The following is a 115343-nucleotide window of genomic DNA, read 5'->3' on the forward strand; positions in this document are numbered from 1 at the left end:
TGGTGCCGACCAGTTTGGTCTCATAACCCACATTCGGGACAGCGTCCTCGGCGTGGGCGACGCCGGCACCGGCAATGGCTACCGCCGTCACGACGGGTGCGGCGACGGCAGTGATCTTGCGCAGCATGGTGAATCCAATCTTCATCAGGTTTTCGAGGCAACACACGGCTCACACGAACGATTCCCTCCCTGCCAGGTGTGTGAACCGAAGATGAACAACTGCTGGCCCCTCGATCGCCTACGGTAGCGCCCCCTGCCGACACGTCGAATAATTTTCGACTCGAGTGTCGTTCAAATCAGCAGGTCGATCCCGAATCCCAAGGCGCACACCAGCGCCACGACCAGCAATGCCACCGCATCCGCCCGCCCTGGCGCGCCCGGTCGCGCGGTCAGCTCGCCGGTCCCGCCGCGGGTGGTGATGGCCTCCCCGAGTTCGCCCGCACGCCTGGTGGATACGGCCATGGCGGCGGTCAGAATGTCGACGAGCGGGTTCTCGGTGGCCAGTTGCAGCATGGAATCCTTCGGCCGCAGCTTGCGGGCCGCGCGCAGAATGCGCATCTCCTCCAGCAGCAGCGGCAGCCCACGCAGGGTCAGCGCCACCACCACGGCCCACTCGTCCACCGGAATCCGATGCCGGACGCCCTTGCGGGTCCAGCCGATCCGCCGCAGCGGCGCGCCGAGTTTCGCCAGCGCGGGGGCGACCTCACCCATGGGCGTGGTCCACGCGATCAGGAAGGAGGCGAACAGCAGGATGAATCCGAACAGCACGATCTGCGCGTACCGCTGCAGCGCCACACTGCCCACGGGTGCGTTGATGAGCGCGCCGATGAGGATGCCCACCCAGATCCACCACGGAAAGCGCGGCAGCGTGCCCAATGGCAGGCGGGACAGCAACCAGACCGCAACCAGGAAGGCGGTGCTGAATCCGATCATCCACCAGCCCGGCGTGAACATGAGCAGCACGCTGACGGCGAAGACCGCGATCATCTTGGTGCCCGCCCACAGCCGATGCACCGGGCTGTCGACCGGCACCTCGCGCAGAATAACGCTGCTCATCGAATGCCTCCGTCGATCTCGTGCATGGGGGCGACAGGCGTTGCGGGAGCGGCGGTTTCGACGATCCGCCCGTCCCGCAGGTGGACCGTGCGGTCGCACACCGCCGCCACGTCCGACACATCGTGCGAGATGACGATCAGCGTCAGCCCCGAATCACGTAGTCGCGCAAGCAGTTCCACCACTCCGGCGCGGCCCTCCGGATCCAGTCCGGCCAGGGGCTCGTCCAGCACCACCACCTGCGGGCGTCCGGCGACGAGGGCGGCCAGCACCACCCGCTTGGCCTGCCCGCCGGACAGTGATTCGATGGAGCGCGAGGCCAGTATCCGATCCAGCCCGACCGCGTCCAGCGCGCGGGCGACCGCGGCGGTGCCGTGCCCGCCCCAGTCCTCGATCTCCTCGCCCACGGTCTGGCGCTGCAATTGCAGCCGCGAATGCTGGAAGGCCAGCTGCACGGATCCGATCCGCTTGTGCGCGGGGCGATTTCCGGTGAGCTCACGCAGTTCGCAGCTGCCCGCGGTGGGCACGATCAGCCCGGCCATGATCCAGGCCAGCGTGGATTTCCCGGATCCGTTGCCGCCCACCACGAGCAGCGTCTCACCGCGCCGCACGGTCAGGTCGACACCGTGCAGGGCGGGCGCTTCCCAGGGCGTGCCCCGGTTGTAGGTGTGCCGCACCTCGCGCAGTTCCAGCACCGGGTCGCCCATGGGCCGCCGCCGCGCATCGCGGACCGGTCGCGGCCAGGCGGGCAGATGGTCGACCGAACGGCCGCGTTCGAGGTGCACGACGCGATCGGCCGCCGCCGCATCGGCCTCGTGATGGGTCACCAGCACCACGGCCATCCGGTGCCGCCGCGGCAGCTCGGCCAGCAGCGCCACCAGGTCTCGCCGCCCTTCCGGATCGATCATGGAGGTGGCCTCGTCGGCGATGAGCAGCGTGGGCTGCCGGGCCAGGGCCGCCGCCACGGCGAGCCGCTGCTGTTGCCCGCCGGAGAGGGTCGAGGTTTCGCGCCGCCCCATGCCGCCCAGTCCGACCTCGGTGAGCAGTCCGTCGATATCGACGCGGGCGGCGTCCGCGGTGGGCAGTCCCCACACCACGTCGTCGGCGACCAGCACGCCCAGGGTCTGACTTTCCGGGCGCTGCAACACCATTGCCGTTCCGCCGCGCACGCCGAGTCCGGCCGAACCGGGCCGGGTGACGGTGCCGCCGGTGGGCTGTCGTCCCGCGAGAATCCTTGTGAGCGTGGACTTCCCGGATCCGTTGTGGCCCACCACCGCGACGAATTCCCCGGTGCTCACCGTCAGATCGATGCCGTGCAGCGCGTCCGTGCGCGCCCCCGGATAGCGGAATGTGACCTGCCGCAAGGTAACCGGCAGCGGCGCGACGGGCCGGTCGTCCGCGGGCGCGTCGAGCAGGTCGTCCCGCCCCGGCAGCCACGCCAGCCGATCCAGCACCGATCCCAGCACGAACCAGGAGATCGCCCCGCTGATCACGATGGCGAGGGCGATGCCGCCGCCGATCCACAGCCACCACCAGCGCAGCATCATCTCGGTGAAGTCCGCGACCGACCGCCCGATCGGTTCCAGCCAGGACTGACGCGCCGCGAGACGCTCGACGCCGGTGGCCGTATTCCGGATACTGTCGAACAGCAGTTGGCGTGACCGGGAGAACAGCAGCAGCATTCCGACGGAGAACGATGCCCCCAGCAGTCCGGCCAGCAGTGACAATCCGAGCACCGCGAGGATTCCGCCGTGCCGTCGCTTGACCACGCCGATGATCCCGCCGACCACGGCCACGCCCACGACATTGACCGCGGGCACGAGTCCGGCGGCCACGAAGGTCACCAGGGTGCCGGCCACGGTCGCGGTGAGCATGGCGCGCACGCGCTGCCGGTAGGCCAGCAGTCCCATGGGTACGGCCGCCACGAACTGCAGGGCGGCGGCGAACGGCACCAGCGATCCGACGGTGACGAGTGCGACGGTCGCGCCGCCCAGGACGGCCCCGTTGGCCAGTTCGATCGGGCGCAGTGGTCCCTTCGCGAGCGTGGGCGGGTCAGGGGCGAGGGGCGAGACGGTCACGCTCACCAGTCTGCCGTGTGCGCACCCGTGCTCGCGTACACCCGGCGCACGCGGGCAGAACCAATACGTCCGAAATCTCCGACTCCGTACGACTTGCAGTCATGCGCAACTATGCATAGGTTGGTCCACCGTGGGACATGATCATTCGCACGGCATCGCCCCCGAGAGTGCGTCGGGGAAGTACCTGAGCCGACTCGTGATGGCGCTCGGCATCGCCCTGGTCTTCATGGCGACCGAATTCGTCGTCGCCTTCCTCACCGACTCGCTGGCGCTGCTCTCCGACGCCGCGCACATGCTCACCGATGTGGTCGGCATCGCCATGGCGCTGTCGGCCATCCTGCTGGCCAAGCGCAGCCGGCCCACCTACACCCGCACCTTCGGCTACTACCGCGCGGAAGTCCTTGCGGCCCTGGCCAATGCGCTGCTGCTGTTCGGCGTCGCCATCTATGTGCTGTACGAGGCCATCGTGCGCCTGGGCGAGCCGCCGGAGGTGCCGGGCTGGCCGGTGCTGATCGTCGGCGCGCTGGGTCTGCTCGCCAATATCGTGTCCTTCCTGCTGCTGCGTTCCGGCGCGCAGGAGAGCCTGAATGTGCGCGGCGCCTACCTGGAGGTGTTCGCCGACCTCATCGGCTCGGTCGGCGTGCTGCTCTCCGCCGCCATCACCCTGACCACGGGCTGGCGCTACGCCGACATGATCATCGGTGTGGCCATCGGCTTCTGGGTGCTGCCGCGCACCTACGTGCTGGCGCGCCGCTCGCTGCGAATCCTGTTCCAGCACAGCCCCGAAGGCATGGACGTGGAGCAGATCGCCACCGCCCTGCACGCCGTGCCCGGCGTCTCGGACGTGCACGATCTGCACGTCTGGACCCTCACCTCCGGCATGGAGGTGGCCTCGGCGCACATCACCGTCGCCGACGGCCACTCCGGGGACGAGGTGCTGCGCGCCGCCCAGCACGTGCTGGCCCACGACTTCCACATCGAGCACGCGACCCTCCAGGTGGAGGGCGCGGATTCGGCCCGCCGCTGCGCGGAGCTCAGCTGGTAGGTCGCAGCTGGAAGTCGGCGAGTCGCACCTTCCGGGTGCGCCGCCGATAGCTCCGCGTGGTCCCCGGCCAATTGTTGGTGATCCGCCCGGACGCGGTCCGATACCAGCTGGTGCAGAAGTTCCACGGCGTCTTGGCCAGTCGCTCCTGTAAGGCGGCATTGAACTCCCGCTCGGCCTCGTCCTCGACTTCCAGGGTGTGCCCGGGGTTCTCGCTCAACAGCTGGACCGCGTGCCGGATGTACCGGGCCTGCGATTCGATCATGTAAATGATCGACCCCACACCGAGATTCGTGTTCGGCCCGTACACCATGAACATATTCGGGAAGTGCGGCACCGTGATTCCGAGATGCGCGTGCGCCCCGCCCGCCCACTCGTCGGCGAGGTTCCGCCCGTCGGTTCCGTGAATCTTCATGGGCCACAAGAACTCCGTGCCCTTGAACCCGGTCCCGTAGATGATCACGTCGGCTTCGTGCACGACCCCGTCGACGGTGCGCACCCCGTTCGGCACGATCTCGCTGATGGCGGTGGTCTCCACGGCCACGTTCGGTTGGGTGAGCGCCGGGAAGTAGTCGTTGGAGAACAGCCCCCGCTTGCATCCGATCGGATAGTCGGGAGTCAGCTTGGCCCGCAACACCGGATCGGTGACCTGCTCCGCCAGATGCCGCTCCGCGATCCCCGACACCACCCGCACGATTCCGGGAAACTCGACCAGCCCCAACGCGACGGTCTCCCCGATTGCCCACCACCAGAGCCGTTCCGCCGCAGGCAGTCCCGGCACATGCAGCAGTACCCGCTGATGCACCGGCTTGTAATCGGTATCGAACTTCGGCAGCACCCAGGCGGCCGTCCGCTGAAACAGCGTGAGCCGTTCCACCACCGGCTGGATCTCGGGCACATACTGAATCGCACTCGCCCCGGTTCCGATGCAGGCCACCCGTTTCCCGGCCAGCTCCACCCCGTGATCCCACAGCGCCGAATGGAACGAAGGCCCCTCGAAGGTCTCGATCCCGGGAATCGCCGGCAGAGCGGGCCGAGACAGCTGCCCGACAGCCGAGATCAATACATCAGCAGTCCGAACGGACCCATCCGTAGTCCGAACGGCCCACTGCCCCGCCTTTTCATCGAACTCGCACTCGCTGACCTCGGCCCCGAACTCGATGGCCTTCAGTAGATCGTGCCGCTCGGCCACCCCCCGCATGTACTCCCAGATGTCCTCCCGCCCCGAATACCGCTGCCGCCACTTGGGTTTCGGCTCCTTGGCGAACGAGTACAGCGGCGAGGGCACATCACAGGCCGCCCCCGGATACGTATTCTCCCGCCACACCCCACCCAGCTCCCCGGCCCGCTCCAGAATGGTGAACTCCCGAAACCCATTCCGCTGCAACTCGATAGCCATCCCCAGTCCCCCGAACCCGGCACCAATGATGATGATCGACGGCATGTGGCCCTCCTCACAACGGCGGTGCCTCCACTGTAGAAGTGAGTCATTCCCCCTCGCATCATCTCGCCCAGATCCGCCGACCACGGGCGAGTCACTGACCGGAGTCTCCGTGGTGGGTTCCGTGGTCGGCACGGATGTCGCCGGTGCGCGCCGTGAATAGCTTTAGGGGCATGGAAATCAACGCGAACATCAGCACCGACATCAACATTCAGCTCGAGGTGGCCGACCCGCGGGCCGCCGCCGCGATCTATGAGGCGGCGTTCGGGCTGGGGGACCGGCTCGGATTCCGGGCCGCGCAGGGCCCCTCGACCGGGTTCCGGGGATTCCTGCTGTCGCTGGTGGTTTCGCAGCCCTCCACCGTCGACAGCCTGGTCGGCACCGCGGTGGAGGCCGGGTTCACCGTCCTGAAGCCCGCGAAGAAGAGCCTGTGGGGTTACAGCGCGGTGGTGCAGGGGCCGGAGGGGACGATCTGGAAGATCGCCACCTCCAAGAAGAAGGATGTGGGGCCCTTCACCCGGGCGGTCGATGACGTGGTGTTGCTGATGGGCGTGGCGGATGTGAAGGCCAGCAAGCAGTTCTACGCGGACCGCGGGTTGACGGTGTCCAAGAGCTTCGGCGGCAAGTACGCGGAGTTCGAGAACGCGGGGTCGTCGGTCACGCTGGCGCTGTACCCGCGCAAGGCTGCCGCCAAGGAAGCGGGCGTTGCTCTGGAGGGCAGCGGATCGCACCGCATCGTCATGGACAGCGGCATCGGATCGTTCACCGACGCGGACGGTTTCGTGTGGGAGACGGCGGCCTGAGGCTGCGCTCCGACTCGGCGGACACGCGCCGATTCCTAGCCGGGCCCGATCCCGGATTTCCGGTAGACATAAATCCACAACATCAGGAGTAAGTCATGAAAGCGCACGTCAGCTCCATCCTCCTCGGCGTCCGGGACATGGACCGGGCCAAGCAGTTCTATACCGAGGGCCTCGGCTGGAAGATCCAGAACGACTACGGCATCTCGGTGTTCTTCGAGTCGGATGGCGCGTCCCCGGTCGGCTTCTACGGTCGCGAGGGGCTGGCCGGCCAGGTGGGCACGGATCCGGAGGGCAGCGGGTTCAGCGGGCTGGTGCTGACCTATGTGGTCCGCAGCGCGGCGCGGGTCGACGAGATCATGGCGGAGGCCGAGAAGGCCGGCGCCACCATCCTCAAGCCCGCCGGTGCGCTGCCGTGGGGCGGCTACGGCGGCACCTTCGCCGACCCGGACGGCTATGTCTGGAGCCTCGGTTACAGCGAGCAGGGAACCGATCAGCCCTACGCCGAATAGCCGGCGCGGCAACAGGAGATGAGCATGAAGTTTCGCACCCACGTCGAGCCGCCCGAGCCCATGCGGGGGCTGGAAGTTCCGCCGGAGGTGGTCGAGGCGCTCGGCGAGGGTGCGCGGCCGCCGGTGACCATCACGATCAATGGGCACACCTGGAAGAGCCGGGTCGCCCTCATGCGTGGCCGGTACCTGCTCGGTCTCAGCAATGCCAACCGGCAGGCCGCGGGGGTCGAGATCGGCGAGGAGGTCGAGGTCGATCTCGAACTCGACACCGAGCCCCGCGTCATTGTCGAACCGGCGGACTTCACCGCGGCCCTGGACGCCGATCCGGTGGCTCGCGCCGCCTACGACAAGCTCGCCTACAGCCGCAAGCGTGAGCATGTGCACGCCATCGAGAGTGCGAAGAAGCCGGAGACGCGGCAGCGCCGCATCGAGAAGGCCATTGCCACCCTGCGGGGGTGAAACCGGAAGCGAGCCTGGTTCGGATTGAGGTTTCCGGCCATACTCTATGGATATGAGCAGGGTGCAGGAGGCGGGGATCCGGGATTGGGATTTTCCGCGGGGAGTGGCCAGTGCCGCGCTCATGGTGGGGTTCGCGCGGGAGCACGGGGTGGCCGCGGAGCGCATCCTCGAGGGAAGTGGGCTGAGCGAGAAGATCCTCGGCGATCCGGACGCGCAGATCGATGCGCGGACCGAGCTGGCGGTGATCCGGAATCTGGTGCGGGAGTTGGGGGATCGGCCGAATCTGGGGTTGGCGGTGGGGCGGCGCTATCGGATCACCACTTTCGGAATTTTCGGATTCGCCTGTGTCAGCAGCCCTACCCTCGGTGAGGCCATCGCGTTTGCGCTGCGGTATCTGGAGTTGAGTTTCACCTTCTGCATTCCGGTTGCGCGGTGGCGGCCCGGCGAGTTCGTGGCCCGGATTCACGATGAGCGGGTGCCGGCGGATGTCCGGAGATTCCTGGTGGAGCGGGATGTGACCGCCATGCATCAGATGCTGTGCGATCTGATGGGGCACCGCGTGGAGCTGATCCGGGCGGATTTCGATTTCCCGGCGCCGGACGATATCGAGCCCTGGATCGAAATCTATGGGCTACGACCGCGATTCGAGCAGCAGCACAATCTGTTCACCCTGGATCCGGCGGTGCTGGAGCGGCCGTTGCCGCAGGCCAATGAGCACACCTGGGCCATGTGCCTGGCGCAGTGCCGCGATCTGGTGTCGCGCAGACGCGCGCGGACGGGCATCGCGGCGGATGTGCGGGGACTGCTGGTGCCGCGCGGTGGGATCGACGGATTCGCGCAGCCGCCCGGGATCGACGCCGTGGCAAGGGAACTCAATGTGAGCACCAGGACCCTGCGCAGGCATCTGGATTCGGCGGGCACGAGCTACCGGGCGCTGCTGGACGAGGTGCGCCGCGCGCTGGCGGAGGAGATGCTCACCGCCACACCGCTTTCGGTGAGCGATGTGGCGATTCGGCTGGGTTATGCGGAGGCGTCGACTTTCATTCACGCCTTCAAAAGGTGGACCGGCACAACGCCTTCCGCGTACCGGCGGGCCGCGATCACTCCGCTGGTTCGCTGAGCCAGCCGCCCAGCGCGATGGGCCGGAACATGGTCAGGAACTGCCCGTCCTTGATGGAGTGCAGCACCAGCGACGGGTCGGGCGCGAAGTCGATGGGCACGTGTCCCGGTGCGGCCGTTTCCCATTCGCCGCCGATGGTGGAGGACACGCTGGGTGCCACGATGAGCGGTTTGCCCGCGAATGTGGTGACCAGGCCGGCGTGCACGTGCCCGGTGAGGATGGCCGCGATGCGGTCGTCGGCGGCGACGATCGCCGCGAGGGGTTCCGGATTGGTGAGCCGAATGTGGTCGACGACGGTGCTGCACACCGGAACCGGCGGATGGTGCATGCCGATCACAATGGTTTCGTCGGCGGGCGCGGAAGCCAGTGCGGCGGTCAGGAAGTCGAGGGTTTCGTCGTCCAGGCGGCCTTCCGGCCTGCCGGGAATGCTGGAGTCGAGCATGACCAGGGTGACGCCGTCGGCGCTGTGCACCTGATTGATGGGCGCGTAGGAGGCGTCCTCGCCGAACAGCACGGTGCGCATATTGGCGCGGTCGTCGTGATTGCCGGGCAGGATGACCACCGGCACATCGGCGTTCAGGGCGGCGCGAGCCTGCTGGTATTCCCCGGTTTCGCCTTCGTCGGCGATATCGCCGGTGACGATGATGACGTCGGGCCGGGTGGGCAGCTCAGCGAGGTAGGCCATCACCCGTTCGGCGCGTTCGACATTCCTGGCGGCCATATTGAAGTGGGTGTCACTGAGATGTGCCAGCAGAACCATCGCTGTTCGCTTTCTGTCTGGGGCCGCATCATTGCGCCCGACCGCGGCCGCGCGCCCCGCGGTCACGCCCTCAGGCTAATTGACCTGCCTGTATGCGGTCTCGGTGAGACTCGCCACCGAATATAGCGATCAAGTATCAATGCCCGTCAATGGTGGTGTGGGTCATGAGTTCGGCTGCGCTGCCGAGAAGTTGCCCGGGGGTGTCGCCGAGGGGTTTGCCGTCGAGCTGCCAGAAATCCGGGCCGGGTATGGCCTCGAGCGCGAGCTCCGCGGGGGACCGCCAGGACGCCTCCAGCGACAGTCGCCAGGAGTGGAGGTAGGTGCGCGCGTGCGTCCCGGACCGGTCGAACAGCGGGTCACCCACGATGGCGTGCCCGATCCACGCCAGATGCACGCGAATCTGATGCCGCCGCCCGGTGATCGGCCGCAAGGCCAGCACCGTGTGCTCGGAAGTGCGCGTCACCACGACGAATTCGGTGACCGACGGATAGTTCTTGCCCGCCAGGACATCCGCCGCGTCGACCCGCCAGCGGTCGCCGTCGCGCCGAATGCTCTCGCGGGGCGCGGCGATTCGCACCCGGTTCTTGCGGCCCACACTCAGCGGCAGTTCGATCACGCCGCGATCGGGCAGCCCGTCCCCTTCGACGACCGCCAGATACGCCTTCTGCGCTGTCCGCTTGTTGAACTGCCGCGTCAACTCCCCGTGCGCCTTCAGCTCCTTGGCGAGCAGCACCAGCCCGGAGGTCACCTTGTCGATGCGATGCACCGGGTACAGCGTCTCGCCCTGCCCGGCGGCGAGTTCCACGATGTCGGTGTCGTGCCGCTCGCCGGTGACCGAGATCCCGGCGGGCTTGTTCAGCGCGAGCACCGCCTCGTCCTCCAGGATCAGGCACTGTTTCCGCAGTTCGGGCCAAGACGTTTGCACCCGACCAGGCTAGTGAACCGCTAGCCGACCGCTTTCTCCAGCTCGGCCAGGCCCGTCTCCAGCAGATCCGGGAAGCGGTCCAGATCGGGCACCGTGCGCCGGCAGCCGACTATGCCGAAGTCGAGGTTCTCCTCGTTGCTGGTGAGCGTGATGTTCATGGCCTGCGAGTCGAACGGGATCGACAGCGGATAGTTGGCGTCCAGTCGCGCGCCCTGCATGTAGACGGGTTTGCGCGGTCCGGGCACATTCGAGATCACCAGGTTGAACGGCATGCGCGGCATGCCGTCGAAACCGGGCAGCTGTGTCAGCCCGAGCGGCGACATGAGCAGCGCGGACAGGGCCATGGCCTCCAGCTTGGGCAGCTGGGTGAAGACCTGCTTGGCATCGCGCATGGAGGTGCTGATGGAGTGCAGCCGCCGCGCCGGATCGTCCAGGTGGGTACCGAGATTCGCCAGGCAGGCGGCGACCATATTGCCGCCGGAGGCGTCGGCGTCGGCGGCGCTGCGAATATTGACCGGCACCATGGCGATCAGCGGTTCGGCGGGCAGTGCGTCGTGGTCCTCGAGATAGGCGCGCAGCGCGGCCCCGCTCATGGCCAGCACGACATCGTTGACGGTGGCCCCGGTGGCCCGGCGCACCGCATTGATCCGCTCGATCGGCCACGACCGCACGGCGATGCGCCGCGCCCCGCCGATCGGCACATTGAGCATGGTGCGCGGCGCGGTCATGGGCAGCGTGAGCCGCCCGTCCAGGACGCCCCGCAGCGGCGCGGCGATCGAACGCGTGCTGCGCAGGACCTGCGGCAGCGCCTTGCGCAGTTGCTGCCAAGGGTTTTCGGGTTCGACGGTCTCGCCGTCGACGGGCGCGAACCCCCACGGCACCCGCACCCGCGTGTCGAACGGATCGTCGGTGAGGGTGCGCTGCAGCAGCCGCATGGCGGAGACGCCGTCGATGAGCGCGTGATGCATCTTCATGTAGACGGCGAACCGGCCGTCGTCGAGGCCCTCGATGAGCCGGCCCTCCCACAGCGGCCGGTGCCGGTCGAGCAGGGTGCCGTGTAGTCGCTCGGTGAGGTCGAGCAGATCGGGCAGCCCGCCGGGGGAGGGCAGGGCGCAGCGGCGCAGGTGGTAGCGCAGATCCACCTTGTCGGCATGCGACCAGGCGAGCGAGGAGAACCCGCCGAACAGCCGGCTCGGATGGCGGCGGAAGCGGGCGCGCACCTCGTCGGCGGCGGCCATGTTCCGGAAGAGGGTGCGCGCGAAGTCGGGTCCGGCGTCGGCGGGCGGTTCGAACAGTTGCAGCCCGCCCACGTGCATGGGGTGTTCGCGGGACTCGAAGGCCAGGAAGATCGCGTCGAGGGGATTGAGAAGATCCATCGGTGTCGCCTAATGCCGGTGGGGGCAGAGCTGCCCAGTGTGTACGGTCCGGCGACGCTGCCCCCCGCGGCCTGAAATGTGAATCAGGTTAGCACTGTGCTTGTTTCGTGATAACCCGAACATCGGGCGGCAAACCCGGGGCAGCCGCGCCGGTGGTTTGCCGGGCGGCCTTGCGATCGCGTTCCAGGTCCTGGGCCGAGGCGAACGACATGCTGAGGGCGGTGCGTCGGCCGTGCGCGAAGGGGTGCACCCGGTGCAGGGTGGTGCCGGCGCGCAGCAGGTAGAGATCGCCGGGGACGAGTTCCCAGGAGCGGATGGAGTGGCGGGTCAGGGTGCGGTGGATGCCGTCCTCGAGGTGCCGGTCGCGGCTGGTGTGCGCGACGGTCTGCACGAAGCCGCCGTCCTCCAGCTCGGGGCATTCGACCACCAGTACGAGCTCGAAAGCGTAATCGCCCCAACACCATCGGTCCGGTGGATCATTGTGCCGGGTGCGGGTGACGGTGCACCGGCGCGGCGGCGGGCAGGCGTGCACGCGTTCGGCGGCGACATCGGATAGCTTGTGCCGCAACAGTTCCGAGTCGTACAGCCGGGGAATGCAGTGGCCGTGCGCGGTGACCTCGGCGGGCGGCACCTCGACGCCCCCGGGGCCGTCCTCGGCCGACCCGTTCCACTGCCGATGCTGGTCGACCAGGCCGAGCGCCTCGGCCGCCAGGCTGCGTTTCACCCCGTAGGGCAGCAGGAATCCCAGGCGCGCGATTCCCGTCTCGGCCAAGCGGTCTCGGCCGTGACGCAGGGCGGCGGGGTCGACGGCGGCCAGATGTCTCCGGGCCACCTCGAGTGTGCTGTGGAACCGCACCCTGTCGATTGTAATCCCTTGTGCGCCAGGGACTGTGGTGTTGGATCACGATCCGGTCATCCCGGCGCGCTCATCGCGTCATCTCGGGGGCGTCGTCAACCGTGTGCGGCCGAATGCGGCGCGTCGAGCCGCTGAGCTGCGCCATTGGCGGTAGCTTGAGGTTTGCTATGGCTGACTACGGGCATGAGCTGAGGTTCGGGATCTTCGTTCCGCCCGAGGCGGCGCGGACGCCCTCGCTGCTGCGCCTGATCCGGCTGTCCGACGAGATCGGCCTGGAAGTGCTGGCGGTACAGGATCATCCGTATCAACCCGCCTTCCTCGACACCTGGACGCTGCTGTCCTACGTCGCGGCGACCACCCGCACCATCACCCTCGTGCCCGCGGTAGCCAACCTGCCGCTGCGCCCGCCGGCCGTGCTCGCGCGCAGTGCCGCCACCCTCGACATCCTCAGCGGCGGCCGCGTCGAGCTCGGACTGGGCGCGGGCGCGTTCTGGGACGCCATCGACGCCATGGGCGGTGCGAAGCGCACGCCGGGGCAGGCGCTGCGGGGACTGCGCGAGGCGATCGGCGTCATCCGGGCCATCTGGGGTGAGGGCCGGCCGGTCCTCGACGGCGAGTTCTACCATCTGCGTGGCGCGAAAGCCGGTCCGCCGCCGCCACATCCGGTGGGGATCTGGCTCGGCGTGTACGGCCCGCGCGCGCTGCGGCTGGCCGGTGAGCTGGCCGATGGCTGGCTCGGCGGTTACAGCTACGCGCCGCCCGACGTGCTGCCCCGGCTCATGACCGCTCTCGACGCGGGCGCACGCGACGCCGGTCGGGTGCCGGGCCTGATCCGGCGCGCCTACGTCATCGACCCGTCCATGCCGGTGCAGCAGTTGACCGAGGTCGCCCTCGCGCATGGCATCAGCGAATTTCTGTTGCCCGTGGCCGCGGACGGCGACTGGGAGGCGCAGCGCTACGCCGCGGAAACGGCTCCGGCGGTGCGGGCCGCCGTGGCCGCGGCCCGGGTCTGACCGGTGACTGCCGAACCGGCACGCCGACCCCCGCGAACTGCGGCGGACGGATTTCCGGATCCTGACTCGTCGGTTCGGAGTGTTCTCTGCCAGAATCGAATTGCTGTGAGTACGCTAGGCGCCGATCAACGCAGGTTCCGGAGCGGTTAACACGAGCTGCGGACCGTCTTCGAGGAGGATGTGGTGACTGCCGTAGCTCCCAAGCCGGAACCGGAATTGCAGGCCCAACGGCCTTATCCGCCCCGCCTGGGTCCCAAGGGCTCGTTCATCTACAAGGCCGTGACGACCACCGACCCCAAGGTGCTCGGCGTCATGTACCTGACCACCGCTATCTCGTTCTTCATGATCGGTGGCCTGATGGCCCTGCTCATGCGCGGCGAGCTGGCGCGCCCGGGTATGCAGTTCCTGTCCACGGAGCAGTTCAATCAGCTGTTCACCATGCACGGCACGATCATGCTGCTGTTCTACGCGACGGCCATCGTGTTCGGTTTCGCGAACCTGGTGCTGCCCTTGCAGATCGGCGCGCCCGACGTGGCGTTCCCGCGGCTGAACGCCTTCAGCTACTGGCTGTACCTGTTCGGCGCGACCATGGCGACGGCCGGTTTCATCACCCCCGGTGGTGCGGCCGACTTCGGCTGGACCGCCTACACCCCGCTCTCGGACATGGTGCACTCGCCCGGCGTCGGCGCGGACCTGTGGATTCTGGGCCTCGCGGTCTCCGGTCTGGGCACCATCCTCGGTGGCGTCAACATGATCACCACCGTGGTCTGCCTGCGCTGCCCGGGTATGACGCTGTTCCGGATGCCGATCTTCACCTGGAACATCATGATCACCAGCATTCTGGTGCTGCTGGCCTTCCCGATCCTGACCGCCGCGCTGTTCGCGCTGGCCTACGACCGGCACCTGGGCGGCCACATCTACGACCCGTCCAATGGCGGCGCGCTGCTCTACCAGCACCTGTTCTGGTACTTCGGCCATCCCGAGGTGTACATCATCGCGCTGCCGTTCTTCGGCATCGTGTCGGAGATCTACCCGGTCTTCTCGCGCAAGCCGATCTTCGGTTACACCACGCTGGTGTACGCGACCATGGCCATCGCGGCGCTGTCGATCGCGGTGTGGGCGCACCACATGTACGCCACGGGAGCGGTTCTGCTGCCGTACTTCTCGTTCATGACCTTCCTGATCGCCGTCCCGACGGGCGTCAAGTTCTTCAACTGGATCGGCACCATGTGGCGCGGCCAGCTGACCTTCGAGACGCCCATGCTCTGGTCGATCGGCTTCCTGGTGACGTTCCTCTTCGGTGGTCTGTCCGGCGTCATCCTGGCGTCCCCGCCGCTGGACTTCCACGTCTCGGACACCTACTTCGTGGTGGCGCACTTCCACTACGTGCTCTTCGGCACCATCGTGTTCGCGACCTTCGCGGGCATCTACTTCTGGTTCCCGAAGATGACCGGCCGCATGATGGACGAGCGCCTGGGCAAGTGGCACTTCTGGGCGACGTTCGTCGGCTTCCACACCACGTTCCTGGTGCAGCACTGGCTGGGCAACGAGGGCATGCCGCGCCGCTACGCGGACTACCTGCCCTCGGACGGTTTCACCGCGCTGAACACCATCTCCACCATCGGCGCCTTCATCCTCGGCGCGTCGATGATTCCGTTCGTGTGGAACGTCTTCAAGTCCTACCGTTACGGCGAGGTCGTGACCGTGGACGATCCGTGGGGCTACGGCAACTCCCTGGAGTGGGCGACCTCCTGCCCGCCGCCGCGGCACAACTTCTACGAGCTGCCCCGAATCCGTTCGGAGCGACCGGCTTTCGAGCTGCACTACCCGCACATGGTCGAGCGCATGCGCGCCGAGGCCCATGTCGGCTGGGGCTCGAAGTCTCACTACGTCGAAGAGGAGAACAAGGTCCACAGCTGATCCACCCCCCGAGCGCGGCGGCCGTCCCCGGACGGCCGCCGCGCTCGTCTGTATACCCCTGCCGAAAACTTATGCTTGACACAAAAAATAGCCCGACATAAATTTTAGGTCGATAATAAGTTCGAGCGGCAAGGTGGTCGGAATGCACAAGGGACAGCTGCGCATCGCGGTCGAGCTGGCGGGAGTCGGTATCGCGCTGGTCCGCATGCGGCGGGCCGGAAATGCCGCCGATCCCGGGGGAGAGATCGTCGGGACCGTGGTCGAGGTGGGGGCCGACCTCGACCCGAGCTGGCTCGGAAAGCGGGTCGCCGGAGTGGTTTTCGAAGGCGCGTACGCCGAATACGCTTTCGGCGTACCGGGATTGGTGACCGAGGTTCCGGCCGGGGCCGATACCGCCGATGCCCTGGCGGTGGTGCGCGGCGGGCTGGTCGCGCTGGGCGCGCTGCGCGCCGGGCGGTTCACGGAGGGGGAGTCGGTGCTGATCACCGGCGCGGCGAGCGGAAGTGGGCATCTGGCAGTGCAATTGGCGGCGGCGCTGGGCGCGAGCCGGGTGGCGGCGGCGGCCGGTTCGATGGAGAAGGCGGAGTTCCTGCGGGAGTGCGGCGCGGACGCCGTGGTCACCTACGGCGAACAGTGGCCGGAGCGGGTCGATGTCGTGCTCGACGGGGTGGGCGGGGAGATCGTGCAGAAGGGCGTGAACGCGCTCGGACCGCACGGGCGCTTGGTCGCCTACAGCGCCGGCGGGGGTGCGGTGGATTCGGGGAGTCTGCTGCCCGATCTCAAGACCCTGACCGGATTCTCGGTGGGCCTCCTCAGTCGCACGCGGCCGGAAGTCATCGAGGCAATTCGTAGCGAACTCTGGGATCTGCTGGCGGCGGGTAAGCTGCGGCCGCGGCATACGATCCTGCCCCTGGATCGGCTGGAGGAGGCGATCGCACTGGTGGAAGCGCGCCGAAACCAGGGCCGGGTCATGGTTCGGATTGCCGGGTCCTGAGATCGGCTAATCGGTTCGGGGCGGTGATCATTCGTCCATGTGCGGCACGAACGGAATGGTGGCTAGTTTTCAGCAACTGTGCGGTACTGTCCGGCTGACGGGGTGCTGGGACGGCGCGGTGGCGGAGTCCGATTGTGCCCCGGCGCATTCCGCCACTCTCCACGCCGGGAGGGATAGTGCTCGCCGATTCTCCGGAAGTTTTCCACTCCGTACCCTTCGAATTGTCCCGCGCCCAAATGGAATTGTGGCTGGCGGACGAATCCGGGGCCGAGCAGCGGGCGCGCGCGCTACCCGGGCAGGCGCACTACCTCGAGTTGCACGGTGAGCTCGACGCGGAACTCTTCGATACCGCCAGCCATCGCGCGTTCGAGGAGTTCGGTGTCGGGAGGTTGCGGATCGGGGTGGCGGACGGGCGGCCCTATCAGTGGCTGGCGGGCGATATCGGCGGCGGATTGGAACGCGTCGACTTCGCCGACCGCTCCGATCCCCTGCGCGCCGCGCGGGAGTGGATGGATCGCCGGCATCGCGTCCCCATCGACCTGATCGATGCCCCGCTGTGGGCGGCGGCGCTGCTGCGGGTGGGACCGCGTCATCACATCTGGTACGCGCAGATGCACCACGTCGCCATCGACGGCTACGGCGGGCTGAGTCTGCTGGTGCGCGTCGGGCAGTGGTACGAGGCCCTGCTCGCGGGTGTGGAGCCGACGCCGTACGGCGGGCTCGCGCCCATGGAAATCCAGGCCGCCGACGCGGAGTACCGGGCGTCGGCGCGTTTCGAGACCGACCGCGAATACTGGCGGGAACGGTTCGCCGACTGGACCGCACCGCAGCCCGCGCCCGCCGCGGCGCGCTTCCCGAGGCGCGGCGGCGCGCTGCCGCCCGCGCTCCGGGCCGCGGGCGCGATCACCCCCGAACAGTGGAACAGCTTGGAGCGGTTGGCCACCGCCTGCGCGGTCAGTCCCGCGCAACTGCTGGTCGCGGCCGTCGCGGCCTTCCGGGCGGGCATGTCCGGGGAGCCGGATCCCGTGGTGCTGCTGGCCACCTCGGCGCGAACCACCGCCGCCCTCAAGAAGTCCGGGGGCATGCTGGCCAATGTGCTGCCCATCCGCGTGCGTGGCGCGGGAGCGGGCACGCTGCGCGAACTGATCGAGTCCGCCGCCCGGGAGACCACCGGTGGGCTGCGGCATCAGCGGTACCGGTTCGAGGACATCCGGCGCTCGCTCGGGGTGGCGGCGGACCAGATTCTCGGGCCCAGCGTGAACCTCATGTTCTTCGACCACACCAGCCGTTTCGGTGCGGCCGTCGGCGAATACCGCATTCTCTCTTCGGGTTCCGTGGCCGACCTGCATTTCAACCTGTATCGGGCGGGGGCCGAAGCAGGGCTGTCGGTCGACCTGCTGGCCAATCCGGACAGGTACTCCGCGCGGACGGCGCAGCAGTACCTGCGACGCTTCCTGCTGTTCCTGGCGAACTTCATCGCGGCGAGCCCGGACCAGCCGGTGGCGCGCATCGGACTGCTCTCGGAGGCGGAGCGGCAGCGAATTACCGTGTCGCCCAGCGAAGCCCGTGCCTGCGATCCGGTGCTGCTGCCGGACCTGCTGGCCGCCGCCGTCACCCGCGACGCATCGGCCCCCGCGGTGGTCTGCGGTGAAACCGCCCTCACCTACGGCGAACTCGACGATCTCTCGAATCGGCTGGCCCGCAACCTCTGTCGCCGTGGCATCGGCCCCGAGGACGTGGTGGCGGTGGCCGCGCACCGCTCGGCGGAATGGGTTGTCGCGTTCTGGGCTGTGGTGAAAACCGGTGCGGCCTATCTGCCGATCGATCCGGACCATCCGGCCGAGCGGCTCGAGACCGTGCTCGCCGAGGCCGCCGTCCGCATCGGAATCACCACGGCCGCGACGACCTCGCTCATGAGCGGGCATGGCGAACGCGACTGGATCGTGCTGCCCGCCGCCATGGACACCGGTTCGCTGCACGCCGTCGGCACCGCGACCGCCGTCACCGATGCCGATCGGACCCGGCCGCTGCGGGCGGCCCATCCGGCCTACGTGATCTACACGTCCGGATCGACCGGCACACCCAAGGGCGTCGTGATCACCCATGCGGGATTGGCCGATGTCGTTGCCGTGCAGACGGAACGGATGCGTGTCGAGCCGGACTCCCGAGTGCTGTGCGTGTCCGCGCCGACCTTCGACGCCTCGATCTGGGAACTGCTGATGGCAGTGCACGCCGGTGCGACCCTGGTGGTGTCGACCGGCGACGCCTACGCCGGCCCGCTACTGGCGGATCTGATCCGGCGCAAGCGGGTGTCGCATGCCTTCGTGACTCCGGCCGCCTTGGCCGGGACGGACGCCCGCGGCCTCCATCACCTCCGCTTCCTGTCGACCGGAGGCGAACCCTGCCCGCAGTCGGTCGTCTCGAGCTGGGCGCCGGGGCGAACGCTGGTGAACGTCTACGGCCCCACCGAGGCGACGATCGTCACCAATACCGCTGTGCTGACCCCGGATCGGCCCGTCTTCCTCGGCCCCGCCCTCCCCGGCGGGCGCTGCCATGTCCTCGACGCCTGGCTGCGTCCCGTCCCACCGGGAGTGCCCGGGGAGCTGTACCTCGGCGGACCGGGCCTGGCACGCGGGTACCTGCGCAGCCCCGGGACGACAGCGGCGCGATTCGTCCCGGACCCCTTCGGCGTCCCGGGTGAAAGGCTGTACCGCACAGGAGATCTCGTCACCCGCGACGCATCGGGCGAACTCGAGTTCCGCGGCCGCGCCGACTTCCAGGTGAAAGTGCGGGGTCTGCGTATCGAATTGGGCGAGATCGAAGCGGTGCTCTCCACGTACCCGGGCGTCGCGCAGGCCGTAGTGCTGGTGCACGGCGGCGCTGCGATTGCCGGAGGCGGCGGGGCTGCCTCGGGCAGTGCGGCCGGTGGCGGTACCGCGCCTCGGCTGGTGGCGTACGCGGTGCCCGCACCCGGGGTGCTACTCGCCGCCTGTGAGCTGGAAAGCACTGCGGCGCAGCGGCTGCCGAGCTACATGGTGCCCACGGTGGTGCTGCTGGATCGGTTGCCGCTGACCGCCAATGGCAAGGTCGATCGGGCCGCGCTGCCGGTGCCGGCCTGCCCCACGGTTGCCTACCGCGCACCGCTCACCGCCGTCGAGAAGACGGTGGCGGCGGCCTTCGGTGCGGTGGTGTGCGGTCCCGCCGCGACCCGGCGCATCGGACTGGACGACGATTTCTTCGCCCTCGGCGGCGATTCGCTCACCGCCGCCCTGGTGGTGGCTCGCGTGACTGCCGAGACCGGCGTGGATGTGACGGTCCGGGACCTGTTCGAGGCGAGCACCGTTGCGGCCCTGGCGGATCTGGTGCGTGCCCGGCATCGGGTGGCGGATCGCGCCCGCTTGGAGCCTCGACCGCGCCCGGACGTGGTCCCGGTTTCCGGTGCGCAGCAACGCTTGTGGCTGCTGCACCGCATCGACCCGGAGTCGGCGGCCTACAACATGCTGCTGGCGCTGCGTCTCGTCGGAACCCTGGACATCGCCGCGCTGACCGCCGCACTGGGCGACGTGGTGCAGCGGCACGAAGCCCTGCGCACCTCCTTCGCCGAGGTCGACGGGATTGTCTGCCAGCGGTTTTCGCCCGCCGCGGAGGTGGCCGGGGAATTGGCGGCGGAGCCGGTCGAAGCCGCGAAGATCGGCAGTGTGCTGGACGAGTTCGGTGCGATCGGTTTCGATCTGACCGCCGCGCCGCCGATCCGGGTCCGGCTGCTCGCGGTGCACGGTGACGACCGCTCGCCGGGCCATCACGTGCTGGCCGTGCTCGTGCATCACGTGATCGCCGACGGTTACTCCCTGGGGCCGTTCGCCCGGGATCTGGCCTCCGCCTACGAGTCCCGCGTCCGTGGCGCGGCCCCGGACTGGCCGCCGCTGGCGGTGCAGTACGCGGATTACGCCCTGTGGCAGCGGGAGCTGCTCGGCTCGGAATCCGATCCGGAGTCGATGCTGTCCCGGCAGCTCGGCTACTGGTCGGGCGTGCTCGCGGGCCTGCCCGCCGAATCCGGGCTGCCGCCGCATCGGCCGCGCTCGGCCAGCGCCCTCCGGCGTGCGGCCGAAGTGCACGTCGCGATTCCCAGCGAGACCACGCGCCGGATCCACGAACTGGCCGGCCGCCAGGGCGCGACACCGTTCATGGTGCTGCACGCCGGGCTGTCGGTGCTGCTGGCGGCGGTATCGGGCGGCGATGACATCGCGGTGGGCACCCCGGTGGCCGGGCGCGGCGCGGCGGTGCTCGACGAACTGATCGGCATGTTCGTCAACACCCTGGTGTTGCGCGTCCAGGTGGACGCGGCCGAGCCGTTCGCGAATCTGCTTGCCCGCGTGCGGGATATCGATCTGGGCGCGTTCGCCACCGAGGTGCCCTTCGAGCGCGTCGTCGAGGCCCTCGACCCGCCGCGCTCGCGCACCCGCAATCCGCTGTTCCAGGTGATGCTGTCGTATCGCACGCTGGGCCGGGCCGGATTCGAGCTGCCGGGGCTGCGGGTGGAGCCCGTCGAAATCGCCTCGCCGCTGGCCAAATTCGATCTGGAGTTCGTCATCTCGGAGGCGGAGGCCGGGCTCTCGGTGGCGCTGCGGTACGCCACCGACCTCTTCGACGGCGAGCAGATGGCGGCCCTGGCCGGACGGCTGGGCCGGGTGCTGGATCGGGTCGGCCGTGACTCGAGCGTGCTCGTCGGCGACATCGACCTCATGTCGCCCGCCGAGCGCGAACAGGTGCTGCACCGCTGGAACGACACCAGTCAGGCTGTCCCCCTGTCCCTTCCGCAGTTGCTGACCCGCGCCGCCGCCTACGCCCCGGACGCCGAGGCGGTGGTGTGCGGTGACGCCACCCTGACCTACCGCGAACTCGGCGACCGCGCACATCGCTTGGCCCGCACGCTGATCGACTCCGGGGTCGGGCCGGAGGACGTGGTCGCGGTGGCCCTGCCGCGCTCCCTGGAATGGGTGGTGGCGGTCTGCGCGGTCGCCCATTCCGGCGCCGCCTTCCTGCCGGTGGATCCCACCGCACCCGCCGCGCGGATAGCCCGCATGCTCACGGATTCGGCTGCGGTCGAGGGTATTACGACCGACGAGTGGCGGTCGGGCCTGCCCGCCCTGGCCACCGGCCGCTGGCTGGTCGCGGACCCCGCCGAACTGGCGGGCCCGGCCGCCCCGCCGGTCACCGACGCCGATCGGGTGCGCCCCCTGCGCCTGCACAATCCGGCCTACGTCATGTACACCTCCGGCTCGACCGGAACCCCCAAGGGCGTCACCATCACCCACGCCGGTCTCGCGAATGTCGTCGTCACCCAGGCGCAGCGCTGCGACAGCGACCCCGGCTCCCGTGTCCTCGCCGTAGCGTCACCGGGATTCGACGCCTCGGTCTGGGAACTATTGCAGGCGCTGGCCTCCGGCGGCACCCTGGTGGTGGCTCCCGCCTGGGCGTACGCGGGCGAGGACCTGCTCGACCTGATGGTCTTCGAACGCATCACCCACGCCATGCTCACCCCCCGGGTCCTGGCCACCCTCCCCGACCCGAACCGCGTGCCGCACCTGCGCATGCTGGCGACCGGCGGCGAGACCTGCCCGCCGGAACTGGCCGGAACATGGTCCGCGGGACGGTCGCTCGTGAACGCCTACGGCCCCACCGAGGCCACCATCTGGGCCACGGCCGGACTCCCGCTGCACAGCTCCGGCGCCGATGTCCCGGTCCCGCTGGGCCCGCCCGTGGTGGGTGCCCGCTGCTACGTCCTGGATGCCCGCCTGCGCCCGGTGGCACCCGGCATCGTCGGCGAAATCTACGTGGCCGGAGCGGGTTTGGCGCGCGGCTACCACCACGACGTGAACCTCACCGGCTCCCGTTTCGTGGCCGACCCCTTCGGCCCGCCGGGACAGCGCATGTACCGCACCGGCGACCACGGCTCCTGGCGCGCCGACGGCGAACTGGAGTACCACGGCCGCACCGACTCCCAGGTGAAGATCCGGGGCGTCCGGGTGGAACTGGGCGAGATCGAAGGCGTCCTTGCGTCCCTGCCCGGCGTGGCGGACGCGGTCGCGATCCTGCGACGGCCGGACGAATCCGCCGACACCCCAGAGGTATTCGCCTACGTCGTCCCCACCGCCGACGGCCCGCTCGACCGCGCCGAGGTGAGCGCCGCCGTCGCCCGCCTGCTGCCGGACCAGGCCGTACCCGCCCTGGTGACGGTGCTCGATCGCCTGCCACTCACACCGACCGGCAAGGTGGATCGCGCCGCCCTGCCCGTCCCGGTCCGTCCGCGCGCCGAATTCCGGCCGCCGCGAACAGTTTCCGAACAGGCTGTCGCCCGGGTCTTCGCCCGCGTGCTCGAGATCGAACAGGTCGGCGCCGAGGACGACTTCTTCGCCCTCGGCGGACACTCCCTGAGCGCAACCCGCGTCGTCACCCTGCTCCGCACCGAACTCGGTATCGCCCTGCCCCTGCGCGATCTGTTCGAGCACTCGAGCGTGGCGGCACTGGCCCAGCGGATCGAGGACGCCGCGCACCGGGACGCGGGTGAACCGCCGGATGTCAGGCCGCACTCGCGTCCGGAGTTTGTGCCGTTGTCGGCGGCCCAGCAGGGGATCTGGCTGCTGGACCGGCTCGGGTCGGGCGCGGCGTACCACATTCTGTTGGCGCTGCGGCTGACCGGCGATCTGGATGTGGCCGCGCTGGCGGATGCCGTCGTCGATGTGGTGGCGCGGCACGAGGCGCTGCGAACCTACTTCCCGGAGCGCGAGGGTGTGCCGTATCAGGCCGTGGCGCAGCAGGATATCGGCGCGCTGGAGATCCGCAGGGTGTCCGCCGACCGGCTGGAGCGGGCGCTCGCCGAGTTCGAGGCGGAGCCGTTCGAGCTGTCGGCCGCGCCACCGCTGCGAGTGCGGTTGTACTCGGTCGATACGCGCCGGTGGGTGCTCGCCATGGTGGTGCATCACATCAATGCGGACGGTTTCTCGCTCGCCCCGCTGGCACGGGATCTGTCGGCCGCGTACACGGCCGGAACGCTCGGGCTGGAACCGGATTGGCCGGCGCTGCCATTGCAGTACGCCGACTACACGCTGTGGCAGCAGGGCGTGCTGGGGTCGCCCGAGGATCCGGGTTCGGAGCTGAATCGGCTACTGGCGCATTGGGTTCGAGTGCTGGAGGGGGCGCCGGGCGAGCTGGCGCTGCCGAGGGATCACCAGCGCCCCGTGCGTGCGCGGCATGCCGGCGCGAGCGTGGAATCCGTTGTGCCGCAGCCCGTCGCGGATCGGCTGCGGGAGCTGGCACGGGAGCATCGGGCCTCGCTGTTCATGGTCGCGCATGCCGCGCTGGCGATCCTGCTGTCGAAGCTCGCGCACACCGGTGACGTGGTGATCGGTGCGCCGACCGCCGGTCGGGACGTGGCCGAGCTCGATGACCTGGTGGGCATGTTCGTCAATTCGGTGCCGTTGCGCGTCATGGTCGACCCGGACGAGTCGTGCGCGGGACTGCTGGATCGGGTGCGTGACGCGGATGTGGATGCGTTCGCGCACGCGCGGGTCCCCTTCGAGCGGATCGTCGAAGCCCTCGACCCGCCGCGGGTGAGCGGGCGGCATCCGATCTTCCAGATCACGCTGGCGACAAGCAATGTCGATCGGCCCGAGCCGCGACTACCGGGCGTGCGGGTGGAACCCGTCCAGCGGACAGCGGTGACGGTGCGATTCGACCTCGAATTCGATATCGCGGACAAGGATTCGGAGACGGTCCTCACGCTGCGCTACGACACCGCGCTGTTCGACCCGGAGACCGCGCGGATGCTGGTGCGGCGCTACGAGAGTGTGCTCACCCAGCTGAGCGCCGATCCCGGCCTGCTGGTGTGGGCGGTCGACATCGTGGACCCGGCCGAACGATTGCGGCTGCTGCGCGACTGGAACGACACCGGCGCCATGCCGCCGATCCTTCTGCCCGAGTTGCTCTCTCGTGCGGCGGCGGCAGCTCCGGACGCCGATGCCGTGGTGTTCGACGGTCGCGCACTGACCTATCGGCAGCTGGATGAACAGTCGAATCGACTGGCCCGCTGCCTGATCCGCACGGGTGCCGGACCCGAGCAGGTGGTGGCCGTCGCGCTGCGGCGATCGCTGGAATGGGTCATCGCGCTGTGGGCGGTGGCCAAGGCGGGTGCGGCCTACCTGCCCGTGGATCCGGAGCATCCGCGCGAGCGCATCGCGCACATGCTCGCGGATTCCGCTGCGATGCTGGGTCTTACGATCGAATCCGTCGCCGCCGGACTACCGGCCTTGCCCGAGCCTGCGCGGCCGTGGCTGCTGCTGGACGCTCCGGACCTGCTCGAGGAACTCGCTCGCACCGATCCCGGCGCGGTGACCGACGCGATCCGGGTGCGGCCCCTGCGCTTGCTCGACACCGCTTATCTCATCTACACCTCGGGGTCGACCGGCACCCCGAAGGGCGTCGCGGTGACGCACGCGGGGCTTGCCGATGTCGCGCACGCCCAGTCGGAACACTGTGCACCGGAGCAGGATTCGCGAGTCCTCCAGCTGGCGTCCCCGAGCTTCGACGCCTCCGTCTGGGAGGTGTTGCTCGCGGTGGGCGCGGCCGCCACGCTGGTCGTCGCGGATCCCGATGTCTTCGGTGGGCTCGAGCTCACGGAAATGCTGCGCCGGGACCGCATTACGCACGCCTTCGTCACCCCCGCGGTGCTGGCGGGCATGGACGCCGCCGGGCTGTCCGGTCCCGATTCCGCGTTGGCCGTGCTGGTGACCGGCGGCGAGATGGTCGCCCCGGCCGTGGCCGCGCGGTGGTCGGCGGGCCGCACGCTGCTGATCGCCTACGGCCCCACCGAAACCACGATCATCTCCACCCTGAGCAGCCCGTACACCGACGGACCGGTCACGATCGGCGGCCCGGATACGGGCGTCCGCTGCTACGTCCTCGACGACCGGCTGTCCCTGGTCCCGCCCGGCGTCGCGGGGGAGCTCTACCTGGCGGGCTCCGGTGTCGCGCGCGGCTATCACGCCCGGCCCGCGCTCACCGCCGCGCGATTCGTCCCGGATCCGTTCACCGGCGGTCGCATGTACCGCACCGGGGACATGGTGCGCCACCGCGCGAACGGTGAACTGGAGTTCCTGGGCCGCAACGATTCTCAGGTCAAGCTGCGGGGCGTCCGCATCGAGCTGGGCGAGATCGAAGCCGCGGTGACCGCTGTGCCCGGCATCGCCCAGGCCGTGGCCACCGTGGCCGGCGATCTCCCCGGAGATCCCAGAATCGTGGCGTACGCGGTGCCCGATTCCCGGGATGCCGGGGATCGGCCCACCCCCGACAGCGTGCGGGACGCCGTCGCGGAACGCCTGCCCGCCACCATGGTCCCGGCGACCATCGTGTTCTGCGATCGGCTGCCCCTGACCGGCAACGGCAAGCTCGACCGCGCGGCCCTCCGCGTACCCGCGCCCACCGCCGCACCCGTGCGTGCCCCGCACACCTCCGTGGCGGCGGCGGTAGCGCAGGTCTTCGCCGAGGTCCTCGAACTGCCGCGGGCGGGTGCGGACACCCATTTCTTCCAGGAGGGCGGCAACTCCCTCAGCGCGACCCGGGTGGCGGCCCGGCTGGGCGCGACGCTGGGCACACACATCCCGGTGCGCGAAATCTTCGAGGCACCGACGGTCGCCGCCCTGGCCGAGCGCATCGAAGCCCCGACGGTCACCGCACCGGCAGATCACATCGAGGCCCCGATGGTCGCGGCCCGTCCGCTTCCGGCAGCCACGTCACGGACCGAAGTCGTCCCCCTGTCCTACGCCCAGCAGCGCCTGTGGCTGCTGCACCGCCTCGCCCCTGACTCCCCGGCCTACAACATCCCCCTGGTGCTGCGGCTGCGCGGGCGGCTGGACCTCGACGCTCTGCGGACAGCGGTGCGCTATGTCCTGACCCGGCACGAGAGCCTGCGCACCTACTACCCGGAGCTCGAGGGAACCGTCTGCCAGCGGTCGATCCCGGTCGAACTGCTCACCGCGCATGCGGAGGACGCCGCCCCACCATCCCCCCGTCATCCCGGCGTGCTTTTAGCCGGGATCCACCGCACCGGAATACCCACCGGCACTGTGGATTCCGGCCGAGAGCAGGCCGGAATGACCGGGGCGTTGGCCGAGTTCTGCGCTGCGCCGTTCGACCTCCTGGCCGAGGTGCCGGTTCGCGCGGCCCTGTTCACCGTGACCGAGTCGGCCGATGCGGGGGAGTGGCTGCTGGCCTTCGTCGTTCACCACGCGAATGCGGATGGCTTCTCGCTCGGCCCGCTGGCTCGCGATCTGGCGGAAGGGTATTCGGCGGCGCTGGCGGCGAGGGTGCCGGATCGTCCCGCGCTGTCGATGCAGTACGCCGACTACACACTGTGGCAGCGCACCGTCCTCGGGTCGGCGGACGATGCCGATTCCGAGCTGCGCCGCCAGATCGACTACTGGACAACAGCTCTCGCGGGTCTTCCGGAGGAGATCGGGCTTGCGCTGGATCGGCCTCGCCCGGCGTGGGTTTCGCAGCGCGGAGCGACTGTCGCCGTGGAGATCCCGGCGGAGACGGCAGAGCGTCTGCGCACCGTGGCCCGCGAGTACGACTGCACGCTGTTCATGACCCTGCATGCCGGGCTCGCGGTATTGCTGTCCGCTTGGTCGGGCAACGGTGACATTGCCATCGGCACACCCGTGGCGGGTCGCGGTGCGGCCAAGCTGGACGAGCTCGTCGGCATGTTCGTGAACACGCTGGTGCTGCGCACGGAAGTGGCTGCGGCCGAACTGTTCTCGCGGTTCATGGCACGCGTCCGCGATATCGACCTGGAGGCGTTCGCGCACGCGGAGGTGCCGTTCGAGCAGGTGGTGGAGGCGCTCGATCCCCCGCGTTCGCCGTCCCGGCATCCGCTGTTCCAGGTCATGCTTTCCCTGCAGGATCTGGAGCAGGTACGACCGGAACTGCCCGGCCTGCACGCCGATCCGGTCATCCTGCCCGCCACCACGTCCCGCTTCGACCTCGAATTCGTGGTGGCACAGTCAGATTCGGGTGTGACGCTGAACGTGCAGTACGCCACCGACCTGTTCGATCAGCACACCGTGGCGGCTCTCACACAGCGATACCTACAACTGCTGGAACAGATTTCGATTGATCCGCGGGTTCCCACCGCCCGTCTCGGAATACTGAGCCGGTCCGAATATCGGCAGATCGTCGAAGACTGGAACCGCACCGAACCCGCGGACCACCCCGTCCTGCTCCCGGACCTGCTCGCCACGGCCGTGCGCCGCGCACCGCAGACCGACGCCGTACGCTGCGGCGAGGCGGCTCTCACCTATATCGAATTGCGCGGCCTGGCCGCCGATCTCGCGCGCAGCCTGGCGGCCCTCGATATCGGCGCGGAAGACGTGGTGGCCCTGGGCATCCCGCGCTCGCTGCCCTGGGTGGTGGCCTTCTGGGGTGTCGCTCGCACGGGCGCGGCCTTCATGCCGGTGGATCCGGGTTTCCCGGACAGCCGCCGGGCCGCCGTGCTCGCCGACGCTGCGGCCCGCATCGTCATCACGGTCGAAGAACATGCCGAGGCGTTCACGGCACTGCCCGGCCTGTGCGTGATCGTGCTCGGTGCGGGCGGTGAGATCGCCCGAATCCTCTCGCCCGGCCCGGCCGCCGCCCGCATGGACGCCCTGCCGCCGATCGTCCCGATCCGTCCCGCCAACGCCGCCTACGTCATTCACACCTCGGGCTCGACCGGTCGCCCCAAGGGCGTGGTGGTCGGTCACGAGGGCCTGGCGAATATGGTGGCCGCGCAGGCGCATTCCATCGGGGCCGACGAGAAGTCCCGCATACTGTGCGTCGCCTCACCGAGTTTCGACGTCTCGGTCTGGGAGCTGGTGCTCGCGGTGAGCGCCGCGGCGACCCTGGTGGTCGCGCCACCGGAGGTCTGCGCCGGGGAACCGCTCGCCCGGCTGATGCGCCAGGAACGCGTCACGCACGCCTTCGTGACGCCGGCCGTCCTGGCCTGCACCAGCCCGAAGGGCCTGCGGAGCCTGGCCGCGGTGATCACGGGCGGCGAGGCGTGCACCCGGTCCGTGGTCGAAACATGGGGTAAGGGCAGGCGTTTCGTGAACGCCTACGGCCCCACCGAGGCCACCGTCATCGCCACCATGAGCGGCGCGCTCGCGGCGGATCGACCGATCACCATCGGGACTCCGGCGGCGGGTGTGCGCTGCTACGTCCTCGACGGCTGCCTGCGCCCGGTTCCCGCCGGTGCGACCGGCGAGCTGTACCTGGGCGGTGCGGGATTGGCGCGCGGCTACCTGGTCCGCCCCGGGCTCACCGCTGCCCGGTTCGTCGCGGACCCGTTCGGCGGCGGTGAAAGGCTCTACCGCACCGGCGATCTCGTGAGCTGGTCGGCCGACGGCGAGCTCAGCTGTCACGGCCGGACCGATGCTCAGGTGAAACTGCGCGGAATCCGGGTGGAGCTGGCGGAGATCGAGGCCGCCGTCGCCGCCGCACCTCGGGTCGCGCACGCCGTCGCCCGGCACGTGGACGGTCCGGCCGGTGGATCGCTGGTCGCGTACGTGGTGCCGGAGCACGGTGCGGCGCTGAAAGCGGACAAGATCGCAGCCATTGCGGCGCAACGACTTCCGGACTATCTGGTGCCCGCCGTCGTGGTCCTCGACAGCCTGCCCGTGCTGCGGAACGGCAAGGTCGATCGCTCGGCCCTGCCGCCGCCCCCGCCCGTGGCCGGGCGGCAGTACCGGCGACCGTCGACCGCCGCGCAGAAGGCGGTGGCCGCGGCCTTCACCGAGGTGCTCGCCCTCGACCGCGCCGGCCTGGACGACGACTTCTTCGCCCTGGGCGGCAATTCGCTGGCCGCCGTCCGGGTTCTGTCGCTCCTGGACGGCAGGGTCGCCCTGCGCGACCTGTTCGAGGCCCCGACCGTGGCCGCTCTGGCGCAGCGGCTGCGGGAGCGTCCGGTCGCCGACGACCCGTATGCGATCGTGCATCCACTGCGCCCGGGCACCGCCACACCGCTGTTCTGCATCCACCCCGGTGGCGGATTGTCCTGGCCCTACGCCGGTTTGCTGCCCCACCTCGATCCGACGGCGGCGCTGTACGGCATTCAGGACCCGTGGGTGGTGCACGCCGAGCCGCCCATGGCCACCGTCGCCGACTACGCCGACCGGTACATCCGGGAGATCCGGCGAACGCAACCGACCGGCCCGTACCGCCTGCTCGGCTGGTCCCTCGGCGGCCGCATCGCCCATGAGATCGCGGTCCGCCTCCAGGCTCGAGGCGAACAGATCGTCCTGCTCGCACTCATGGATTCCACCGCCGAGAACGACTCGACCGCGCCGACCACACAGTCGGAAGTTACGGACGCGGCGTGGCGCGAGCTCTTGGGCACGGCCTCCAGCGCTCAGGTGGCCGCGACTCTCCCCGCCGACCTGATCGAGCGGGCCACGGCCGCGCTGACCAGATGGGTTCCCGGTGCCCCCAGCGGCGTATTCACCGGCGACATCCTGCATTTCACCGCCGCCCGGGAGACCGGCCGCACCCGGTGCCCGGCCGAGAGCTGGTCCGCGCACCTCACCGGCCGGGTGATCGACATCCCCGTCGATGCCACTCACATCGGCCTGGCTCACCCCGGCCCGCTCGCCCGCATCGGCGCGACTCTGGCCGAGCATTGGAACCCGGCGTGACCCACCTCCCGGAGGCCATCCGGGTGGTGGGCGCGCGCGTCCACAATCTGCGGGACATCGATGTGGATGTCCCGCTGTGGTCCTGGGTCGCCATTACCGGGCTGTCCGGTTCGGGGAAGTCCTCGCTGGCCATGGATGTGCTGTACGCCGAGGGCTATCAGCGTTTCCTCGACGGCCTGTCCACCTACACCCGCCGCCGCATCAGTCAGGCCGAGCGCCCGGATGTGGACCGCATCGACTATCTGCCCGCCACCCTCGCCCTGAAGCAGCGCCCGCCGGTTCCGGGCCGCCGCAGCACCGTCGGCACCATGACCGAGGTGTACAACGTGCTGCGGCTCATGTACTCGCGTCTCGGTTCACACCTGTGCCCCAACGGTTTCCGGCTGCCACCGTCCCTCGATGCGGCCATGCGCGGCTACGCCGACGTCCCGGAGTGCGGCGGCCGGTTCGAGCTGCCGGGTGCGGAATCCTTCGCCTTCGACAGTTTCGGCGCGTGCCCGCGCTGCGGCGGCCTCGGCACGGTGGACGAGATCGACGACGCGGCACTGATCCCGAATCCGGATCTCACCATCGAAGGGGGAGCGGTCGCCCCGTGGAAGCTGCCGCTGCGGGATTTCCAGCCGCAGATCGCCGCCCAGCTCGGCGTGCGCATCGACGTGCCGTATCGCGAACTCACGCAGCGGGAGAAGAACATCGTCCTCGACGGGCCCGCGGTGAAGCGGCATGTCGTGGTGACCACCAAATCCGGCCGGGCCGCCGAACTCAACGGCACCTACGAGAATGCCCGTGCGGCCGTGCGGCATTCGCTGGCCAATGCGAGCAGCGAGACCACCCGCGAGCGGCTGGGCAAGTTCTTCACCCTGCACACCTGCCCGGATTGCCGCGGCACCCGGCTGCGGCCCGAGGCGCTCACCACCCTGGTGGACGGCCGCGACATCGCCGTCACCAGCGCGCTCACCCTGGCCGAATTGCAGTCCTGGGCACCGGGATTGCCGCAGCGGCTGCCCGCCGAGCTGGATGAGCTCGCGAAAAGGCTGACAGCCGAGTTCATCCGGACCATGGAGCCGCTGCTCACCCTGGGCCTCGGCTACCTGACCCTGGAGCGCGCCGGGGAATCGCTGTCCACCGGTGAGCGGCAACGGATTCAGCTGACCTCCACGCTGCAGGCGCGGTCCACCGGCATGCTGTACGTGCTCGACGAACCCTCCATCGGCCTGCACCCAGCCAATGTCGAGGGCCTGCGCGAGGTCATCCGCGCCCTCGTCGACAACGGCAATTCGGTGGTCATGGTGGATCACGAGGCGGATCTGCTGCGCGGGGCCGATCACCTCATCGAAATGGGGCCGGGCGCGGGCCGGGCAGGCGGCACGGTCGTGGCGCAGGGCAGCGTGGAAACCGTGGCCGCCGACCCGAATTCGGTGACCGGACCGTATCTTTCCGGGCAGGCGGACATCCACGTCCGCAAACAGCGCCAGGTACAGGCGGGCGACGAACACCTCGAGCTCACCGTCGGCGACTTCTACACCCTGCACCAGGTGACGGCCCGCATTCCGGTCGAGCGGCTCACGCTCGTGACCGGCGTATCCGGTTCCGGCAAAACGAGTCTCATCCTCGACAGCCTGGTGCCCGCACTCGCCCGGACCTTCGCCCACGAGCAATTGCCCGGGCACGTGGCGAAACTCGACGCGGGCGGCATCCGCCGCGTCGTCACCGTGGACTCCACCCCCATCGGCAACAACAGCCGCTCCACCCCCGCCACCTACTCGGGTGCGCTCGACGGCATCCGCGCCCTCTTCGCCGCCACCCCGCTCGCCCGCGAACGACACTGGGGCGCTGGGCGTTTCTCCTACAACGTGAAGGGCGGCCAGTGCCCGACCTGCGCGGGACTCGGCGAAGTGTCGCTGGATGTGCAGTACCTGCCGGACATGACGCTCACCTGCCCGGCCTGCCACGGCGCCCGCTACAACCCGGAAACCCTCGAGGTGCGGGTGGACGGCCTCACCATCGCCGATGTCCTGGCCCTCACCGTCGCCGACGCCGCCGACCGCTACGCCGGCGCCCCGCGCATCGGCCAGCCGCTGGCGGCGCTGCGCGAGGTCGGCCTCGGCTACCTCCATCTGGGCGAACCCACGCCCTACCTGTCCGGCGGTGAAGCGCAGCGCATGCGGCTGGCCGGCGGATTGCGGGCGAGCCAGCGGCACATCCTCTACGTCTTCGACGAACCGACCACCGGCCTGCATCCCCGCGATGTGGCGACCCTGCTCGGCGTGTTCGACCGGCTGCTGCGTTCGGGCGCGACCATCGTCGCCATCGACCACGACCTCGACATGATCGCCAATGCCGACCATGTCATCGATATGGGCCCCGGCGGCGGACCGGACGGCGGCCGCATCGTCGCGACCGGGACGCCGCGCGAGATCGCGAAATCGCCGGACAGCCTGACCGGACGCTACCTGCGACGAGCCGAATCCCGGTGATCTCCAGTAATTTTCACTGCAAGCCCGGCACCGTGACGGTGACGGCGCACGCGCTGTCCTGCCGGAGGTAGGTGTCCTCCGGAGTCGGCGGATACGTCTCCACCCCCGAATCCGGCAGCCAGCTGTAGTCGGTCAAGCGCAGCGGCAGCGGTCCCGCCGGGACGATCAACTCCACGTCCACGCCCTCGGCCGGCGGCGCGAAGAATCGGAATCCCGCAGTCTCCGAAAGGGTTATCTCCCGACCGGCCACTCGCAGCGATTCGACCGGTGCATCTCCCCAGCGCAGATCGATGCGCGTGGCGGCGCGCGTGGACCGGACCCGCAATGTCACCTTCCGCTTGCCGTTCTCGGTCGTGTCGGACAGGATCTCCGCGACCGGCGCCGAAATCGACTGTGCACCCGTGGGTTCGCTCGATACCGCCTTGGGCCACAGTTCGGCGAAGACCCCGCCGGGCGCGGTTCCGCTGACGAAGTTCCGGGTCCAGTCGTCCGGCTGCTGCGTCGAAAGCCACTGTGCTTCACGCCTGTCCGCATCGAGCGCGTAGATCAGTTGCGACAACCGCGGATGCGCGGCATCCACCTTGTACAGCGCCAGCCCGGTGGCCGTCAGCACGAGGGTGAGCACCAGCCCGGCCACCGGAATCGCCCACCCGCGCCGCTGCGGCCAGGCATGGGTGAGCGTGAGCATGAGCAATCCGCCCAGCAGCACGAGCAGCGGCGCGGCCAGGAACGGAGCGCTGGTGAGCCCGGCCTGCACCCCCGACCACAGCGAGCCGCCGAGGAAAAGCGCTGCCGGAAGCAGGAATACGGTCAGCACCGGCAGCCGCAGCGACTCCGGCGTCACGAAGGTGAGCGCCACCGCCGCCGCGGCGGCGAACGCGGGCACCATCAGCAGCACCGACGCGGCGGGAGCCACCGCCGCGAACAGCGCACCGACCACCGTCACGCAGGTCAGCAGGCCGACTCCGGCCGCGGTGGGCCCGAACATCCGGCGCGCGAACACCCACCAGAACGCGAGCACCGCGACCGACAGCACGATGACCGCCGCCTGATAGAACTCCGGATCGTACGGATCGACCGGCGCGGCGGCGAATTCGGGCCGGATGCGGCCGACCAGCCACCACCATCCGTACACCACCGCCATGGCCAGCGGCACCGCCACGAATGCCGTTGCCGCGGCGAGCAATACCCGGCGGATGCTCGTCTCCCCGGCCCGGCGCACCTGCCAGACGATCCACGCCACCAGGGCCAGGGCCAGCACCGCGAGCGCGATCATCACCCACGGCGCCACCACGACCAGCACCCCGAAGGGCAGCGTGAAATATGCCTTGTCCGCCGGATCGTCCAGTGCGCGCAGATCCCGCTCGCCGAAATCCCGTGCCTGCGCGACGGTATTGTCGCCCAGCTGCTGCAGGGTCGCGAGGTTCACGTGCGCCGGATCGTCCAGCCGATTGTGGTAGTAGACGCTCTCGCCCACGAAAGCCCAGTCCAGCACCCGCAATCCGCCCGGCTCGAAGGCGGCGAAGTCGGTATTGCTGCTGGTCTGATCCCCGGCCAGCGCGGTGGTGAGCGAATCGGTGTTCGGACGCGGAACCGCTTGCGCCACAGTGCGAACCAGATCGCCGTCGGGCCGGGTCAGCCGCCACAGCAGCGGCGGTCCGCCCGCGCCGCGGGCCTCGAGATTGACGACCACGCCGCCGTCCCGGTCGTAATCACCCGCCGCCACAAAGGCATCCGCGCCGAGCAGCCCCGGTTCCTCGGCGTCGGTGAGCAGCAGCACCACATTGTTGCGCAGCCCGGTTTCGCTCTCGCGCAGCACGCGGGCCGTCTCCAGGATGGCCGCCACACCGGCCCCGTCATCGTTCGCGCCGGGCGCGGACGGCACGGAGTCATAGTGGGCCGCAAGGTAAACCGTCCCGGTCGGAGCGGTGCCGGGGATCCGCGCGACAATATTGTCGGCGCGCCCGATGCCGACCTCCGCACGTTTCATGCTTTCGGGCCAGCGTCCGATGCCACTGCGAATCTCGGTCTCCAGACCCAGTTTTCGCAGCTCGCCCACGAGATGGTCACGCACCCGGTCGTGTTCGGCCGTGCCGACCGCGTGCGGCCGCTGCGCGATCTCCTCGATGGTCCGGTACGCCCGTGCGGCGCTGAACACGTCGCCGGGCGCGGAGTCGTCCCGATACCCGTGTGGTTGTTGCTCCCAGGCCGTCGCCAGCACGACGACGAGCAGTAGTGCGAATGCCAGCAATCCCGAAATCTCTCGACCCACCCGCATGGTCCGATAGTGGCACGGGAATCGCCCGGCGGCGTCAGCAATTAGGAGGAGACACGGCCCGCGATCTCCACCAGCCGCGCCGCCGTGGCCAGCTGCGATTCGAAATTACCGTCCAGTTTGGCCAGCATGGTGGAGATGCCGACCTCGCGATACCGGTCCAGCCGGGCGGCGATATCGTCCGGCGTGCCCAGCAGATTCGTCAGCGAACCGAGTTCGAGCGGGACCGCCGCGCGGGCCTCGTCCCGCTGCCCGGCCTGCCACAGCCGCGCCACCTCCGCCACCTCGTCGGCGAACCCGAGCCGCCCGAAGGCGGCATTGTAGAAATTGTCGTCCGCCGCCGCGCCCATCGCGCCGATGGTGAAGGCGTAGCCGTCGGCGTGGCGGCGTTGTGCCGCAGCGGTTTCCGCGGCGCCGCCGGTGATCTCGACCGCGACCGGCGCGACCAGATCCAGGTCGGCGAGCGAGCGCCCGGCGGATTCGGCGCCCTCGCGCAGCGGGCCGAGGAAGACCTCCGCGCTCTCCGGAATGAAGGCATTGGCCAGCCAGCCGTCGGCCCGCGCACCCGTCAGCCGCAGATTCGCCGGACCCATGGCGGCCACGTAGACCGGAATGTGAGTGGGCATGACCAGCGGCGTCAGCGCGCGACCCCGGCTGTCCGGCAGGGGCAGCCGATACACCTGCCCGTCGTGCTCCAGCCGTTCACCGCGGCCGACCTTCCGCACGATCTCGATGGTCTCCCGGGTCATCTGCACCGGTTTCCGGAATCGCACGCCGTGAAAACCCTCCATCACGCGCGGCCCCGACACCCCGATGCCGAGTTTGAACCGCTGCCCCGACAGCGCCTGCAGGGATGCGGCCGAGGTGGCCAGCAGCGCCGGGCTGCGCGAGCCCAGCTGAACCACGAAGGTGCCCAGCTCGATTCGTTCCGTGCGCGCCGCGACATAGGCGAGGCCGGTGAGCGCGTCGTACCCCCACACCTCCGGCACCCACACCGAGGCGACGCCGAGTCGTTCCAATTCCTGGACGAATTCGACCGCTCCGGGCAGTCGCGGTTCGATCACCACGCCGATCTTCATACGCATCCTCAGTCTCGCGGTGGCAGTGATTATGCACTCTGCCATAGAACTTAGTGTTAGTCTCCCGGCATGCGTTTGCGAGACTGTCCGACCGTCGAGGCCACCCTGAAGATCCGCACCGATATCGATGCGGCCTGGGCAGTGCTCACCGATATCGAACTGCCGGCGCGGTTCTCGCCCGAACTGCAGCGGGTCGAATGGCTGGGGGAACCGCGGGTCGCCGTCGGCAGCCGGTTCCGCGGCCACAACCGCAATCAGCATCTGGGCGAATGGACCACCGACTGCGTGATCGCCGAGGTCGAGGACCGGAGCCGCTGGACCTGGAACATCGTCGCCGGCGAAGAGGTCAGCAGCACCTGGGGTTTCGAGGTCGAAGCGGCGGGCGACGGGGTGCTCGTGCGCCAGTGGGCGCGCCTGGGCCCCGGCCCGTCCGGACTGTCCATGGCCATTGCGGCCATGCCGGACAAGGAGGCTCGCATCATCGCGCGCCGCTTGAAAGAGTTCGAGGCCGCCATGACCGCCAACCTCGACGGCTTCCGGCAGCTCCTGGAAGCGGGCAGCTGATGGCCCCGCGCACCGGCACCCGCGACAAAATGCTCTACAGCGCAGTCGAATTGCTGCGCGAGCGGGGCGCGGCCGGGGTCACCGTGGATGCCGTGCTGGCCCGCAGCAGTTCCCCGCGCGGCTCGGTGTACCACCACTTTCCAGGCGGGCGCGCCCAGCTCATGAGCGAATCCCTCACGCTCGCAGGCGATGCCATCGCGGCCATTATCGAACACGGCAGCGCCGCGGGCTCGCTCGCCGCCCTCGACCGCTTCGGTGAGTTCTGGTCCGCTATCCTGCGCGAGTCGGATTTCGCCGCGGGCTGCCCGGTCGTGTCGGTAGCGGTCGGCGGGTCACCCGACGACCGGCATCTGCAACCGGCCGTGGCCGAGATCTTCCAGCGCTGGCACGACGCCATCGTGGCCTCGCTCCGCGGTGACGGCGTGGAACCCGCACGCGCACAACGACTTGCGACCACCGCGGTGGCCGCCGTCGAGGGCGCGGTCATCCTGTGCCGGGTGCAGCGCTCCACCGCTCCGCTCGACGAGGTGGTCGCCGAACTCGGCAGTTTCTTCCGGGCCCTCGGGGGTGCCCCGAACGCCGGGTGAATGTCGCACGGTCACAAGGCAACCGGCGGTCCTCCTCGCCGAAACGTGCCCGACACCGAACCGGGCTACGATCCGCCCACCACCGGATCGCTGCCCAGGCTCGCACCGCTCGGCCGCATGAAACAGGAGAGGAGCGTTGCCATAACGCTTCGGATTTGGCTGAGCAGCGCAGGGGCGGCAACCGCTCAGATCATGCGGTTGCTGCGGCAGAACCCCGACGGAGTCGACGTCACCATCTACGCGAGCAATGTGGATCCGGGCGCGGCGGCGCTGTCGGTCTGCGATATCGCGGCCGTGGAGCCCCGGCATGTGAGCAATGACGACTACGCCCGATTCGCCCTCGACTTCTGCCGCACCCACCGCATCGACGTGCTGATTCCGCCGCGGCGGCTCGGCGCGCTCGCCGGGCGCATCGCGGAGTTCGCGGCCATCGGCACCCGCGTCATGTGCTCGCCGCCATCTGCGGTGCAGGTGCTCACCAGCAAGGTCCGCACCTACGAAATGGCCGGTGCCGCAGGACTTCCGGTGCCGCCGTGGCGAGTGGTGTCCGACGCCGACGCCCTTTGTACGGCCGTCGACGAGCTCTCCCGCACCGCGGACACCCTGTGTGTCAAACCGTGCGGTGAGTACTCGGCCTTCGGATTCCGGATTCTCGACGACCGCCCGCTCAGCCTGGCGAGCCTGCTGGCCCCGCCTCGTCCGGTGGCCTCGGTCGCCGCCGTGGCGCAGGCCCTGCGCCACGCCGCCGACCAGGGCGAGCGCGTCCCCGAACTGCTCGTCATGCCCTTCCTCGACGGCCCGGAAATCAGCATCGACTGCCTGTCCGCGCCGGGCGGCGAACTGCTGATGAGCATTCCCCGCGCCAAGCACGGTCGCTTCCGCACCCTGCTCGACGACCCGCGGCTGGATTGCCTCGCGCGGCAGTTCGTCGAGCATTTCGAACTGGCGTATCTGACCAATGTGCAACTGCGTCACCTTGCGGGCGAGCCGGTCCTGCTGGAAGCCAACCCGCGCCCCTCGGCCGGTCTGTTCCAGACGGCCTTCGCCGGCGTGAACCTGCCCTGGGCGGCGGTTCGCCTGCTCCTGCAAGGAGATTCGGGCCTGGATCACCCGCCCCGGCTGGGCGTCCGCCTGGCGGTGGCCGAGGCGGTCATGGAGGTCGCCCCGCGCCCGGAACTCCCGGACCTGCTCTCCGGCCCGCAAGCCGCCGTCCCCGTATAGCCCCCGCCGAACTCGGGTGAGGCGATTTCGCGGAAGTATCGCTGGTAATACTCCGCGAATGAGGGAATAGTATCCCTCTCGTGACGAACTTGCGGATCAGTGAGGCGGCCGCTCTGCTCGGTGTCAGCGATGACACCGTGCGCCGCTGGATCGACCAGGGGCGGCTGAGCGAGGTCCGCCTCGACAGCGGCCGCAAAGGCGTGCGCGGTGCCGAGCTGGCCGAGGTCCTGCGCAGCAGTTACGCCGAAACCCCGGAGCCCGGCGTCACCGTCAAGGCATCGGCGCGCAACCGCATGCGCGGCATCGTCACCCGCATCGTCAAGGACACGGTCATGGCTCAGGTCGAACTGCAGGCCGGGCCGTTCCGGCTGGTATCGCTGGTGAGCCGGGAGTCGGTGGACGAACTCGGCCTGGAGGTCGGCAGCATTGCCGTCGCCTCGATCAAATCGACCAATGTCGTGGTCGAGATACCAGAAAGTTGATGAGGATGATGACACTCCGCGGCCTCGGTGCCGTCGCGGCCGTACTCACCGTCACCGCCGGACTGGCCGGATGCGGTTCCGATGACCCGGCCGACAGCGGCTCGGGCCAGGTCAAGGGCACCGTCACGGTGTTTGCGGCGGCCTCGCTGACCGAAACCTTCACCCAGCTGGGCAAGGACTTCGAAGCCGCGCATCCGGGCGTGAAGGTGGTGTACAGCTTCGGCGCGAGCTCCGCCCTGGCCGAACAGATCAAACAGGGCGCGCCCGCCGACGTCTTCGCCTCCGCCGCCCCGGCCAATATGCAGCAGGTCGTCGACGCCGGCGAGGTCACCGGCCAACCGGCCACCTTCGCCGGCAACCGGCTCGAGATCGCGGTGCCCAGGGGCAACCCCGGACACATCACCGGCCTCGCCGACTTCGGCAAGACCGACCCGAAGCTGGCCCTGTGCGCCGAGCAGGTGCCGTGCGGGGCCGCCGCCAAGAGAGTATTCGAGGCCGCCGGCATCACCCCCCAGCCCGACACCCGCGAGCAGGACGTGAAGGCGGTCCTCACCAAGGTGACCTTGGGCGAGGTCGACGCCGCCCTCGTCTACCGCACCGATGTGAAGGCCGCGGGCAGCAAGGTCGAAGGCATCGACTTCCCCGAATCCACCAAGGCGGTCAACACCTATCCGATCGCTGCTCTGGCCAAGGCGCCCAACGGATCCGCCGCCGCAGCGTTCGTCGACTTCATCACGTCCGCCCAGGCCAAGCAGGTCTTCACCGACGCGGGATTCGAAACACCGTGAGGCATCAGGTGATTCACGACCGAGGCCGGGCACGCGGCGAGGGGTGCCGGTGATCGGCGCCTCGGCGCGACGGCGGGCAGCACGCGGACGACGGCCGGTCATCCTCGTGCTCCCCGCCCTGTGCGCCCTCGCCTTCCTGACCCTTCCCCTGATCGGGTTGCTGGTGCGCGCACCCTGGCCCACTCTCACCGATCGACTGTTCAGCCCTGAAGTCGGTGAGGCGCTGCGGCTTTCGCTGTACTGCGCCACCCTCGCCACCGTCATCTGCCTGGTCCTCGGCATTCCGCTGGCCTGGCTGCTGGCCCGGGCCGACGTACCGGGGCGCGGCGTGATCCGGGCTCTGGTGACCGTGCCGCTGGTGCTGCCGCCGGTGGTCGGAGGTGTGGCGCTGCTGCTGGTCTTCGGGCGGCGCGGGCTGTTCGGCCAGTACCTCAACGACTGGTTCGGCGTATCACTGCCGTTCACCACCACCGGCGTGATCATCGCGGAAGCCTTTGTGGCCATGCCGTTTCTGGTGATCTCGGTGGAAGGTGCGCTGCGCGCCGCCGACACCCGGTTCGAGGAAGCCGCCGCCACCCTCGGTGCCTCCGCCTGGTACACCTTCCGCCGAGTCACTTTGCCTTCCGTGCTGCCCGGTGTGATCGCGGGCTCCGTCCTGTGCTGGGCCCGCGCCCTCGGCGAATTCGGCGCGACCATCACCTTCGCCGGCAACTTCCCCGGCAAGACCACGACCATGCCACTGGCGGTCTACCTGGCCTTGGAAACCGACCCCGACGCCGCCATCGTGCTCAGCCTGGTGCTGCTCACTGTCTCGGTCGCGGTCCTGGTCGCCTTGCGCGAGCGCTGGATTCGAGGCGCGGTATGACGACGGCGGCAGTGCGCGGATGGCCTGCCGCGCCGGGAGGAGCGCGATGACACTGCATGCCGAACTGCGCGTCGAACGCCCTCGATTCGAACTCGACCTCACCGTGACCGCCGAGCCCGGCGAGGTCGTCGCGGTACTCGGTCCGAATGGTGCGGGCAAGTCCACCGCCCTGTGCGCACTGGCCGGGCTGCTGCCCCTCACCGGCGGCAGCATCACCGTGGCAGACCAGATCTGGGATGCTCCACCCGGTGTCTTCGTGCCCGCCGAACACCGCCGCGTCGGCGTCGTCTTCCAGGATTACCTACTCTTCCAGCATCTTTCGGCCCTGGAGAACGTTGCCTTCGGCCTGCGCGCCCGCGGCGTCCGCCGCGCCGAAGCTCGCACCCGCGCCGCCGAATGGCTCGCCCGCGTGGGCCTGGCCGAGCACGCCCAGAGCACCCCGCGCCGCCTCTCCGGCGGCCAAGCCCAGCGGGTGGCCCTGGCCCGAGCCCTCGCCACCGACCCCCAATTGCTGCTCCTCGACGAACCTTTGGCCGCCCTCGACGCCAGCACCCGCCTCCAGGTCCGAGCCGACCTGTCCCACCACCTCCGCGACTACACCGGCCACACCATCCTGGTGACCCACGATCCCCTGGACGCCATGGTCCTCGCGGATCGTCTGGTGATCCTCGAAAAGGGCGCTGTGATCCAGCAGGGCGCCCCTGCCGACATCGCTCGCCGCCCCCGCTCCGATTACGTGGCAAACCTGGTCGGCCTCAACCTGTTTCGTGGTGTCGCCACCGGCACCACGGTGGTCGTCGACACCGGTGGGACCCTCACCGCCGCCGACGCGGCCAGCGGCCGGGTCTTCCTGGCCTTCCCGCCCACCGCGGTCAGTCTGCACACCGAACAACCCTCGGGCAGCCCCCGAAACATGTGGCCCGTCACCGTGACCGGCCTCGAACAGCACGCCACGGTGACCCGTGTCCGCCTCGACGGCGCCCCATCCGTCCTCGCCGACATCACCCCCGCCGCCGTCGCCGACCTGCGCCTGCAACCCGGCATGCGAATCTGGGCCGCCGTCAAGGCGACCGAGATCCACAGCTACCCCGCCTAGCCCGCCGCGACCGGCAGTCCGGCCAGGGCGATACCCGCGATCCCCTCGGCCACGGAATATACGAGGTGTCGTCCTCCTCATTGACCGACGGCGGCCGAAGAATCACCTCGTGGGTGTACGGGGTGGACTCGGACGAGCGTCGGTGGCGCATAGTCGAGTCCGAACGTCGTCGGGCCTAGACGTGCATATCGATTGAATCGTTCGTACTCGGCCGGAGTGAGTTCATGAACTGTCGCGGTGCCGGTCACCCAGCGAAACCACTTCCGCACGCGAACGGTGGGATTGGATTCGATATTGCGTACCCAGGCTGCACGCCTGCCGTGTACCGCGATGAACAACATCGCACCGTTGTCGATCGGTCCGGTCGCCAGTGGTGTGCGGCGCGGGCAGCCTGTGTTCCGCCCAACTGTTTCCAGCAAGACCCAATACGGGTTGAGCCACGTCAGCTTGCGCACGACCCAATTGTTGACGCGCCAGAACCTCAGCAGCGCACGAGGTCTGGTGCGAACAGGTGCACGGTCGGACATCGACCCTCCTCCAGCGGCCGCCTCGAATGAAGCGTGCTCGCCTCCGTCCGCCACTGTAGTGGTTGACTACGCCCTGTAGTAGAGGAATCCGGGCGATTCGGGTCAGTCGGCGAGGACTGCGCGGAAGAGTTCGGCTGCGGCGTCGGTGGCGGGGGAGATGAGGTGGGGGTCGTCGTAGAAGTCGATCTGGCCCTGGGATTGCAGCCAGAGTTCGGATTTGGGGGTGGGGACGGCGGCGAAGAACTTGCGGGCGAACGGCGGGACCAGTGCGTTCTCCGAATGCACCAGGAGGAAGGGCTGGGTGAAGCGGGCGGCTGCTTCCTGGGCGTCGAATCCGCCTGTGTAGGCGAGGGATTGGACGGCGAAGGCGTTGGTGTAGTTGGGGACCGCGCCGCGGGGGGTGCCGTAGTACTCGTAGGCTTCCTGCAGGGGCATGGCTACGTCGCCGCCGCCGTCGGCTACGGCGGGAATCTGTTCGGACACACCGGTTTCGCGCCATTTCTGTTCGGCGGCGCGACCTCGATCGAGGGCTTCCTGGCTGGACGGGTAGGCGGCGGTGTCGGAGTAGTAGCCCGCGACACCGGCGTAGGCCCGGATGCGCGGGTCGTCGGCTACGGCGCGGGCCATGTAGCCGGCGCCGGCGCACACGCCCACCGCGAAGACGGGCAGGTTTCGGGTGCGGTCGTGGGCGAGCAGGGCGGTCACCGCGGCTTGGATGTCCTCGGCCTTGCCGATGGGGTTCTCGAATTGCCGTGGCTCGCCTTCGCTTTCACCGAAGCTGCGGTGGTCGAAGGCGAGGGCGGCGAAGCCGCGTTCGGCGAGCGCCCGCGCATAGGCCCCGGGAGCCTGTTCCTTGACCGACGTCAGGGGGCCGGTGGTGACCACCGACGCGATCGGCGCGCCCTGCGGCAGATGCAGCACGCCGACCAGCTGGTCGCCATTGTTCGTGAATGTGAAGCGTTCGGTACTCGTTGCCATGGTGCCGGGAACAGTACGGGACGTGGCGGAATTCCGCCGGGCAACCGACGGCTCTGTCGTCGGCCCGGCTCACCCGGCCGTGCTGGACCGCAAAACATGGCACTGAACAGGAAAAATATGGCGGGAGGGGGCGTGTCAGGTCGGTGTCAGGTCCATATCAGGCGCGGTCGCGAAAGTACTCCACATGAACAACGCGGCAATCGCAGCGACCGGGCTGCGGAAGGCATACGGGGACAAGACGATCCTCGACGGTATCGATTTGAATATCGGTGCGGGCACGATCTTTTCGCTGCTCGGGCCGAACGGGGCGGGTAAGACGACCACGGTCAACGTGCTCACCACGCTGCAGAAGGCCGACGGTGGATCGGCGCGCATCGGCGGGCACGACCTGGCGACCCAGCCCGAGAAGGTGCGCGAGATCATCGGCGTGACCGGGCAGTTCGCGGCGGTGGACGACCTGTTGACGGGTGTGGAGAACCTGCAGCTGATGGCGGACCTGCATCGCATGAAGGGCGCCGAGGGCAAGCGGGTGGTCGACAACCTGCTGGAGCGCTTCGATCTGACCGGGTCGGCGGGCAAGCTCGCCTCCACCTACTCCGGCGGCATGCGCCGGAAGCTGGACCTGGCCATGACGCTGGTGACCAAGCCGGAGATCGTCTTCCTCGACGAGCCGACCACCGGCCTGGACCCGCGCAGCCGGCGCACCATGTGGGAGATCGTCCGCGAGCTCACCGACGAGGGCGTCACCATCTTCCTCACCACCCAGTACCTGGAGGAGGCCGATCAGCTGGCCGACCGCATCGCGGTGCTGGACCAGGGCCACATCGTCGCGGAAGGCACTGCGGCGGAACTCAAGCGACGCGTGCCCGGCAGCCACATCCGCCTGCGCTTCGGCACCGCAATGGAATTGACGGAGGCGGCGCGCATCCTGCCCGGCTCCACCCCCGACGACGAGTCCCTGGCCCTGCGGGTGCCGGGCGACAGCGGCACGAAATCGCTTCGCGCCCTGCTGGATCGACTCGCCGCCCACTCGATCGAGGCCGAGGACGTCTCGATCCACACCCCTGATCTCGATGACGTTTTCTTCGCCCTGACCGGGCACGCCACCACGGAGGCTGTCGCATCATGACCACCATCACCGCTTCGCTGGCCGACTCCTCGACCATGCTGCGCCGCAACTTCAAGCACATCGGCCGCAGCCCGGTCACCATCTTCAACGCCGCGCTCATGCCGGTCGTCATGATGCTGATCTTCGTGTATGTCTTCGGCAGCGCGTTCAATGTCGGCGAGGACTACATCAACTACTCGACCCCCGGCATGATCCTGCTGGCCATCAGCTACGGCCTCTCCGGCACCGCGGTGTCGGTGAGCTCCGACATGGCCAAGGGCATCATCAACCGCTTCAAGGTGATGTCGGTGTCCCGCAACGCGATTCTGATCGGCCATGTCGTGGCCACCATGCTCACCAACCTGATCGCCATCACCGCCGTCATCGGCGTGGCCTTCCTGCTGGGCTTCCGCTCGCCGGCGACCCTGGCCGACTGGCTCGGCGCCATCGGCGTCATGATCGCCACCTCGTTCGCGGCCTCCTGGCTGACGGTCGCGCTCGGCATGGCCGCCAAGACCCCGGAATCCGCCGGCATGAGCGTGGTCCCGCTGATCATGCTGCCCTTTCTGAGCAGCGCCATCGTCCCCGCCGACCAGATGGGCCAGGGTGTCCGCCAGTTCGCTCAGTACCAGCCCTTCACGCCGATCATCGAATCCCTGCGCGGCTTCCTCACCGGCCACCCGTCCGGCGGCTACACCGCCGCGGCCCTGGCCTGGTGCGCCGGCTTTGCCATCGTCGGATTCTTCTGGAGCCGTGCGACTTTCAACAAGCGAGTGTAGTAGCGACCAGTTCCTGCCAATCCGATTCCGCCCCCATCGCCTCGGTGAACCCAGTGTCACCGAGGCGATTTCGTGCTTCCCGCTCGATGCGGGCCGCATCCGGTAGCGAACGATCCGGCAGGCCACGGATTTTCGTGCTCGCCGCGAGCAGTTGCACGGCATGCTCGGTCTGACCGTCCCGCAGGGCCAGGTCGGCGACGCCGAGCAGAACCAGGGAGATCAGGGGGGCGTGGCCGGCCTCGGAGGCCGAACGGAAGGCCACCGCGTGGTGGGTGCGGGCCTGGTCGAGATCCGTTGCCAGATAACCGCGCAGATTGTTGATCATCGCGCTGTTGTGCGGGTACTTCGCCTCGTCGCCCAGCATGGTGGTGGCGAGGTCGAGCCGGCGGGACGCCTCCGCGGTGTCGCCGTCCCAGCGGGCCACTTCCGCTCTGGCCGCAGCCAATTCGGCGAGCGCGCTCGGCCACGCGGCCTGATCGGCGCAGCGCTGCGCGTCGGCGAAGGCGGCGGCGCTGGCCTGCGGATCGTCCAGCAGCCAGTACAGCTGCGCCTGCCGCGATCGCATGCGGGCCACGTCCTCCAGGGCGCGGACCTCGGTGACCGCCACCACGGCCTCGTCGAAAAGCATACAGGCGGAGGCGAATTCGCCGTGCATGGCCTGGCGATCGGCGAGTTCGGTGAGCGCGAACGACATGCCCCAGCGTTCACCGAGCGCCCGGAACTCGGCGAGCGCCGTTTCCAGATACTCGTCCGCGTCCTCGTGCTGACCGAGCAGGGTGCGCATCTTGCCCAGCTGCAAACGCGCCAGCGCCCGCACCCACGGATCATCGTCGGCGAGCAGGGATTCGAAGGCGGGCAGGTACTGATCCGGGCCGTGCAGCAGCCGCTCCAGCGCGCCTACGAAACTCAGTGCAGGGTGATGCCCCCGGCTGTCCCCGGCGAGCTGATGCGCCTTGCGGATCCATTCCGCCAGCTGCTGTTCGTCATTGCGGCCCGCACTCAGGAAGTGCACGACCAGGCCGTACACCGTGGCCCGGGTGTGATCGTCCACCTCGCCCGTGGAATTGGCTGCCGCGGTGACGAATTCGAGGCCCTCGGCCTTGTGCCCGGCCAGCCACCAGTACCAGCCGGCGGACTCCGCGAGCCGCAGCGCTCCCGCGCCGTCACCGGCGGCGAGCGCGCCCCGCATGGCCGCGGCGATATTGTCGTGCTCGGCGCCGAGCACAGCCAGCCAGTGCAGCTGCTCGGCGCGGCGCAGTTGCGGCTCCGCGGTCGCGGCCAAGCCGGTGAAGTACGAAAGATGCGCTCGGCGTGCGGCATCCGCGTCACCGGACTCGTGCAGCCGGTCCAGGGCGTAGCGCCGGATGGTGTCGAGCATGCGATAGCGCGGGCCGTCGACCTCGGTGACGAGCAACAGCGACTTCTCGGTCAGCGCGGTCAGCAGATCGAGCACCTCCCACTGCTCGACGCCCGCGTTCCCGGATGCCTCGGTCCCCGCCGTCCTGTCGGAGCCGTATTCCGTACTCGCGCAAACCTGTTCGGCCGCTTCGAGACTCGCGCCGCCCGCGAAGACGGCCAGCCTGCGCAGCACCGATCGTTCGGCGTCGGAGAGCAGCTCCCAGCTCCAGTCCACCACCGCGCGCAGGGTTCGATGCTGCGGGATGGCGGTGCGACTGCCACCGGTCAGCAGGCGGAAACGATCGTCGAGCCGCGTCGCGAGCTGATCGAGGGACATGGTGCGCAGGCGAGCCGCCGCCAATTCGATGGCGAGCGGAATGCCGTCGAGCGCCCGGCACACGCGCGCCATGGTCTCGAGTGTCGCGGCATCGGCGGCGAGATCCTGACGCACGGCGCCGGCCCGATCCCGCAGCAGTTGCACGGCCGGGGAGGATTCGATCTTCGCGGGATCCGCGTCGTCGGGCGGCAGCGCCAGCGGCACCACCTGCCAGATCGCCTCGCCGGTAATGCCCAGCGGCTCCCGGCTCGTCGCCAGGATCCGCAACCCCTGGCACTCCCCGAGCACCCGATGCGCGAAGGCCGCCGCGGCCTCGATCACATGCTCGCAGTTGTCGAGCACCAGCAGCGCCTCGCGTTCGCGCAGCGCCGCGATGAGCCGGTCGATCGGATCCGCGTTCGCCCCGCCGCCCAGCAGCGCGTCACGCAAACCGAGTGCGGCCAAAGCGGATTGCGCCACATCGCCGTTCGCGCCGAGGGCCGCCAGCTCCACCAGCCACGCCCCGTCCGGCAGATCCTCGAGCAGGGTGCGTGCGGTTTCCAGTGCGAGACGGGTCTTTCCGGAGCCGCCCGGACCGGTCAGCGTCGTGAGCCGGTGTCCCGCAAGGAGTTCACGCACCACGGCGATATCGGGGGTCTTGCCGACGTAGCTGGTCAGTTCCGCGCGCAGGTTCGTCTTGCGGTCCTCCTCGCGCGGGCCGACCTCACCGCGCAGCAAGGCCACATGCAGTTCGGAGAGCTCCGGGGAGGGGTCCACGCCGAGCTCGTCGGCGAGCGTCTCGCGCGTCTTCTGATAGACGGTCAAAGCGTCCGAACCCCGGCCCGCCGCGGCGAGCGCCCGCATCAAGGCGGCGGCGAGCCGCTCCCGCAGCGGATTGCGGCCCACCTCTTCGGTCAGCTCGGCGATCAGTTCCGGACCCCGGCCGAGGCGGACCTCGGCTTCGTACCGGTCCTCGAGGGCCGCCAGGTGCAGGCCCTCGAAGCGGGCGACCACGGCATCGACGGCCCCGCTCTCCCGCACGTCGACATCTCGCATGGGCGCGCCGCGCCACAGTTCGAGCGCCTCGCGCAGCAGCGGAGCGCGCTGCACATCCGTACCGCCGCGAGCGGTTTCGAGCAGCTGCTCGAATCGCACGGCGTCGACCGCCTGCGGGTCCACGACCAGCCGGTAGCCACCCGCCTGCACATCCAGCGACCCGTCCGGCAGCGCCCGGCGCAGGCGGGACACCAACGCCTGCAAGGCATTCGCCGCGTCCGCCGGCGGCTGCTCGCCCCAAATCCAGTCGACCAGCTGTGTTTTGGGAACGGCCCGGCCGGGTTCCAGCGCGAGCGCGATCAACAGGGCTCGCAGCCGCGAACCCGATACCTCGATCAATCCGCCGTCATCCGTTCGGATCACGAGTGGTCCCAGCACGCCGATCTGCACCCGGACCATTCTGCCGTGACCCTCTGGCAGCTCGCTGGTCGACCGTTCACAACCCCTCTGACCTGGGATAACGCCAGGCTGTCAGCCGTGTCAGGGCGGTGTCAGGCCCGTATCAGCGGGTCTGGCGACAGTAGTCCTCGTGAACAGCACAGCGAGTGCGGCTTCCGGACCACCGCAGGCCATCCGGTTCACACGGACTCAGCCCGAGGAGCACGCCATGACCACCTTCCAGACCCCCGCCCCGATCTCCCTCACCGTGGACGTGCTCTCCGGCAATGTCACCGTCATCGCCTCCGACCGCACCGACACCGTCGTCGAGGTCCGCCCGGCCGACGCCGCCAAGAAGGCCGATGTGCGGGCCGCCGCCAACACCACGGTCGATTTCGCCGACGGCGTACTGACCGTGCGGGCGGCCAAGGACTGGCGCACCCACACCCCGTTCGGCGGCAACCCGACCATCGAGGTCACCATCCAGGTGCCGACCGGCTCGCGACTGCAGGCCACCGCCGGGGTCGGCCGCGTGCTGAGCAGCGGCGAACTCGGCGACAGCACGGTGGAGGTCTCCGCCGGCGACGTCGTGCTGGATCGCACCCGCGGCGCGGTGACCGCCAAGGTCTCGAAGGGCGACATCCGCATCGCCGAGGCCACGCGCGGCGTACTGCGCGTCGAAACCTCCATGGGCGACCTGGAGATCGGCATCCACCCGGGCAGCACCGCACGACTGGAAACCAATGCCCAGACCGGCATCGTGCAGAACCTGACACTGCCCGCCGCATCGAACGGCGAGGACATCGTGCAGGTGTACGCACGGAACTCCTACGGCAATGTCGTCATCCGCCACGCCGACGCCGCCTGACGCCATGGAACTCAGAGTTGATCGGGAGCGCTGCATCAGCGCCGGCATGTGCGCTCTGACCGCCCCCGACGTCTTCGATCAGGACGACGCGGACGGCCGGGTGCTGGTGCTGGACGCCACGCCCGGCCCCGGACAGCAGGCCGCCGTGCGCGAGGCCGTGCAACTGTGCCCCTCCCGCGCACTCGCCCTCGCCGCCGACTGACCCACCTGCGACACAACATCTTTCACGGAAGGACAGCTCCCATGACCCGCACCGTACCCGTCCCCCAGGGCCTGCCCATGGACCGCGACGCCGGCCCCTTCGACCCGCCCAGCGCCATCACCCGGCTGCGCGCGGCCCACCCCGTCAGCCCGATGGTCTTCCCGGACGGGCACGAGGGCTGGCTCGTCACCGGACACGAATTCGTGCGAAAAGTCATGGTGGACACCCGATTCAGCTCCCGCCAGGATCTCGGCGTGGTGCACGTGCCCTACGAAACCCCCGGCATGCCCGTCGCCACCGAACCGTCCCCGCAGATCCCGGGCCTGTTCGTGGCCATGGACCCGCCGGACCACACCCGGCTGCGGCGAAAGCTGACCGGCGCCTTCACTGTTCGCCGCATGAAGGAGCTGCAACAGCACATCGCCGACATCACCGAACGGCAGCTGGACGCCCTGGCACAGCTGACCCCGCCGGTCGATCTGGTCAAGGAATTCGCGCTGCCGGTGCCGTCGCTGGTCATCTGCGAAATGCTGGGCGTGCCGTACGCGGACCGGGAAACCTTCCAGGTCAACTCCGCTCAGTTCCTGGTCAAGGACCAGACGCTGGAGGAGAAGATGGCCGCGTTCGGGGCCATGACCAGCTACCTGGCCGGACTGGTCGTCGCCAAGCGCGCCGAACCCGGCGAGGACATCCTGTCCGACCTCGCCCGCGACGACGATCTCGGCATCGAGGAACTCGTCGGCATCGCCTTCCTGCTGCTGCTCGCCGGACACGAGACCACCGCGAACATGTTGGCGCTGGGCACCTTCGCGCTCCTCGAGCACCCCGACCAGCTGGCCGCGCTGCGCGAGAACCCGGAGTTGATGCCCGACGCCGTCGAGGAACTACTGCGCTACCTGTCCGTCGCCGACATCTTCTACCGGTACGCCACCGAGGACATCGAACTCGGCGGCGAGACCATCACCAAGGGGTCGACCGTCGTCCTCTCCCTGCTCGCCGCCAATCGCGATCCGGAACGCTTCGAGAACCCGGACACCCTGGACGTCCATCGCAAGGCGCGCGGCCAGGTCGCCTTCGGTCACGGCCCACACCAGTGCCTCGGTCAGCAGCTGGCCCGCATCGAAATGCGCGCCGGATTCGCGGGGCTGCTGCGCCGGTTCCCGACCCTTCGGCTCGCCATCCCGGCGGACGAGGTGAAACTGCGCACCGACATGAATATCTACGGCGTCCATGAACTTCCGGTCACCTGGACGGAGACGCCGCGCTGATACCCGAACCCGCGAACGCCACAGGGCGGAGATCCCACGGATCTCCGCCCTCGCGGCGTTTCCGCGCGTCCGACGACAGCTGGATTCCGGCCTTCGACCGGCGCGAACAGTGCTGTCAGTAGCGGTGTCAGCGCCATGACAGCCCCATGTCAGTGCCGCTGGCGAAAGTAGTTCTCGTGACCAGCACCGCCATCGCCACCCAGCCGCTCATCCCCGCCGAATGGTTCGACCGCCCCGCCCGCCTCGCCGGGTTCCTGCGCGGCGACCACGCCTTCGCCCAGCTCATCCGCTTCGCCCTGGTGGGCGGTTCCAGCAATATCGCCTACGTGCTGCTGTTCACGGCCCTCACCGGTGCCGGCCCGTTGATCGCCAATATCGCCGGCTCCATTGTCAGCACGATCATCGCCAATGAACTGCACCGCCGCCTCACCTTCCGCGCCGCCGCCCGCGTCGGCTGGTTCAAGGCCCAGTGGGAGGGCGGCGGCCTGGCGCTGATCGGGCTGGCAATCAGCACCGCCGCCCTGGCCGCCCTCGAATCCTTCGCCCCCGGACTCGGCGAGGTCGCTCAGGCCGGTGCCGTCATGGCCCTCATGGCCGCCGTCGGTGGCGCTCGCTTCCTGGCGCTGCGCGGCTTCGTCTTCTGAGTGCACGCGGCCGTGGACGAAAGCTGGTCGCCACGGCCGTGCCGCGCAGCGGTAGCCGAAACCTCCCGCCCGGCAGCGACGTTGGATGTCGTAGCGGGCGGGCCGGGTGGAAGGGAGAACGAGGTGGAAGTTCGCGGGTTCGCGGAGGCGGATCGGAAAGGGTTGTGGGAGCTGTACAAACGGGCGGGGGCCGGTTCGCCGGTGGCGTCACTGTGGGGAGATCCGGAGTCGGAGGCGGCCATCTACCTGAATCCCTACCTCGACCTCGAACCCGAATCGGTGTTCGTGGCCGTCGTGGACGGGGAGTTGGCCGGCTATCTGGCGGGGTGCCTGGATGGTGCGGCGCTTCCCGGCGAGAACGAGCGGATCGAACAGGCCATTCGGGCGCACAGACTGTTCCTGCGCCGCAAGCCCGCCGCGTTCTTCGGCCGCGCCATGCTCGACAGTGCGGTGGCGGCCGTGCGGCGGCAGCCGACCTCCGGTGAGTTCATCGACCCGCGCTGGCCCGCGCATCTGCATATCGCGGTGGCGCGGGAAGCGCGCGGAACCGGGGCGGCGGAAGCACTGATGCGGCGCTGGTTCGAGCGGTTGGACGGAAATGGTTCGCCCGGTTGTCATTTGCAGACACAGGTCGAGAATGTGCGGGCTGTAAGGTTTTTCACGCGAATGGGGTTCTCGGCGATCGGGGAGCGTCCGGTTATCCCCGGAATGCGATTCCAGGGCAAGCGAGTTCACCAGCAGACCATGGTGCGGCCGGAGTCGGTCGGGTAGGGCTCAGGGTTCGGGAGCGTCCATGGCCGCCAGGCGGTGTGCGATGCCCGCGCGGCTGGTGAGGCCGAGTTTGCGGAGGATTCGGGCGAGGTGATCTTCCACGGTGCGCGGGCTGAGGTAGAGCTGGGCGGCGATGTCCTTGTTGGTGAGGCCCTGGGCCGCCAGGTGCGCCACCTCTCGTTCCCGGGCGGTCAAAGTGGTTGCGCCGGTGACGGTTCGATGACCCGCCAGGCGGCGCTGGGCGGTGGTGGCGGTGTCGATCAGGGTGTGTGCGCCGGCGGTGGCGAACGCCGATCGGGCGGCCGATATGTGTGCGGTCGCCGCGGTGAAATCGCCGCGCTGCCCCGCGATCCGGGCGGCCACCAGCAGGGTTCGCGCGCGGAAGACAGGCATGCCCGCCTGGGCGTAATCGTCCATCGCGGCATCAGCGGCGTGCTGTGCTCCGTCGAGATCGCCGCTTGCGCAGAGATATTCGGCGCGGGCGCGCGCGACCGCGGCGCGCTGGCCGGGGAGGCCGAGCTGTTCGGCGACGGTTGCCGCCTGTGCCAGGAGTGCGGCGGCGGGATCCAGGTCACCCCGCGCCGTCGCGGCCAGCGCGGCCATGGACAGCTCCGCGGCGCGCATCGGATGCACTCGTGGGGCGGACCCGGCAGGGGTTCCGTTCGCAGATAGCGGATTCGGTTCCGGACGCGGGGGATCGAGGCCGAGGCGGGCGGCTATCTCCAGGAGGGCGGCGTCGACCACGCCACGCCACCACCGCATGGCGGGGCGGGGCAGGGCATCGAGGGTGTGCCACCAGGCGAGCACCTCTTCGCGAGATGCCGTGTCCTCCAGGACCCGAAGCTTCGCCGCACCCGCCAGCGGAGCAACACCCGGATACCCGTACAGGCCGGCGGTTTCGGCGGCATCTTCGGCCGCCGCCAGCGCCTCCTCGTAGCGCCCCAGCTTGGCCAGCGAATAGGCGTGCACCGCATACAGTTCCGGCAGGATAAAACTGCGTCCGCGGCTGCGCCCCACCCGGAGGGCGCGTTCGATATGGATCAGGCCGGTGCGCTGATCGTCGAGGAAATACGCCATCCAGCCCAGCGCCGCGACGGCCGGCAGGCCATCGACCAGCTGAGCATCGGTGAGCCGGGCGAATTCACGTTCTGCCACACGGTAATCCGCGGCGGCCGCCTTCAGATCCAGCCCATTGAGATGCCCCATGCTCCGCAGCGTCAGTGCGGCCGCACCGATAGCCGGATCACGGACCGCCCCCGACTCGAACAACGAACGAATCCGCCCCGCCGCCTCGGCATCACGATTGTCCTGAAGTTCGAGCATGGCCAACTCCAGCCGAATCGGCCCGCTCGCCGTGCCACCCAGCCGGGAGACGGCTTGTTCCAAAAGCTTCCGAGCACTGTCCACCCGACCGAGAATCCGCTCACAGCGCGCGAACCACAGCACCGCCTCGGTCCCTTCGGTATTCGCCGGTGCATCGACGAGAGGTGCTGCGGGGAGCAGTGGTTCGAGCGAATCCCGTGCTCGCTCCGCTGATCCCGACAGCAGCAGGGCCTGCCCCAACCGCAGCCGGGCTGAGAATCCGGCCGGGCCGCGGTACTGCGGCGCGGTGCGCAGGGCCGCTTCGATCCAGCGCGCGCTGACCGCTGGTGCGGTGCCGAGCGCCAGCTCCGCGGCCCGCACGAGTTCGGCGGCTGCCAGTTCGTCGCAGCCACCCAGGGCGTGTTCCAGATGACGGGCGCGCGTGAGCAGCGGTGCGTCGGCGGCCCGCAGCACCTGCGCGGCGCGTGTGTGCGCATCGGCTCGCCAGCCTTCCCCGGCGAGCCGGTAGGCGGCGGTGCGGATGAGCGGATGCCGGAAAGCCAGCGTCCCGCGCGTGACGGTGATCCACCCGCGCCGCGCCAGCTCATCAACCGCCCCGCTCAACTCCTCGCGCGTGACTTCGGCTGTGGCACAGAGCAACTCCATGTCCGAGGTCGCGCCGCAGACGGCAGCGGCCTGCGCGACCAGACGTTCCCGCTCCGGCAGCTGCGCGAGTTCGGCCCGTATGGTCCGGTCCAGTGCCGCATGACCTACCCGGTCCGGTTGCGCATGACTCTCCTGATCCGGCACGGCGTGATCCGTGCGATCCGCCGTCGCATGCTCGGCTCGACTCGCAGCCGGATCATCGGCCCGGACGACGGCGTCGAACTCCGCTGGGGTGAGGTCCGCCAGTAGTTGCAGATAGAGCGGATTCCCATGCGCCGCATCGACCAGCACCTCCCGTCGGCCCGGGGGAATCCCGGGGAGCAGGGCGCTTGCCTCGGTGGGTGACAGCGGGGGAACGGCTATGTGCGCCACCGTCACTCCGGTCGCGCGCAGAGGGGAGCCGAGTGCGTCGGGGAACTGGCCCTCGCGATATGCCACCGCCACTCGCACCGACTCGGGCAACTGCCGCAGCAGTACTGCCAGTACCCGCAGCGATGCCGTGTCCGCCCAGTGCGCATCATCGATGATCAGGACGGTCGGTACGGCCTCTAGCCGCTGCCGCAGCCAGCGGGCCGATTCCCGGATGCCGGAGCCGGCCGAGACCGCCTCGGAGTTTTCCGCGTCGAGCCGGTCGGCAATGTCCATGAGCAGGAAGTGCGGACTGGACTGCTCGAATTCGGTGGCGGCCACCACGACTGTGCGCAGGCCGCGAGCCTGGGCCCGGCTCGCGAATTCGCGCAGCAGCCGGGACTTTCCGATTCCAGCCGGGCCCTCCACCAGGTACACGCCCGGACCGCCGGCGGCCCGGGCCGCCGCGTCGAGGGTGGCGAGTTCGCGCCTGCGGCCGACGAACGGGTCGATCGCGCACTCCTCTCCGGTGAACTGCCCCTCTGGCGGAGCCTAGCCCGCTGCCGGATTCATCCGGGTTCCGGCCCGATCCCGTGTTTCCACGGATGCTCCCCGCGACCCCGACCGGGTTGGGTGGTCCGCGTTCGATCAGACGGTGAATGGGAGAGGTACGTGTCCTTGGTACGGATGGATTCGACGGCTACACGGCGATCGCGGCGGCTGCTGCCGGTCGCGGCGGTGCTGGCCGCGCTGGCGCTGACCGGTTGTTCGGCCCTGCAGAAGGGCGCCGACGCCGTCCAGGACGTCGGCAAGTCCGACACCGCCCGCTCGAAGGTCGGTGACTGCATCAATGTGCTCAAGGGCTCGATGTTCGACTCCGAGACCGAGCCGGTCGACTGCGCCTCCCCGAAGGCCGTCTACAAGGTGGCGCAGGTGCACAACACCAAGACCGAATGCGCCTCCGACTACACCTCCTACGAGGAAACCCTGAACGGCGCGACCCGCTCCTTCCTCTGCCTGGCCCCGAACTTCCAGGAGGGCGCCTGCTACCACGAGAGCATGCTCACCGGCTACCAGTTCGCCGAATGCGCCTCCACCGAAGCGAGTTTCCAGGTGCTGTCCCGCATCGACGGCCAGTCGGACGAAAACCTGTGCGGCGCGGACACCGACAGCGTCATCATCCTGTCCGATCCGCGGGTCACGTTCTGCCTCCAGAACGTCTGAACGCCTTGATGTCACACCCGGGCGGGCTACGTCGTCACCTCGACGAAGCCGCCTGAGACGAGCAACGCCCCAGATTCCGGCTCCAGGCCAGACGTCCACGGACGACTGGTATCGCATTCTCCCGCAAAGAAATTGGAGTCAGTCATGTCGATCGCCCATGTCATCGTCACCGTCCTCGCTGCCGCCTGGGTCGGTTTCTCGGCCGTCTCGCTCTACCGCCGCGCCGCTTTCGTCGTGGACCCGCTGAAGCAGTACTCGGTCCCCGAGTCGTGGTGGACCCCGCTGGCCCTGGCCAAAGGCGCGGGCGCGCTCGGGCTGATCGCCGGCCTGTTCATCCCCTACATGGGTGTGGCCGCCGCCATCGGTCTCATCCTCTACTTCGCCGGCGCGCTGATCACGGTCCTGCGCGCCCGCGTCTACGCCAGCCTGCCCTTCCCCCTGCTCTACCTGATCCCGGTGGCGGCGGCCATGGGTCTCGGCTTCGCCGCCTGACCCGGTAGCCGGTCACCGCGGGTCGAGTGCGGTCGCCAGGGACTCGAGTTCATCGTCGTAGAGGGCCGCCGGGTCGGCGATCTGGGGGCCCAGGACGCCGTCGATCTCGAGGGTCACCAGGCCGTGCATGCGGCCCCAGATGCGCAGTCCCAGAGCGAGAGTCGCAGGGGTGAGCCCGGGAAAACGATCCCGGGCGATCGCTACGAAGGACTCGTTCATGTCGGCCCAGGTGTAGTCGCGGACAGGCCCGGACTGCGCGCTCTGGGCAGCCAATCCGACTATGCCCAAACATAATTCGTAATCGGCCTGGTCGGTGGTGTGCTGGCCGGCGCGGCTGAAGACGAGCCGGAACTCGTGGGGGTGTTTCAGCGCCCATTCGCGATACGCCCGGCCATGGGAAATGACCTGTCCGGCAGGGGTGTTCGCGGCGGCGCGGGCCTGCTCCAGGGTGCGCGCCAGCTCCCCGCGGATATCGACGGCCAGCGCCGCCAGCAGCGCTTCCCGGGTCGCGAAGTAGCTGTAGGCGTTTCCCGAAGCCATGCCCAGCTCGCGGGCGATGGCCCGCAATGACACCGCTTCGACGCCCTCCTCGGCCAGGGTCGCGCGGGCGATGGATTTCATCTCCGCGATGGTCTCGGCACGGCGGAGTTCGCGGCGGGTGGCGGGCGGCATGTGCTCGAGCATACAGCGCCCTGTTATTGATCGCTGTTTGAAAGTTGAGCGGTGCTCAATTACTGTTCGGGTGTCACTCGAATTGAAGGAGCTCACCGTGGACATTCGCGGATACGAAGTCGGTCCCATTGCCGCCGAAGCGGCTTTCACCTCGGATTTCGCTGTCGCGGCGGAGGTATCGATGCCCGATCTGGTGAACTATCAGGAGGTCGAGCGCCGCGTCATGGATGAGCGTCCGGGCATGCTCATGAAGTACATGCCCGCGGGCTACAGCCCCGTCACCGGCGAGGTGCTGACCGGCGGGCGCTACCTCTTCGACACCTGGGACAGCGTGCGGGAGTACCGCCGCTTCACCACCGAGGAGCTGGAGTTCGAACCCGGCGTGAAGTTCTGGGACCGGCCCTTCTTCCTGGGCGTCGACCGGCACATCTGGCGCGTCGCCGGAGCCCACAACTTCACCCCGCTGACCGAGCACGCGGTCGACCGCTTCGAGCGCTACACCTACACCGGCGGCGACCCCCGCCCCGAGCTCGAGCGTGCCTGGCCCGCCATGCGTGACGCCGCCGAAGAATCCGGCCTGGGCGGCGCATGGCTGCTCTACCAGCCCGAAGAGAACCAGATCGCCATCCACACCATTGCCGGGCGCGTCACCTCCGGCGAGCCCGAGACCGCCGCCGAAGCCTCCCTGGCCGCCATCGCCGGCAAGCCTCCCCTCGGCGCGCACCTACCGGCCGCCCTGCGTGCCGAGAAGATCTTCGACCGCAGCGAAATGATTGTGTCCCTGTGGCTTCCGCGATCCCGCCGGGCCGGCGGCCGCCCCACCGCCAACCCCATGACCCCACCCCTCCCGGCCTGGACCGTTGCCCCGCAACAGGTCTCGGAGACCGCCTCGGTCTGAACGGCGCGATTCCTTACCGAACTGTGAACTGATCGCCCCGCCCGCCGTGTCGGTTCGCCCGCGCACCTCCTCGCGCACAATCGTGGATCTCGTTCGAGAATCGATGCGAGGAGACACGTATGGGTGGGGAGAGCATTCCGCTGCGACCGAACCGGCGCACCGTGCTGGGCGCGGCGCTGGCCGCCGGGGCGGGAGCGATGAGCGTCGGGGGATTCCTGTTCGCCGCGAACGCGATCGGGCCCGCGCGGCTGACCGCCCGCCGCATTGTCGACGGCCTGCAGGCGGCCAATGGATTCGTGCCCGGCTACCGGCGCAACCACGCCAAGGGTCTTGCGGTGGCGGGGCGCTTCGACAGCACCGGCGCGGGCGCGGAACTGTCGTCCGCCACGGTGTTCCGGCCGGGAAGCCATCCGTTCAGCGGTCGATTCTCCCTCGCCGGAGGCAAGCCGTTCGCGCCCGACACTCCCGCGGCCCGGCGCGGATTCGGTCTGCGCATCGACTCGGCGGGCGAGGAGTGGCGTCTGGCGCTGCTGAATATCCCGGTCTTCACCGATGCCTCCGCCCGGGACTTCCACGATCGCACCGCCGCCTACGCCCCCGACCCGTCGACCGGCAAACCGGACCCGGCCCGGGTGCGCGACTACCTGGCCGCACACCCGAAAACCGCTGCGGCCCTGTGGATCATCGAACAGAACCCACCCACCGCGAGCTTCGCCACCTCGACCTTCCACGGCCTCAACGCCTTCGAATGCGTGGACGCACATGGCCGCAGAACGCCGGTGCGCTGGCGGCTGGAACCCGAAACCACCGAAGCGACAGTCACTTCCGGCGACGATCAACTCTTCACGAGCCTGGCCCGCGACATCCGCCGCGCACCGGTGCGCTGGAAACTGCTTGCCGTGGTGGGCATCCGGGGCGTCGACCCGACCGACGACCCGACCATCGCCTGGCCCGCCGAGCGCCGCCGCATAGACCTGGGCACCCTCGTGGTAACCGATGTCGCCACCGAAACCGCCGCCAACGTACGGGACGTGAACTTCGACCCGCTGGTCCTGCCGACCGGCCTGGCCGCCTCCGATGACCCGGTGCTGCAAGCCCGTTCGGCCGCCTACGCCGAATCCTTCCGCCGCCGCGCCGGCGAGACGGCCGCCCGCCAGCCCCTGCGCGTGGAGGAATCGGCATGAGCGAGTACATCGACGAATCCACCTACCCCGAACCGCTTCTCACCGAAGCGCCCCCGGGACAACCGGTACCCCAGGATGATCCGCCGGATCCGACCTACAACCTCGTGGCCCGAGTACTGCACTGGCTGATGGCAGTCCTGATCGTCGCCATGCTGTTCCTGGGCGCCGCCCTGATCGGCACGATCGGCAATTACGGTGTCCTGCTGAGCATCCACCGCACCGTCGGCCTCACCATCCTGGTTCTGGCCCTGATCCGCATCGCCAACCGACTACTCCGCCGCGCTCCCGCCCCACCCGCCGCCCTGCCCCGCCTCGAACGCATGGCCGCCACAGCCTCGGAACTCACGCTCTACGTGCTGTTCATCCTCCAGCCCCTGCTCGGCTGGGCACTGGTCTCCGCCTCGGGCATCCCGGTCCGAATCCTCAACGGCCTGCAACTCCCCGCCATCGCCCCCGAAAACGCCCGCCTCTACGCCGGATTACACCTGGCCCACACGTGGCTGGCCTACCTGCTACTGGCCCTCTTCACCGCCCACATGTGCGCCGTGCTCTGGCACGCCACAGCCCTGCGCGACGGACTGCTACGCCGAATGCTGTGGCCCCGCCGGCCCCGCTGACGGATCGGACCATCCGGCGTGCGGCTCCCAGAACCGAGGTCTTTCTCCAGGTCATGGTGTCAGGCGTGCTCGGCCTCCTGAGTGCCTTCCATTCGGACGGTTTGACGTCTGCGGTCCGCATCGCGGCGGATTCTGTCCGCTGGTCACCGGCCTGTTCGGCCGTAGGTTTCAAGCAGCGGCGCGAGGACTCGGAAAAATTCTTCGCGATCCGGGAATGCCTGCGCGCTGTCTAACCTTCTATGTATCGATGATCGGTTAGAACGACCGACCGTGGAACACGCTCTACCAGAACAGGATCCGACTCATGTCTCGTCTGCCCCTGATCCAGCCCGACACCGCCACCGGCAAGGCCGCCGACCTGCTCGCCGGTGTACAGAAGGCGCTCGGTGTCACCCCGAACATGACCAAGGCCATGGTCAACAGCCCCGCCGTGCTCGAGGCGTACCTGGGCTTCTCCGGCGCGCTCGGCGGCGGCGCGCTCTCGGCGCCGATCCGGGAGCGGATCGCGCTGCTGGTCGCCGAGGAAAACGGTTGTGACTACTGCCTGTCCGCGCACTCCTATATCGGCGCCAACATCGCCAAGCTGAGCGCCGACGAGATCCAGGCCGGCCGCCACGGCGAATCCGCCGACGCCAAGGCCGCCGCGGTACTGACCTTCGCGACGGCGGTCGTCCGCACTCGCGGTGGCGTCGAGGAATCCGACATCAAGACCGCCCAGGCGGCGGGCCTGACCGACGGCGAGATCACCGAAGTCATCGCCAACGTCGCCCTGAACGTGTTCACCAACTACCTGAACAAGGCCGTAGACACCGACATCGACTGGCCGCTCGTGCGCCACCACGAGCACTGACCATGCGCCCCGCGAACGGCCCGGCCCTCACCTCTCGGGGTGGGGGCCGGGCCGCGTCGCGCGACAGCGAGGAGCCATCGCGGGCTTCCTCACGAATTTCTTTGTGCCCGTAGCGATCACACCACCCGGCAAGTACTCGGAAACATTGCCTGACCTGGGCGAATGACTCCCCTGAAGTGCCCTCGGCAGGGCCCGATAAGAATGGGAACAGTACCGACCAGCATCTTCTTTTGGGGCAACTGGTCATCGAAGCCGATTTCGCCCTGAGTAGCGGCGGGCATTAGATCTCGAACTCCGCGTCCGGATGCCCGTGTAGACGGCTTTCGCGAGTATCTCGGACTTGGGTCCGCATCACCTTGTATCGGTGCGAGCCCCGCGCCGACGCCGATGCCCTGTTCGCGCAAGTGGGGCCGTGTTGCTGACCCGGACCCTCTTATCGACATCCTGTAGCTGATATTTGGCGATTGCAGGGTGCCCGTCCGCGCCGTCGTTCAGCGTCCGTGCCAGGGTTCAGGGGTTTCTCGGGTGTCGAATTGGTTTTGGGCGGTGATGATTTGGGCGACATTCTGCTCGGCCCAGGATTTGAAGGCATCGGTTGGGGTCCGCAGGCTTTCGCCGAGTGGGGTGAGGGTGTATTCGACCTGGGGTGGGATGGTGGGGTGCTGGGTGCGGGTCAGCAGGCCGCTGCGTTCAAGGCTGCGCAGGGTCTGACTGAGCATTTTCGGGGAGATTCCTTGGAGGCGGCGTCGGAGTTCGCCGTAGCGCAGGGTGCCACCCCCCAGGGCCGCGATCACCAGCAGGGCCCACTTGTCCGCAATGAGGTTCAAGACCATGCGGGCGGGGCAGTCGCGGAGATAGGCATCAGCTCCGCCATAGTCGCGCAGGTCCAGGGTGGTATCCATTAGGTACGTATATATCAATTAGGTGCCTTCTTCACAACGGATAGTAGTGCGCCGAACATGGTGGGCATGCGAATCACGATTCAGGAAGACTTCGGTGGCACAGAGGTTCTCGAGGTCAGAGAGGTGTCTCGGCCGGAGCCGGGACCGGGGCAGGTGCTGATCGCGCTCGGTGCGAGTGGTGTCAATCCGTTGGATGCCGTGGTGCGGGCGGGGAGTTACCAGCCGCGGGACGGTGCCGGGGGCGAGGCGGTCGACTTGCGCGAATCCGGCTTCGCTGCACAGCCGTTCACGCTCGGCTGGGATGTCGCGGGGACGGTGATAGACGTCGGACCAGGCGTGTCAGTGTTCCAGCCGAGTGACGAGGTGTTCGGACTGCTCGCGTTTCCCGAGCTCGCCTCCGCGCACGCGGACTACGTCTTGGCCTCTCCCAATGAACTGGTGCATATACCGGACTCGCTGACAATGCAGCAGGCGGGTGCGCTCCCGCTGGTCGGGCTCACGGCCTGGCAGGCGCTCGTTGGCATCGCGAATATCACTGCCGGGCAGCGAGTTCTGGTGCATGCGGCCGCCGGTGGGGTTGGGCATATCGCGGTGCAGATAGCGAAGGCTCGTGGGGCCTATGTCATCGGAACCGCGAGCGCCGCCAATCGTGAGTTCGTGCTCGAACTGGGCGCGGACGAGGTGATCGACTATCGGGCAACAGAATTCGAGAAGGTTGTCGATCCGGTGGATGTGGTCTTCGACCTGGTCGGTGGTGCGTATGCAGAACGCTCGCTGGCGATTCTGAAGCCCGATGGGCACCTGATTGCCGCAGTGGGTGTCTACCTCGGCATCACGCCGGAGCGTGCGACCCAGGCCGGGGTGCGGTTCGGCTATGTGGATGTCCGTCCGTCGGCCGCCGATCTGACCGAGCTGGTGCGGCTGGCTGAGGCCGGCGCGCTGACCGTGCGAGTCGCGCACGCCATTCCCTTGGCCGATATCGCCAAGGCTCACGAGTTGGTCGAAGGTGCGCATGTGGCCGGAAAAGTGGTCGTGGTTCCCTGAGTGACCACGGCGCCAGGACCGGCGGCTGCGGCCGAGTTCACATTGTGAGCCAGCCCATTTCCAGCCCACGATCTCCAGCTCGCTCACTAGCGTTGCTGCGCAGAGGGTTTCTGTTCGGCAAGGGGGTCGGGATGAGTGCACACGTCGTAATTCTCGGAGCGGGATACGCGGGCCTGGCTGCGGCGAAGCGGCTGGGGCGGGCGAACGTCGTTGTGACAGTGGTCAATCCACGCGCAGAGTTCGTGGAGCGAATCCGGCTGCATCAGCATGTGGCGGGCACCTACGACGCCACGCGGCCTCTCGAGGAGCTATTGCCCGCCGGTGCGGAATTGCGGCTCGGGTCGGCTGAGCGGATCGATGCCGAGCGCCGGATTGTGCATCTCGGGGACGGGGGACAGCTCGAGTACGACTACTTGATCTATGCCGTCGGCAGTGGCAATCGCAGGACGTCGATTCCGGGTGCGGGGCGATACGCGGTGGGTCTGGATTCCTGGGAAGATGCGGTCGAGGCGCGAAAGCGATTGCTGGGACTGGCTCCAGGGGCCGTGGTGAGTATCGTCGGCGGCGGCCTTTCCGGTATCGAGACCGCCGCCGAGCTGTCCGCACTCAGGTGCTTCACTGTTCGGCTGGTCACCGCAGGACAGCTCGGAGCGAGTCTGAGCGGACCCGGCCGCGCCAAGGTTCGCGCGTTCCTCGCCGGGGCGAATGTCGAGATTCTGGAACATGCGGAGGTCGCCGAGATCACAGACGGCAAGCTCGTTCTCGGTGGCGGGCAGACCCTGCCGAGTGACCTCACGATTGCCGTGGCCTCGGTCAGCGTCCCGGATCTCGCTGCGCGCAGCGGCTTACACACCGATACGGACGGAGCACTCTCGGTCGACCAACGATTGGTCAGTACCAGCAGTTCGAACATTGTCGGGGCCGGTGATTCGGTGCGGCTCCCGCGGCCATTACGTATGAGTTGTCAGGCCGCTGTTCCTTCCGGCGTGCGCGCGGCGCATACCGTATTGGCGCTCAGACGGGGGCGGACTCCGAAACCGGTGCGCCGCAAATTCGTTGGCCAGGCAGTGAGCCTGGGCCGGGATGACGCCCTGATACAGCTGAGCACCCTCGACGACACCCCGATTCGATTTCTTGTCACCGGCAGATCGGGAGCGTTGACCAAAGAGTTAGTTTGCCGGAGCACGCTGACCCTCGGACAGGTCGGCCCGCTGCGGTCCGGGTGGAGTTGGTGGCCGGGCAAGTGAGCGCTGTGCGCCATCCTTTTGACGCTGAAGGTGCTCGCGGCATGACCGCGCCAGCCGAACATTACATGCCGTCAAGGCTGAAAGGCCATGTACCACAACGCCGTTAATATTCTACTATCGCATGTAGTAGTCAAGGATGTTTCGTCGCTGCTGGGGCCGGAGGCTGTATTCGAGTCGGCGGTTCCAGGATCGAAGGAACATGGGAGGGATCGAGAAATGACGACCGGACACATCACCGTCATCGGGGGCGGGCTCGCAGGACTCACTGCCGCGATCGCGTGCGCCGAATCGGGCGTGCGGGTGAAGCTGTATGAGGCGCACGCAACCCTCGGGGGCCGTGCACGCGCTACCGCGGCACCCCACATCGCTCATGATGGCGCCCACGTCTTCTATGCCGACGGCCCCCATTACACCTGGCTGCGCAAGCGTGGCTTCGTAGCTGGGCTGGGTTGGCCCTCGATCCGCGATGCGGGCGGGCTCGGGTTCCGGGTCGACGGACGACTCCGTCGTCTACCACCTGTGCGCATGTTGCGAGCGCAGGCGCGTTTCGATCTGACCGCACCCGTCGACGTCGAGTTTCGAACCTGGGCCTCGAACCGCTGGGGCGAAACCACCGCCGGACAGCTGGCGAACGCAATCAGCGTTGTGACATACGACGCCGACACCGGACGCCTCTCGGCGGCCTTCGTCTGGGATCTCGTTCAGCGGGCACTCGGTCCGCGTGTACCCGCCATCCGCTGGGTACGTGGCGGATGGCAAATGGTGGTCGACAGGATGGCGGCACGAGCTGTCGAACTGGGCGTCGTCATCGAGACCGGAAGCCGCGTCACCGAATTGTCCACTGCCGCAGGACCGGTCATCGTCGCCACCGAACTGGCATCGGCGCGTGGGTTGCTCCACGACGACACTCTGATCGGCACCAGCGGACATGCCGCGCTGCTCGACTTCGCGGTTCATTCCCGTCCCGGTGACCGCACCGCCGTCTTCGATCTCGATGAGGGCGGATACCACGAGAGCTACACCATGCAGGACGACACCATAGCCCCGCCGGGACAATCACTGTTCCAGTTGCAGATGCCGGTACGCCACAAAGAATCCCATGCGGACGCGCATCGACGACTCGCGATCTTCGCCGACGCCGTCGTCCCCGGCAGGTGCGACCGGATGACCTTTTCCCGCACCGCCATTGCGAAAGGCCGCACCGGCGCACTCGATCTTCCGGGCCGAACCTGGCGCGACCGGCCGGCTGTCGAACGCGGTGACGGCCTCTTCCTGGCCGGGGACATGGTCGCGGCTCCCGGCATGCGCGGCGAAATCTCGATCAACAGCGCCCTGCACGCTGCGGCATCCGCGGTGAAAGACCTCGAGAGCCGAAGAATCAGGGCTTGGTAACCGCCGATTGCAACGTCGACACCTGCCGCATATCGCGTTACTCGGATAGGCCAGCCGTGGCTACACTGGTCAATCCTGACGGCGCCGATCGCAAGTCGCTTCGAGCGCAAGTTCTACGGCTCCAAGGACGATCAGTTCTTTCTCGATCTACAGCGGGTTGAACGAAACTCCGTCATGGAGCCACGATGTCGAGCTGATCCTGTTCCACGAGTGCGGTGGGATTACCAAGGTGCTGGTCACGCGGGACCGGATGTGTATGGCCGAACCCACTGGCCGAACCCACGGGCTGGTCCGAAGTCGACGAGATCGAACATTGGTTCTGCGGCTGCTCATTCGACACTTGAATCGAGCCCGAGCTCCGATCAGCTGGCTATGGAGCGCTATAGGTGCTCTGAACGGGGGTGCTAGCTGACAGCAACCCCGGATGATGCGAACCTGCGACACGCGACCTGCGGTTTCTTGGTCGCGTAGATCTGCCCGCGAATCGGAACCATCATCTGACCTGGGCGAATGATGGCCCGAGAAGCGCCCTCGGCGGGGCACTATATGGATGGGAACAGGACCGACCAGCATCTTCTTACTGGTCGACTGGTCATCGAAGCCGATTTCGACCTGAGCACCCTCAAAGCGCCAGGAGGCCAGCGGGGCTGAGACCAGCCGGTGACGACGGTTGGTCCGACCAGTTCGGGCGTGCTGTTGCTGCCGTGACGCCTGCCATTGGTAGAACGCTCCGACGCCACAGTTGGCGCAAACCTCCGAAGTTGCCCGCCCGATCCGGCTCGATACTAGCCAGACCGGTCGGAAATTCGCTTGCCTCAATGTTTTTCGGATCACGGCATAGCCATGCGAGTACACTTGGCGCGACGGCGGACGATCGCATGTCATTCGATATCGAAGCGCACGACCATCGTTCGAGCGCCGCTCCAGACCCCGGCGGATCGACCAGCGATCCGGACAGGGGCAGCATGAATTTCAATAATCACAACATCGGCCCTGACCACGGTCCGCAGCCGCGAACCCCACCTCCTGCCGGCGTTCAGCAATGGTCTGTCAAGGCGGTCACGCGAGGCCCGGAACACTTCGAGCGCATATTGCCGGACATCGTCATCGCGGCCGACGTGAACCTGGCCGCTGAGGCCCTGTGCGACCGGCTCGCCGCACCCGAGTCCCCGGCCGAACGCCGCTATCTGATCGCCACGGTCACCCCCGAGTTCGACGCTGCCGCCACCCGGGACCGCCTGGCGTGGTCGAATCTGCTGACATGGTGCGCAGACGGATGGGCCATGAGCCAATGGCTGCCGGATACATGGCGGCGATCGTGTTCGCCGCCACCGCTTCCCGATCAGGGTCTACCCCTCCTCGGTGACGACGCCCGGGCAGGCCGCATGCCCCGGCTCGGTCGGCCAGGGGACTAGTCTGATGGTTCAGACCGCTTACCGACATCTCGCGGTCAAGCCGTGGCGACAGCCGACCACGCCGGACGGGAGCGAGCGATGACCACCGAGCCAGGGGACGACCCCGGCGGGATGTCGTGAACGCCGCACGCTCGGCGTCGGCGCGCTTTCTGTCCGCTCTGCACGATCTGGCCGGTAACGGCCACGACACGCCACTGCGAGGCGGCCGCCTGTGCGAGATCTGCGTGCAGGTGCTCCCGATCTCCGGGGCCACCATCGCCGCTGCGATGCCCGACGGCGGCTGGGATGTCCTCGGCTCGGTCGGCCCCGCCGCCGGATGGCTCGCCGACGCCGAAATCGCCACCGGCGAGGGCCCGGGACCCGACTGCCACCGCGACGGTGCTCCCGTGCGCGTCACGAATCCGGCTGCCACGCTCGCGAGCGGCCGCTGGCCTCTGCTCGCCCAGTGGGATCGGATGCCCACCCTCGGCGCGGTGTGCTCGATCCCGTTGCAGCTGGGAGCGATTCGCGTCGGCTTCCTGGATCTGCTCGACGCCGAGCAGGTACTGCGCAACCCCGCGACATACGCAGACGCGCTGAAGATCGCCGACGTCATCACCACCGCGCTGCTCTCGGCGCTCACTCCGCCTGCCCCACCCGTCGACGACGCGGCGGTGGGACCCTGGTGGGAGCCGACGGTTTCGACCCGAGAGATCCATCAGGCCACCGGCATGGTCGCGGTGCAGCTGGACACGAGCGCGGCGGTCGCCTACGCGCGGTTGATCGGACACGCCTTCACCACCGGCCGTCGACTCGACGAGATCGCAGGCGAGGTGGTGGCGCGGCGCTTGCGGTTCCGGCCCGAGCCCGACGGACGGGACCGCGACCCGGAACCCGGACCGGCACCGCAGCCAAAGCCGGAGCGTTGAGGCGGCCAGTGCGACTCAATAGAATTACCTACAGAAAAGGCGGTCCGAGGATGGCGCAGAACGATGGTGCACTGACAACGGCGCTCATGCGATTGGTGGACACCTTGGTCGTCGACTACGACCCGGTTGAGCTGACACAAGAGCTCGTGGACACGTGTGTCGATCTACTTCCCGCCGACGCCGCCGGACTGCTGCTGGCCGACACCCATGGCACTCTGCAGGTGCTCGCCTCCACCTCCGAGCAACTCCGGCTGCTGGAGTTGCTGCAGATCCAATCCGAGGCCGGGCCGTGTCTACAGGCCTATCGCACCGGCGAGCAGGTCTTGATCGGCGACCTGGCCACTGTCGCAGCCGACTGGCCGTTGTTCTCCGAAAGCGCCGTTGCCAACGGCTTCCACGGGGTCTGCGCGCTACCGCTGCGACTGCGCGAGGAACGCATCGGAGCACTCAATCTCTTCACCCGCACCGCCGATGTCCTCCGCGCCGAAGACCTGCGTGTCGGGCAGGCACTGGCCGACTTCGCCACCGTCGGCATCCTGCACGCCCGCATCCTCGCCGATACGCTGACCGTCAACGAACAGCTCAATACCGCCCTCAACAGCCGCGTCATCATCGAACAAGCCAAAGGCATGCTCGCCGAACGCGCCGACCTCGACATGGACACCGCGTTCCAGATCCTGCGTCGCCACGCCCGCAACCATAACCGCCACCTGTCCGACCTCGCCCGCGCCGTCGTCGACCGCACCATCGCCCTCGACACCCTGCTTACCGACCCGAAGCGCTACCGGTAGACCCCCGGCGCGCGATCGGAATGCGCCATGCCGATCGGCAGCCGCCTTCGTGGCGGATTACTCGTCACGGCAACCGGATTCAGCCGAGGAAGACGAACTCGACCGCGGATGCGAGCACCGTGTCGGGGCAGAGTCGTCGACGGGTGGATCGGGAGGTGAGCGGATGTTCCGCGAGCAAGCGCCACCAGTCCAGGCGATCGGCGAGTTCGTCGAAGTAGAGTTTGGCCGCCACCAACACCGGCGCGCCCGGGCAGTAGGTCGTCGGCTCACCCGTCTCGGCAGCGGCCGCACACCCCAGATCGATGCTGAACGAGTGTGCACGCCCGTCGGAATCGATCTGCTGGACCTCGCCGCCCGCGACCCCCTCGCGAATCGCGGACCGAGCATAGTGTATTCCGTTGGCGGACAACGGGATACCTGCAACGAACAGACGTGCGGGAAGGCCCGGCGGGCAACGATACGTACCCGTCAACCGCATCAGATACGGGGTGATCAGGCTCGCCCGCGAGTCGACACGGACTCGCGCCGGGCGCACGACGACGATGCCGGAAAGGAGAACATCTTCGCGCATCGGATCTCTCCGAATCAGTCGAGTTGTTGTGCGGCAGACACTTTCAGTTCACCACGAACCACCGGCCCGCGCACGCGACCCGCACCGCTCGAGCGGGTGCGCCGCCGATTCGATCAGGAGTATCGTTGCACTATCGGTGGCCTCTCGAATCCGGTCGCAACCAGACCGCTTCGTCACACGATTCTCGAGCAACCCGGCCGGTCTCGGCCGAGACAGGAGCGTCACCAATGACGCCGCAGCTCACTCGCGCCCGTCACCCGTCGCGCGCCGGCGTCGATCCTGGACTCCGCCACGGTGAACCCACGCCACGGGTCCTGTTGAAACCCCCGGCGTCCGCGGCCACCACGAACAACACCTCTACCGCCGTAGATCTCCTGCAGACCGGTATCCGCAGGCGTCGAGAGCGGAGGCGGCGAACCACCACGACCCGCCGGTGGGCCGGGCACCCGACATCACCCAACTGACCTGGCCGGCAACGATGGATCGCTTCGACTTCGTGAAGAGAGATGTTTCCGCGACTCTCGACATCACGGTCCACGCCGACACGGTGCTCGAATTCCAGATCGCGGTCGCCCACCAGCCCGGAATCGACCTGACCGAGTCGATGGACTTCATTCTCGACAGCCGCGGTCTCCAGCCACGCGAAGTCCTCGGAGCGCATGGCACTCGTATTCACCAGGTGAGCTCCCCCGCGGGCAGCCTTCGAGTGTGCTATCGCGCCACGGCCCTGGGATCGGCGACGGCCGAACCGGTCTCGGGCCATGACCTTTCGATGTACCTGCGGCCCAGCCGATTCGCCGAGTCCGACAAACTGCTCGGGTTCGCCGCAACCGAATTCGGTTGCGGAATAGGCGATCTCGGTATGCCCGCGCGGATCTCCGCCTGGGTCGGCAGCAGGATCTGCTACCTCGCGGGCAGTAGCGACCCCATCGACGGGGCCGTGGAGACGCTGCTGTCCGGCGCTGGGGTGTGCCGCGACTTCACCCACCTCGTCGTCGCGCTGTCGCGGGCCGTCGGAGTGCCCGCGCGGGTCGCGGCCGTCTACGCCCCGGGCTGCATGCCGATGGATTTCCATTCCGTCGCCGAGGCTTTCGTGGACGGCGCGTGGCGAGCATTCGACCCGACCTGCCTCGCCCCGCGGGCCGCCCTCCTGCGGATCGCCACCGGCCGCGACGCCTCCGATATCGCCTTCCTCGCCAACCATGGTGGCGACATCAGCATGAACGGCCTGTCCGTGCACGCCACCATCGACGGCCCGCTGCCCATGGACGACATCGGTCGATCCATCGCGATCCGCTGAGCGCGAGCCCCGTATCCGGCGGGGGTGTAGTGTCATCGGCACGGTGATTGCTCACGCGCCGCCGACCCGGCAGCGCCATCGCCGAGAATCAGACCGCACACGGTCAGACGGGAGCGTCCACCATGGCGCTGCTCCATCACGGTTCACCTGATCACCCCGGCCCGCGCCAAGGTTGAGCGCTGTGACCATCCACTCCGCGCGCTTTGCCGCGACGCCCGCTGGTGTGACCGATGACGACGACGGCGTGAGCGCTTTCCTGGTACTCGGCGACGATCTGGTGCGCACCCTGACCGACGCGCTGCAGCGGCTGGACCTGCTTCGCGGCATCCTCGATGACACCGAATCGACACTGCCGCAACAATATTCGGCAAGAGAAGAGGTTCGCGAGCTGTTCGCGGCCGTCGAACTCGACGTCAGATCCGCCAAGAACGCCATGCTCTCGATCGCCGGCGCGTGGCCGATGTCGGCGGCGGGGCGCTCCGGCGCGCTGGTCATCCGCTCCACGCCCATCCCTTGACCGGCGCATCAATGGCACACGGGTGCAAGATTATTCACGGTCAGCCCGTTCGATCAGGCCATGTTGTCGCGCCACCGCGACGGCGGCCGGTCGAATCACCGAGAGCCGTCAGCCCATGCCGAAGCCTGCCGCGTCAGGCACAGGAGAGCCAGTTCATGACACTTCCCTGGACGACCGTGTACGGACCGCGGCGCACCGGCCCACGCCCGCTCCGCCTCTCCCTGCGGGACCCGGCCGCCCCTAAGGGGCCCGTCGATGGCGCCTGGTGGCCGAGGTCCAAGCAGCCCGCCGCCGAACTGCACGAGTTGGTCGCGGCCGTCGCTACCCGGCTCGGTTCCATGGTTCGCGTTGGATTCGATTGGCGAACAAATGATCCCGATAGTTTCACGCGCCGTGGCACCGCAGCCGTCGCCACGACGAGCAGGGCCGGCATCATGTACCTGTTCGGAAGCAACGGCGCACGCCTCGACGTGCTGGTCATCCCCGCGGACACCCACCCGAACGCGGCCGCCGCCCAAATGCGCTGGGCCTCCGGCAAACCGCAGCCCAGTCCGACAGCCCGGCCGCGGGCGCCGGAGAAACACCGTGAAGTGACGAAATCCCGCCCTCGGGTACCGGGGATCGGCGCATGATCAAGGTCTTCCCAGCCGATGACCGCGAGTTGGTACGCCGCGGGCTGTTCGGCCTGCTCGCCGCCGATCCCGAAATGACGGTGGTCGGCGAGGCCGGCACCGTCTCGCACGCGCTGGCTCGAATCCCGGTGCCGCGGACCGATGTGGCCGTGGTGGATGTGAGTCTGCCCGACGGCAACGGCATCGAATTGTGCCGGGAACTGCTGTCGCGCTCGGACGAACCGCGGTGCCTGGTCCTGACTGCCCACACACAGGGCTTCACCGCCGGTGGCGACCGCCCCTGCGGTCACGTCAATGGCCCGAATGTCGGCGATCCCGTTCCGCGAGTGCGGTGCGCAGACCGTGACGGCCCGACGGTGAATCGACCGCGGTCCGCGGGTGCGGGCCGAACTTGTCTTCCGACGATGTCTCGGGGGCATCGTCGGAAGTCGCGATCAGCAAATCGTCGGGGAGCGCGAGTTTGCCGATCGTGCGCAGGGTGAGCAAGTATTGCCGGGGCAGCGGGCCGGTGTTGTAGGGCAGGTCGTATTTGTCGCAGAGGGCGCGGACGCGCTCGGCGATCTCCGGGTAGCGGTTGCTGGGCAGATCGGGGAACAGGTGGTGTTCGATCTGGTTGGACAGGTGACCGCTGAGGAAGGCCAGCACCGGGCCGGCATCGAAGTTCGCGGTGCCGAGCATCTGCCGCAGATACCACTCCGGTTTGGACTCGTGCTCGATCGCGGCGGGCGTGAATTTCTCCGCGCCGTCGGGGAAATGGCCGCAGAAGATCACCACGTAGGCCCACAGGTTGCGCAGCGCGTTGGCGGCCGCGTTCGCGGCGAGGGTGCGGCGCCAGCGGCGGCCGCTCAGGGCCGGGAGGAGTAGATAGTCCTTGCCGGTCTGGCGGGCGATCTTGCGCAGCAATGCCCTGGTGTGCGTAGACTTCTCGGCGGCGGTCGCGGCGCGCTCCTGTTCGGAGTACAGGCCGTGCAGCGCGATCCCCCACTCGAAAGTCACTGCCAGGAACAGGTTTTGCAGCGGTTGCAGCAGCAGTCGCGGCCGCCACGGCTGATCACGTGTCACCCGCATGACACCGAAGCCGATGTCGTCGTCGATGCCCAGCACATTGGTGAACACGTGATGGCGGTAGTTGTGCGAGTAACGCCACTGCGATGACACCCCGGCCATATCCCATTCCCAAGTGTTGGAATGGATTTCCGGATCGTTCATCCAGTCCCATTGGCCGTGGCAGACATTGTGGCCGATCTCCATGTTCTCGATGCTCTTCGCGCCCGCCAGCGCCACCGCGCCCAGCGCGACACCGAGTTTCGTTCCGCTGCAGGCGATGACCAGGCGTGAGGTCAGGTCGAGAATGCGCTGGAAGGCGATCGTCCGGCGAATGTAGGCCGCATCCCGGGCGCCGAGCCGCTGGTCGATGTCACGACGTATCGCGTCGAGTTCACATCCCAGCGCCTCGACGTCCTCCGCGCTCAAATGCGCGTAGACCGCGATCTGCGTAATCGCCATTCTCCCAGCTTAAGCCATTACTACATTTTATGTCTACGGCGTAGACTTACGTTGTAGATGAAGATTCGCCATCGAGAAAGCGTCGACCATCATGAACCGGATCCGAGCCGGGCCCGCCGGTACCCCGAACCCCGCCGCGAATCGGCCGCGCAACGCGCCCTTGACCCGGGCTACGATGCTGACCGCAGCACTCGAGATCATCGATCGTGACAGCGTGGACCAGCTCTCGATGCGCCGCCTCGGCCGTGCGCTCGGCCGCGATCCGATGACCCTCTACCGGCACGCAGCGAACAAGGCGGCGCTGCTCGACGGGGTCGCCGAACTCGTGCTCGCGCAACTGACCGTCGATCCCGCCGACGCCGATTGGCGTCACCAATTATGCAGTGTCGCACGCGATTACCGCAGTCTCGCCGTCGCCCACCCGCACACGGTGCCGCTGCTGGTCACCCTGCCCCTGGCCACCCCGCTGGCACTGCGCCCGCTGGGGACCCTGCGGCCGCTGGAACGCATCCTCGACCTGCTCACCCGAGCGGATTTCAGCAGCCCAGACGCGTTGCACATCTATCGTGCGCTGTTCGGCTTCCTGCATGGTCACATCCTCACCGAACTCCAGGAACTCGTCGAACGCCCCGAGGAGACCGACGACGTCCTGCGCCTGGGCTTGTACCGTCTCCCGCTCGGCGAGTTCCCGCTGCTGCGTGGCCTCGCCTCGGACCTGGCCGCCTACGACGGCGCGATCGAACTGGAGCGCGGCCTCGACATTCTGCTCGGCGGCCTCTCTCTCACCGTTCCCGCGATCGCGACAAAACCCCGAAAGAAGCATCGATCATGACATCGCCACGGCACAGCACCACCGCGAACCAGATGTCCCCGCCACACCGGCTTCGACTCGAGCTGAACGCCGCCGCCACCGGACCCGTCGATGGATTCTGGTGGCCGCGCGGCCGTGACCTCGCCGCGGAGCTTCCGGCACTGCTCGCGATGCTCGCACCGGTGCTGGGCTCGATCCAGCGGGTGGTCTACCACCTCGACGAATGGAGCCCCACACCGAGGAAACTCGATGTCGGCGGACGGCAGGTGCGGCTCGACGGCTACCGGCATATGCCCGCCCGCATCCTCGAGGTCCACGGCGTCGAGGTCGGCGCCCGGCTCACCCTCCGCCTCATCACTCCGATCGACGACACCGATATGGTTGCCGCGCAACAGCGTTGGGACTCCGAGGGCGGAGCGGTCAGTGCCCGGGAGCGGGCAGCGTCGCGGTGAGACCGGTCAGCAGGATATCGAGACCGCGTTCGAGTTCGGCCGCGCCGTCGTAGGCGGCCAGAATCGGCGCGAGCTCACGCACCAGCGGAAACTCGTCGAGCGGGAGCCGGTACAGCCCCAGGCGCAGCACCTCGTCGGTCTCCTCGGGGCGCTCCACGATCTCCTGCAACTCGTTGAGCACATGTCCGTAGAGGAATCCGAACAGGGCGCGGTAGACGTGCAACGCGTCCGCACCGGAAAACCCCGCGCGGGTGAGCAATTCGAGGATGCCCTCCAGCGGCCGCACCACCGACGGCGGGCGCAGGCCCAGGGGCGTCGACAGCGGGCGGGTCACCAGCAGCGGCACCACCCGCGGGTGCGCCAGCGCCAACCGGCGGAAATCCCTTGCGACGGACCGCAACTGGCCGACCCAATCGCTGTCGGTGGCATCCACGGACAGCTGCGCGAACACGATCTCGGCGATACCGTCGAGGACCGCGGCCTTGTTCGCCACATGCCGGTAGATCACCATCGGATCGCGGCCGACGGCCTCGGCCAGGCGCCGCATCGACAACCCGTCCACGCCCTCGCGATCCACCAGCTCGAGCGCGGCGGTCAGCACGGCCGCCCTGGTAACCGGGCCATTGCCGGTATCGGCCCGCCGATTCGCGGATCGCGCGTTCCTGCCACCCGTGCCACGTTCGACCATGCGGAGGATCCTCCGTTTCCCTTCGGACCATCCGAATCACGTCGATCGTAGGCAGACGGCGTTGACAGTGCGGCGCGACTCGCGCCATTCGCCGCGGGTGCGCGCGCCGGCCCAGGGTCGGCGGCATTGCGCTCACCAGCGCGGCTATCTCCGGGGATGCGCCGCTCGCCGCATCTGGTCATCGGCGAGTCTGGGCGGGGTGTCGAACGGGACGACGAGCAGGACCAGCAGTCCGCCGTCGGTTCCGATCAGCCGCATGACGGCGGGTGGCTGGTCGAGGCCGGGTCCGAACAACTCGACGCCGTCGGCGTGATCGATGCGGCGTTGAGACAGGCTCTTGGCATTCCAATCGAATCCGATGCGGGCTATCGGCCCGGTGCGCGGCGTGATGGCGGTGATCAGATCGTGCAGTTCGGCGGTGAGGTTGGCGGTCCGCGGCCACCACGCGCCGTCGACATCACCGGCCCTGGACCGGCGCTCCCGCAGCAGCAGCCGTGGCGTGCGGGTCGGCGCAGGGAAGGGCTGGGTTCGGTCGGAAGCCGGACCCATGTAGGGCATCCCTATACGGAAGGCGAACACCTCAGGCCTCCGAGCCCGACAGGATCGCGCGGGCGGTGCCCTGATCGGTGGTCGAGCCGATGACGCGCAAGACGATCATGCCGCCGCCCCGGCCGAAGACGTAGAGGATGTTGCCCAGTTCGAACGAGTAGGCGTCGAGCTGTATCGTTCGCTCCCCGAGGACCAGCCGACCACGGGCCCGTGACCAGCTGGTGCGGTCGTAGACCACTCGTCGCGCCGGTCCCAGCCGACGTGCCAGCACCATCAGCAAATTCGGCAATTCCGCCGCGAGATCATCGGATCGGGGCCACCAGACGCCATCGATATAGCCGACGTCCTCGCCCCGCGGCGCCAACCGCAAGCGGGGCTCGAGGCCGGGCGGGCCCAGGCGTCCGACGGATTGGTCGTGCCACCACTTGCGAAGGACATCTTCGAAGATGATCATGAGCGACTGCCTGCTTTCGACATGTTGACGGCATGCGGTGCCGCAGCGGCGGTTTCGCGAGCCAGGAAGGCGCTGATCTCGCCGATCGCACTCATCAGCGGCGCCGGGAAGACCACGGTGGTGTTCTTGTCCAGTCGGTATCGGCCAGCGCCTGATCGAGCGTGTGCTGCCCGACCACCTTGCGCAGCGTGGTCTGGGCGATCTGATCGATTGCCGCATAAACGTTCTCGATCGCGACGACCGACTTCTCGGCATCGACGACCCGGAAGTAGGCGACGGCGGAGATGTCTACGCTGACATTGTCTCGGGTGATGATGCCCTGCGACTGGATCGGCATGGTGACGATGCGCATCGACACTCGCCGCAGGCGATCGACGACCGGGATGATGAAATTCAACCCGGGCTCCCGGACCGCGATCACGCGTCCGAGCCGGAACAGCACACCCCTCTCGTACTGTGTCACCACCCGAATCGACAGCGCCGACAGAACCACGGCCACCACCGCGACGGCGATCGCGACACCGATTACATTCATGACTCCTCCTCACGAAAGTGAGAGTCACACGCCAGCGTAGGCCGTTTCCGCCGTTGGTGTCTACATCGTAGAATAACGTGGTTGACACACTCGGGTCGTCCAGTCAGCGGATCTGCTCGGGAATCGTGTCGAGCGCCTGTAGCACCCGCACCGCCAGTTCGGTCGCCGCGCCGTCGTCGAGCTCGGAATGCTCCTGTACGACGTCTCGGACCCGGGCCACTCGCCGCTCGTATCGCGTTGTGATCGTCACTCTCATACTCCCTGGTAAGCCGCTCGCCCAACCGGCATGTCACCCGATTAAGCCGTAGACTCCCATTGTAGCTCTACATTGTTGACATCACGCCTCGCTGGGCGTGTGCTGAACAGGCAACGTGGAGGATCGCCATGATCGTCATCGTCGGACTCGTCATCCTGGTCGCCTCCGTGCTCATCGGGCTGGCCGGCGTCCTGGCCAACGGCGGCAACGCCCACGCGCTGACCGACAACTTCGCCGTCTTCGGATATCACGTCACAGGATCGACCGGGTTGCTGTTCCTGTACGGCATCGTCGTCGGCGCCGCAGGGCTGGCCGGACTGGCCATCCTGCTGGGCGGCGCTCGCCGCACCGCCCGCCGGGGCGCGGCCACCCGGGCCGAGCTCGTAGCGTCGCGCCGTGAACTCGCGGCTTCCGGCTCGGGGGCGCCGGACACACCCACCCGCTACGCGCACACCGGCACCGCCGATGCCACGGTCCCCGGAACCCCGACCGGGAATCCCAACCAGGAGCCTCGATGATCATTTTCCTCGACTTCGCGGCGGGAATCCTCGTCGGCGCGATCGCCGTGATGGCGCTCAACCGCCGCGGACCCCACCTCCCACCCGGTCTGCGCGGCCAGCGACCCGAAGACACCGCGATGAGCCGCGACATCGACGAAAACGCTGGCGGCGCGAGGCATATCCGCACCTACCCGAGCTGGCGCGACCGATTCGAACGACGATCCTGACCCGCCCCCGCACGGTCACGATTCGTCACGAAACAGATTGAACACCAAGGGAATACGGGAATATAATAGAGTCCTCCCACCCCTCCCGATTGAGCGCTTCGGGTCCGCCGGCCCCACGTGCCGAGGCGTTCCACACGCATCCGATCTGCCGATTCAGCTGTGCATCAACGCCGCGGCCGGCGATGTCGACATCGAAACCCGACACAGGGGAGTCGCCATGTCCACACTCACCGCACCCGAATCAGGCCCGATGGTACTGAGTCCGCAGGAGGTCGAGGAGATCGGCCGCCGGCTCGACGCACTGCGTGCCCGGATCACCGCCGATCTGGGCCGGCGCGACCGCGAGTACATCTATTCGATCATCAAGGCGCAACGCAGTCTCGAGGTGGCCGGCCGCGGCCTGATGTATCTGGGCTTGCTGCCGCCGTTCTGGCTGGCGGGTGTGACCGCCCTGAGCCTGTCCAAGATTCTGGACAACATGGAGATCGGCCACAACGTCATGCACGGCCAGTGGGACTGGATGCACGAGCCGACCCTGAATTCGCAAGTGTTCGAATGGGATCTGGTCTGCCCGGCCGACCAGTGGAAGCACTCGCACAACTACATCCATCACACCTACACCAATATCCGCGGGCGCGACCGCGACCTGGGCTACGGCTTCCTGCGCATCGACGAAAGCCAGCGGTGGTATCCCTATTACCTGGGCAACCCGGTGTACGCGGCCGCTCTGATGCTGTTGGTGGAGTGGGGCGTGATGCTGCACGATCTCGAGGTGGAGAACATTGTGCGGGGCAAGCGCAACTGGTCCGACCTCCGGCGGCTGATCTCGGCCCAATGGCGCAAGGCCGGCCGGCAGGTGCTCAAGGACTACGTGACCTTCCCGCTGCTGACCGGTCCGCTGTTCGTGCCCACCCTGGCCGGCAATGCCACCGCCAATATCGTCCGCAACATCTGGGCCTACACGATCATCTTCTGCGGCCACTTCCCCGCCGGGGTACAGACGTTCACCGAGGAGCAGACCGCCGACGAGACCCCGGGCGAATGGTACGTGCGGCAAATGCTCGGATCCTCGAACATCACCGGCAGCAAGCTTTTCCACATCCTCTCGGGCAACCTCTCGCATCAAATCGAGCATCACCTGTTCCCCGATCTACCGGCCAACCGATACCAGGAGATCGCCCCCGAGGTGCGTGACCTGTGCGAGAACTACGGCCTGCCGTACAACACCGGTCCGCTGAGCGCGCAAATCGGATCGGTGTGGAAGAAGATCTTCCGACTGGCCCTGCCACCCATCATCACCGGCAACGCCTCTCGGCCCGCCGGTGTCATCATGACGCGATAGCAGCACCGCCGCACCCGACGGTCGCCGCCCCACCGAGTCCGGACGCACCCGGTCCGACTGCCGATTCAGCTGTGCGTCAACGCCGTGGCCGACGATGTCGACAGAGTGCTCTGAGCTGGGGTGTTAGCCGACAGCAGCCCGCGCAGGATGCGAACCTGCGACACGCGACCGGGGGTTTCTCGGCTGCGTATATTGGCTCGCGAATAGGAACCACTGCCTGACCTGGGCGAACGGCGGTCCCAGGAGCGCCCTCGGCAGGATTCGAACCTGCGACACCCGCTTTAGGAGAGCGGTGCTCTATCCCCTGAGCTACGAGGGCTGAACTGGTGGCGCGGGGTGCGCGGCCGACCGGGACGACGGGGAGTCTACCTGGTCGGCGGGCGCGGGGTCGCATGCATATCGGTGGGGTTATTTTTTGGTGCCCACGGCGATGATGTAGTCGGCCCAGGGGCCCCAGAGCAGGAGGCCGGGGCGGGAGAAGGTGGCGCGCAGGACGGGGTTGACGCGGCGCATGTCGGGGGCGCGCAGGCGCTTGCCGAGGTGGCGGGCGAGGGGGCGGTAGACGTCGCGGCGGATGGAGTAGGTGGTGACGTCGGTGAAACCGGCCTGCTGCAAGGCTTTTCGGTAGCGGGGGAGGTCGAGGACGTCGCGTTCGTGGAGGGTGCCGGGGAGGCGGCGGAGGGCGGGGGTGTCGCCTACGCGGATGGCGAAGTCGGTGAAAGGGTTGGCGCGGGGGACGATGTCGGCGGCCACCAGTTTGCCGCCGGGCTGGAGGATGCGATGTGCCTCGGCGAAAAACTGTGTGTGCGAAGGGAAGTGGAAGGCCGACTCCAGAGCGGTGACCTTGGTGCAGGATTCGGATTCGCGGGGGAGCGCGACGGCCGAGCCGTAGGTGAAGCGGATGCGGTCGGCCAGGCCGAGTTCGGCGGCGCGGCGATTGGCGATCTCGATCTGTTCGACGGCGATGTTCATGCCGGTGATCTCCAGCGGGCCGAACTCCTCGGCCCAGAGGAAGTCCTGGTCGCCGTAGCCGCAGCCGACATCGACCTGGACATCGCCGGGACCGAGTTCGGCTTCGCGGGCCACCAGGCGGGCCAGGTCGCGGCTGGCCTCGTCGAGGGTGGCGGGACGGTCGCGCCAGTAGCCGAGATTGATGAAGAGGGAGTCTTCGCCGAAAAGGTTCTGCGGGCCGACGATGTCGTAGATGCGGCCGGCCCGCTCACCGGGTGGGAGGAGAGGAACCTTGGCCCATTCGTAGCATTCCCGCGCCCAGCGCCGGGTGCGCTCGGGCAGGGTTTCGACGGGCAGATCTGCGGTGGTCAGCGTCATTGGGACCCTCCGGTGGGTGTGGTGCCTGCACCCACGCTACCGCAACTGTCTGAGACAATCTAGCGAGCGTTGCCCTCGTCGTAATCGGCCGGATCGAATTCCCTTGTCTTCCACCGGAACAGCGACGTCATACCGGGCCAGTTGTTGGTGATGCGCCCCGACGCATTGCGATACCAGCTGGAGCAGAAGTTCCACGGGGTGTCCCGCAGGCGGCGCTGCAGCCAGTCGTCCCAGGACTGCTCCACCTCCGGGCGCGCCGACACGAACCGGCCCGGGTGCTCGGCCAGATACCGCACCGCCTGCCGGATGTAGCGGGCCTGCGACTCCAGCATGTAGATGATCGACCCCGAACCGACATTGGTGTTCGGGCCGTACATGACGAACATGTTCGGAAAGTGCGGCACCGCCATGCCGAGATACGCGCGCGCACCCTCCGGCGACCAATGATCGGACAGCTTGCGCCCGTCCGCACCCGAAATATTCATGGGCGCAAGGAATTCGGTGCCCTTGAACCCGGTGCCGTAGATGATCACATCGACTTCGTGCTCGACCCCGTCGGCGGTGCGGATGCCCGTCGGCGTGACCGCCTCGATGGCCGTGGTCTCCACCCGCACATTGTCCTGGGTGAGTGCGGGGAAGTACTCGTTGGAGAACAGTCCGCGCTTGCAGCCGGCCGCGTAATCCGGAGTCAGCTTGGCACGCAAGGCTTCATCGGGCACCTGCCGTTCGCGATGCCGATCGGCCAGCGCGACCACCGGCGTCTTGATGGCGGGAATATCGGTGAGCGCCAAGGCCAGTACCTCGAAGAACCCCCAGATGGCGAACCGCTCTGCCAGCCGCGTCACCGGCACATGCTTGAACAGCGCGTGATGCAGTGCGCTGTACTCGGTGTCGAATTTCGGCAGCACCCAGGCCGCCGACCGCTGGAACAGCGTCAACCGCGCCACCTGTGGCTGAATCGCCGGAATGTATTGAATGGCACTGGCTCCCGTGCCGATGCAGGCCACCCGCTTGCCGGTGAGGTCCACCGAGTGATCCCATTCCGCCGAATGGAAGGCCGCCCCGGTGAATTCGTCGATCCCCGGCAGGTTCGGCAGCGCGGGCCGCGACAGCTGACCCACCGCGGGCACGAGAACGTCTGCGGTGCGGGTGTTTCCGTCGGCGGTGCGCACCCGCCACACCCCGGCCTGCTCGTCGAACTCGGCATCGGTGACCTCGACGCCGAATTCGATCGAGGCGGGCAGGTCGTACTTTTCGGCGACCCCGCGCATGTACTCGTGAATGTCGCGCTGATGCGAGAACCGCCGCGGCCAATCGGATTTCGGCTCGAACGACCACGAGTACAACGGTGACGGCACATCGCAGGCCGCCCCCGGATAGGTGTTCTCCCGCCACACCCCGCCCAGATCCGCGGCCTTCTCCAGAATGGTGAAGTTGGTGATCCCATGACGCTTCAACTCCAGCGCCAGGCCCAGTCCGGCAAATCCCGCGCCGATGATGAGGATGGACGGCGCTCGCGTGCCTCGATGATCCCGCATGTCTCGACAGTAGGACCGGCCCCGCGGGTTGCGAAGACATACCCGGTCAGTGAATCGGTATTTTCGGCCACGCCGTGAACTGGGTATTCCCGCAACCCTGTCAACAGCGGATGAAAGACACCTCACAGCCCGCTGAGTGGGACGGTGAGTGGCGTCTGACCTGCGACGCCGTCCTCGACTGGACAGCCCCGTGCCCGACTCCCTATATTCACGGAAGACATTGCTCCAATTTGCTTGTCCTGGTTAGTGATTGGCTATTCTGCGGCGCCGCAGGGGGTGTCGTTGCGCGCTGATCGATCACCAGGACTTCGGAGTCGGCTGGTTGTCGCATACGCGATGGCGGGTCGGCTACAGGCCGCGGGCGGCGAGGGTGGGGTTCGCCGCCCGCGGTCTTTTGATTTCGGGATCACCCCAGCTCCGGCCGTGTCCGAATTCGGCTATTCTGCCCGGAAGTGACTTGGTTCACTCTCCAGTAGGGATAGGCAAGGAGCGGTTGGGAACATGTACAGCACCATGCAGGACGAGCAGCTGTCGCTGGCGACACTGCTGAAGTACGCGTCCACCTTCCAGGGCGACAGCACCGTGTCGACCTGGACCGGCGATGGGGTCCGCACGCAAACCTTCCGCGAAATCGGCGCGGACGCGGCGCGGCTGGCGAACGCCCTGCGCGGCTTCGGCATCGGTGAGGGTGACCGGGTCGGCACCTTCATGTGGAACAACAATGAGCACATGGTCGCGTATGTGGCCGTGCCCGCCATGGGTGCGGTGCTGCACGCGCTCAATATCCGCTTGTTCCCCGAGCAGCTGGTGTATGTGGCCAATCATGCCGAGGATCAGGTCGTGATCGTGGACGGCACGCTGCTTCCGATGTTCGCGCAGTACCTGCCCAACCTGAAGACGGTGCGCCACGTGATCGTCGCCAACGGCGATGCGAGCGCCCTGACCGCGCCCGAGGGCGTCACCGTGCACGCCTACACCGAATTGCTTGCCGCGCAACCGGATACCTTCGACTTCCCGGTCATCGACGAGCGGTCGGCGGCGGGCATGTGCTACACCTCCGGCACCACCGGTGACCCCAAGGGCGTCGTCTACTCCCACCGCTCCAACTGGCTGCACGCCGCCCAGGTGATCTCGCCCAGCGGCATGGGCTTCACCTCCGACGACACCGTGCTGGCCATCGTGCCGCTGTTCCACGCGAATGCCTGGGGCATCCCGTACGCCGCCCTCATGTCCGGCACGAACCTGCTCATGCCCGATCGCTTCCTGCAGCCGCAGCCGCTGCTGGAGATGATGGCCGCCACCAAGCCGACCTTCGCCGCCGCCGTGCCCACCATCTGGGGCGGCGTGCTGGCGGCCCTGGCCGCACAGCCGCAGGACATTTCGCATCTGCGCACCTGCGTGGTCGGTGGCGCTGCCGTGCCGCCGTCCATGATGCGCGCCTTCGACGAGAAATTCGGCGTGAAGCTGCTGCACGCGTGGGGCATGACCGAGACCTCCCCGCTGGGCTCGGTCTCGCACCCGCCCACCGGCTCCGAGGGCGAGGAGCGCTGGGCCTACCGCTACACCCAGGGCCGTTTCCCGGCCGGCGTGCAGGCGCGGCTCATCGACGACGAGGGCAATGTGGTGCCCAACGACGGGTCGTCGCTGGGTGAGCTGGAAGTCAAGGGGCCGTGGATCACCGGCTCCTATTACTCGCCCTCCGGAGCCGAGGTGGACCCCGACAAGTTCCACGACGGCTGGCTGCGCACGGGCGATGTCGGCAAGATCAGCCCCAACGGCTATCTGACCCTGGTGGACCGCTCCAAGGATGTCATCAAGTCCGGTGGCGAATGGATCTCCTCGGTGGACCTGGAGAACGCGGTCGTCGGTCATCCGGCTGTGGCCGAGGCCGCCGTCATCGGCATCCCGGACGAGAAGTGGGACGAACGCCCGCTGGTCGCCGTGGTCCTGGCCCAGGGCGTCGAGGCGAAGCCCGAAGAGCTGCGCGAATTCCTGGCAGACAAGTTCGCCAAGTGGCAGCTGCCCGAGTACTGGACCTTCATCGAGGAGGTCCCCAAGACCTCCGTCGGCAAGTACGACAAGAAGCGCCTGCGCGGACAGTATGCGGATGGGGCGCTCACTGTGACCAAGTTGAGCTGAGGGACCTCACACCCCGAGTCCCCGCCCCACAACCCGAATCCGGGCTGTGGGGTGGGCAATCGGGGCACGGAGTGGTTCCACTCGCGGAGACCGGGCCGTACCGTTAGTTTGAGGGCAGTTGCCCGCACACGGGTGGGGTGGACGAGGAGGTCCCTGGCGGCATGACCATCGGAGTGATTCGCGCGGCCGGAACGCGGCTGTGGAACGAGGCGGAGTCGGCTCGGCTGGTGTTGCGCAGCGGGGTGGTGGGGATCGAGACGCCGCACACCATGCTGACCGCGGCCACCGCCATGCTGCGGTACGGGACCATCGCTGCCGGACTGGCTTTGGCGGCGGCGCGGCATCCCGAGCGGACCGCGCTCATCGATGAGCTCGGGGAGCTCACCTTCGCGGAGTTGGAGGAGCGGTCGAATCGGCTCGCGAATGCGTGGCGGGCGCGCGGGCTGCACGGGGGTGAGGGCGTCGCGATTCTGGCGCGCAACCACCGCGGTCTGCTGGACGCGGTTTTCGCCGCGGCCAAGTGCGGGGCGCGAATCATCTTGCTGAACACCGACTTCGCGGGACCGCAGATCCGGGACGTGGCCACGCGTGAGGGCACCGATCTGCTCGTCTACGACGACGAGTACGCCGGCATGCTGGAGGGGGTGACGCCGCGCCGCGGCAGCTACCGGGCGTGGACCGATGAGCCGCGTGCGGACAGTCTGGAAGCCCTTATCGCGGAAGGGGATCCGTCGTCGCCGCCCGCGCCGGGCGCGGTGCCGAAGCTGATCCTGCTGACCAGTGGCACCACCGGAACGCCCAAGGGCGCGCCGCGGGCGGAGCCGAAATCGCTTCTCGCCCTTGGGGCTCTGCTGTCGAAGGTGCCGTTCCGGGCGGGCGAGGTCACCGAATGCTGTGCGCCGATCTTCCATACGCTCGGCTTCGCCATGGCCATGCTGAGCATCGGATTCGGTTCCACGCTGGTGATCCGGCGGCGCTTCGACCCGCAGACCGCCATCGATTCCGCGGCCGAGCACAAGGCCACCACCATGATCGTGGTGCCGGTCATGTTGCAGCGCATGGTGGATCTGGGTCCGAAGGCGCTGACCGCGCATGATCTGACCGCGCTGCGCATCATCTTCGTCGCCGGGTCGCAGTTGGGCGCACAGTTGTGCCGGGATGTGATGGGGACCTTCGGGCCGGTCGTCTACAACCTGTACGGGTCCACCGAGGTCGCCTACGCGACCGTCGCCACGCCGGAAGACCTTGTGGTGGAACCGGGTTGCGTCGGCAAGCCGGTGCTGGGCGCGCACGTGGAGATCGTCGACGAGCGTGGCCGCCGCGTTCCGGCGGGCGTCACCGGTCGCATCTTCGTGGGCAATGGCGTGCAGTTCGAGGGCTACACCGGTGGTGGGCACAAGGAGCAGTTGCGCGGACTCATGTCGTCCGGGGACGTGGGCCACTTCGATTCCGAGGGCAGGCTTTTCATCGACGGGCGGGATGACGACATGATCGTCTCCGGCGGCGAGAACGTCTTCCCGGGCGAGGTCGAGGAACTGCTGCACACCCACCCCGCCGTCATGGAGGCAGCCGTAATCGGTGTGGAGGACGAGAAATTCGGCTCCCGGCTGAAGGCGTTCGTCGTCGTCCACGCCGGGCACGAGCTGACCGAGGACGACACCAAGTCCTTCGTGAAGTCGAACCTGGCGCGCTACAAGGTCCCTCGCGAGGTCGTGTTCATCGACGAGCTGCCCCGCAACCCCACGGGCAAGGTGCTCAAGAAGAACCTCCGCGCCCTCTAGCGCTTCAGCCTGCTCGGCGCTGGGATTCCGCGGGGGAGTCGGCCTGCGGGTCCTGGAGGTCGATCGCGACCAGCAATTCCACGAGATCCTTGACACGGCGCGGGTTTCGGCCGGTCAGCTCCTGGATGCGGCCGAGGCGGTACTTGGCCGTGTTGTGGTGGACGCAGAGGGCGTCGGCGGCCTCGCGGAGGTTCAGGTCGGCGTCGGCGAAGGCGCGGATGGTGTCGGCCAGCGCGCCGCCGCGGGTGCGGTCCTCGGCGAGCAGCGCTTCGATGCGCGGGTCGATGAGGTGGCGGGCGGTTTCGTCGGCGCGCAGCAGCAGATAGCGGAACGGGGTGAGTTCCGGCAGGGCGAGCACGCCGCCGCCGGTGGGCAGCAGATCCAGGGCGGCCCGGGATTCCTGGTAGGCGCGCGGCAGATCGGCGATGCGGGTGACGACCGGGCTGATCCCGACGGCGAGCGGAATTCCGGTGGCCCGCAACTTCTCCTGCATGCGGCGCAGGCGTTCGCACAGGGTGGCGGTGTCGCCGGACCGGCCCAGCGGCAGGATGGCGATCACCTCCGAGCGGCGGGCCACGGCGAGCGTGCGCAGACCGTTGACGCCCACGCGGGCCAGGGCGGCCGACGCGAAATGCCGTGCGTCCGAGTCGGATCCGCCGCGCTGTCCCGGACCCGACGCCGTCGAATCCAGAACGACGGCGGTGACGACGACCAGCGGCATGGCCGGATCCGCGCCGATTCCGTGCGCGTGTGCGAGCGAGAGTTGCGGCCCGCGTTCGGGCAGCGCTCCGTCGAGCAGGCTGTCCAGCAGCGCCCGGCTCTCATCGGTCTCGGCCGAAAGATACTGCTGGAACTCCAGATACGCGTTTGCTGCCTGGGTGCTGGCCAGATCGCAGAACCGGGTCAGCGGCACCACCAGCGACAGCGCCGCCTCGCGTCCCAGCTCCGAATCGTCGGAGGTGCTGAGCAACAGCTTCCACAGCGCCTGCTGCCCGAGCCGGAACGCGCTGATGTAGTCGACCAGGGTGAGCCCCGCCCGCGCGCGCCGGGCCGCGGCTCGCCGGGCGTACGCGATATCGGCCGCGGTGACCTTGCGATGCTCCAGCAGCGCGCTCAATCCGGTGTGGCACAGGTGCGCGAGCTGGTCGCGGACATCGGCGAGGAAGGCTTCGTCGCGGTCGGCGTACGCGGGGATCTGGGTGACGATGGCCGCGACCCCGGACTCCGCCATATCGGGAACCCGGTCCATGAGCCGCTCGACGATGCGGAAGCGCTCGGCCACCAGCTCGTCCGGATAAGCGACGTCGGACTGCTGTGATCGAGCTGACATGACCGGGATTAATCCATGAGTTGCTGGACGTGTCAACGCCGCTTGGTCCCGCGCGCACTGTTCGCCGCGAACAAACGCACTGTCCCCGGCGGACAAACCTGGCCCGCCAAGTTGGTCCTCCACGCCCAATGTGCGGTCTGAACTGCCCTTTTACTGTTTGCGAGCACTGATTCACCGGCAGGGGCAAGTGTGACGCCCCGCACGGAAACTCAGCCCGCGCGGTAGTCGCGGGCCGGAGGACACATGCTCGAGATTTCCCAACTCACCGTCCGCTTCGGCGGGATCACCGCACTCCAGGAGGTCGGCTTTCAGGTCGCGTCAGGCGAGATGGTCGGGCTCATCGGGCCCAATGGGGCGGGGAAGACCACACTGTTCAACTGCATGACCCGGCGGTACACGCCGACCACGGGCACCATCCGCTACGACGGGCGCGATCTGCTGGCCGCGCCCCCGCACGCGCTGGCCGGGCTGGGCATCGCGCGGACCTTCCAGAATCTGGGACTGTTCCCGCGACTCTCGGTGCGCGACAACGTGCTCGTCGGCGCGCATCACCGGGCCGAGGCCGGATTCATCGGCGCCGCACTGCGGCTGCCCGGGGTCCGCCGCGAGGAGGCCCGGTTGCGCGCCGAGGTGGACGAGGTGCTCGAGCGCCTCGACCTCATGGAGGTCGCCGATCATCTCGCCGCCGGACTGCCCTTCGGCACGCTCAAGCGCATCGAGCTGGCGCGGGCGCTGGCCGTGCGGCCGAAACTGCTGCTGCTGGACGAGCCGGTGAACGGGCTCAGCCACGGCGAGGTGGACGAGTTCGCGGAGCGGCTCACCGGGCTGCGGAACGAGCTGGGCCTGACGGTCGTGGTGGTCGAACACCACATGGGCTTCGTCATGGGCACCTGCGAGCGGGTGGTGTGCCTGGAGTTCGGCGTCGTCATCGCCGAGGGCAAACCCGAAGAGGTGCAACAGCATCCGGCGGTCATCGCCGCCTATCTGGGCACTGCCGCGTGAGCTCGGGTTCGGCACCTGCTGGATCCCGGCCAAAAGCATGCCGGGATGACGAAAGGGAGTGCCTGTGACTGAACCATTTCTGACCGTGCGGGACCTGCACGCCGGTTACGGCGGCGCGAAAGTCGTGCACGGAGTGAGCTTTTCGATCGCGCGCGGCGAAGTCTGCGCGCTGCTCGGACCGAACGGGGCGGGCAAGACCACCTTGCTGCGCGCCCTGTGCGGCATGGTCCGCGCCCGCGGCACGATCCGGCTGGACGGCGAGGAAATCACCGGCCGCGCACCGGAAGCCGTCGCCCGCCGCGGCGTGGCCCATGTTCCGGAGGGCCGCGGCACCTTCGGCGCGCTGACCGTGGGGGAGAACCTGCGGCTCGGCGCGTACACCCGACGGGATCGGAAGGGGGTCGAGGCCGAGCTGGCGCGGGTCTTCGACTTCTTTCCGATCCTGAAGGAGAAGGTGCGCGAACCGGCCGGCGGGCTGTCCGGTGGCCAGCAGCAGATGCTGGCCATCGGGCGGGCCCTCATGCTGCGCCCCCGCCTGCTGCTGCTCGACGAACCGTCGCTGGGGCTTTCCCCGCTGATCACGCAGGAACTCTTCGGGATCGTGCACACCATCAACAGGGAGGAGCGCACCACCGTGCTCGTGGTGGAACAGAACGCGCATCTGGCGCTGGGCGTCGCCCATCAGGCGCATGTGCTGGAGACCGGGCGAATCGTCTTGTCCGGCACCGCGGATCAGATTCGCGACAACGAACAGGTCGCGCGGTCCTATCTCGGATACCGGGTGTGATCGTGGCCGGATTCCTACAGCAGATGCTCGAAGGGCTCAGTGCCGGTGCGATTTACGCCGGACTGGCCTTGGCCCTGGTGCTCATCTACCGCTTCACCGGGATCGTCAACTTCGCCCAGGGTGAGCTGGCCATGTTCTCGGCCTTCCTGGCCTGGCAGTTCGTCGAGGGCGGCATGCCGTTCTGGATGGCGCTGATCGCCGCGCTCGCAATCTCTTTCGCGGGCGGCATGCTCATCGAACGGGTGGTGATCCGGCCGGTCGAGGGCGCGCCCGAGCTGACCCTGGTGATCGTCACCGTCGGCCTGTACTTCATCACCAATGCGGCGGCCGGCTGGATCTGGTCGTATCAGGTGAAGTCGTTCCCGAATCCGTTCCCGGACGGGGCATTGCGTGCCGGTGGCGTCAGCGCCGGGTACGGCAGCCTCGGCGTGATCGCCGTGGTGGCGCTGGTGATGGCGGCCATCTACCTCATGTTCCGGTACACCCGAATCGGTTTGGCCATGCGGGCGGTGGCGAGCAATCCGGTGTCGGCGCGGCTCAGCGGGATTCGCGTCGGCGCGGTGCTCGCGCTCGGCTGGGGCCTGTCGGCGCTGGTCGGCGCGGTGTCCGGAGTGCTCTCCGCCCCGGTGCTTTTCCTCGAACCGAACATGATGGGCGGGGTTCTGATCTACGCCTTCGCCGCGGCCACCCTCGGCGGGTTCGACAGTCCGGGCGGCGCGGTGGTGGGCGGTCTCATCGTCGGCGTCGCCGAAACCCTCACGGGCGCATATGTGGATGTCATCGGCACCGAGCTGAAAATCGGTGTGCCGCTGGCGATCATCCTCGGCGTGCTGCTGGTGCGGCCGCAGGGTCTGTTCGGTCGAGCGGTGGTGGAGCGGGTATGAGTAAGAACCTGATCGGGGCCGTTGTGCTGGTCGCGCTGGCTTGCTATCTGCCCTTCCAGTTGGCTCCCTTCCACACGTTCCAATTGTCGATGGCGCTCGTGTACGCGGTCGCGCTGGTGGGGTTGAACCTGCTGGTGGGGCAGACCGGGCAGATCTCGCTCGGGCACGGGGCCTTCCTCGCGGTCGGCGCGTACACCACCGCCGTGCTGATGGATCGTTGGGACACTCCGTATTTGGCGACATTGCCCGTCGCCGCCGCGGTCACCTTCGTGCTCGGGTTCGCGCTCGGCATTCCGGCGCTGCGCTTGAAGGGCCTCTATCTGGCGCTCGTCACGCTGGCCATCGCGATCTTCCTGGTGCCGCTGCTCAAGCGATTCGAATCGCTGACCGGCGGGTCCATGGGGCTCACCGTGGCGAAGATCGCGCCGCCGGAGTGGAGCGGGCTGGCCGAGGATCAGTGGCTGTACTTCCTGGCGCTGGGCGTCGCGGTGGTGAGTTTCCTGATCATCGCGGGCGTGCGGAAGTCGCGAGTCGGCCGGGCGCTCAACGCCATTCGCGACAACGAGACCGCCGCCGAGGTCATGGGCGTGCGGCCCGCGCACTACAAGACCCTCGCCTTCGCCTGGAGCGCCATGCTCGCCGGCCTGGCCGGGTGCGTCTACACCTGGGTGATCGCCTACGTCTCACCCGACTCCTTCGCCACCGGACTGTCCATCACGCTGCTGGCGGGGCTGGTGGTCGGTGGGCTGGGGTCGCTGTGGGGCCCGCTGCTGGGCGGATTCTTCGTCATGTACGTGCCCGGCCTCGCCCAGGACGTCAATCAAGCCGCGCCGGGAGTCGTCTTCGGCCTCGTGATCATCGCGGTCATGTACCTCGCGCCCACCGGATTGGCCGGTCTCACCGGCCGGGTGGCGCGCCGGATCGAACAGTTTGCTCGGAAAGGAAAAACCAATGCGCACTAGGGCTTTTCGTGCGGTCGGGGTGGCAGCCGCGGTGCTGCTGTCGCTGACCGCCTGTGGTGGCCGCGGCGACAGCGGCGGCACCACCGCGCAGGGCGACTGCAAGGGGCAGCAGACCATCGGCATCACCGACACCAGCATCAAGCTGGGCGGGGTGTACCCGCTGTCCGGGCCGGCCTCCGCCTACGGGGAGATGCCCAAGGGCGTGCGGGCCTACTTCGACTACGTCAATGCCGAGAAGGGCGGCATCGGCGGGCGTCAGGTCGACTACCAGGTGCGCGACGACGGGTACCAGCCGCCCAAGACGGTCGAGGAGGTGCGGCGGCTGGTCGAACAGGACCAGGTGTTCGCGGTCTTCCAAACCCTGGGCACACCAACGTCTTCCGCGGTGTGGGACTACCTCAACGACCGCAAGGTGCCGCAGGTGTTCGTCGCCGGCGGGGCCACCAAGTGGGGTTCCGATCAGGACCATCCCTGGACCATCGGCTGGCAGCCCAGCTATCTGGCCGAAGGAAAAGCCTTCGCGCAGTACGTGAAACAGCAGAAGCCGAATGCGACCGTGGCCGTGCTGTACCAGAACGACGACTTCGGCAAGGATCTGCGCGACGCCTTCACCGCCGGCATCGAGGGCAGCGGCGTCACGATCGTCGCTCAGCAGAGCTACGAGGTCACCGACCCTTCCGTGGAAGCGCAGGTGCGCAATCTGTCCGAGACCAAACCTGATGTGCTGCTGAACTTCTCGACCCCGAAGTTCGCCGCCCAGGCGGTCGCGGCCGATGTCCGCAATCCGGACTGGAATCCGCTGCACCTGCTGTCCATGGTCGCCAACTCGGTGTCGGTGCTGAAGCCGGTCGGCTTCCCGAACGTGCAGGGCGTCATCTCCGGAGCCTTCACCAAGGACCCCTCCGACCCGCAGTGGAACACCGACGCCGCCATGCTGCTCTACAAGGAGAAGCTGGCCAAGTACGCCCCCGGGGCCGACCCCACCAATACCTACAGCCTGGTCGGCTGGTCCGCCGCCGAGAGCTTCCACAAGACCTTCGAGGCCGCGAAATGCGCCACCCGCGAAGGACTCCGGGACGCCGCCCGCAATATCTCCGGCATTAGCGTCGACACGCTGCTGCCCGGCATCACCCTGAAAACCGGTGCGGGCGATGCCTTCCCGATGGAGGCGATCCAGATACAGCGCTTCGAAGGCGACCACTGGACTCCGGTCGGCTCCGTCATCGACACCGGCAAATGAACCCCCGCAACACCCCTCAGTAAATCCATCAGTTCAGCGAGGAACCCGATGAAGCTCCGCCACACCCTTGTCACCGCCACCCTGGTTACCGCCGCCCTCGGCATCTCCACCGCCGGCGCCTCGGCCGCCCCCGTCTCCGAGAACCCCGTCCAGCAGGAGGTGCACTACGAGGTGAACCGCCAGGGCGACTCGGCCGTGATCACCACCAGCGACGGCAAGCTGCAAGCCGTCGGTGACCAACTCGTGCTCACGGACCAGGCCGGCACCCCGGTGGCCTCGGTGCCCCTCACCTACCGGATGAACGGCAACGCCTACCCGATCGCCGCCGAAATCAACGGCGGCACCGCGGTTCTCACGCCCGCGAAGGAGGGCGGGACCCCGATCGCCGATGTCGCGGCCGCCGACGTCATCTCCGCCGACACTGCCCTGAAGAACGTCTCCGAATCCTTCACCCCCCGCGATCAGACCGCGCTCGGCGTCCTCGCCCAGCGCCTCACCATCGGCAGCGCCGTCTCCGCCATTGTCGGCGCGGTCCTCGGCGGCGGCATCGGCTGCCTGGTCGGCGGCGCGGTCGGCGCCACCATCTCCAGCCCCGTCATCGCGCTGCTGCTACCGTTCGTCGGCGCCACCATCGCCGGCTGCGTGCTCGGCGCCGCCACCCTCGGCGCGGTCGGCGGCGTCGTCGGCCTGGTCACCGTCGGCGGTCCCCTGGCCCTCTTCTCCGCCTTCCAGTACTTCAGCACCATCCTGACCCCCTGCCCCGCCACCCTCGCCATGTGCAAGGACCCGGCGACCGTCCCCGCCACCAAGTAGCCGCCGCACCTTCCGGTTCCGAACCGGGCATCGATGTCGGACGCCCCGGGTAAGTTGCCTCATGTTGCGGCAATCCTGTTGCAATGCTGGATATTTCGACGCCCCGAAGCTCGGGGTAGATAGTGGGTGACTCTGTGGGATCACAGGGACGACGGACGACGCACGCGATCGTCAAGTGCGCAATCGCGGCTGCCGTGGCGGTGGCGACGGTGACGGTCGGCGGAACCATGGCGACGGCCGTCGCCGAGCAACCGGCCTCGGGCTGCACCTACTCCTCGGGCTCGATCCCCGCCGACCAGCCCGCGGTGTCCGGCACGACCCTGCAGGTGAATTCGACCTACACCGTCAGCGCCGCCATCCTGAACCCGAACACCACCGTGGCGTTCAGCGCCGTAGGCCCCGACGGCACCAGCGCGGCGATCGGCTCCCCGATCTTCGTCGCCGACGGCGCGGGCACCTCCGTCAGCGTGCAGTGGACCCCGAAGACGGCCGGCACCCACCGCCTCTACGCCGCCGAATCCGGCCCCGGTTGGAACTTCACCTACGGCCCGACCACCTGCGTCGTCGCGGCCGCCTCCTCCGGAACCGGTTCCGGCGCAGGCCTCCCGTTCCTCAGCGGGAACTGACCGCCCGCCGGCCGACACGCCAACGGCCCGAGAAAGACTCGGGCCGTTGGTCTTCGGATCGGAGCTCCCGTGACGGCGGCTCGCGGTCGCTCACAGAATCCCTACAATTCCGGCGCAAACCGTGCGCATCACCGTCGTAGGTTGCTGTCATGTTTGTCAGAGCTCTGCGATTCTCCGCCGCGCCACTGGGTGCCCTGGTCCTGGCCGCGGTCGCGCTCGGGGTGACGCTCCATCGCGGTTGGATAGCCACGGAGTTCTGGATTCTCACCCTGCCGCTGCTGCTGGCGGTGTTCGTGATGCTCTCGGGCGGCTTCGCGCTGGTGTTGTGGCTGGCTTTCCGGGGTGGGCGACGGTGGCCTCTGGTGGCAACCGCGATATTCGTCCTGATCGGGGCCGGTGGGCCGGTCCTGCTCTTTTCGAACTCGAAAGCCAATGCGTGGACCAGGTTTTGGGTCGAGCGACCGGCATTCGCCGCTGTGGAAGCGATGGAGTTGCCGCCGGATCGCGAAATCGACTACTACGGTGTCCAGCTGCCGCGCCACCTGTGCTTCGTTTCGGCGAACTGCAAGGTGGCGGTGATCGGTACCAGTGGTGGACAGCCGGTCCGCTTCGTACCCGACTACATCGGAATCCCCGACGATGCGCTCGGCTACGGGCATTTCGTCGGAACGCCCGAGCCGGGACCCTACGACGGGTTCGGCGAACCGGTCTGCCCCACAATGGAACTGGCTGATGGTTGGTGGTGGCTCGACTTCTGCTAGCGCACTGTCCCGCTACCCGACCGCATCGGCCAGCTGTTCGGCGTAGCGGGTGGTGAGCTTTCCGACGATGGGCAGCGGTGCGCGGGCGCCGCCGGTGTTGTTCGCCTGGAGCATGGCCATGATCCAGACGATGACCGCGAGAACCGCGACGGCGAGTCCGGCGAGGCTGAAGATGATCCCCAGCGCGCCCAGGAGCGAGCCGAGGATGCTCAGCGCGATATTGGCCGCCGAGACCGCCCCGAAGAAGACAATCGATTGTGCGGCATGGAATCTCACGTCAGGATCGTGCTTTCCCACGAAGAGGAAGATGATCCCGGTGACCCATCCCAGCGCGTAGGACAGGATCGCGCTGGTCTTCTTGTCCAGGCCGGCGGGCTGGGGGCGGTTGGTGGGCTGTTGCGAAGATGTCATGCGGTAAGTAGAGGCCGCGGGTGCCCCCCTACCGATACCAACTTTCGATGGTCAGCGCGCGAGGTGGGCCAGGAGAGCAGCGAATTCGGCTCGGCTGAGATAGCCGTCGCAGTCGGTGTCGGCGGCGGTGAGGAGCGATTCGGCGGATTCGTCGGTGAGGGCGGGGCAGGTGCGGAGGAGGGATTCGAGTTCGTTCAGTTCGATCAGTTCGTTGCGGTTGGTGTCGAAGGTGTCGAAAGCGGCGTCCGGGTCCGTGATTTCGGGGTCGCGGCCCAGGCGGGCGGCATCGAATTCGGCTCGGGAGATGAGGAAGTCGCCGTCGGTGTCGGCGGCTGCCACCAGCCGGGAGACGGCTTCTTCGTCGATTTCCAGGCCCAGGGCTCGGATGCCGAGGAGAATGTCTTCGGCGGAGATCTGGCCGTCGCCGTCTCGGTCCCAGAGATCGAAGGTGTCGGCCGGGTCGTTGGCTGGCATGGTGGCCCCCTTGGTCGGAAATACGGTGGTGCGAGGGAATTCGATCGCACCACCGCAGTGCGGTCAAGAGGCGGTGGGGACGGTCACGCGCGGGGTTGGCGGCGGTAGGTGAGTTCGTCGAATTCGGTGTCACACCCCGGGTCGTATGCTGAGCACCGATCACCGCGAATAGGGGAGGACACGTGCCCGGGGAGGACCGCTGGCTGGGCCACTATCGGCTGATCAGGCTGCTCGGTCAGGGCGGCATGGGTCAGGTGTGGCGGGCCGAGGACACTCACATGGGGCGTGAGGTGGCACTCAAGGTGCTGCCCGGCGAACTCGCCGACGACGCCGAATATCGCAAACGCTTCGAACGTGAGGCGCGGCTGGCCGCCCGCCTGCGCGGACCGCACGTGGTGCCCATCCACACCTTCGGCGAACGCGACGGGCGGCTGTTCATCGACATGGAACTGGTCGACGGCGTCGACCTCGGCAAGGTGCTCGCCAAATTCGGCCCCCTCACCCCCTCCCGCGCCGTCGACCTCATCGGCCAGGTCGGCGAGGCCCTCGACACCGCACACGCCGCCGGCCTCGTACACCGGGACGTGAAGCCCTCCAACGTCCTAACCCTCCAGAACGGCTACGCCTACCTCATCGACTTCGGCGTCGCCCGTGGCAGCGGCCAGGCCACCATCACCGCCTCGGGCGTGGCCCTGGGCACCTTCGCCTACATGGCCCCCGAACGCATAGCCGGTGAGAGCGAACAGAACCACCGCTCGGACGTCTACTCCCTGGCCTGCATGCTCTACCAATGCCTCACGGGCAAACTGCCTTTTACCGTCACCGACCCCGTACAGCAGCTCGCCGCCCACCTCAACAACGAACCGCCTCGCGCCAGCACGCAATCCGGCGTCCCCGCCGCCCTGGACGCGGTCATAGCGCGCGGCATGGCCAAGGATCCCGCTCGCCGCTACGCCAGCGCCGGCGACCTGGCGAAAGCCGCACGAGCAGCCCTGAATTCACCCCCGCAGACCCCGCCGGTCCCGCTGCCGGTGGCCAGATGGGATGCGGGAGGCCGGATTCCGCCGCAACCGACCCCACCGCCCCGCGCGCAGACCCCCGCGACTCCGCCCCCCGCCGCGTACGCACAGCACCCGATGCCCGCGCACTACTCCGGCGGAATACCGCGCGGTGTGGCGGGCCGAGCGCCGATCGGTATAGGCCGTCGCGTGTGGTGGGTGGTACTGGGGCTGTTGCTCGCGTTCTTCCTGCTCTGGTCGATCGCCACAATTGGTGTGACGGTCACCAAGGGTTTCGGTTCGGTCGGCGAGAACATCGCCGCCAACCTCATGTTCCATGCGCCGTTTCTGATCTTCGTCTATCTCGCCATCCGCGAGATCAAGCGCTACCAGAATCGGCAATAGCAACGGCGCGAACGGAATCCGTTCGCGCCGTTGCCTGTTCGTCTCAGCAGTTGCGGAGCTCCGGGCTCTGGTTCAACAGCTGGGCGCGGGTGGAGATGAACGTGCTGTAGGTGTCGCCGCCTACGGAGGCGAGCGGGAAGGCCGCTACGCGGTGGCAGTTCTGGAAGGCGAGCTTCACGCCGAAGTGGCGTTCCAGGCCGCCGCGGATGGCGTCGGACGCCATGGCGCGCAGCAGCTGTCCGCGGGCGGTTTCGTCCGGCGGCGGGATCACGTTGTCGGCGAATTCCGCGGTGCCGGAATGCAGGTCGGCCGCCACCCGGCTGACCACCTCGTAGGCGTAGGGCAGCGAGTTACGGACGCATTCGACGAACTCGGCGTCGCTGACTTCACCGCGTTCAGCACGTTCCAGTAGTGCGGTGGGTACGTCGAGTGACATGGCGCTCTCCTCAGTGGGTGGTGGGAGGGTGTGCGCCAAGTCTAAACGACAAAGGTTGTCAATAACCCTGGATTCGTATCGAAAGTGCCCGTTGCACTGCGGCTTTGGCATCCACTGAAAGTTGCCGCACCATTTCGGCGGCCGGCAGCTCGGGTGCGAGCGTATGTGCTTGACCTGCCCAGAGATTCACCGCGTCGGCATTTCCGTCGGCCCGCGCGGCCGCCCGCAAAGGCCCGGTGGCGTAATGGATCTCGGGGTAGGCGGCCGGAGCGCCGGTGTGCTCCAGCATGAATCGATTGCGCAGCCCGCGGGCCCGCCGGCCGGTGAAAGCCCGGGTCAGCATGGTCGGAGTGTCGAGGGTGATCCCGTCGCGCAGCAGCGCCGGCGTGCCGGCCTCGGGGCAGCGCAGGAACGCGGTGCCGAGCTGTGCCGCGGCGGCGCCCGCCAGCAGCACCGCCGCCACCGCCGCGCCCGTGGCGATGCCGCCCGCCGCCACCAGCGGCCGGTCCACCGCGGCCCGCAGCAATTGCAACAGCGTCAGCAATCCGAGCGGATCGGTGACATCGTCCTCGGGCCGATCGGTGAAGCTGCCGCGATGCCCGCCCGCCTCCGCGCCCTGGGCGATCAGCACATCCGCGCCCGCCTCGACGGCCACCCGCGCCTCGGCCACCGACGTCACCGTCACCCACACCTCGGACCCGGCCGCGTGCAGCCGCTCGATCTCGGCGGGGGACGGGCAGCCGAAGGTGCACGACACCACCGCCACCGGCTCGGCGACCAGCAGATCGAGCTTGGCATCCCAGTCGTCACTGTCGAATCGCGGTTCCCCGACCGGGAATTCGCGCGCCAGGTCTTCGACGTATCCGCTGAAGCGATCGACCGGCGTCGGCGCGGACGGCACGAAGAGGTTGACGCCGAACGCCGCGGACGTCAGCTCCCGCGTGCTCTTGATGCGTACGGCCAAGTCATTCGCGCTCAAATAGCCAGCTGCTATGAACCCCAGTCCGCCCGCGGTGGACACCGCCGCGGCGAGTTCGGGTGTGGACGGGCCGCCCGCCATGGGGGCCAAAACGATCGGAGTACCCAGCTCATCGAGAAGCACGCCCTCCAGTGTGCCCCCGCACATCACGAATGACGTTTTCGTGATCGGCCGTTCACCGGGATTACCTGGCGTTATTCGGAAGAAGGTTGCGGAATGGTCACGGGCGAGTACAGTTTGCGTCACAGCGATGCCGAATCGTTACCGGCCCCACCGAACGCTAGGACGAGCTTTGCCGCACCACCGAGAGACTGCGAACTCTGTTTCCGTAATGGATTTGCTGGGTGATTGTGGCGCGGGCCGTGCAGGCACCGCGACTCGTAGTACCCGGCACCGAGCCGAATCGACCACCACCGACCGCGTGAAGGTCGCCGCCGGAACCGCGGTCGCCGCGGGCGCTCTCATCGGCGCCGTGACGCAGCTGGTTCCCGCTATCGCCCACGCCTCGCCGCTGGCCCCCTCGCACGAGGATCAGCAGACCGCCGATGAACCGGTGCTGCTGAAGAACGCGGCCCAGAAATTCAAGGGCGGCGTCGGCGATATCGCCGCCACCGAGGTCACCCAGGACGCGCCGCCGGTCGCCGCGGCCGCCCCCGTCGCGGATGTGGCCGCCCCCGCCCCCTTCGGTCTCACCAACCTGCCGCCGGAGCTGTCCACGCCGCTGGTCCAGGCCGAGAACGCGCTCAAGCAGCTGCAGCAGACCATTGCCCCGCAGCAGGCCGTGCGCCCCGTCGCCGGCGTCATCAGCTCGGGCTACGGCGCCCGCTGGGGCGCAATGCATTACGGCATCGACTTCGCCGACACCCTCGGCGCGCCCATCCACTCCGTCATGAGCGGCACGGTCATCGAGGCCGGTCCGGCCTCCGGTTTCGGCCTGTGGGTCCGGGTTCAGCAAGATGATGGCACCACCGCGGTGTACGGCCACGTGAACGACATGTACGTGTCGGCCGGGCAGCGCGTGAACGCCGGTGACGTCATCGCATCAGTTGGTAATCGCGGCAATTCCACAGGTCCTCACTTGCACCTGGAGATCTGGGATGCCGCCGGAGGGAAGATGGATCCGCTGCCATGGCTGGCCAGCAAGGGCGTAATCATGCAGCAGCAGTGGGGCCCGGACCAGTAGACCGCTCACCGGCACCCGCCCCCGGACGTTTTCCGGACCGGCGCCCGCCGGTGGGTGCGGTGACTACGCTTGACGACCTGTTCGACCCCGCTTCGCTGCACGGCCGCGCATACGCCGTACTCGTGCAACATCCCCGGTCGACCGCGCTCGAGGTCGCGGAACGACTCGGGAGTCCGCCGCGCGTGGCCGAGGCCGCGCTGGAGGCGCTCTGTCATCTCGACGCGGCGGTGCGGCTGGCCGAACCCAATGGCGTCGTGCGCTGGGACGCGCACGCGCCGGAAGCGCTGTCGGAGGCCGAAACTCGGCGTCGCAGCCGCGACATGCTGCGAATGCAGTCCGCCGCAGCACGTTTGGGGGAGACCTTCCGTTCGGTGCGGCGCACCACCGACGCCGACGGCGCCGTGGTCGCCGTCTACGAAAGACGCCAGTTGCTGGCCGATTTCGAGGATCTGCAGCACACCGCGCACTCCAATGTGAAGGTCGTGGAGCGCGGCCCGTTCCTGTCCGATGTGGACACCGAGGAGCGGCTGTTCGAGCTGAAGTCCGCGCGCATCCAGGCGGGGATCGACTACCGGACCCTGTACCAGGAGACGATCTACCAGGACCCAGAAAGACTGCGGCACGTGCTGGCCACGAATGCCGTAGGCGCACAGGCGCGTACGCTGCCCGATCCGCCGATGAAGCTGATCCTCGCCGACGACCGCCGGGCGGTGCTGGTACTGCACACCGACGAGCGTCGCGGCGATCCCATGGGCGTGCGGGTGGGCCCGTCGCCCACCCTGGATCTGCTGGTCAAGACCTTCGACGCGCTGTGGTCCATGGCCACGCCCATTTCGGTGAATCCGGCCGAGGCGCTCGACGAACGCGACCGCGCGATTCTCACCCTCATGAGCATGGGGGCCACCGACGACACCATCGCGCGGCGGCTGGGCCTGTCCCGGCGAACCGTGGTGCGCCGCACCGCCAGTCTGCTGGAGCGGCTCGGGGCGAGCACCAGATTCCAGGCGGGCGTACAGGCTACCCGGCGCGGCTGGTTGTAGCCCGGCGTATTGGATTGTGGCGCAAGTCACATCGGTGCAACGTCAGTGCCTGGTAAGCGATAGTCACTGAGCTCGAGCCGTCAACCGCGCTCGCTCGCACCGATATGATTGCCCGGTCCGCCAATCCGGGAAGACGTCGGTCGAGGTTGGGTTGGCCGAAGGCGTTCGGCGAGCGGATCAGCTAGACCCGAGAGGTGAATGCACTCGAATGGAAACTGCCCGCCGTACAGCTCGCGGTTCACGTCGGCGTCGGTCCGGCAGCCCTCTTTTCGGGCAGCTTCTCACCGCCGCGGTCGAGTCCGCCGCCGATTCCATTGCCGTCAGCTTCAATCCGACGGGCGATCCCGCCGACCTGCGTGAGGTCACCTATCGCGAGCTGGACGAACAGTCCTCGCGGCTGGCGCGGGAACTGATCGACCTGGGCATCGGACCGGGCGATTCGGTGGCCATGGGCATCAGCCGATCCGTCGAATCGGTGCTGGCCCTGTGGGGCATCGTGAAGACCGGGGCCATCTACATTCCGGTCGATCCGGCGTATCCGGCCGACCGCATCGAGCACATTCTCACCGACTCCGGCGCGAAGTTCGGCCTCACCATGTCCAAGCACCGCGCGGGACTGGGCGCGGGTGCGGAGTGGATCGAACTCGACGAACCGGCCCGCGCCGCGAGCATCGCCGCGCGCCCGGCGCATCAGATCTCCTACGCCGACCGGGTGCGGCCGCTCACCGAGCAGGACCTCGCCTACGTCATCTACACCTCGGGTTCCACCGGCAAGCCCAAGGGCGTGGCCATCAGCCACACCGGCCTGGCCGGGCTCGCGGCCTGGAAGGAAACCCGCGAGGTCGGCGCGGACGCACGCATCACCCAGCTCACCACGCCCAGCTTCGACTTCTCCATCGTCGAGATGCTGTGGGCGTTCACCGCGGGCGCGACGCTGGTGGTCGTGCCGCCCACCGTCTTCGGCGGCCCGGACCTGACCGAACTGCTGCGCCGCGAACGCGTCACGCACATGTGCATCACCCCGGCGGTGCTGGAATCGCTGGATCCCACCGGACTCGACGACCTGCGCGTCGTCGTCTGCGGTGGTGAGCGCGTCGCGCCGACCCTGGTGGACCGCTGGCTCGCGCCGCACCGCCACTTCCACATCGAATACGGTCCGACCGAGGTCACCGCGCTGTCCACCGGCACCGTGCCGCTGCACGCCGGCGGCGGCACGCACATCGGGTCCACCCTGCCGGGCATCGGCGCGTTCGTGCTCGACGCCGGACTGCGGCCGGTGCCCACCGGCGTCGTGGGCGAGCTGTACCTGTCGGGTGCAGCGCTGGCCCAGGGCTACCTGAATCGGCCCGCGCTCACCGCGGAACGCTTCGTGGCCAACCCCTTCGGCGCGGAGACCGGGCAGCCCGGCAGCCGCCTGTACCGCACCGGCGACCTGGTGCGACGCACCGAGGACGGGGTGTTCGAGCATCACGGCCGCACCGACTTCCAGGTCAAGATCCGCGGCCTGCGCATCGAGCTCGGCGAGATCGACAGCGCCTTCACCGCCCATCCCGATGTGGATTACGCGGTCACCCTCGGCGTCACCGTGCCCACCGGCGCGGCGCTCGCGGCCTATGTGCTGCTGCGGCCCGGAAGTGCCGTCAGCGCGGCCGAATTGGCGCAGTTCATCGGTGAATCGCTGCCCGCGTACATGGTGCCCGCCTCCATCACGCTGCTGGACGAGATCCCGCTGACCCCGGTCGGCAAGCTGGACCGCGAACGCCTGCCCGCGCCCGTCTTCGCCTCCCGCGAATTCCGCGCACCCTCCACACCCGCGGAAACGGCCATCGCCGAAGCCTTCTCGGCGCTGCTCACCCCCGCCGGTGACGAGACCGTGCGGGTCGGCGCGGACGACGATTTCTTCGAGCTCGGCGGCAATTCGCTGCTGGCCACCCAGGCCGTGGCGCGCATCGGCACCGCGATCGGCACCCGGGTGCCGGTGGCCATGCTGTTCGAGACCTCCACGGTGGCGGCGCTGGCCGAACGGCTCACCGCGCTGGCCGCGCCCGAGCACACCGGCCTCGCGCTCGGACCCATGCCGCGGCCCGAGCGCATTCCGCTGTCCTTCGCGCAGCAGCGCATGTGGTTCCTCAACCGGTTCGATCCGGCCAGCGCGGTCAACAACATCCCGCTCGCGGTGCGACTGTCCGGTGCGCTGGATCTGGACGCCATGCGCGGCGCGGTGCGGGATCTGGTGGAGCGGCACGAGGTGCTGCGCACCATCTACCCCGAGGTCGACGGCGAGGGCTACCAGCTGGTCCTGCCGCTCACCGATGACCGTGCGGTACCGCAACTTTCGATCGACGACATCGCCGCGAGCGATATCGCGGCCCGGGTCACCGAGATCGCGGTCGGGGGCTTCGATGTCACCGTCGCACCGCCGGTCCGCCTGCGGGTGCTGCGCATCGCCGAGGGCGAGCACGTGCTGGTGTGCGTGGTGCACCACATCGCCGGTGACGGCTTCTCCATGGGGCCGCTCGCGCGCGACCTCATGACCGCGTACCTGGCGCGCACCGCCGGATCGGCCCCGCGGTGGACCCCGCTGCCGGTGCAGTACGCCGACTACACGCTGTGGCAGCGGGCCACCCTGGGCGGCGAGGACGATGCGGAATCCGCGCTGTCCCAGCAGATCTCGTTCTGGCGCGAGACCCTGGCGGATCTGCCGGACGAACTGGTGCTGCCCTCGGATCGGCCGCGCCCGCCGGTGGCCAGCTACCGGGGCGGCACCTACCGCTTCGAACTCGCCGACGAGACCTACGCCGCCCTGCGGCGAATCACGCAGAGCCGCAATACGACCCAGTTCATGGTCGTGCACGCGGCGCTGGCCGTGCTGCTGGCGCGGCTGTCGGGCACCCGGGACATCGCGGTGGGCACGCCCGTCGCCGGTCGTGGCGACGCGGCCCTCGACGATGTCATCGGCATGTTCGTGAACACGCTCGTGCTGCGCACCGACATCGATCCGGCCCTCGGCTTCGACGAACTGCTGGGGCGGGTGCGCGAGCAGGACGTGCGGGCCTTCGGGCACGCCGACGTGCCGTTCGAGCGGCTGGTGGATCTGCTCGATCCCGCCCGCTCGCAGGCGCGCAACCCGCTGTTCCAGGTCATGCTGGCCTTCCAGAACCTGGCGCGCACCGAACTCGAACTGCCCGGCCTCACCGTGTCCGGCGCGGACCTCGAGGTGCCCTTCGCCAAGTTCGACCTGCAGCTGACCATGCAGGAGACCGCCGACGCGAACGGCGACGGCACCGGCATGGCGGCCGAATTCTCCTACGCGCTGGACCTTTTCGACGAACCCACCATCGCGTCCTTCGCCCGCGGCTTCCAGCGGGTGCTCGACGCCGTGGCCGCCGATCCGGCGCTGGCCGTCGGCGACATCGACCTGCTCGACGCCGCCGACCGGCAGCGGGTGCTCACCGACTGGAACGCCACCGCCTTCGACGTGAACGCGGCCGTCGGACTGCCGGAAGGTCTTGCGCCGAGCCTGGTTTCGATCTTCGACGCACAGGTCGCGGCCACGCCGGGCGCGCTGGCGCTGGTGTACGAATCCGAGCAGCTCAGCTACGCGGAGCTCGCCGAGCGCGCCAACCGGCTGGCGCGGCAGCTCATCGCCGCCGGCGTCGGGCCGGAATCACTGGTGGCCCTGGCCCTGCGGCGTTCCACCGAGCTCGTGGTCGCCATGTACGCGGTGCTGCAGACCGGTGCGGCCTACGTGCCGCTGGACCCGGATCAGCCGCAGGAGCGCATCGGCCACATTGTCGATACCGCGCGGCCGGCCATGATCCTGACCACGCGTCGCGACGACTTCACCGTCGAGGGCGAGGTGCCCGCGGTGTTCGTGGAGGATCTCGAGGCGCATGCGCTGACCCGGGGTGTGAGCGGCGCGCCGATCGCGGATGCCGAACGGGCACAGCCGATCCGGCCGGGCACCATCGCCTACGTCATCTTCACCTCCGGGTCGACCGGCCGCCCCAAGGGCGTCGCGGTCAGCCACGCGGCCATCGTCAACCGGCTCGTGTGGATGCAGGCCGAGTACCGGCTCGGCTACGACGACGTCGTGCTGCAGAAGACGCCCGCCACCTTCGACGTGTCGGTGTGGGAGTTCTTCTGGCCCTTGCTCACCGGTGCGCGGCTCGTGGTCGCCAAGCCGGACGGGCATCGGGATCCGGTGTATCTCGCCCAGGTCATTGCCGAAGAAGGCGTGACCACAGTGCATTTCGTGCCGTCCATGCTGTCGGTGTTCGTCGCCGCGCTGGCGGACGGTCACGCCGAGGCCGGGGAGGCCGCCGGCGCGCTGCCGCGCCTGCGGCAGGTGTTCGCCTCCGGTGAGGCGCTGCCCGCGCCGACCGCGCAGAAGCTGCGGGAGCTCACCGGCGCGCGGGTGCACAACCTGTACGGGCCCACCGAAGCCGCCGTCGACGTCACCTATCACGAGGTCGCCGACACCGACACGGTGACGGTGCCGATCGGTGCGCCGGTGTTCAACACCCGTGTGTACGTGCTGGATTCGCGCCTGCACCCGGTCGCGCCGGGGGTCGCGGGCGAGCTGTACCTGGCGGGTGCGCAGCTGGCGCGCGGGTACGTCGGCCGCGCCGACCTGACCGCCGACCGCTTCGTCGCCGACCCGTTCGGCGCCGGCGAACGCATGTACCGCACCGGCGATCTCGTGAAGTGGACGAGCGCCGGGGAACTGGAATACCTGGGCCGCACCGACTTCCAGGTGAAGCTGCGCGGCCTGCGCATCGAACTCGGCGATATCGAGGCCGCGCTGCTGGCGCAGCCGGGTATCGCGCAGTCGGTGGTCGTGGTGCGCGCGGACGCGCATGCCGGTGATCAGTTGGTCGGGTACGTGGTGCCCGAGCCGGATGCGGTAATCGACACCGCCGCAGTGAAGTCCGAGCTGGCATCGGCCCTGCCCGGCTACATGGTGCCGTCCGCGCTGGTGGTGCTGGACGAGTTCCCGCTCAATGCCTCCGGCAAGCTGGACCGCAGGGCGCTGCCCGCGCCGGTGTTCGAGGCGAAGGTGTTCCGGGCTCCGGCCACCCCGATCGAGGAGATCGTGGCGCAGGTCTTCGCCGACCTGCTCGGCGTGGACCGTGTCGGCGCGGACGACGACTTCTTCGACCTGGGCGGCAACTCCCTGGTCGCCACCCGCGCGGTGGCCCGCATCAACGAGGCCCTCGACGCCACCGTCTCCGTCCGCGAACTTTTCGAGACCGCAACGGTTTCCGCGCTCGCCGCACGCATCGTGCCCGGCGCGGGCCAGGGTGCGCGCCCGGCGCTGGTGGCCGGACAGCGGCCGGAACGGCTGCCGCTGTCGCTGGCCCAGCAGCGCATGTGGGTGCTCAACCAGTTCGATCCGGAATCCGCCGCCTACAACATCCCCATGGCGGTGCGGCTCACCGGGCAGCTGGATCTGCCCGCGCTGCGCCAGGCCGCCGAGGACGTGCTGGCGCGGCACGAGGTGCTGCGCACCCGGTACCCCGAATCCGGGCCCGGCGGTGCGCCGCACCAGGAGATCCTGTCGGTCGGCGAGGCGCTGCCGGACGGGCTCGTGGTGGAGCGCCCCGCCGATATCGGGGCGCGCGTCGCCGAGCTCATCTCCACCGGATTCGATGTCACCGCACAGGTTCCCGTGCGGATGCACCTGCTCACCGGTGACGATCCGGACGACTACCTGCTGATCGTGGTGGCTCACCACATCTCCGCCGACGGCGCCTCCATGGCCCCGCTGGCGCGCGATGTCATGACCGCCTACTTCGCCCGCACCGCGGGTGAGGTGCCGGGCTGGGCTCCGCTGCCGGTGCAGTACGCCGACTTCGCGGTGTGGCAGCGCACGGCCATCGGCTCCGACGAGGACGAGAACTCGCTCGCCGCGCAGCAATTGGCGTTCTGGCGGGAACGGCTCGCCGGACTCTCCGACATCCCCACCCTGCCGTTGGACCGGCCGCGGCCGGCGCTCGCCTCGCTGCGCGGGGCGGCGGTGGACTTCCTGCTGCCCGCCGAGGTGCACGCCGGTCTGAATCGCGTTGCGCGGCAGCACAATGCGTCGCTGTTCATGGTGGTGCACGCCGCGCTGGCCGTGCTGCTGGCGCGCACGTCCGGCAATGCCGACGTGGTCATCGGTACGCCCATCGCGGGTCGCGGTGAGCGGGCGCTCGACGATCTGGTCGGCATGTTCGTCAACACCCTGACGCTGCGCACCACGGTCGACACCGCCGCGCCGTTCGCCGATCTGGTGGAACGCGCCAAGGAAACCGACCTCTCCGCCTTCGCCAATGCCGATGTGCCGTTCGAGCGCGTGGTGGAAACCGCCGCCGCCGGTCGCACCGCCGCGAATCCGCTGCTGCAGGTGGTGCTTTCGCTGCAGAACAACGAGGTGCCGGTGCTGGAGCTGCCCGGTCTGACCGTGGCCGCCCTGGACGCCGATCTGGCGGCCGCCAAGTTCGACCTGCAGATCGGCATCGAACCCGGCCAGGCCGAAGACGGATCGGCCGGTGAGCTGGGCGTCGTATTCTCCTACGCCACCGACCTTTTCGACGAGGACACCATCGACCGCCTCGGCGACCGCCTGGGCCGCATCCTCACCGCCGTCGCCGCCGACCCGCATATTCCGGTGCGCGACATCGTGATCGAGGACGCGCTGGAATCGGTTCCGGCGCAGGCCGCCCCGGCCGCCGCCGAACCCGCCGCCGTCGCCACCCGCGGCACCGCGCTCACCCAGGTGCTGTCCTCGGTCGTGGAAGACGATCCGGACGGCCCGGCCCTGGTGTGGGGCGAGCAGGCCCTGTCCTACCAGGACCTCGACGCCCGCTCCTCGCGCCTGGCGCGCGTGCTCATCGGCCGCGGCAGCGGTCCGGGCACCGGTGTCGCGGTGCGCTTGGACCGCAGCATCGAATCCGTCGTGGCCGCCTGGGCGGTGCTCAAGGCCGGCGCCGCCCTGGTGCCCGCCGACGGCATACCGGCCGCCGGGCTCGATGTGAAGGTCGGGCTGACGGTCGGCCCGATCCCGGCCGACGACATCGACTGGCTGGCCCTGGACGACCCGGCGGTCATCGCCGAGATCACCGCCGAATCGGCCCGCCCGGTGACCTACGCCAACCGCGTACGGGCCCTGCGCGGCGACGACCCGGCCTACGCGTCGGGGGCGACCGTCCTCGGCTACGACCAGCTCGCGGCGGTTGCCGACCAGGTGCTGGACCGGTCGGAGCTCACCTTCGAAGCCCGCACCTATCAGCTGGGCGCGGCCGAATCCGCGCTGGCACTGGTCGAATTGGTGGCCGTCGGCCTGGTCGGCGCATCGGCCACCCTGCCCGACGCCTCGGGCGGCGACCTCTCCGGCGCGCTGGCCGACGAATGGGTCACCCACCTGTTCGCCGACCACACCCGTCTCGGCGAGATCGACCCCGCGCCGCTGGAGGACCTGCAGGCCGTCGTCACCGACGCCGCAACCACCGGGCAATGGGTGTCGTCCGCTCGGGTGATCACGCTTTCCGACCTGGGCAGTACGACCAGCACGGAGTAACACAGCCTGCGCATACCCGATGGTTTCCGGGGTGCGCGGCGGGCACGAGCAACAACGGACAGGATGAGGACAGCTTCATGATTCGGGTGGTCGGGGACCGGTACAACGAGTTCCGGGTGGTTGGCGCATGACCCGCCCGGCTCGCGTCCGGCCCACCCGCACCCGGCGGCCCCGCATTCCCACGCTGCCGCAGCTGCTGAGCACCGCGGTGGAGGCCAATCCGGCCGGGACCGCGCTCGTGCTCGCCGATGCCGGGGACACCCTGGCCACCCTCGGATACGCCGAACTGGATGTGCGGTCCACGCGGCTCGCGCGGTTGCTGATCGATCGCGGAGTCGGGCCGGAGGATCTCGTCGCGGTCGGCATCCGGCGATCGCTGGAATCGGTGATCGCGGTGTGGGCGGTCGCCAAGACCGGCGCGGGATTCGTGCCCGTCGACCCGAACTATCCGGCCGATCGCGTCGCGCACATGGTGTCCGACTCGGGGGCCGTGCTGGGCCTCACCGTGGCCGACACCGTCGCGGACCTGCCCGAGGACATCGAGTGGCTGGCCGTCGACACCGACGAGACCGCCGCCCGGCTCGCCGGGTATCCGGCCGACGCCATCACCAATGCCGAACGCGTGCGGCCGCTGCGCGCCGAGCATCCGGCGTACGCCATCTACACCTCCGGATCCACCGGAAAACCCAAGGGCGTCATCGTCACCCACGCCGGGCTGGCGGGCTTCTGCGAGGTGCAGCGGGAGCGCTACCGGGTCACCGCAGACTCGCGCACCGTGCACTTCGCGACCCCCTCGTTCGACGCCTCGATCCTGGAACTGCTGCTGGCCATCGGCGGTGCGGCCACCATGGTCGTGGTGTCGCCGACCGTGTACGGCGGATCCGATCTCGCGGCGGTGCTGAAGCGCGAACGGGTGACCCATGCCTTCATCACCCCGGCCGCGCTGGCCTCGGTCGATCACACGGGGCTCGACGAGCTGCGGGTCGTGATCACCGGCGGCGAGGCGTGCCCGCCGGATCTGGTGCAGCGCTGGGCCGCCGACGGGCGGGCCTTCTGGAACGCCTACGGGCCCACCGAGGCCACGGTCATGACGAATATGACCGAGCTGCTGCCGGATCGGCCGGTCACCATCGGCGCGCCGATTCCGGGCGTCACCGCGTACGTGCTCGACGAGGGGCTGTCGCGGGTTCCGCTCGGAGTGGCGGGCGAACTGTATGTCGCCGGAACGCATCTGGCGCGCGGATACCACGGGCAGGCGGGGCTGACCGCCTCCCGCTTCGTGGCCAACCCGTTCGACACCAACGGAACCCGGCTCTACCGCACCGGTGACCTGGTGCGCTGGACCGTCGACGGCGAACTGGAATACCTGGGGCGCAACGACTTCCAGGTCAAGATTCGCGGCTTCCGCATCGAACTCGGCGAGATCGACGCGGTGCTCGCCGACCATCCGGCCCTCGACCTGGCCGTCACCGTCGGACACGAGCTGGCGAGCGGGGCGACCGTGCTCGTCTCGTATGTGCATGCCACCGCAGGGGATTCGGTCGACGCCGCCGAACTGACGGCACTGGCGGAGAGCCGGTTGCCCGCGCACATGGTGCCCACGGCCATCATGGTGCTCGACGAGATTCCGCTGACCCCGGCCGGCAAGCTGGACCGTCGCGCGCTGCCGGAACCCGTGCTGCAGACCACCGCGTACCGCGCGCCGGAAACCCCGCAGCAGCAGGCCATCGCCGAGGTGGTGGCCGAGGTGCTCAAGGCCGAACGCGTCGGCCTCGACGACGACTTCTTCGCCCTCGGCGTCGACTCCATCACCTCGATCCAGATCGTGTCGCGGGCCCGCGCCCGGGGTGTGGCCTTCAAGCCCAAGGATCTCTTCGCCGCGCGCACCGTCGCCGACCTCGCCGAAATCGCCGTGGCCGCAGAGGCTGTCGAAGCCGTCGAGGAACTCGCCACCGGTCCGCTGGTCGACCTCGACGACGCCGACATGGCGCGACTGCGCGAGCAGTACCCGAACCTGGCCGACGTGTGGCCGCTGACACCGCTGCAGTCCGGCATGCTCTTCCACGCACTGCTGGCCGAATCCTCCGTCGACGCCTACATGACGCAGTTCAGCGTCGAACTCGGCGGCGATCTCGATCTGGACCAGCTGCATTCGGCCGCGCAGATCATGCTGGACCGGCATGTGAACCTGCGGGCCGTCTTCGCCGAGGACGCGGCGGGCAATCCGTTGCAGGTCGTCCTCGACGACGTCGAAGTGCCCTGGCAGTACTTCGATTTCAGCGACCGTCCGGCGGAAGAGGCTGCGGCCGAGGCGGATCGGGTGCACGCCGAGGAAATGGCGCGGCACTTCGACATGCGCACGGCGCCGCTGCTGCGCTACAGCGTGATCCGCGTGGCCGGGGACCGGCACCGCATCACCGTCACCAGCCATCACATCCTGATCGACGGCTGGTCCATGCCGCTGCTCATGCAGGACATGTTCACCCTGTACGCCGCCGGCGAGGCCGCCGCACAGCTGCCGCCGGTGCGGTCCTACCGCGACTACCTGGCCTGGCTGGCCGCCCGCGACCACGACGCCTCGCGCGCGGCGTGGCGGACCGCGCTGGCCGGGATCACCGAGCCGACGCCGCTCGCGCCGGTGGATCGCTCGCGCGAGATCTCCTCGGGCATAGGCGAAGTCGAGTTCACCCTCGATGCCGCGCAGACCGGGGCGCTGGCCCGGGTGGCCGCCGACGCCGGGGTCACCGTCAACACCATCGTGCAGGCCGCGTGGGGTCTGCTCATCGGGCGCAGCACCGACCGCGACGATGTCGTGTTCGGCGCGACCGTGTCCGGGCGGCCGCCGCAGCTGGCCGGCATCGAGACCATGGTCGGGCTGTTCCTCAATGCCATTCCGGTGCGGGTGCAGTTGAGTGCCGCCGACACGCTCATCGGACTGCTGCGGCACCTGCAGGACGAGCAGGCCGCGCTGCTGGACCATCACTTCCTCGGACTGGGGGAGATCCAGGAAATCGCCGGGGTGGACGGGCTTTTCGACTCGCTCATCGTGTTCGCGTCCTTCCCGGTGGACGGCGAATCCCTCGACGCGGCCGCCGCGCGCACCGACGGCGTGGGGCTGCTCGGCACCACCGCCGCCAATGGCACGCACTACCCGCTGACCGTCATGGTCATGCCGGATCGCGGGGCGCTGCGATTCACGGTGAAGTACCTGCGGGACCTGTTCGACGATGCCGCGGCCGAGACCGTGGCGGAACGGTATTCGGGGCTGCTCGCGCGATTCGCGGCGGAACCGGCGGCGCGGGTCACCGAGATCGACGCGCTGACGGCGGGGGAGCGCACCGCGCTCGCGGCCGTGAATGCCACCGAAGTGGCCGCGCTGCTGGATGATTCGACACTGCTCACGCTGTTCGACGCGCAGGTGGCGCGGACGCCCGACGCACCCGCCATCATCTTCGGCGATACCACCCTCACCTACGCCGAACTCGACGCGCGCTCACAGCAGCTCGCGCACGAACTCATCCTGCGCGGGGTCGGCCCCGAGTCGCGGGTCGCGATCGCCATGCGGCGCAGCATCGAACTGGTCGTCGCCGTCTACGCGGTGCTGCGCGCCGGTGGTGCCTATGTGCCCGTCGATCCGGATCACCCGGCCGAGCGCAATGAATCCGTGCTCGCGGGATCCGCGCCGGTGTGCGTGCTGACCCGCACCGCCGAGAAGTTCGACACCGATTCCGGCGTACCGCTTTTCCTGGTGGACGCGCTCGCCGCGGCCTCCGATTTCGCCGCGGCTGTCCCCGCGCCCGTACACCCGGACAACACCGCCTACGTCATCTTCACCTCCGGCTCCACCGGAAAGCCCAAGGGCGTGGCCATCACCCACCGCCAGATGGCCAACCAGTTCCGCTGGGCCCAGCGCACCTACCCGCACGCCCAGGGCGATGTGGTGCTGCACAAGACCCCCATCACCTTCGACATCTCCACCTGGGAACTGTTCTGGCCCTTGCAGACCGGCGCGGCCGTGGTCATCGCCGAACCCGACGGCCACCGCGACCCGGCCTACATCGCCCGCATGATCGACGAACACTCGGTCACCGCAGTGCATTTCGTGCCCTCGATGCTGGACGCCTTCCTCGACGATGTGCGGCCCGGATGGCAGCCGTCCCTGCGCTGGGTGTTCGCGGCCGGTGAAGCCCTCACGGCCGATAGCGCCACCACGTTCGCCGACGTTCTGACCGGAACCGAGCTGATCAACTGGTACGGCCCGGCCGAGGCCACCGTCGTTACCGCGCATCCCGCCGAAAACACTGCGGGCGTTGCTGTTCCGATCGGCAGCCCGGTCGCGAACACGCGTGTGCACGTGCTGGATCGGCAGCTGCGGCCGGTGCCGTTCGGTGCGGCCGGTGAGCTGTATGTGGCCGGTGTGCAGTTGGCTCGCGGATACCTGGGCGCACCGGCGCTCACCGCCGAGCGGTTCGTCGCCCACGATGGTGGCGAGCGGCTGTACCGCACCGGTGACGTGGTCCGCTGGACCGGACAGCCGGGTGCGGGCGCGGCGCTGGAATACCTGGGGCGCAGTGATTTCCAGGTGAAGTTGCGCGGTCAGCGCATCGAGCTCGGTGAGATCGAATCGGTGCTGGCGCATCACGACGCGGTGCATCGGGCCGCCGTCGCGCTCGTGCGCAGTGCGACCGGGGATCAGCTCGTGGCCTATGTGGTGCTCGAAGCCGGTGCCGAAGTCACCGATACCGAACTGCTGGCGCACGTGCGCGCCACCCTGCCGTCCTACATGGTGCCGTCGGCGGTGGTGCGGCTGGAGGCCATGCCGCTCAATGCCAGTGGGAAGCTGGATCGGAAGGCGTTGCCGGTTCCGGAGTTTCAGGCGCGGGAGTACCGGGCGCCGGAGACTGCGACGGAAAAGGCTGTGGCCGAGGTGTTCTCGGCCGTGCTGCATCGGGATCCGGCTGCCGAGGCGCGGCTGGTCGGGGCGGATGACGACTTCTTCGAGCTGGGCGGCAACTCGCTGATCGCCACGCAGGTGGTGGCTCGGCTCGGAGCCGCACTGGGCGTGCGGGTGCCGGTGCGGGCGCTGTTCGAAGCGCCGACCGTGGCCGAGCTCGCGGCTTTCCTCGCGCAGCAGGGGGATTCCGAGGTCGCCCCGCTGCGGGCCATGGAGCGGCCGGAGCGGATTCCGCTGTCGTACGCGCAGCAGCGCATGTGGTTCCTCAACCGGTTCGACCCGGAGAGCGCGGTCAACAACCTGCCGTTCGCGGTGCGGTTGAGCGGGCCGCTGGATGTGGACGCGCTGCGGGCGGCCGTCGGGGATCTGCTGGAGCGGCACGAACTGCTGCGGACCGTGTACCCGGAGATCGAGGGCGAAGGGTTCCAGGTCGTCCTGCCCGCCGCGAACGCCGTTCGGCCCGTGGCGGAGTCCGGCGCCCTGACCGGTGGCGACGAAAGCGCGCTGCCCGAGCTCGTGCTCGCCGACGCCACCGAGGACGAGATCCTGGCGCAGGTCGCCGAGGCGGCGCTGGCCGGATTCGATGTGACCCTCGCGCCGCCGCTGCGGCTGCGACTGCTGCGCATCTCGGCCACCGAGCATGTGCTGATCGCCGTCATCCACCACATCGCGGGTGACGGATTCTCCATGGGGCCGCTCACCCGCGACCTCATGACGGCCTATCTGCGGCGCGCCGAAGGGCAAGCGCCGCAGTGGAGTCCGCTCGAGGTGCAGTACGCCGACTTCGCACTGTGGCAGCGCGAGGTGCTCGGCTCCGAGGACGATCCGGAATCGCTGCTGGCCCGGCAGATCGGATACTGGCGCGACGAATTGGCCGGGCTGCCCGGCCAATTGGATCTGCCCGCCGACCGGCCGCGGCCCGCCGTCGCCTCCAATCGGGGCGCGACCTACGCGTTCGAGATCGACCCGCATGTGCACGCCGCGCTGAATCAGCTGGCACAGCGCCATGATTCGACCCTGTTCATGGTGGCGCACGCCGCCTTCGCCGTGCTGCTGGCGCGCCTGTCCGGCACGCGTGACATCGCCGTCGGCACCCCGGTCGCCGGACGTGGCGAGGCCGCGCTCGACGACCTCATCGGCATGTTCGTGAACACCCTCGTGCTGCGCGCCGACGTGGACCCGGGCGAATCCTTCAGCGAGCTGCTGGCGCGGGTGCGCCGCACCGACATCGCCGCCTTCGGGCACGCGGACGTGCCGTTCGAGCGGCTCGTCGAGGTGCTCGACCCGGTGCGCTCGGCCGCCCGGCATCCGCTGTTCCAGGTCATGCTGACCTTCCAGAACCTCGGACAGAACACCTTCGAACTGCCCGGCCTGGCGGTGTCCGCGGTGGACCTGGACGTGCCGCTGGCCAAGTTCGACCTCCAGCTCACCCTCGCCGAACAGACGCTGCCCGACGGCACCCCGCAGGGGCTGACGGCGCTGTTCACCTATGCCACCGACCTTTTCGACGAGGCCACCGTGCACGGCTTCGCCGAACGGTTCCGGCGCGTCCTGGTCGCGGTCGCTGCGCACTCCGACGAACCCGTCGGCGACTACGACCTGCTGGCCGTCGACGAGCTCGAGCACGTGGTCACCGACTGGAACGCCACCGCCGTCGATGTCACCGCCGGTCTGCCGGAAGGCGCTGCGGCAGACCTGATCTCGCTGTTCGAGGCGCGAGCGGAGGCCACGCCGTACGCCACCGCGCTGGTGTACGAGGACGAGTCCGGCCGCCACGAACTGTCGTACTCCGAGTTCGCCGCCCGCGTGCACCGCCTCGCGCGGCGGTTGACCATCGCGGGCGTGCGCCCGGAATCGCTGGTGGCACTGGGCATTCGACGCTCCGTCGACCTGGTCACCGCCATGTACGCGGTGCTGGCCGCCGGCGGCGCGTACGTACCGCTCGACCCCGACCAGCCCGCCGAACGCGTCGCCCATGTGCTCGGCACCGCCGACCCGGTATGCGTGCTCACCACCTCGCGCGACGGGTTCGACGCGCCCGGCCACACCGTGCTGGTCGTCGACGAGCTGGAACTGTCCGGCTTCGACCCGGCGCCGCTCACCGACGCGGAACGCCGTGCGCCACTGCACGGTTCGAACACCGCGTACGTCATCTTCACCTCCGGCTCCACCGGCCGACCCAAGGGCGTGGCCGTGCCGCACAATGCGGTGGTCAACCAGATCCGCTGGATCACCAGTGAATACGCGCTCGACGCGCAGGACGTGGTGCTGTTCAAGACCCCCGCCACCTTCGACGTGTCGGTGTGGGAACTGTTCGGCCCCTTGGCCGTCGGCGGCCGCATGGTCATCGCCACCCCGGACGGGCACCGCGATCCGCAGTACCTCGCGGACGTGATCGCCACCGAACGCGTCAGCCTGACCTCGTTCGTGCCGTCCATGCTGAGCGTGTTCGCCGGCAGCGCCGACCCGGCCGCCATCACCTCGCTGCGCGCCCTGCTCGTGGCCGGTGAAGCCTTCAGCGCCGACGCGGTCGCCGCCGCCCGCCGACTGGGCGACATCGCACTGCACAACCTGTACGGCCCAACGGAATTCACCGTGCACGCCACCGCCGCGCCGGTACCGGCCGATACGGCGGGCGCCGCGCCCATCGGTCTGCCGGTGTGGAATTCCCAGGCGTACGTGCTGGATTCGCGGCTGCACCCGGTCGCACCGGGTATGGCGGGAGAGCTCTATCTCGCGGGCGCTCAGCTGGCCCGCTGCTATGTGGGCCGGGCGGACCTGACCTCGGATCGCTTCGTGGCCAACCCCTTCGGGCGCGGCGAACGCATGTACCGCACCGGTGACCTCGTCACCCGCACCGCCGACGGGTCCATCGTCTACCTGGGCCGCACCGACTTCCAGGTGAAGCTGCGCGGCCAGCGCATCGAACTCGGCGAGATCGAATCCGCGCTCACCGCACACCGCTCCGTCGCGCAGGCGGTCGTCGTCGTGCACAGCGGTGACCTCGGCGATCAGCTCGTCGGCTATGTGGTGCCCGCACCCGGCACACCCCGCATGACCGGTGCGACCGCCCCGGCGCCCGGCCAGGTGGACGTTGCCGAACTGCGCGCTCACCTCGCGGACCGGCTGCCCTCCTACATGGTCCCGGCCGGCCTGGTCGTGCTGGACGCCATGCCGCTCAACGCGAACGGCAAACTCGACCGGAAGGCCCTGCCCGCACCGGAATTCGAGGCGCGCGAGTTCCGTGCGCCCGCCACCGGCGCCGAACTGCTCGTCGCCGAGATCTTCGGCGAGGTGCTCGGCCTCGGGCAGCCCGTCGGCGCGGACGACGACTTCTTCGCGCTCGGCGGCAACTCGCTCGTCGCCACCCAGGTGGTGGCGCGACTGGCCGCCGCCCTGGACACCCGCGTGCCGGTGCGGCTGCTGTTCGACGCCCCGACCGTGGCCGCCCTCGCCGCCGAACTGGCCGGAGCCGGCGGCGGCGGACGACTGCCCGCACTGGTGGCGGGCGAGCGGCCGGACCGGATCCCGCTGTCCCCGGCCCAGCAGCGCATGTGGTTCCTCAACCGGTTCGACAGTGGCTCCGCGGCCTACAACATTCCGGTCGCGGTCCGCCTCACC

Annotated in this window: 87 protein-coding genes, 1 tRNA gene and 3 pseudogenes (2 of these 91 running past the window's edge); 60 read left to right on the forward strand and 31 right to left on the reverse strand. The window is 68.6% G+C overall.

All coding sequences use genetic code 11. The annotated features are described in order from the left end of the window. The 3 genes from H0264_RS05040 to H0264_RS05050 all read right to left on the reverse strand — a co-directional run. Positions 1 to 145 carry the start of a DUF8020 domain-containing protein gene (locus H0264_RS05040; RefSeq protein WP_231084016.1) on the reverse strand. The gene continues 500 nt to the left of window position 1, outside the view, so only the first 145 of its 645 coding nucleotides appear in the window; the start codon lies at positions 143 to 145; its stop codon lies off the left edge, out of view. Between the two features lie 146 nt (positions 146 to 291). Beyond that, positions 292 to 1056: a CbiQ family ECF transporter T component gene (locus H0264_RS05045; RefSeq protein WP_181582879.1), complete on the reverse strand. Its 765-nt coding sequence runs from the start codon at positions 1054 to 1056 to the stop codon at positions 292 to 294. After that, a complete protein-coding gene (locus H0264_RS05050) occupies positions 1053 to 3131 on the reverse strand; it encodes an ATP-binding cassette domain-containing protein (RefSeq protein ID WP_244976104.1) in 2079 nt (692 codons plus the stop codon). Before H0264_RS05050 ends, H0264_RS05045 begins: the two co-directional genes overlap by 4 nt. A 130-nt stretch (positions 3132 to 3261) precedes the next feature. Here H0264_RS05050 and H0264_RS05055 point away from each other — a divergent pair, with 130 nt between their 5' ends. Next, positions 3262 to 4176 carry a cation diffusion facilitator family transporter gene (locus tag H0264_RS05055; RefSeq protein ID WP_181582880.1) on the forward strand — a complete coding sequence of 305 codons (915 nt, stop codon included), beginning with the start codon at positions 3262 to 3264 and terminating at the stop codon, positions 4174 to 4176. Here H0264_RS05055 and H0264_RS05060 read toward each other — a convergent pair. Further along, the gene (locus H0264_RS05060) at positions 4166 to 5617 is read right to left on the reverse strand and encodes a flavin-containing monooxygenase (RefSeq protein WP_181582881.1); all 1452 of its coding nucleotides are present in this window, start codon (positions 5615 to 5617) and stop codon (positions 4166 to 4168) included. The two genes, H0264_RS05055 and H0264_RS05060, sit on opposite strands and share 11 nt — an antisense overlap. Positions 5618 to 5787: 170 nt before the next feature. On the opposite strand from H0264_RS05060, the gene H0264_RS05065 reads away from it, so the two are divergent. The 4 genes from H0264_RS05065 to H0264_RS05080 all read left to right on the forward strand — a co-directional run bounded on the left by H0264_RS05065 (position 5788) and on the right by H0264_RS05080 (position 8505). Next, positions 5788 to 6417, forward strand: a complete 630-nt coding sequence (locus H0264_RS05065; protein ID WP_181582882.1) for a VOC family protein — start codon at positions 5788 to 5790, stop codon at positions 6415 to 6417. Positions 6418 to 6512: 95 nt separating this feature from the next. After that, positions 6513 to 6926 (forward strand): VOC family protein, encoded by a 414-nt coding sequence (locus tag H0264_RS05070; protein WP_181582883.1) that lies wholly within the window; start codon positions 6513 to 6515, stop codon positions 6924 to 6926. Between the two features lie 24 nt (positions 6927 to 6950). Next, on the forward strand, positions 6951 to 7385 hold the full coding sequence (locus H0264_RS05075) for a YdeI/OmpD-associated family protein (protein ID WP_181582884.1): 435 nt from the start codon (positions 6951 to 6953) through the stop codon (positions 7383 to 7385). A 52-nt stretch (positions 7386 to 7437) separates the two neighbouring features. After that, a complete protein-coding gene (locus H0264_RS05080; protein WP_181582885.1) occupies positions 7438 to 8505 on the forward strand; it encodes an AraC family transcriptional regulator in 1068 nt (355 codons plus the stop codon). On the opposite strand, the gene H0264_RS05085 is transcribed toward H0264_RS05080, so the two are convergent. The 4 genes from H0264_RS05085 to H0264_RS05100 all read right to left on the reverse strand — a co-directional run bounded on the left by H0264_RS05085 (position 8486) and on the right by H0264_RS05100 (position 12422). Continuing rightward, the gene (locus H0264_RS05085) at positions 8486 to 9265 is read right to left on the reverse strand and encodes a metallophosphoesterase (RefSeq protein ID WP_181582886.1); all 780 of its coding nucleotides are present in this window, start codon (positions 9263 to 9265) and stop codon (positions 8486 to 8488) included. The two genes, H0264_RS05080 and H0264_RS05085, sit on opposite strands and share 20 nt — an antisense overlap. A 136-nt stretch (positions 9266 to 9401) precedes the next feature. Next, entirely contained in the window at positions 9402 to 10190 is a 789-nt protein-coding gene (locus H0264_RS05090) for an RluA family pseudouridine synthase (protein WP_181582887.1), read from the reverse strand. A gap of 20 nt (positions 10191 to 10210) precedes the next feature. Next, positions 10211 to 11566: a WS/DGAT/MGAT family O-acyltransferase gene (locus H0264_RS05095; protein WP_181582888.1), complete on the reverse strand. Its 1356-nt coding sequence runs from the start codon at positions 11564 to 11566 to the stop codon at positions 10211 to 10213. Between the two features lie 88 nt (positions 11567 to 11654). Continuing rightward, positions 11655 to 12422 carry a HalD/BesD family halogenase gene (locus tag H0264_RS05100; protein WP_181582889.1) on the reverse strand — a complete coding sequence of 256 codons (768 nt, stop codon included), beginning with the start codon at positions 12420 to 12422 and terminating at the stop codon, positions 11655 to 11657. A gap of 167 nt (positions 12423 to 12589) precedes the next feature. Here H0264_RS05100 and H0264_RS05105 point away from each other — a divergent pair, with 167 nt between their 5' ends. From H0264_RS05105 to H0264_RS05125, 5 genes are all read left to right on the forward strand, one after another. Next, entirely contained in the window at positions 12590 to 13435 is an 846-nt protein-coding gene (locus H0264_RS05105) for an LLM class flavin-dependent oxidoreductase (protein WP_181582890.1), read from the forward strand. Positions 13436 to 13618: 183 nt separating this feature from the next. After that, a complete protein-coding gene (ctaD, locus tag H0264_RS05110; protein ID WP_181582891.1) occupies positions 13619 to 15355 on the forward strand; it encodes an aa3-type cytochrome oxidase subunit I in 1737 nt (578 codons plus the stop codon). 142 nt (positions 15356 to 15497) lie between these two features. Next, positions 15498 to 16349, forward strand: coding sequence for a quinone oxidoreductase family protein (locus H0264_RS05115; RefSeq protein WP_181582892.1), 852 nt, complete (start codon positions 15498 to 15500; stop codon positions 16347 to 16349). Between the two features lie 221 nt (positions 16350 to 16570). Next, positions 16571 to 30070 (forward strand): non-ribosomal peptide synthetase, encoded by a 13500-nt coding sequence (locus tag H0264_RS05120; protein WP_181582893.1) that lies wholly within the window; start codon positions 16571 to 16573, stop codon positions 30068 to 30070. Next, complete coding sequence (locus tag H0264_RS05125) at positions 30067 to 32547, forward strand: excinuclease ABC subunit UvrA (protein WP_181586143.1); 2481 nt, start codon at positions 30067 to 30069, stop codon at positions 32545 to 32547. The genes H0264_RS05120 and H0264_RS05125 overlap by 4 nt, the downstream gene beginning before the upstream one ends. 13 nt (positions 32548 to 32560) lie before the next feature. On the opposite strand, the gene H0264_RS05130 is transcribed toward H0264_RS05125, so the two are convergent. Next, positions 32561 to 34825: a M20/M25/M40 family metallo-hydrolase gene (locus H0264_RS05130; RefSeq protein ID WP_181582894.1), complete on the reverse strand. Its 2265-nt coding sequence runs from the start codon at positions 34823 to 34825 to the stop codon at positions 32561 to 32563. A 41-nt stretch (positions 34826 to 34866) separates the two neighbouring features. After that, complete coding sequence (locus tag H0264_RS05135; RefSeq protein ID WP_181582895.1) at positions 34867 to 35901, reverse strand: LLM class flavin-dependent oxidoreductase; 1035 nt, start codon at positions 35899 to 35901, stop codon at positions 34867 to 34869. A 69-nt stretch (positions 35902 to 35970) separates the two neighbouring features. On the opposite strand from H0264_RS05135, the gene H0264_RS05140 reads away from it, so the two are divergent. From H0264_RS05140 to H0264_RS05170, 7 genes are all read left to right on the forward strand, one after another. Then, positions 35971 to 36465 (forward strand): SRPBCC family protein, encoded by a 495-nt coding sequence (locus H0264_RS05140; RefSeq protein WP_181582896.1) that lies wholly within the window; start codon positions 35971 to 35973, stop codon positions 36463 to 36465. Then, positions 36465 to 37052 (forward strand): TetR/AcrR family transcriptional regulator, encoded by a 588-nt coding sequence (locus H0264_RS05145; protein ID WP_181582897.1) that lies wholly within the window; start codon positions 36465 to 36467, stop codon positions 37050 to 37052. The genes H0264_RS05140 and H0264_RS05145 overlap by 1 nt, the downstream gene beginning before the upstream one ends. Positions 37053 to 37244: 192 nt before the next feature. Continuing rightward, entirely contained in the window at positions 37245 to 38273 is a 1029-nt protein-coding gene (locus tag H0264_RS05150) for an ATP-grasp domain-containing protein (protein ID WP_220139945.1), read from the forward strand. An 80-nt stretch (positions 38274 to 38353) separates the two neighbouring features. Continuing rightward, the gene (locus tag H0264_RS05155) at positions 38354 to 38755 is read left to right on the forward strand and encodes a TOBE domain-containing protein (protein ID WP_181582898.1); all 402 of its coding nucleotides are present in this window, start codon (positions 38354 to 38356) and stop codon (positions 38753 to 38755) included. A gap of 5 nt (positions 38756 to 38760) precedes the next feature. Next, positions 38761 to 39543, forward strand: a complete 783-nt coding sequence (gene modA, locus H0264_RS05160) for a molybdate ABC transporter substrate-binding protein (RefSeq protein ID WP_181582899.1) — start codon at positions 38761 to 38763, stop codon at positions 39541 to 39543. A gap of 52 nt (positions 39544 to 39595) precedes the next feature. Continuing rightward, entirely contained in the window at positions 39596 to 40408 is an 813-nt protein-coding gene (gene modB / locus H0264_RS05165) for a molybdate ABC transporter permease subunit (protein ID WP_420832079.1), read from the forward strand. A 46-nt stretch (positions 40409 to 40454) separates the two neighbouring features. Continuing rightward, positions 40455 to 41504 carry an ABC transporter ATP-binding protein gene (locus H0264_RS05170; protein WP_181582901.1) on the forward strand — a complete coding sequence of 350 codons (1050 nt, stop codon included), beginning with the start codon at positions 40455 to 40457 and terminating at the stop codon, positions 41502 to 41504. Between the two features lie 77 nt (positions 41505 to 41581). Here the strand turns inward: H0264_RS05170 and H0264_RS05175 are convergent, their stop codons facing one another. Together H0264_RS05175 and H0264_RS05180 are read right to left on the reverse strand one after the other, a co-directional pair. Further along, positions 41582 to 42031, reverse strand: a complete 450-nt coding sequence (locus H0264_RS05175) for a nitroreductase family deazaflavin-dependent oxidoreductase (protein ID WP_181582902.1) — start codon at positions 42029 to 42031, stop codon at positions 41582 to 41584. Between the two features lie 102 nt (positions 42032 to 42133). Continuing rightward, a complete protein-coding gene (locus H0264_RS05180) occupies positions 42134 to 43009 on the reverse strand; it encodes an alpha/beta hydrolase (RefSeq protein WP_181582903.1) in 876 nt (291 codons plus the stop codon). 184 nt (positions 43010 to 43193) lie between these two features. Between H0264_RS05180 and H0264_RS05185 the strand changes: the two genes are divergently transcribed. Beyond that, the gene (locus H0264_RS05185) at positions 43194 to 44138 is read left to right on the forward strand and encodes an ATP-binding cassette domain-containing protein (RefSeq protein WP_181582904.1); all 945 of its coding nucleotides are present in this window, start codon (positions 43194 to 43196) and stop codon (positions 44136 to 44138) included. Then, positions 44135 to 44896 (forward strand): ABC transporter permease, encoded by a 762-nt coding sequence (locus H0264_RS05190; protein WP_181582905.1) that lies wholly within the window; start codon positions 44135 to 44137, stop codon positions 44894 to 44896. The genes H0264_RS05185 and H0264_RS05190 overlap by 4 nt, the downstream gene beginning before the upstream one ends. Here the strand turns inward: H0264_RS05190 and H0264_RS05195 are convergent. Then, positions 44880 to 48029, reverse strand: coding sequence for an AfsR/SARP family transcriptional regulator (locus H0264_RS05195; RefSeq protein ID WP_244976105.1), 3150 nt, complete (start codon positions 48027 to 48029; stop codon positions 44880 to 44882). The two genes, H0264_RS05190 and H0264_RS05195, sit on opposite strands and share 17 nt — an antisense overlap. A gap of 244 nt (positions 48030 to 48273) precedes the next feature. Between H0264_RS05195 and H0264_RS05200 the strand changes: the two genes are divergently transcribed. The 5 genes from H0264_RS05200 to H0264_RS05220 all read left to right on the forward strand — a co-directional run bounded on the left by H0264_RS05200 (position 48274) and on the right by H0264_RS05220 (position 51797). Beyond that, complete coding sequence (locus H0264_RS05200; protein WP_181582906.1) at positions 48274 to 48912, forward strand: DUF4097 family beta strand repeat-containing protein; 639 nt, start codon at positions 48274 to 48276, stop codon at positions 48910 to 48912. Between the two features lie 4 nt (positions 48913 to 48916). Continuing rightward, positions 48917 to 49114, forward strand: a complete 198-nt coding sequence (locus H0264_RS05205; RefSeq protein WP_181582907.1) for a ferredoxin — start codon at positions 48917 to 48919, stop codon at positions 49112 to 49114. Positions 49115 to 49155: 41 nt separating this feature from the next. Then, on the forward strand, positions 49156 to 50382 hold the full coding sequence (locus tag H0264_RS05210; protein WP_181582908.1) for a cytochrome P450: 1227 nt from the start codon (positions 49156 to 49158) through the stop codon (positions 50380 to 50382). Positions 50383 to 50591: 209 nt separating this feature from the next. Continuing rightward, a complete protein-coding gene (locus H0264_RS05215; RefSeq protein ID WP_231087235.1) occupies positions 50592 to 51026 on the forward strand; it encodes a GtrA family protein in 435 nt (144 codons plus the stop codon). Positions 51027 to 51149: 123 nt separating this feature from the next. Continuing rightward, the gene (locus H0264_RS05220; protein ID WP_181582910.1) at positions 51150 to 51797 is read left to right on the forward strand and encodes a GNAT family N-acetyltransferase; all 648 of its coding nucleotides are present in this window, start codon (positions 51150 to 51152) and stop codon (positions 51795 to 51797) included. Positions 51798 to 51800: 3 nt separating this feature from the next. Here the strand turns inward: H0264_RS05220 and H0264_RS05225 are convergent, their stop codons facing one another. After that, positions 51801 to 54626, reverse strand: coding sequence for a helix-turn-helix transcriptional regulator (locus tag H0264_RS05225; RefSeq protein ID WP_231087236.1), 2826 nt, complete (start codon positions 54624 to 54626; stop codon positions 51801 to 51803). 159 nt (positions 54627 to 54785) lie between these two features. Between H0264_RS05225 and H0264_RS05230 the strand changes: the two genes are divergently transcribed. Together H0264_RS05230 and H0264_RS05235 are read left to right on the forward strand one after the other, a co-directional pair. After that, the gene (locus H0264_RS05230; RefSeq protein ID WP_231084034.1) at positions 54786 to 55337 is read left to right on the forward strand and encodes an LppU/SCO3897 family protein; all 552 of its coding nucleotides are present in this window, start codon (positions 54786 to 54788) and stop codon (positions 55335 to 55337) included. A 144-nt stretch (positions 55338 to 55481) separates the two neighbouring features. Next, positions 55482 to 55829, forward strand: coding sequence for a DoxX family protein (locus H0264_RS05235; RefSeq protein ID WP_181582912.1), 348 nt, complete (start codon positions 55482 to 55484; stop codon positions 55827 to 55829). Positions 55830 to 55841: 12 nt separating this feature from the next. Here H0264_RS05235 and H0264_RS05240 read toward each other — a convergent pair whose 3' ends face one another. Then, entirely contained in the window at positions 55842 to 56501 is a 660-nt protein-coding gene (locus H0264_RS05240) for a TetR/AcrR family transcriptional regulator (protein WP_181582913.1), read from the reverse strand. 70 nt (positions 56502 to 56571) lie between these two features. Here H0264_RS05240 and H0264_RS05245 point away from each other — a divergent pair, with 70 nt between their 5' ends. The 4 genes from H0264_RS05245 (at position 56572) to H0264_RS05260 (ending at position 60050) form a co-directional block, all read left to right on the forward strand. Next, complete coding sequence (locus H0264_RS05245; protein WP_220139947.1) at positions 56572 to 57399, forward strand: hypothetical protein; 828 nt, start codon at positions 56572 to 56574, stop codon at positions 57397 to 57399. Positions 57400 to 57518: 119 nt separating this feature from the next. Next, a complete protein-coding gene (locus H0264_RS05250) occupies positions 57519 to 58583 on the forward strand; it encodes a catalase family peroxidase (RefSeq protein WP_181582914.1) in 1065 nt (354 codons plus the stop codon). Then, positions 58580 to 59200, forward strand: coding sequence for a cytochrome b (locus tag H0264_RS05255; protein ID WP_181582915.1), 621 nt, complete (start codon positions 58580 to 58582; stop codon positions 59198 to 59200). Before H0264_RS05250 ends, H0264_RS05255 begins: the two co-directional genes overlap by 4 nt. Positions 59201 to 59504: 304 nt before the next feature. After that, positions 59505 to 60050, forward strand: a complete 546-nt coding sequence (locus tag H0264_RS05260; RefSeq protein ID WP_181582916.1) for a carboxymuconolactone decarboxylase family protein — start codon at positions 59505 to 59507, stop codon at positions 60048 to 60050. A gap of 491 nt (positions 60051 to 60541) precedes the next feature. On the opposite strand, the gene H0264_RS05265 is transcribed toward H0264_RS05260, so the two are convergent. Beyond that, on the reverse strand, positions 60542 to 60952 hold the full coding sequence (locus tag H0264_RS05265) for a winged helix-turn-helix transcriptional regulator (protein WP_181582917.1): 411 nt from the start codon (positions 60950 to 60952) through the stop codon (positions 60542 to 60544). Positions 60953 to 61105: 153 nt separating this feature from the next. Between H0264_RS05265 and H0264_RS05270 the strand changes: the two genes are divergently transcribed. The 6 genes from H0264_RS05270 (at position 61106) to H0264_RS05295 (ending at position 67749) form a co-directional block, all read left to right on the forward strand. After that, on the forward strand, positions 61106 to 61996 hold the full coding sequence (locus H0264_RS05270; protein WP_244976106.1) for an NADP-dependent oxidoreductase: 891 nt from the start codon (positions 61106 to 61108) through the stop codon (positions 61994 to 61996). A gap of 131 nt (positions 61997 to 62127) precedes the next feature. Then, entirely contained in the window at positions 62128 to 63243 is a 1116-nt protein-coding gene (locus tag H0264_RS05275) for an NAD(P)/FAD-dependent oxidoreductase (RefSeq protein ID WP_181582919.1), read from the forward strand. Positions 63244 to 63459: 216 nt separating this feature from the next. Continuing rightward, positions 63460 to 64635: an FAD-dependent oxidoreductase gene (locus tag H0264_RS05280; protein ID WP_181585311.1), complete on the forward strand. Its 1176-nt coding sequence runs from the start codon at positions 63460 to 63462 to the stop codon at positions 64633 to 64635. Positions 64636 to 65726: 1091 nt separating this feature from the next. Then, on the forward strand, positions 65727 to 66050 hold the full coding sequence (locus H0264_RS05285) for a hypothetical protein (protein WP_181582920.1): 324 nt from the start codon (positions 65727 to 65729) through the stop codon (positions 66048 to 66050). Between the two features lie 116 nt (positions 66051 to 66166). Then, entirely contained in the window at positions 66167 to 66958 is a 792-nt protein-coding gene (locus tag H0264_RS05290) for an ANTAR domain-containing protein (protein WP_067712292.1), read from the forward strand. 50 nt (positions 66959 to 67008) lie between these two features. Beyond that, on the forward strand, positions 67009 to 67749 hold the full coding sequence (locus tag H0264_RS05295) for a GAF and ANTAR domain-containing protein (RefSeq protein ID WP_181582921.1): 741 nt from the start codon (positions 67009 to 67011) through the stop codon (positions 67747 to 67749). Between the two features lie 79 nt (positions 67750 to 67828). On the opposite strand, the gene H0264_RS05300 is transcribed toward H0264_RS05295, so the two are convergent. Next, entirely contained in the window at positions 67829 to 68320 is a 492-nt protein-coding gene (locus H0264_RS05300; protein ID WP_181582922.1) for a hypothetical protein, read from the reverse strand. Between the two features lie 496 nt (positions 68321 to 68816). Between H0264_RS05300 and H0264_RS05305 the strand changes: the two genes are divergently transcribed. The 4 genes and pseudogenes from H0264_RS05305 to H0264_RS05320 all read left to right on the forward strand — a co-directional run. Continuing rightward, entirely contained in the window at positions 68817 to 69620 is an 804-nt protein-coding gene (locus H0264_RS05305) for a transglutaminase-like domain-containing protein (RefSeq protein ID WP_181582923.1), read from the forward strand. A gap of 181 nt (positions 69621 to 69801) precedes the next feature. After that, positions 69802 to 70137: a hypothetical protein gene (locus tag H0264_RS05310; protein WP_181582924.1), complete on the forward strand. Its 336-nt coding sequence runs from the start codon at positions 69802 to 69804 to the stop codon at positions 70135 to 70137. A 155-nt stretch (positions 70138 to 70292) separates the two neighbouring features. Continuing rightward, positions 70293 to 70769 carry a DUF5994 family protein gene (locus tag H0264_RS05315; protein WP_181582925.1) on the forward strand — a complete coding sequence of 159 codons (477 nt, stop codon included), beginning with the start codon at positions 70293 to 70295 and terminating at the stop codon, positions 70767 to 70769. Then, positions 70766 to 71020: pseudogene (locus tag H0264_RS05320) on the forward strand (response regulator); the annotation flags it as partial. The gene H0264_RS05315 and the pseudogene H0264_RS05320, both read left to right, overlap by 4 nt. Before the next feature lie 40 nt (positions 71021 to 71060). Here H0264_RS05320 and H0264_RS05325 read toward each other — a convergent pair. Further along, a complete protein-coding gene (locus tag H0264_RS05325) occupies positions 71061 to 72275 on the reverse strand; it encodes a fatty acid desaturase family protein (protein WP_181582926.1) in 1215 nt (404 codons plus the stop codon). Positions 72276 to 72366: 91 nt separating this feature from the next. Between H0264_RS05325 and H0264_RS05330 the strand changes: the two genes are divergently transcribed. Together H0264_RS05330 and H0264_RS05335 are read left to right on the forward strand one after the other, a co-directional pair. Then, positions 72367 to 73107: a TetR/AcrR family transcriptional regulator gene (locus H0264_RS05330; protein ID WP_181582927.1), complete on the forward strand. Its 741-nt coding sequence runs from the start codon at positions 72367 to 72369 to the stop codon at positions 73105 to 73107. Further along, a complete protein-coding gene (locus H0264_RS05335; RefSeq protein WP_244976108.1) occupies positions 73104 to 73538 on the forward strand; it encodes a DUF5994 family protein in 435 nt (144 codons plus the stop codon). Before H0264_RS05330 ends, H0264_RS05335 begins: the two co-directional genes overlap by 4 nt. Here H0264_RS05335 and H0264_RS05340 read toward each other — a convergent pair. From H0264_RS05340 to H0264_RS05360, 5 genes and pseudogenes are all read right to left on the reverse strand, one after another. After that, the gene (locus tag H0264_RS05340) at positions 73507 to 74226 is read right to left on the reverse strand and encodes a TetR/AcrR family transcriptional regulator C-terminal domain-containing protein (RefSeq protein WP_181582928.1); all 720 of its coding nucleotides are present in this window, start codon (positions 74224 to 74226) and stop codon (positions 73507 to 73509) included. The two genes, H0264_RS05335 and H0264_RS05340, sit on opposite strands and share 32 nt — an antisense overlap. Positions 74227 to 74370: 144 nt before the next feature. Further along, complete coding sequence (locus tag H0264_RS05345; protein ID WP_244976109.1) at positions 74371 to 74775, reverse strand: DUF5994 family protein; 405 nt, start codon at positions 74773 to 74775, stop codon at positions 74371 to 74373. A gap of 31 nt (positions 74776 to 74806) precedes the next feature. After that, complete coding sequence (locus tag H0264_RS05350) at positions 74807 to 75229, reverse strand: DUF5994 family protein (RefSeq protein ID WP_051177883.1); 423 nt, start codon at positions 75227 to 75229, stop codon at positions 74807 to 74809. Positions 75230 to 75362: 133 nt separating this feature from the next. After that, positions 75363 to 75764, reverse strand: a pseudogene (locus H0264_RS05355) (SPFH domain-containing protein); the annotation flags it as partial. Positions 75765 to 75867: 103 nt separating this feature from the next. Further along, on the reverse strand, positions 75868 to 76014 hold the full coding sequence (locus H0264_RS05360; RefSeq protein ID WP_181586144.1) for a DUF6307 family protein: 147 nt from the start codon (positions 76012 to 76014) through the stop codon (positions 75868 to 75870). Between the two features lie 134 nt (positions 76015 to 76148). On the opposite strand from H0264_RS05360, the gene H0264_RS05365 reads away from it, so the two are divergent. The 3 genes from H0264_RS05365 (at position 76149) to H0264_RS05375 (ending at position 78089) form a co-directional block, all read left to right on the forward strand. Then, complete coding sequence (locus H0264_RS05365; protein ID WP_181582930.1) at positions 76149 to 76538, forward strand: hypothetical protein; 390 nt, start codon at positions 76149 to 76151, stop codon at positions 76536 to 76538. Next, a complete protein-coding gene (locus H0264_RS05370) occupies positions 76535 to 76747 on the forward strand; it encodes a hypothetical protein (protein ID WP_181582931.1) in 213 nt (70 codons plus the stop codon). Before H0264_RS05365 ends, H0264_RS05370 begins: the two co-directional genes overlap by 4 nt. A 217-nt stretch (positions 76748 to 76964) precedes the next feature. Beyond that, positions 76965 to 78089: a fatty acid desaturase family protein gene (locus H0264_RS05375; protein ID WP_181582932.1), complete on the forward strand. Its 1125-nt coding sequence runs from the start codon at positions 76965 to 76967 to the stop codon at positions 78087 to 78089. Positions 78090 to 78335: 246 nt separating this feature from the next. On the opposite strand, the gene H0264_RS05380 is transcribed toward H0264_RS05375, so the two are convergent. The 3 genes from H0264_RS05380 to H0264_RS05390 all read right to left on the reverse strand — a co-directional run bounded on the left by H0264_RS05380 (position 78336) and on the right by H0264_RS05390 (position 80956). Further along, positions 78336 to 78408: transfer RNA gene (locus H0264_RS05380), tRNA-Arg, on the reverse strand. Positions 78409 to 78497: 89 nt separating this feature from the next. Then, positions 78498 to 79418 (reverse strand): class I SAM-dependent methyltransferase, encoded by a 921-nt coding sequence (locus H0264_RS05385; protein WP_181582933.1) that lies wholly within the window; start codon positions 79416 to 79418, stop codon positions 78498 to 78500. A 59-nt stretch (positions 79419 to 79477) separates the two neighbouring features. Continuing rightward, positions 79478 to 80956, reverse strand: coding sequence for a flavin-containing monooxygenase (locus tag H0264_RS05390; protein WP_181582934.1), 1479 nt, complete (start codon positions 80954 to 80956; stop codon positions 79478 to 79480). 501 nt (positions 80957 to 81457) lie between these two features. Here H0264_RS05390 and H0264_RS05395 point away from each other — a divergent pair. Both H0264_RS05395 and H0264_RS05400 read left to right on the forward strand, forming a co-directional pair. Next, positions 81458 to 83095, forward strand: coding sequence for a long-chain fatty acid--CoA ligase (locus tag H0264_RS05395; RefSeq protein WP_181582935.1), 1638 nt, complete (start codon positions 81458 to 81460; stop codon positions 83093 to 83095). Between the two features lie 161 nt (positions 83096 to 83256). After that, positions 83257 to 84876 carry an acyl-CoA synthetase gene (locus tag H0264_RS05400; protein ID WP_181582936.1) on the forward strand — a complete coding sequence of 540 codons (1620 nt, stop codon included), beginning with the start codon at positions 83257 to 83259 and terminating at the stop codon, positions 84874 to 84876. Between the two features lie 4 nt (positions 84877 to 84880). On the opposite strand, the gene H0264_RS05405 is transcribed toward H0264_RS05400, so the two are convergent. After that, a complete protein-coding gene (locus tag H0264_RS05405; RefSeq protein WP_181582937.1) occupies positions 84881 to 86206 on the reverse strand; it encodes a PucR family transcriptional regulator in 1326 nt (441 codons plus the stop codon). A gap of 243 nt (positions 86207 to 86449) precedes the next feature. Here H0264_RS05405 and H0264_RS05410 point away from each other — a divergent pair, with 243 nt between their 5' ends. The 8 genes from H0264_RS05410 to H0264_RS05445 all read left to right on the forward strand — a co-directional run bounded on the left by H0264_RS05410 (position 86450) and on the right by H0264_RS05445 (position 93281). Beyond that, a complete protein-coding gene (locus tag H0264_RS05410) occupies positions 86450 to 87208 on the forward strand; it encodes an ABC transporter ATP-binding protein (protein WP_181582938.1) in 759 nt (252 codons plus the stop codon). A 64-nt stretch (positions 87209 to 87272) separates the two neighbouring features. Then, on the forward strand, positions 87273 to 87995 hold the full coding sequence (locus tag H0264_RS05415; protein ID WP_181582939.1) for an ABC transporter ATP-binding protein: 723 nt from the start codon (positions 87273 to 87275) through the stop codon (positions 87993 to 87995). A gap of 2 nt (positions 87996 to 87997) precedes the next feature. Continuing rightward, complete coding sequence (locus tag H0264_RS05420; protein WP_181582940.1) at positions 87998 to 88879, forward strand: branched-chain amino acid ABC transporter permease; 882 nt, start codon at positions 87998 to 88000, stop codon at positions 88877 to 88879. Next, entirely contained in the window at positions 88876 to 89841 is a 966-nt protein-coding gene (locus H0264_RS05425; protein ID WP_181582941.1) for a branched-chain amino acid ABC transporter permease, read from the forward strand. The genes H0264_RS05420 and H0264_RS05425 overlap by 4 nt, the downstream gene beginning before the upstream one ends. Continuing rightward, on the forward strand, positions 89831 to 91081 hold the full coding sequence (locus tag H0264_RS05430; RefSeq protein WP_181582942.1) for an ABC transporter substrate-binding protein: 1251 nt from the start codon (positions 89831 to 89833) through the stop codon (positions 91079 to 91081). The genes H0264_RS05425 and H0264_RS05430 overlap by 11 nt, the downstream gene beginning before the upstream one ends. Positions 91082 to 91129: 48 nt before the next feature. Then, on the forward strand, positions 91130 to 91894 hold the full coding sequence (locus H0264_RS05435; protein WP_181582943.1) for a DUF8020 domain-containing protein: 765 nt from the start codon (positions 91130 to 91132) through the stop codon (positions 91892 to 91894). 134 nt (positions 91895 to 92028) lie between these two features. Next, positions 92029 to 92520, forward strand: a complete 492-nt coding sequence (locus H0264_RS05440) for a hypothetical protein (protein ID WP_181582944.1) — start codon at positions 92029 to 92031, stop codon at positions 92518 to 92520. A 149-nt stretch (positions 92521 to 92669) separates the two neighbouring features. After that, positions 92670 to 93281, forward strand: coding sequence for a hypothetical protein (locus H0264_RS05445; protein ID WP_181582945.1), 612 nt, complete (start codon positions 92670 to 92672; stop codon positions 93279 to 93281). Positions 93282 to 93293: 12 nt separating this feature from the next. Here the strand turns inward: H0264_RS05445 and H0264_RS05450 are convergent, their stop codons facing one another. After that, entirely contained in the window at positions 93294 to 93692 is a 399-nt protein-coding gene (locus H0264_RS05450) for a DUF4870 domain-containing protein (RefSeq protein ID WP_181582946.1), read from the reverse strand. A gap of 51 nt (positions 93693 to 93743) precedes the next feature. Beyond that, positions 93744 to 94166 carry an EF-hand domain-containing protein gene (locus H0264_RS05455; RefSeq protein WP_181582947.1) on the reverse strand — a complete coding sequence of 141 codons (423 nt, stop codon included), beginning with the start codon at positions 94164 to 94166 and terminating at the stop codon, positions 93744 to 93746. A gap of 182 nt (positions 94167 to 94348) precedes the next feature. Between H0264_RS05455 and H0264_RS05460 the strand changes: the two genes are divergently transcribed. Continuing rightward, positions 94349 to 95569, forward strand: coding sequence for a serine/threonine-protein kinase (locus tag H0264_RS05460; RefSeq protein ID WP_181582948.1), 1221 nt, complete (start codon positions 94349 to 94351; stop codon positions 95567 to 95569). A gap of 43 nt (positions 95570 to 95612) precedes the next feature. Here H0264_RS05460 and H0264_RS05465 read toward each other — a convergent pair whose 3' ends face one another. Both H0264_RS05465 and H0264_RS05470 read right to left on the reverse strand, forming a co-directional pair. Next, the gene (locus H0264_RS05465) at positions 95613 to 96005 is read right to left on the reverse strand and encodes an SCO5389 family protein (protein WP_181582949.1); all 393 of its coding nucleotides are present in this window, start codon (positions 96003 to 96005) and stop codon (positions 95613 to 95615) included. Positions 96006 to 96063: 58 nt separating this feature from the next. Beyond that, positions 96064 to 97107, reverse strand: coding sequence for a nitronate monooxygenase (locus H0264_RS05470; protein ID WP_220139949.1), 1044 nt, complete (start codon positions 97105 to 97107; stop codon positions 96064 to 96066). 208 nt (positions 97108 to 97315) lie between these two features. On the opposite strand from H0264_RS05470, the gene H0264_RS05475 reads away from it, so the two are divergent. The 4 genes and pseudogenes from H0264_RS05475 to H0264_RS05490 form a co-directional block, all read left to right on the forward strand. Beyond that, entirely contained in the window at positions 97316 to 98167 is an 852-nt protein-coding gene (locus H0264_RS05475) for a M23 family metallopeptidase (RefSeq protein ID WP_181582951.1), read from the forward strand. A gap of 59 nt (positions 98168 to 98226) precedes the next feature. After that, positions 98227 to 99207: a helix-turn-helix transcriptional regulator gene (locus H0264_RS05480; RefSeq protein ID WP_181582952.1), complete on the forward strand. Its 981-nt coding sequence runs from the start codon at positions 98227 to 98229 to the stop codon at positions 99205 to 99207. A gap of 208 nt (positions 99208 to 99415) precedes the next feature. Continuing rightward, complete coding sequence (locus H0264_RS05485) at positions 99416 to 106768, forward strand: non-ribosomal peptide synthetase (RefSeq protein ID WP_181582953.1); 7353 nt, start codon at positions 99416 to 99418, stop codon at positions 106766 to 106768. Between the two features lie 127 nt (positions 106769 to 106895). Beyond that, positions 106896 to 115343: pseudogene (locus H0264_RS05490) on the forward strand (non-ribosomal peptide synthetase); its annotated part runs 7041 nt beyond the window's last position; the annotation flags it as partial.

The organism is Nocardia huaxiensis, from assembly GCF_013744875.1.
GTDB classification, from domain to species: domain Bacteria; phylum Actinomycetota; class Actinomycetes; order Mycobacteriales; family Mycobacteriaceae; genus Nocardia; species Nocardia huaxiensis.

Coding starts and splice junctions, on each gene's coding strand:
- H0264_RS05075 (WP_181582884.1), top strand. CDS start 6,951: ATGAAGTTTCGCACCCACGTCGAGCCGCCCGAGCCCATGCGGGGGCTG.
- H0264_RS05070 (WP_181582883.1), top strand. CDS start 6,513: ATGAAAGCGCACGTCAGCTCCATCCTCCTCGGCGTCCGGGACATGGAC.
- H0264_RS05435 (WP_181582943.1), top strand. CDS start 91,130: ATGAAGCTCCGCCACACCCTTGTCACCGCCACCCTGGTTACCGCCGCC.
- H0264_RS05250 (WP_181582914.1), top strand. CDS start 57,519: ATGGGTGGGGAGAGCATTCCGCTGCGACCGAACCGGCGCACCGTGCTG.
- H0264_RS05340 (WP_181582928.1), bottom strand. CDS start 74,226: ATGGTCGAACGTGGCACGGGTGGCAGGAACGCGCGATCCGCGAATCGG.
- H0264_RS05240 (WP_181582913.1), bottom strand. CDS start 56,501: ATGCCGCCCGCCACCCGCCGCGAACTCCGCCGTGCCGAGACCATCGCG.
- H0264_RS05235 (WP_181582912.1), top strand. CDS start 55,482: ATGTCGATCGCCCATGTCATCGTCACCGTCCTCGCTGCCGCCTGGGTC.
- H0264_RS05280 (WP_181585311.1), top strand. CDS start 63,460: ATGACGACCGGACACATCACCGTCATCGGGGGCGGGCTCGCAGGACTC.
- H0264_RS05065 (WP_181582882.1), top strand. CDS start 5,788: ATGGAAATCAACGCGAACATCAGCACCGACATCAACATTCAGCTCGAG.
- H0264_RS05105 (WP_181582890.1), top strand. CDS start 12,590: ATGGCTGACTACGGGCATGAGCTGAGGTTCGGGATCTTCGTTCCGCCC.
- H0264_RS05185 (WP_181582904.1), top strand. CDS start 43,194: ATGAACAACGCGGCAATCGCAGCGACCGGGCTGCGGAAGGCATACGGG.
- H0264_RS05180 (WP_181582903.1), bottom strand. CDS start 43,009: ATGGCAACGAGTACCGAACGCTTCACATTCACGAACAATGGCGACCAG.
- H0264_RS05445 (WP_181582945.1), top strand. CDS start 92,670: ATGTTTGTCAGAGCTCTGCGATTCTCCGCCGCGCCACTGGGTGCCCTG.
- H0264_RS05275 (WP_181582919.1), top strand. CDS start 62,128: ATGAGTGCACACGTCGTAATTCTCGGAGCGGGATACGCGGGCCTGGCT.
- H0264_RS05115 (WP_181582892.1), top strand. CDS start 15,498: ATGCACAAGGGACAGCTGCGCATCGCGGTCGAGCTGGCGGGAGTCGGT.
- H0264_RS05265 (WP_181582917.1), bottom strand. CDS start 60,952: ATGGATACCACCCTGGACCTGCGCGACTATGGCGGAGCTGATGCCTAT.
- H0264_RS05395 (WP_181582935.1), top strand. CDS start 81,458: ATGTACAGCACCATGCAGGACGAGCAGCTGTCGCTGGCGACACTGCTG.
- H0264_RS05080 (WP_181582885.1), top strand. CDS start 7,438: ATGAGCAGGGTGCAGGAGGCGGGGATCCGGGATTGGGATTTTCCGCGG.
- H0264_RS05385 (WP_181582933.1), bottom strand. CDS start 79,418: ATGACGCTGACCACCGCAGATCTGCCCGTCGAAACCCTGCCCGAGCGC.
- H0264_RS05145 (WP_181582897.1), top strand. CDS start 36,465: ATGGCCCCGCGCACCGGCACCCGCGACAAAATGCTCTACAGCGCAGTC.
- H0264_RS05370 (WP_181582931.1), top strand. CDS start 76,535: ATGATCATTTTCCTCGACTTCGCGGCGGGAATCCTCGTCGGCGCGATC.
- H0264_RS05350 (WP_051177883.1), bottom strand. CDS start 75,229: ATGATCATCTTCGAAGATGTCCTTCGCAAGTGGTGGCACGACCAATCC.
- H0264_RS05455 (WP_181582947.1), bottom strand. CDS start 94,166: ATGCCAGCCAACGACCCGGCCGACACCTTCGATCTCTGGGACCGAGAC.
- H0264_RS05140 (WP_181582896.1), top strand. CDS start 35,971: ATGCGTTTGCGAGACTGTCCGACCGTCGAGGCCACCCTGAAGATCCGC.
- H0264_RS05400 (WP_181582936.1), top strand. CDS start 83,257: ATGACCATCGGAGTGATTCGCGCGGCCGGAACGCGGCTGTGGAACGAG.
- H0264_RS05130 (WP_181582894.1), bottom strand. CDS start 34,825: ATGCGGGTGGGTCGAGAGATTTCGGGATTGCTGGCATTCGCACTACTG.
- H0264_RS05450 (WP_181582946.1), bottom strand. CDS start 93,692: ATGACATCTTCGCAACAGCCCACCAACCGCCCCCAGCCCGCCGGCCTG.
- H0264_RS05260 (WP_181582916.1), top strand. CDS start 59,505: ATGTCTCGTCTGCCCCTGATCCAGCCCGACACCGCCACCGGCAAGGCC.
- H0264_RS05060 (WP_181582881.1), bottom strand. CDS start 5,617: ATGCCGTCGATCATCATCATTGGTGCCGGGTTCGGGGGACTGGGGATG.
- H0264_RS05200 (WP_181582906.1), top strand. CDS start 48,274: ATGACCACCTTCCAGACCCCCGCCCCGATCTCCCTCACCGTGGACGTG.
- H0264_RS05175 (WP_181582902.1), bottom strand. CDS start 42,031: ATGTCCGACCGTGCACCTGTTCGCACCAGACCTCGTGCGCTGCTGAGG.
- H0264_RS05300 (WP_181582922.1), bottom strand. CDS start 68,320: ATGCGCGAAGATGTTCTCCTTTCCGGCATCGTCGTCGTGCGCCCGGCG.
- H0264_RS05170 (WP_181582901.1), top strand. CDS start 40,455: ATGACACTGCATGCCGAACTGCGCGTCGAACGCCCTCGATTCGAACTC.
- H0264_RS05255 (WP_181582915.1), top strand. CDS start 58,580: ATGAGCGAGTACATCGACGAATCCACCTACCCCGAACCGCTTCTCACC.
- H0264_RS05085 (WP_181582886.1), bottom strand. CDS start 9,265: ATGGTTCTGCTGGCACATCTCAGTGACACCCACTTCAATATGGCCGCC.
- H0264_RS05405 (WP_181582937.1), bottom strand. CDS start 86,206: ATGTCAGCTCGATCACAGCAGTCCGACGTCGCTTATCCGGACGAGCTG.
- H0264_RS05365 (WP_181582930.1), top strand. CDS start 76,149: ATGATCGTCATCGTCGGACTCGTCATCCTGGTCGCCTCCGTGCTCATC.
- H0264_RS05210 (WP_181582908.1), top strand. CDS start 49,156: ATGACCCGCACCGTACCCGTCCCCCAGGGCCTGCCCATGGACCGCGAC.
- H0264_RS05475 (WP_181582951.1), top strand. CDS start 97,316: ATGGATTTGCTGGGTGATTGTGGCGCGGGCCGTGCAGGCACCGCGACT.
- H0264_RS05345 (WP_244976109.1), bottom strand. CDS start 74,775: ATGGGTCCGGCTTCCGACCGAACCCAGCCCTTCCCTGCGCCGACCCGC.
- H0264_RS05375 (WP_181582932.1), top strand. CDS start 76,965: ATGTCCACACTCACCGCACCCGAATCAGGCCCGATGGTACTGAGTCCG.
- H0264_RS05410 (WP_181582938.1), top strand. CDS start 86,450: ATGCTCGAGATTTCCCAACTCACCGTCCGCTTCGGCGGGATCACCGCA.
- H0264_RS05150 (WP_220139945.1), top strand. CDS start 37,245: ATGCGGTTGCTGCGGCAGAACCCCGACGGAGTCGACGTCACCATCTAC.
- H0264_RS05330 (WP_181582927.1), top strand. CDS start 72,367: ATGAACCGGATCCGAGCCGGGCCCGCCGGTACCCCGAACCCCGCCGCG.
- H0264_RS05425 (WP_181582941.1), top strand. CDS start 88,876: ATGAGTAAGAACCTGATCGGGGCCGTTGTGCTGGTCGCGCTGGCTTGC.
- H0264_RS05325 (WP_181582926.1), bottom strand. CDS start 72,275: ATGGCGATTACGCAGATCGCGGTCTACGCGCATTTGAGCGCGGAGGAC.
- modA (WP_181582899.1), top strand. CDS start 38,761: ATGATGACACTCCGCGGCCTCGGTGCCGTCGCGGCCGTACTCACCGTC.
- H0264_RS05190 (WP_181582905.1), top strand. CDS start 44,135: ATGACCACCATCACCGCTTCGCTGGCCGACTCCTCGACCATGCTGCGC.
- H0264_RS05485 (WP_181582953.1), top strand. CDS start 99,416: ATGGAAACTGCCCGCCGTACAGCTCGCGGTTCACGTCGGCGTCGGTCC.
- H0264_RS05135 (WP_181582895.1), bottom strand. CDS start 35,901: ATGAAGATCGGCGTGGTGATCGAACCGCGACTGCCCGGAGCGGTCGAA.
- H0264_RS05045 (WP_181582879.1), bottom strand. CDS start 1,056: ATGAGCAGCGTTATTCTGCGCGAGGTGCCGGTCGACAGCCCGGTGCAT.
- H0264_RS05335 (WP_244976108.1), top strand. CDS start 73,104: ATGACATCGCCACGGCACAGCACCACCGCGAACCAGATGTCCCCGCCA.
- H0264_RS05465 (WP_181582949.1), bottom strand. CDS start 96,005: ATGTCACTCGACGTACCCACCGCACTACTGGAACGTGCTGAACGCGGT.
- H0264_RS05390 (WP_181582934.1), bottom strand. CDS start 80,956: ATGCGGGATCATCGAGGCACGCGAGCGCCGTCCATCCTCATCATCGGC.
- H0264_RS05315 (WP_181582925.1), top strand. CDS start 70,293: ATGACACTTCCCTGGACGACCGTGTACGGACCGCGGCGCACCGGCCCA.
- H0264_RS05295 (WP_181582921.1), top strand. CDS start 67,009: ATGGCGCAGAACGATGGTGCACTGACAACGGCGCTCATGCGATTGGTG.
- H0264_RS05205 (WP_181582907.1), top strand. CDS start 48,917: ATGGAACTCAGAGTTGATCGGGAGCGCTGCATCAGCGCCGGCATGTGC.
- H0264_RS05430 (WP_181582942.1), top strand. CDS start 89,831: ATGCGCACTAGGGCTTTTCGTGCGGTCGGGGTGGCAGCCGCGGTGCTG.
- H0264_RS05095 (WP_181582888.1), bottom strand. CDS start 11,566: ATGGATCTTCTCAATCCCCTCGACGCGATCTTCCTGGCCTTCGAGTCC.